Below are 115,343 nucleotides of genomic sequence, written 5' to 3' on the forward strand. Positions count from 1 at the left end.
TAATGCTTGATAATCTCCAGTGCTGGCTTTTCGTTGCAGCCATAGGTTGATTGTGTTTCGACTGATTTGAAAAACTTGCGCTGCTTCCGTTTTGTTCATCCCGTCTAACTCTATTGCCTGAATTACCTTCTGGCGTAAGTCGTAACTGTAAGGTTTTGGCATGAGCTTTCCTTGAGCTGAACGCTTCATCTGTATCTAGTTTTACTTTACTCACTAATTATACTGTTTGTCCTAACCGCCTTGGCGCTTGCTATAGTATTTTTGGGTCATAGCGAAAATGTGACCTTTCGCGTTGACACTCGGAATCATCAAAATTTTGCTACATCTGGAGAATGTGATGAGCTAACGTTATTTCTCCTCCGTATCCATTATCCGATCGCTGAGTTCCGCGATCGCATCTGGCAACAATATGCCGTCATTGAGTCAGAACTCTTATGGCTTACCGCGTTGCATCAAGATACCAATTTGGTTGTACCGTACCCCATACAAAACCTTAGTGGCAGTTTCATTACCTCTATAGCAATTGATGACACCAGCGAAAAGCTCAACTGTACACTATTAAGGTGGGTTGATGGTTTCCCTCTTGACATCGAACCTACACCGATGCAGTCCAGGCGAGTGGGGGAACTTATGGCTCAGTTACACCAGCACACCAGCCTTTGGGAATTACCTTTAGGTTTCATGCGACCAAAATACGACTGGGAGCAACTGCACGGCTCACTCATGAAGTTGCGATCGCTAGTAGATGCTGGAACGATATCTGTTATTGATTTCGCTGTGCTTGAGAGTGTGGTTCAGCGAATTAGTAATGTGATGACAGCACTGGAAAAAACATACACCAATTGGGGTTTGATTCACGCAGACCTGAATGAAAATAATTACATTTTTTATGCAGGTGAAGCACGGGCCATCGACTTTTCCTGTTGTGGCTTCGGCTACTACCTTTATGACATTGCTCATACACTGCTCCATCTGCTTCCCGAAAACCGGAGAGCGTTCCTCAGTGGCTATCAAAGCGTGCGCCAACTGCCTGATGAGTATCAAAGTATTTTGGAGGCATTCTTTCTGGCAGCAACTGTAGATAATTTTGCTTTTTTCGTGTCACAGCCAAATGAACACGATTACTTGTTAGAAACTTTACCCTACGTTACACAAAAGCTCTGTAGCAAATATCTTGAAGGCGAGCCATTTTTGTTCGAGTTATAGCTATTCTGCTTTTATATTAAAATGAGTTCGACGAAGTTCAACGAAGAGGCAGGCAAAGTCAAATCCCTTTCTGTTCTATCTCCCTTGCTCCCTTAACTCTTTTTCAATTTTGTCTCTTATATTCACAGTACGGATCTGTTGTACACTTCCAGCTTGACAATCGCGTAACCAAGTTTCAACTCCTTGGGCAACAGTACCCTTACTACTATCGCGTGGCGGAGATATTGGCTGTTGTCCTGAATAAGAACCAATTTGAGAAAACATCATCACTAAACGCCAACCAATTTTAGTTTTAGTCAACAATAACCAGTGGAATTCCTGCAATTCTACCGCTTTCTTTCCTATGTACTGCCGCTCTAAGGTAGTAAAGAAAACTTGCTCAACTCCTGATGCAGAACTTTTAGAAACGTCTGCACTATATTCTTCAAGGTTAAGGGGCAAAGGAGTAAACTCAGGTCTTCCTGCCACTAGCATATAACTGTAAACATCACTGCTTCTTCTGAGGCGACGGGCGCGTTGACTAGCGCGATTAGTATAACTAGGTAAATCTTGCAGTAGCTGTATAGTTAATGTTTCTAAATTTTGCTCAGAACATAAAGACTTCGCCCCGTCGTTAACATTTTCCTTTTCTGCTAGCGCAGAGGGTTTGAGGGTGAGATTTGTAGAGAACGCTGGGTAAGCAAGGCTATTTGATACTAAAACCCAGAAGCCACAAGCTAAAAGCCAACTATAATTTTTCTTCTTAAGCGAAGAGGTAAGATTTTTCTCCCCAACACCCTGCAACCTATTCCCCAGTTTCTCACTGACTTTTAGCTTCATGCCACCGTGGTTAACTCCTCAGAAATCCTCTTCCAGGCTAACTCCGGCTCAGTAGCAGTAGTGATGGGACGACCAATCACGAGATAATCTGCACCTGCAATAATTGCTTGTGCTGGGGTAAGCGATCGCTTTTGATCGCCAATATCAGCCCAAGTTGGTCTAATCCCCGGACAAACTAGCAAAAAGTCATTTCCACAAGTTTGTCGTAGCTGTGCCACCTCTTGAGGCGAACAAACTACCCCATCCAAACCAGATTCCTGAGCCAGCAGGGCCATTTCTAAAGCATATTCTGGCAATTCTAGGGGTATTTTTAAATCAAATGCCAACTGCCGAGCAGAAATGCTCGTTAGCAGGGTAATCGCAATTAACTTTGGTGGTTCTACACCTGCTTTTGTAGCTCCTTCCTGTGCCGCCTCAGTTGCGGCTTTCAGGGCATCTCTACCAGCAGTAGCATGAATTGTCAGTAAATCCACTCCGTATCTAGCTGCACTCCGGCAAGCACCAGCAACGGTATTGGGAATATCATCAAACTTTAAATCTAAGAAAATGCGCTTTTGCCGAGACTTTAACACTTCCAGAATTTTCGGGCCAGTACTGGTAAACAACTCTAAACCGACTTTCCACCAAACTACTTGCGGTAGCTGATCTGTAAGAGCGATCGCACTTTGTTCATCTGGTACATCTAATGCCACAATAACTCGTTGTTCTGCCTGTTCACCATTCCCCATTTCCCACTCCCCATTTCCCATTTAAGGCACTAAACGCACAAACTTATTTTTCCCAACTTGTAAAACCTTACCTTGTAACTCAGCAAGAGAAGCAAAAGTAGTATCAATATCACTAATGCGATCACCATCTAAGCGCACTCCACCCTCCTGAATTTTCCGCTTTCCTTCGCCTGTACTTTTGCACAAGCCAGTGGCATTGAGAATATACGCTAACTTAGTAGGAAATTGTTGCACATCAGCTAAAGAAAATTCTGGAACTGCACCTTCCTTACCACCGCTTTGGGCGGCTTCTTTCGCTTCTTGGGCTGCTTTTTCGCCGTGATACTGCTTAACAACTTCCCATGCTAAAAGTGTCTGGCGATCGCGGGGATTTTCTGGCAGTTTGTCCAAAGGTAAATCCGTCAACAGTTCAAAATACTGTGACAGCAGATGATCGGGAACTCCTTGCAACTTTTGATACTTTTGTCCTGGGTGTTCTGACAATCCGATATAATTACCTAAAGACTTAGACATTTTTTGCACGCCATCCGTGCCAATCAAAATTGGCAACAGCATTCCAAATTGGGGCTTTTGACCAAAATGGCGCTGCAAATCTCTGCCTACAGCAATGTTAAATTTCTGATCAGTGCCACCTAATTCCACATCTGCCTCAACTGCAACCGAATCAAAACCTTGCATTAACGGGTACAGGAACTCATGGATAAAAATCGGATTCTCTTTTTTATAGCGATCGGCAAATCCTTCCTTCGCCAACATCTGCCCTACCGTCATCGTGGAGAGTAACTCCAAAATTTTCTCTAAGTTGAGCTTAGAGAGCCATTCGGAGTTATAACGCACCTCTAACCTTCCTGGTGTGTCAAAATCCAAGATAGGACGTACTTGGTCAAGATAAGTCTGAGCATTTTGAGCGACATCTGCTTCTGTCAGCTGACGACGCACTTCAGATTTACCAGTCGGATCGCCGATACGCGCTGTAAAATCACCAATAATTAAAACTGCTGTATGACCTGCATCTTGAAATCCTCGCAGTTTTCGTACTGGTATGCTATGACCAAGATGAATATCAGTACCTGTAGGGTCAATCCCCAATTTGATCCTCAAAGGTTGGTTTGTAGTTAGTAAGAGTCTTTCTAGACTTTCGCTGTTAACATCAACTGATTGTGGGAAAACTTCTACTACACCACGACGCAGCCAAGCAAAATCTGGCGTCATTTTAAGAGACTCATTATTAGCTATGTTTTGCACACTAGAAGTTAAGTTGGTTATAACCACTTGCAATTTATCCACTTTCTCATCTGCCAAACTACTATAATTGCAAAAAATTAACCGCCTTGCTTCGCCCAATCAATTACAGTTAAATTTACAAGTGAGGAAGTGAAACCGCCGTGTCGTCGTCTAGGACTTTTGAAAACAAACAGCCACAACATCAGGCTTCATCAGGTTTTGAGTTTTTGAAAGGAGTCGGTCAGGTAACTGGCGGTACACTCCTCTCAATCACCATGCTGGCAAGTTCCATTGTAGCCGGAGGACTGGTTGGTTTAGCGATTAGTTTCCGTAATTTGCCAGATGTGAGACAGCTACGTAATTTTTTCCCCTCAGAAACAACTTACATCTATGACCTTAAAGGCAAACTTTTAACGAGTATCCACGGGGAAGCCAACCGAGAAGTCGTACCCCTAGATAGGATTTCCCCGAATTTAAAACGGGCAGTATTAGCAAGTGAAGATAGCCACTTCTACGATCACCACGGTATTAACCCCACTGGTGTTGGCCGTGCTGTAGTAGTTAACACTGTAGCAGGTGGAGTCAAAGAGGGTGGCTCTACTGTTACTATGCAGTTGGTAAAAAACCTATTTTTATCTCGCAAGCGTGCCTTTACCCGTAAGTTAGCCGAGGGGGTGCTGGCAATCCGGTTAGAGCAAATTCTTACCAAAGACCAAATATTAGAAATGTACCTCAATCAAGTTTATTGGGGTCATAACAATTATGGTGTACAAACCGCAGCCCGCAGTTACTTTAATAAGTCAGCAGAATATTTAAGCTTGGGTGAGTCGGCAATGATGGCGGGTTTGATCCAAGCACCAGAAGAATTTAGCCCGTTTGCGAGCATGAAACTGGCAAAACAGAAACAAAAAGAAGTGCTGGGACGGATGCTGGAATTGAACTGGATTAACCAGTCAGAGTACGACAATGCCCTCAAGCAAGAAATCAAACTTGGTAGAATCAAATCCTTTCAAGGTAGTGCCCTACCTTATGTAACCAACACTGTAGCTCAAGAGTTGGCTAAGAAGTTTGGGCGTGAAACACTACTTAAAGGCGGGATGCGGGTGCAAACTACAGTTGATGCCAAATTCCAAATCATGGCAGAGGAAACTGTCGGTAAGTGGCATAAATCACTGCTTGGGCAGGGATTATCTAAGAACCAAATCGCTTTAGTAGCAATTGACCCACGCACGCATTTTATTAAAGCACTAGTGGGCGGTGTAGATCCCAAGGTTAGTGAATTCAATCGTGCAACTCAAGCTCAACGCCAGCCCGGATCTTCTTTTAAACCGTTTGTTTACTATGCTGCTTTTGCTACTGGTAAATATGGGCCAGACTCAACGGTGGTAGATTCTCCAGTTAGCTATCAAGATGGTAATGGCCGGTACTTTCCCAGAAATTATGATGGGGGTTTTAGCGGCCCGATGCCAATCCGCACAGCTTTGGCCCAATCACGCAACATTCCCGTGATCAAGATTGGTAAAGCTATTGGCATGAATAGAGTGATCGAAACTTGCCGTACCTTGGGCATCATGAGTCCGATGGAACCAGTTACCTCCCTACCTCTGGGTGCAATTGGTATGACTCCTCTAGAAATGGCTAGTGCCTATGCTACCTTTGCTAATTATGGCTGGCAATCCCCACCTACTGTAATAGCGCGCGTCACCGATAGTAGTGGTAACGTGTTATTAGATAACACTCCTAAACCCCAGCTAGTTTTAGACCCTTGGGCATCGGCAGCCATTATCGATGTGATGCGAACGGTAGTTACTAATGGTACAGGTAAAGGTGCTGCAATACCTCGTCCAAGTGCTGGTAAGACAGGTACAACTTCCTCAGAAAAAGATATTTGGTATGTTGGTACTGTGCCACAGTTAACCACCGCTGTTTGGGTAGGGAGGGACGACAACAGACAATTAGCTAGCCGTGCTACAGGTGGCGGTATGGTTGCTCCCATCTGGAAAGATTTTATGGAAAAGGCACTTAAGAACGTACCAGTAGAAAACTTCAAGCCACCTTCACAGTTTTCTCGTCCTAAGTCACAATAATTTTGAATTTTGGATTTTGGATTTTGGATTAATTGCCAATCCAAAATCTAAAATCGACTAGGTTTGTTTTTCTAGCTCGGCTTTCATCCGTTCTAAAGTGAGGTGCATTTGGTCAAACATCTGCTGTGGAGTGACACCGAACTGACCTAGTTGTGTTTTCAGCTGTTCTACTGTCATTTGTGCCATGAAATCTTCTGATAACTCGAAACGCTTCATAAAGATGCGATACCGATCCATCATGGTTTCCATTTGCTCAATAAACAGCTTTTTGCCTTCGCGGTCAAATTTGCCGTAGTCGTTGCCAAGTTTGATCAGCGCTTGATAATCCTCAAACAGCTGTTTTGCTTCTTGCTGAACTATCTCAGAATCGAAGAATCCCATATTGCTTATATTAAACTGAGCGCCCAGACCCAGTAGCTTAATAGTTTTACTTCTATTTATTATTTTAGTCTAGGGGAGTAACCTAGTCACAAAGCTTCGGTTTTAGTACGGTTTGTTACCGAAATTTCAACACTTGACTTGAGAACGTTTCCCCTCGTTAAATCGACTTAATAAAGCCGCAATACTTAGAGCTTTAGCCATTGATTTAGGATCAGTGTTTTCACCCGGTTTAATTTTTAGTCCGGGAGCGTATTTCAGGGCTAGTGAATCTTGTGGGTTAAGTTTTAATGCTTGACGGATGTAAACCCTAGCCATACCGATAAATTTCTGTTTGAGATGTACCAAACCTAATAAAGCATAATAGTTGCTGTTATTTGGCTCTAATTTGATGGCATCGCGCAGTTCTTGCACGGCTAGGGCCCAGTTGGCTAGTCTGACGTACTCAATCGCTCGCTGGTAATGACGTTGAGCGTAGTTTGCCAAAAGTGGTTTAACATTAGTTTTTTGATCTAATGTTAATTCAATTGGCTTGATCTCTACTTCCGGGATGATGCGAACAGCTTTTTGGGGCGGGAACAGGTCAGGTTTCTGCAACTGTAAGTAAACTAAATTCAGTATTCTAATTTGTTGTGTAACCTGATAAGACTGATGGAGTGATTTGTATTGAGCTTCTGCATAGCAGGCGATCGCTTCTTCGTAAAACAATTCTGCTTGGGGTGGAGACATTTCCATAATTTCCTCAGCTATGGCACTTTGAACACACAAAGCTTTCTGCTGTAAGACTCTTGCATCCGATCGCAGCATAGCGATCGCAATCAAGCGCTTGTGTCGATGTTTCAGTTGTTCATAAGCTGGATTGATTAAACGGCTAAATATTGCCATTGCCAACTCTTCGTCTGAATCGTAGCTTTTAGCATAGCGATCGGGATGGAGCAATTTCGCTAAAGTGTGATAGCGTTTAAAAATCTGGCGATCATCAGCACTTACAGAAATTCCTAGCACAGCGTAAGGATCACAAAGCTGTTTAAGCCATTCTGGCGGGAGGAAGGTCTGTGACATGGTAGTAATCTAGATCCATTCGTTAAAAACTTAAAATTAGCATCAAAGTTCAATGCACTGTCATGTGAAACTTACTCAAATTTCTTCAAATACTAATTTGTGGGATTTTCCACCCAAAAGTCCGAAGGGCAAGCTGGGGTAGTTGACTAAAATAAATTTATATGGACACTAATCATTAAAAATTTGCCAATAAGTCAGGATGTTGACTAAAATTACTTTTCTTGTCTACGAGATGCTACGCAAACTTATGGAATTTTGAATTGTTGAATATGCCTTTCGGCTGTCTTATTGTGGAAACTATGGTATTGATATATTCGTTAACAATATGTTGACTAAGCGTAAAAGCCGAAGTGTTGCCGCTGTTTTAGCTTTTTCTGGCACACTGACAATTTCAGGATTACATAAATTCTACCTGGGACAGCCTTTGTGGGGTATTTTGTATGTGTTGCTTTCATGGACACCCATCCCCAAAGTAGCTAGTGCCATTGAGGGAGTTTGGTATTTAGCTCAAGACGAGGAAGCTTTTGATCGTAATTTTAATCTAGGCAAGTCAGCAGCAAGGAACTCACAAAAGGTAATTAATCAGGTAGGAGCGATCGCTGACGCAATGCGTGAATTAGATGCTCTGCGCCAGGATGGACTGATTTCAGAGTATGAATTTGAACAAAAGCGCCGCCAATTGCTAGACCAGATTTCTTGAGGTAAGCAACAATCATGAATAACTGGCTACCTTTGAACTCCAAGCTGCAAAAACTCCGCGCCAAACTCCTCAACGATCCCTACTATCGTTTACAATCTGGGGAAGAAATTCAGATAGCGGCTAAATTAGGTATCCGCATTGATGCTAATCAAGCGACTGTAGATGATTGGTTACGCCTACCAGGGTTGTCAATTCACCAAGCGCGATCGCTTGTAGAACTTTCGCGTTCGGGTGTGAAGTTTTACTGTATTGAAGATATCGCTGCGGCTTTAGGTATGCCAGCGCCACGCCTGGAACCATTAAAGCCTCTGCTGAATTTTATTTACTATGACCACGAATCTTTAGAAAATCCGACGCATTTAGTTAATCCAAATGCAGCAACCGTTGAAAAATTAGTACAAATTCCATTTATAGATTTGTCTCTGGCGCAAGCAGTGGTGCAAAATCGGCAATCAGCCGGGCCTTACCGTAACCTAGCTGATTTCCAGCGACGGCTGGAGTTAACTGGTGATGCGATCGCTCAGATGATGTATTATTTAACGTTTTAAGTGAAAAGTTAGAAGTCTTAAAATAACTCCTAACTCTGGCAATTTTAGGTTTTGAGTCGAACCTTTGGTGCGCTCATAGCGCAACTTGGATTGAAAGAAAAATCTAAAATCCAAAATTGATTAAATGAACCCAATGCGATCGAGAGGCCAAAAGCGAAACGTTGCTCGACCGATGACATTTTTTCTGGGTAAAAAGCCCCAATAGCGAGAGTCATTACTATCGTTGCGGTTATCTCCCATGACAAAAAACTCATTTTCTGGGACTTTTACTGGTTGATATGGCTGATTTGGGGGTTCAGCGATGTAGTCTTCTGCCAAGGGTTGACCGTTAAGGTAGACTTTACCAAAAGCAACACTAATTACCTCACCAGGTTTGCCAATAACCCGCTTGATGAAAGCTTGATCTTTGGGATATCCTCGACGTTGTAGTTCTGCGGGTGGCTGAAAAACAATAATATCCCCAGTTATGGGAGGGTGAAAATGGTAAGAGATTTTTTCAACTACTAAGCGATCGCCTGTATGTAAAGTGGGCAACATCGAGTCAGAAGGTATATAACGGGGTTCAGCGATAAAAGTCCTGATCAGGAATGCCAAACACAATGCGATCGCAATTAAAATCAGATTTTCTTGCCAATTACGCCATATTTTTAACGACGCACGCTCTTCTTTTGCATCACTTTCGTGAGGAATCATAAAAGTTTCTAGCCAGTTTCAGAAGTGAGACAAATACCTTGATTATTTTGACTCAAAAGGTATATTAATAGGAAATCTGGGTTTAAGTTCAACCCCTACATATATTAAATAATACACTTAGCGCATCTACCCAAGATAAGCAAAAGTACTGTGAAGAGACTATGGCCTGCTTAAGGCAATATAAGCTAATGATTACGATTCCTAAATAGATAATTAAAAATATTCATTCTAATTGTTGTAATTATAAGGCAAGTTATGAGACGATTTAAGGCTTTGCTTCCTTCTGCTAAAAAAGTTAGTTAACAGCTGGTAAATTGATACAGCCAATCAGTCTTTTCTTTGAGCAGAAAATTGGTCGTTAGGTGGCAAAAGAGTTTACTCCATCTCTAACAATATCTGCCTCACTTTACTGAAAAAAGCAAAGGGCAGCCTTGTTAAAGGCTAAGTCGCAAGAAAATATATTTTGATATGTATTGTTAAGTTATATTACGTAAATTTACTGTTATTTAAATGTATTTTTCAATACAAAAAATTAGCTGCTAAAACACCATTAGTAAAAAATTTTACATTTAACTTTAGAGTTTAATGGTTCAATAAATAGATAGCATCTTAATTAGAATCAAATTTTAACAATTTACTTATATACTATGTGATTAACTTCAGTAATTGCACGGTGACAGTGAATATTAAATTGTACTATTAATTAAGATATAAATCTCTTTGGCGATTGGGAAGAGTATTAACAGACAGGTAGGTACTAGCAATTTAGGATGAAGTATTAGGATCGAAAAAAGAACTAAACTCCCAATAGAATTATTTTTGCTCAATTAGTCAAAAGTATTTAGATTAACGAATAAGTGCCCCTTGGCAATGAGAAACTATATTGAATCAATTTTCGTCTGGTATATTTCATAGAAAGTGCAAGTAACATACTGTCAGTTGAAAATTTAATTTTTTCTTCAAAAGGAAGCAATGGCAGCAGGCAGTAAAATATATCTTATCAAGAATGGAAACTAATAGTTTACTAAAATCTTTTTTGAAAGATACACTGTCCCTTAGAACTAGTTTTGTATGTTAATCAAATAACTCACTAAGTCGCAAATCATACAACTTTCTTATCAGAAAGTCTGGTTATGAAAACTACAGTCTGCAAAAAATGCAAACTGTAGGTACAACAGCTTAGTTGATATTATTTGCAAACTGATAAAACTTCAAAGGATAATACTGCCTTAAAGATGAAGTGGAAAACAGCGACTAATTCATAACTCCTATTAAAAGGATTTTGGGGTGTGGTTAATTATCTGATTATGCTCCTTCTTAGAGCTAGCGGTAAGAATGTGGAAGTACTAAGCTTGCTTGCCCTGCATGAGTGGTTTGACATTCAGCAGTACCAAGTATTGATCGCTCTAATCTAGAGTATCTAGATTTCAGTTAAAGCAATATAGTCTGTCTTCTAATTCTGAATTTCCGTTAGTCCCAATTTTAGTTTTCATAATTACCAGAAAGCAACTGGCATCTAAATATTTAAATAAAATGTGCTATTACTTACCGTCATAACTGTGGTTGATGGTTCGATCTTTGAAGGAGCTATGAGGTGGAAAACAATAAATCGTTTCTGTGGCCAGAAGGAATATTAATTGCGCTGCTTGCCTTATGTGGTGTTTTTAGCCTTGCTTTCATGATGCTTTTAAGGCCAAATACTTCGGAGGCTCAGAGTAGACCAACTATAAATGTTAAGGATGTATCTGCAAATGTAGGAACTCAGCAGCGTATTGAGAAACTAAGGGCGGTGATGCTTACAAGTTGGCAGCAAGAAGCACAAACAAAGGGTCTAGCCTACCCGATACCATCACGTTTTCAAGGGGAAATAATCAAGGCTGCAAAACTTACTCAGGGTGAAAAAGTGATTGCTCTCACTTTTGATGATGGCCCTTGGCCTCAAACCACAGAGCAAGTGTTAAATATTCTGAAATCAAATAATATTAAAGGGACGTTTTTTGTCGTCGGGCAGAATCTCAAAAATTATCCAGAGTTAGGAAGACAGATCGTTGCTCAAGGTCACGTAATTGCCAACCATACTTGGCATCACTGGTATCACTCCTTTAATCCGCAAGCAGCCGCTTTTGAAATTGATCGCACAACAGACCTAATTTATCAAGTTACAGGTGTCAAAACAAATCTGTTCCGACCGCCTGGTGGCATTTTGCACAATGGATTATCTGCTTATGCTAAAGGACAAAAGTATGCTGTGGTGATGTGGTCGGCTGACTCCACGGACTACAAGTTACCAACTGTACCAAAGTTGATTAATAACGTGATTAAAGACTCTAAACCTGGTGGGATTGTGCTAATGCATGATGGCGGTGGTAATCGTTCCAGAACTGTGCAAGCTTTACCAGAAATTATTAGCAACCTTAAAAAGCAAGGATATCGCTTTGTGACTATCCCAGAACTTCTAGAAATGGAAGATACAGACCAAAAGTTGCTTGCTAACAAAAAATAATTATTATTAATTATGGATAATTACTCAATAGTAATTAGCTAACAACTAATAAAATTATATTTTTTGCTTTAGATGCATTATTTGTGACTGGAGTTTAGACTATTTATTAGTGCAAAACTAAAGAACAAGTAAACTTTTAAGTTGATGAATAATCTTGGCTATTCAGATGACAGTTTAACCCGGTGATGGAGAGGCAATCACTGTCCAAGTTGCCATATATGTTCCAGCATACTTGTTAGAATAGTCAGTAGTGCTATCGGCAACAAACCAGTCAGGAGTAGTCTTCTGCTGTCGAACCTTTTTATCTAAGCCAATTTGTAGGGAAATATTCTCGTAAACGATTTCTGCCTTTACATCTTGCAGCAATTTTTCTACCAATTTTTGCAGCCATTCTGCCCGAACATACAGATTATGGGATGGATGATTGCCATAAGCAAAAGGTATAATAAGCACCAAATATCCTTTGTTGCTTATTAGTTTGTCTAAACAAAATTGAACAAGTTCTTGATCGTTATTTGGTTCTAGTGTTTCCTTATCAACATTATGAAATAGCAAGCCAGCTAGCACAACGGCATCAAATCTTTGATTTTTTGAAGCTAATTCTGGCAGTGCTACCGATAAATCTTTGGTAGTAAATTTCTGGTTGGGGTACAGTTTTGAACAGTATTGAATCGCACCTTCACTGTGGTCTATTCCAAGATAGTCACATCGCTCAGGTAGATATTTGTTCAAAGCCCCATTGCCACATCCTAAATCTAACAACGAGAATGAATGTTGCTTAAAAATCTCATCAAGATACCAAACTGATGGTGTGTATCGGGTAGCATTTTCAGGAGATTCAAAGTATGAATAATAATCATCCTGGAAACGTTCTTCTTCAGAAGTTTTCCGATCTGGAGCTTGCTCTTCTATCAACATTTTGAGAGACAAATTCTATTTGTTAGCAAACATTTCTACGTCAGTTTACCAGTATTTAGATAATGCCTTCTATACCCAATTAGGTAGATTTCAAGACAGTGCTGATATCAACTTTATTACTTGGACTTTCACAGGATTTAATTGTTTAGTCACTTTTGTTGCCATAATCTCAAGTCCATCTGTGAATCCGTTAGTGAATATTCCCCCTTTTTTAGGGGGAATATATTTCTCTTTACGCTCTTGAGGTAAATTCAGGGGAATGCTTTGGGCATCCAAAGGGATTTTCGCAGAGTACCTGTTTGTACAACTTCTCCAATGGGAGAATACCTGAAGACAGAGTATGAGAACGGTTACAGTTACTAATGACTGCTTACTAAACTGAACTCAGTTGTTTTTTCAGGATTAGCTTCTGGACTATCAGCTTCAGAAGGCGGAACCAACTGCCAGAATTTCGGCAAAAATTCTTGCCAGTTTTGCAGAATTTTCTTTGCCTTTGGTGAACCAGTACGTTGTGCATGAATTTGGATTAACTCTTGCAGTTGCTTTGCACCTACTTCTGTAATCACCCGTTGTATTTTGACAATTTCCGGGTTGACTAACTCACGAAATGAGTCGTCTTCATCCAAGAAGTATGCCAGTCCACCAGTCATTCCAGCTGATACGTTACGTCCTACTTTGCCGAGGACGACAATCACACCACCAGTCATATATTCGCAGCAGTGATCCCCAGCGCCTTCAATCACTGCTATGCCTTTGGAGTTTCTTACAGCAAAACGCTCTCCTGCTAAACCGTTGGCAAATAATATGCCACCAGTAGCACCATAGAGGCAGGTATTGCCAACTATCACGTTTTGTGATGCGTTATAGGTAGCATCAGTTGGAGGTTTGATGATGATTTCACCACCATGCATCCCTTTACCTACGTAGTCGTTTGCCTCCCCTTCAAGGGACAGAATTATGCCGGGGAGGTTGAAAGCACCAAAGCTTTGCCCAACACTGCCTGTGAAGTTGAGATTAATTTGTCCTTCAAAGCCACTATCACCATATTGAGAAGCGATCGCACCCGCTAATCTTGTGCCTACTGTTCTGTCAGTATTGATAATAGGGTAAGTCTTGGTGACAGTGGACTGATCCCGAATGGCAGTCTGAATATCGGCATCGGCAAGCATCTTGTCATCTAAAACCGCGCCATTGCTGTGAACTTCTTCATGCACTAACCAGCTACGATTGTCTCTGCTATTTGGTAGCTGAAGTAAACAATCGAGATTCAATGATTGGGTTTTGGTGAGTTTTGCCTCTTGGCGCAGTTTTAACAAATCTGCACGTCCAATGATTTCTGACAAAGAACGGTAGCCAAGTCGGGCTAACAAACTACGCACTTCTTCGGCAATGAAGTAGAAGAAGTTAACAACTTGTTCTGGTATTCCCGTAAACCGCTTACGGAGTTCTTCTTTTTGAGTAGCAACACCCACAGGGCAAGTATTCTTATGGCAAACTCGCGCCATAATACAGCCTTCGGCAATCATGGCGATGGAGCCGAAACCGAATTCTTCACCGCCCATCAATGCACCTATTACCACATCCCAGCCACTCTTGAGTCCGCCATCTACGCGTAAAATCACCCGATCGCGCAAGCCATTTTCCATCAAGACGCGATGCACTTCAGTTAAACCTAATTCCCAAGGTGAACCAGCATGTTTGATTGAACTGAGTGGCGATGCACCTGTACCACCATCATGACCAGAAATCTGGATGATATCAGCGTTTGCTTTAGCTACACCAGCCGCGATCGTGCCAATGCCAACTTCTGAAACTAGCTTCACCGACACCTTTGCTTTGGGATTAATTTGGTGGAGATCAAAAATTAGTTGTGCTAGGTCTTCAATGGAATAAATATCATGGTGCGGTGGTGGCGAAATCAGCGTCACACCTGGTTTGGAGCGCCTTAACATCGCAATGTATTGGCTTACCTTGGGCCCTGGCAACTGTCCACCTTCCCCAGGTTTAGCACCTTGGGCTATTTTGATTTCAATTTGTTTGGCATTGACGAGGTACTCTGGCGTGACACCAAAGCGTCCTGATGCAACTTGCTTGATGGCACTATAGGCTTTATCACCATTCCGCAATCCTTTTAAATGAGGTAGGGTTGGCGAGTGACCAAACTCGTCTACATCATCTAAAACTGTATAGCGCACTGAGTCTTCGCCGCCTTCCCCAGAGTTCGATTTACCGCCAATGCGGTTCATGGCGATCGCTAAAGTTTCATGGGCTTCTCTTGACAAAGCGCCTAAAGACATGCCGCCAGTGCAGAAGCGTTTGACAATTTCATATACCGATTCCACTTCTTCTAGAGGAACTGGGGTGCAATCGCCTTGGAAGTCTAGCAAGTCACGCAAGGCTGTTACTGGTCTGCCTTGGAGATGCTTTTTATAAACTTCGTAGTGGTCGTAGTTTTTGCCATCTAAAGCTTTATGCAGCGCCTTAACCATTTCTGGGCTATTCATGTGATACTCGCCGCCAGAACGGTATTGCACAAAGCCCAGGTTTTCTAACTTCCTAGTCGTTAGTTCTGGGAAAGCCTTAATGTGGAAGGAAAGCACTTCAGCAGCGAGTTCGCTCACACTCAAACCACCAATGCGGGAAGTCGTACCACGGAATCCTAGCTCGATTAAATCTCCACCGATACCGATAGCTTCAAAGATTTGGGCTGCTTGATAGCTGGAGAGCAGAGAAATTCCCATCTTGGAGAGGATTTTTAGCAAACCTGACTCTACTGCTTTGCGATAGTTTCCTAAAGCTTGTTCTAGGGTGATGGCGGGAATTTTTTGCACCCCCATTAACTTTTGAGTTCCGGGATCAGACCACCAATGACGCACCGTGTCCAAAGCCATGTATGGGCAGACTGCGCCAGCACCATAGCCGATCAGACAAGCAAAGTGATGGGTACTCCAGCATTGAGCAGTATTGACAATCAGGGATGTTTTCATTCGCAACCCTTCACGAATCAGATGGTGATGCACCGCACCCACTGCTAATAAAGGAGGAATGTAGGTATATTCTGTGTTGATACTGTCATTAACCCCTTCGCTATAGGCATCGCTTAATATTAAAATCTTTGCGCCTGCTCGGACTGATTCAGCTGCTTGTGCTTGTAAAGACTGTACAGCTGCTTTCAATCCTTCTGGGCCAGTGGCGATCGCAAATAGGGTTGACAACTCAGCCGTGGCAAATCCTGACAGCTTAACCGCCTCTAATTCAGCATCTGTTAGTACTGGCGACTCAAGTTTCAATCTCCGAGCATATTCTGGTTTGGGTTCTAATAAGTTGCCCCGTTCACCCAATTCGACTTTCAGAGACATTACCAGCTTTTCCCGTAGGGGATCGATCGCTGGGTTCGTCACCTGAGCAAAGCGCTGTTTGAAATAGTCATAAAGCAGGTGGGGCTTTTGTGACAGCACTGCTAAAGGAATATCATCTCCCATGCAGAAAGTCGGCTCTGAACCTGCGATCGCCATTTCTTTAATTACCATGTCTACATCTTCTGTGGTGTAGCCAAAGGCTGTTTGACGCTGAAGCAAGGTTTGCTCGTTAATTTTGTCAGTTGTACTATGCCCATTAGCATTTTCAGCAGCCAGATGTCCATTTCCATTTCCATTTGACGATTGACTGCTGACAATTTGTTTAAGTTCTTGGCGGTACTGTTGCAGCCATTCTCCATAAGGATGCTGCTTGGCGATGCGCTGCTTAATCTGCCAATTTTTCAGCACTTCATGATTTTCTAAATCCACGGCAATCATTTGCCCTGGGCCAAGTCTACCTTTCTCAACAATATCGGCTTCTGGGAAGTCCACTACACCAGCTTCGGAAGCTACAACAATGTAATCATCTTTGGTGATCGCATAGCGAGCTGGTCTTAAACCATTACGATCTAGAGTTGCACCAACTTTTTTGCCATCGCTGAATACTAAAAGTGCTGGCCCGTCCCACGCTTCTTGCAAGCCACTGTAATATTCGTAGAAATCAACAATTTCTGGAGATTCACGTAAAGAAGGCTGATTTTGGTAAGCTTCTGGAACCATAATCATTAAGGCTTCCAAAGGGCTACGTCCAGAACAAACTAGCAATTCCACTACGTTGTCTAAAGTAGCTGAGTCGCTGTTATCAATATGAACTAATGGCTTGAGTTCCTCAATGCGATCGTTCCATACAGGATGATTCAGGCTAGCTTCTCGTGCCATCATCCAGTTGATGTTACCCAACAAAGTATTGATTTCGCCGTTGTGCCCCAAAAGCCGCATTGGTTGGGCTAGCGGCCACTTGGGCATTGTGTTGGTACTAAAGCGGCGGTGATAGACAGCAAAGGCACTTTTGTAAGCTGGATTCTTTAAATCGTCATAAAAGCTGCCCAAGACAGCGGAACGCACCATGCCTTTATAGACAATTGTCCGACTTGATAACGAGCAAATATAAAATTCTTCTGAGATGTTAGTTGCAACTTTACTAATTCGGCGGCGGGTAATGTACAGCTGCCGTTCTAATTCATCGCCGCTTTTGTCAACAGAAGATAATAATACCTGTTCAATCTGGGGTTGATTCTCTCTTGCTTGTACACCTAGTAAATCAGGTTGCACTGGCACTACTCGCCAACCCAGTACAATCAATTTTTCTTCGGTCGCTACTTGCTCAACTGCCGCTCTAGCTTTTTGCGCTGCTTCCTGGTCTTGTGGTAGAAAGATCATCCCAACAGCTATATTATTGATGGATGGAAGTTCCTTTCCACTTTCGGCAAAGTCTTGTTGAAATAACTCCCAAGGGATAGCTGTCAATACTCCAGCACCATCACCAGAGTCTTGATCGGCGCTACAACCTCCCCGGTGTTCTAAGCAGGTTAAAGCAGCTAAGGCTTTTTCGACAATTCCGTGGCTGGTATGATTTTGGCGATGAGCAATAAAACCTACACCACAGGCATCCCGTTCCTCTACTAACCACTTTTGCCCCTGATAGGTATCTCTTGAATTTATGTCCGTTGTGATTTTCTGGTCTTGATTCATCGGTTTATTATTCATACCCTGTTCCTGAAATATTGAGTTACCAATTTTGCCACTACTTACGGGAAAAATTTTTAAATTCCGCGATGGAGAAATATATAAGCGCCGAAATTTAGTGAAAAAAAATTTTAACTTCGGTTTTACTTTCTTAGTTCACCCGTGTTAAAATAGTTACGTGCTGTTTATGTATTTGTGCGCTATTACACAAGTTCCCTCCGCCAAGACATTATTTTTGCCCTGACAGTTTCTTTTTTATATTGTGAAGCTAAGTATTTTCTCAATTCCCTTTTTCCAGATGCACTCTAGTTACTCATAGAGCCTATTTCGGCTCATCTGAAACAACACTAAAATTGAAATGTTTACTATGTTTTAGAGCCAATATCGTCCTGATCCAGCAATAAAATCAGCGTATTACAATATATACCCATTTGACAATTCCCAAATATTTTTGTTATTGCCTGGAGTTTTGTTGCTTACCAGTTGCCGCACGTATTATTTTTAACTAATTCTTACTGAAATAGCAATACTAGCAACGTTCGGCAAGGATCAAATATCCTAACCCAGTTTTGGCAACCAAAACTACCGTGTATAGTGTAGTTAGAATTAGTGCTAGTTAAAACACTTGATTGCAGTAGCTTTAGCGTCTAAATAAATTACTTATTCTTTAAAAGAGATGACTATCCAATATATATAATACCATGTTTTTTAAAAAAGAAAGTCACGTTTTTTTGATATTTCCAAATAATTTAGTTAGTTTATACCTTGGCTAATAGTTTTCAAAAATACCTAGTAAATTATGGTAAAAATGCCGAATTGTTGCCAATCAGGGATTAGCGAACGCAGATTTTTCCGGGCTACTATGTCACCAATACTTTTAATAACACTATGCTTAACTACTACCTGTGCTAGTAGCGCCCAGGAGTCTCCAAAAAACGCCCAATCAATACCAAGGCTCATCTCCCAGTCACCTGCACCTGCTTTAACAGGCGTAGTCTCCTCTGGTAATCAAATTTCCCTCAATGGTCGTACTTTACCAGGAACTTGGTTGCAGCGACCTGGAAAAGCTGGTCAGATCACAACTCATCTCAGTGATGGGGTATTTAGGCAGTTAATTGGAGTAAATTTCTTAAACAGTAGTAACTCAGCAAAGCAACCAATACAGTGGTTTTCATCCGTGACAACACCACTGGTTTTAACTACCAGACTACTAGGAGCATATCGCTATCTGGATATTAGCAATTTTGCTCAAACATCTGGATGGGAAATCCGAACCAATGGCAACATTTTGGTGATTGCTACCCCAAAAGCACAAGTCACAAATATTGTTCAGAGCCAGGAACCTCCAGAGGCAAGTGCCCCTTTGCAACAAACTCGGATTCTTGTCGATTTAGATCGTCCAACTCCCTGGCAAGTTGCACAAGGATCAGCGATCGCAAAACCCCAAACTCCATCTTCTGATCCAGACACGCCAACTCCCAAACCCACTACACCGCCAAATCGACAGTGGACAATTACCCTGGATGGAATAGCCGATCCCCTTTTGATAGAACGCTGTACCCCCCAGCCACCAGCGCCACCAACATTGCTGCCAAACCTGCTCAAACAATTATTACCAGTTACACCAACACAACCAATACCAGCATCGGTTCCAACCCCTGAACCATTGATTCAAAAAGTAGAGGTGGTGAAAAACCAAACTATTATTAGTCTGAGCGTTCCCTTTGGTTTATCGCCTCAAGTTAGTACTGTCGCTAACCCCAATCGCCTGATTATCAATATTCGACCCGATCCTTTAGAAGAGCGGGGTATTACTTGGGGCCCAGGATTGCGCTGGCGACAGCAGTATGTCAATTTAGGCACACAACGCTTCCCGGTGGTCTGGTTAGAAGTTAATCCCCGCAAGTTTGGGCTAACCTTAAAACCTATGTGGGCTAGTCCTGATGGTCTTGCGGGTACTGCTCCCTTAATTCAAACAGCACAACGTTACTTAGCAGTAGCTGGAATTAACGGTGGTTATTTTAACCGTAATAATAAATTGCCATTGGGTGCGATTCGTCGGGATAATCAGTGGTTATCAGGCCCTATTCTTAATCGAGGTGCGATCGCTTGGAATGATTCTGGCCAATTTTACTTCGGTCGTCTCACCTTAGAAGAAACTTTAATCACAGCAAATGACCAGCGCCTACCAATTCTGTTTCTCAACAGCGGTTATGTCCAGAGTGGGATTGCTCGTTACACGTCAGCTTGGGGATCAACTTACACGCCCCTGACGGATAACGAAATTATCCTAGTGGTACAGAAAGACCAAATTACTAGTCAGCTACCAGGCGGCAAAGTTGGTGAGACGCCGATTCCGATTCCCCAGGATGGCTACCTACTAACTTTACGCGCTAACGCTGCTAGTGCTGCATCCCAGCTACCTATTGGAAGCGCAGTAAGTATTTCCAGCGCCACTACCCCGGCTGATTTTAGTCGTTATCCCCACATTATCGGAGCAGGTCCGCTATTAGTGCAAAACCGTCAAATTGTCCTTGATGCCAAAGGCGAAAAATTCAGCAATGCCTTTATTGCCGAAAAGGCCATTCGTAGCGGTATTTGCACAACAGCAACAGGCACACTGATGATTACTGCCACACATAATCGTGTTGGCGGTTATGGGCCTAATTTGGCAGAACATGCTCAATTGATGCAACAGATGGGCTGTGTGGATGCCCTAAATTTGGATGGTGGTAGTTCCACCAGCCTTTACTTAGGAGGGCAACTACTTGATCGATCCCCTAGTACCGCTGCTCGTGTTCATAATGGAATTGGTATTTTCCTAAAACCACGATAATTAAGTGAGTAGGGATTAAAGAATGGGGAATGGAAAAGTTTCTTAATCACCCATGTCCCATGCCCCATGCCCAATCCCTTTTTAAAGTTTAGAACAAGCTGTCATTTTGCTTGATGAAGACTTTGTGTAGACATCAGAGTTTTAGTAGTGATGCTTTACGCCATAAGGTTTGATTTTGCTATGTTTATCAAGGTGCGACAAAATTGCTGATTTTCAAAGTTGCAAGATAAGATAGCGCCAGATTTTTGATCAATAGTCAAGAGTATTAACGGTTTGTTATGTCTCCAAATGAGGTAACGATGGCTCGATATCAAGAAACTACACAGACTGAAACTCTACACATACCCCCAAGCATCACTTCCAGAGGCGTTGCTGCAACAGAGTTACGTCCTTGGGGTGCTTTTACAGTTTTGGAAGAAGGGCGCGGATACAAAATTAAGCGCATTGAAGTTAAGCCTGGACACCGCCTCAGTCTACAAATGCACCATCACCGTAGTGAACATTGGATTGTCGTCTCTGGTACAGCTAGGGTAACTTGTGGCGAGAAAGAAGTACTACTGAGCAATAATGAGTCAACTTATGTACCTCAATGTACATCTCATCGTTTAGAGAATCCTGGCGTGATTCCCTTAGTATTGATCGAAGTGCAAAATGGCGAATACTTGGGAGAAGATGATATTATTCGCTACCAAGATGACTATGCCCGTACTAAGGATTAAAACTAAAAGAACGCTATTAAAGCTCTAATCCCAAAACTCAATACATTTGTGTGCATATCTTTGGGAACCACTGCATACCAGTAGTCCCTACCTAGTTAAGGTAGGGACTGAAGCATATTAATGTTATAAATGTAGTAATAGCGATCGCGCTCATGCTTTCGGTGATTTGGAATTTTCAAGAAGCGAGGGTCAACCCATCTGTAAAATAGAAGATGGGGTATTTAATTGCAAAAAACGAGTTCCATGATTCATCTGAGTCAAGCAGCCGTGAGTGAGATTGGGCGAATAAAGTCCAAGCAGCAGCCAAATATGTTGTTTCGATTGGCAGTAAAACCAGGTGGTTGTTCCGGGTTATTTTATGATATGTCCTTCGATGAAGTAATAAAAGTTGGCGACCAGGTTCTCGACTTGAATGAGATTCAAGTAGTCATAGATGCCGCCAGCTTAATTTACCTCAACGGTTTGAGGGTAGATTATTCAGAAGACTTAATGGGTGGTGGTTTTCGCTTCCACAACCCCCAGGCGATCGCAACCTGTGGCTGTGGTAATTCATTCTCCACAACTAGTCAATAGTCCTTAATTAGCGATCGTTTACCAATAACAAAAGAAGAATAACTAACTAATTAAGGAAAAATTACAATTGACATAAAATAATAAAAAACGATATAATTAGGATTTGTTAAAACTTAGACATATAAGCAGCTTTACGCGCTGTAACTCATGCCAACAATACAGCAGCTAATACGCAACGAGCGCGAGCAAGCGCGTCAGAAAACCAAGTCCCCGGCTCTGAAACAATGCCCTCAACGTCGGGGAGTTTGTACCAGAGTATACACGACCACACCCAAAAAGCCTAACTCAGCTCTACGTAAAGTAGCAAGAGTCAGACTTACCTCTGGATTTGAAGTCACAGCTTATATTCCAGGTATTGGTCACAACTTACAAGAACACTCAGTTGTGATGATTCGTGGCGGTCGGGTTAAGGATCTACCAGGCGTGAGATACCACATTATCCGTGGCACCCTAGATACAGCCGGAGTCAAAGACCGCAAACAAGGGCGTTCCAAGTATGGAACCAAGCGTCCGAAAGAAGCGAAAAAATAGGATTAGGCGATTAATCGCATCCAACACGATTAATCGTCTACCTTAGAAGCGCTCAAGGACAAAAAACTATCAGGGTCTGTGTACTAATAGCAGTTACGAAAGCTGCTCAAGTCTGTTTAAAAAAATCAAGCAAGCTACACCTACACTAAGCGAGCAAGTGTAGAAGTTCAGAAGAAAACGCTGTAACCCACAGCAAAATTCTAATCTGGACACTAAAGTTTAAAATGTTGTCGCCTTAAGTATTTAGTTGCAGCTAGCAAGTCAATGAATATTAGATTTTAGATTTGCGATTTTGGATTGGTCGAACCCGCAAGGGGATGAGGCTTACAGACTTTTGATTTTTCCAATCCTTGTGGTCGGAACATCTACCAAAAACTCTAATCCAAAATTGGCAGTCAATAAGTCAGCCTTGGTGCAACAGTCGAGAACAAAATTGAGAAAGTCTGAGGGTTGAGTTCCACAGCTTTTAGTTTCCGGTGTCTGATAGCATATAATTTCGTTGCCAATTCCGAATTAAAGGTGAAGTATGTCTCGTCGTGGTGTTATTCAAAGGCGCCCAGTCCCGTCTGACTCTGTATATAACAGTCGCCTTGTGAGCATGATTATCAGGCGGATCATGCGTCATGGCAAGAAATCACTTGCCGCACGGATTGTTTATGATGCATTAAAAACTATTGAAGAACGCACTGGTGCTGGTGCCTTAGAAACCTTTGAAAGAGCAGTGCGAAATGCCACGCCTTTAGTAGAAGTAAAGGCGCGGCGAGTTGGTGGAGCAACCTACCAAGTACCAATGGAAGTGCGTACAGAACGGGGCACTACCTTAGCACTGCGTTGGTTAGTGCAATATTCCCGCTCCAGACCAGGCCGGACAATGGCAAGCAAACTGGCAAATGAATTAATGGATGCTGCTAACGAAACTGGCAATGCGATTCGGAAACGTGAAGAAACGCACCGGATGGCGGAAGCTAACAAAGCATTCGCACACTATCGTTACTAAGTAGAAAAGCGATATATCGCCCTCCAGAAGCGGTATATCGTATGATTTACAAAAAGAAGACGGTTTTCCCTAAAAGTATAGAATCTTAACAAAGAGTAATATACAAGATATCATGAGGCAAAAACTATAGGAGGTAGCTGTGGCACGCACGATCCCGCTAGAGAAAGTACGCAACATTGGTATTGCGGCGCATATAGATGCGGGCAAAACAACAACAACAGAGAGAATATTATTTTACTCTGGGATAATTCATAAAATTGGCGAAGTTCATGAAGGAACTGCCGTCACAGACTGGATGGAGCAGGAGCGGGAGCGGGGAATTACCATTACTGCTGCTGCTATCAGTACCAGTTGGAAAGATCATCAAATAAACATTATCGATACTCCGGGTCACGTAGACTTCACAATTGAAGTTGAGCGTTCCATGCGCGTGTTGGATGGTGTAATCGCAGTATTTTGTTCTGTGGGCGGCGTGCAACCGCAGTCTGAGACAGTGTGGCGGCAAGCAGAACGCTACAAAGTTCCTCGGATAGCCTTTATCAACAAGATGGATCGCACCGGAGCGAACTTTTATAAAGTTCACGACCAAATCCGCGATCGCCTGCGGGCGAATGCGATCGCCATTCAACTACCAATTGGTAGTGAAAATGACTTCCGAGGTATCGTTGACCTAGTAGGGCAACGTGCGTATATTTACGCCAATGACCAAGGAACCGATATCCAAGAAACCGATATCCCGGAAGAATTGAAAGCGCAGGTAGAAGAATTCCGCACCAAGCTAATAGAAGCCGCAGCAGAAACCGATGATGCTTTGATGACTAAGTACTTCGAGGGCGAAGAACTTACAGAACAGGAAGTTCGGACTGCCCTGCGTAAAGGCACAATTGCGGGAACGATTGTACCAGTACTTTGTGGTTCAGCATTTAAAAACAAAGGCGTGCAGTTGATGCTGGATGCCGTTGTAGATTACCTGCCAGCGCCAAGTGAAGTACCGCCAATTCAAGGCTTACTGCCCAATGGCGATACTGTTGAGCGGCGGGCTGATGACAACGAACCCCTAGCAGCTCTGGCATTCAAGATTATGGCTGACCCTTATGGTCGCCTGACATTTGTTCGCGTTTATTCTGGTGTCCTGAAAAAGGGCAGCTACGTTCTCAACGCTAGTAAGAATAAAAAAGAACGGATTTCCCGTTTAGTTCTAATGAAGGCAGACGATCGGCAAGATGTCGATGAACTGCGGGCGGGTGATTTAGGAGCAGCTCTGGGATTGAAAGACACCTTGACAGGTGACACACTTTGTGATGATGGATCGCCAGTAATTCTGGAATCCCTATTCATTCCTGAGCCTGTAATCTCGGTGGCGGTTGAACCCAAAACCAAGAACGACATGGACAAACTGTCCAAGGCTCTGCAATCTCTCTCAGAAGAAGACCCCACCTTCCGTGTCCGCGTCGATCCGGAAACAAACCAGACCGTGATCGCGGGAATGGGAGAGTTACACCTAGAAATTCTAGTAGACCGGATGTTACGAGAATTCAAGGTGGAAGCGAATGTAGGTGCCCCACAAGTAGCTTACCGAGAAACAATTCGGAAAGCTGTGAACAAAGTTGAGGGCAAATTCATCCGCCAAAGTGGTGGTAAAGGCCAATACGGTCACGTTGTGATCAATTTAGAGCCTGGAGAACCCGGTACTGGCTTTGAATTCGTTTCCAAAATTGCTGGCGGTTCAGTACCTAAAGAGTACGTTGGCCCTGCAGAACAAGGAATGAAAGAAAGCTGCGAATCCGGCGTTCTAGCTGGATATCCGTTGATTGACGTTAAAGCGACGCTAATTGATGGGTCATACCACGATGTAGACTCTTCAGAAATGGCTTTCAAAATCGCTGGCTCAATGGCGATGAAAGAGGCTGTCCTGAAAGCTTCACCTGTCATCTTAGAGCCTATGATGAAAGTTGAAGTTGAAGTTCCTGAAGACTATATGGGGAACGTCATTGGCGACCTCAACACCCGCCGAGGGCAGATTGAAAGCCAAAGCACCGAAAAGGGACTCGCTAAGGTAACATCTAAAGTTCCACTGGCAAGCATGTTTGGCTACGCCACTGATATTCGGTCAAAAACGCAAGGTCGGGGTACCTTCACGATGGAGTTCAGCCACTACGAAGAGGTTCCTCGCAGCGTAGCTGAAACTATCATTGCAAAAAGCAAAGGGAACGCTTAGTTAAAATAAGGAAATGAGCATTCATGGCACGTGCAAAGTTTGAAAGGAATAAACCCCACATTAATATCGGTACAGTTGGCCACGTTGACCACGGTAAAACTACCTTGACAGCAGCCATCACCATGACCTTGGCAGCTATGGGTCAGGCTGTAGCTAAGGGCTACGACCAAATTGATAATGCCCCAGAAGAAAAAGCACGGGGTATTACCATTAATACCGCTCACGTAGAGTATGAAACTGCAAATCGGCACTATGCTCACGTAGACTGTCCAGGACACGCTGACTATGTGAAGAACATGATCACCGGTGCTGCTCAGATGGATGGAGGTATCCTCGTAGTTGCTGCTACCGATGGCCCTATGCCCCAAACCCGCGAACACATCCTGTTAGCAAAACAGGTAGGTGTTCCCAGTCTGGTTGTCTTCTTGAACAAAGAAGATTTGATGGATGACCCAGAACTCTTGGAACTAGTAGAACTAGAACTTAGAGAACTGCTTTCCAGCTACGATTTCCCTGGCGATGATATCCCCATTATCAAAGGCTCTGGTCTGCAAGCTCTGGAAGCAATGACCAAGAATCCTAAGACCCAACGCGGTGAAAATCCGTGGGTAGACAAAATCTACGAACTGATGGATGCTGTAGATTCTTACATCCCCACTCCTGAGCGGGATGTTGATAAACCCTTCCTGATGGCTGTAGAAGACGTTTTCTCAATTACAGGTCGTGGTACTGTCGCCACCGGTCGGATTGAGCGGGGTGTAGTCAAAGTTGGCGATAACGTTGAACTTGTGGGTATCAGAGATACTCGCGCCACTACCGTAACTGGTATTGAGATGTTCAAGAAGAGTCTCGACCAAGGTATGGCTGGGGATAACGCTGGGGTACTACTGCGGGGTATCCAGAAGGCTGATATTGAACGGGGTATGGTCATCGCCAAACCTGGTTCGATTAAACCTCACAATGAATTTGAAGGTGAGGTGTATGTCTTAACAGAAAAAGAAGGTGGTCGTAAGACTCCATTTTTCGCTGGCTACCGTCCCCAGTTCTATGTGCGGACAACTGATGTAACTGGTACCATCAAAGCCTACACCTCCGATGAAGGCAAAGAAGTAGAAATGGTGATGCCAGGCGATCGCATCAAGATGACAGTAGAATTGATCAACGCGATCGCTATTGAACAAGGAATGCGCTTCGCTATCCGCGAAGGTGGTCGCACCATCGGTGCTGGTGTCGTCTCTAAAATTATCAAGTAGCACCTTTTCGCTCATAACAAAGGAGCAGAGATGGTATAGTGCCTCTCTGCTCCTTTCTCTTCCCTCTATAAAAAGGTAATAGGTTACAGGGGACAAGTAATAGTTTTCTGTAACTTATAACTTGTAACCTTTAACCAATAAATACTCCCCTAATTACGCAGAACCTGGAAAATTAAAGATGGCAACTCTACAGCAGCAGAAAATTAGAATTCGCTTACAGGCTTTTGACCGACGCTTATTAGACACATCTTGCGAGAAGATTGTAGATACAGCTAACCGCACCAATGCTACAGCCGTAGGCCCAATTCCTTTACCAACAAAACGCCGCATCTATTGTGTGCTGCGATCGCCTCACGTAGATAAAGATTCACGAGAACACTTTGAAACCCGTACTCATCGCCGGATTATTGATATTTACCAGCCCTCTTCTAAAACTATTGATGCCCTGATGAAATTGGATCTACCATCGGGTGTAGATATCGAAGTCAAACTTTAATTTAGTCATTAGTCATTGGTCATTTGTCCTTTGCTAATGACTAATGAGCAATAAAATTTGTATACTTTTTTACATTGCCCTGAAGAAATATATCTCAGGGCTTTTATTTCGCTAGGAAACAAATGATAGAATGTAAACAAAATAAGGGAAAAGCAGAGAAAAATTATTTTTAAGAATTAAGTTTATACCAAAGTAACAATGACATCATCTTCTAAAATTGCAGTTCGCGAACTCCCTCTGTTCCCGTTACCCGAAGTAGTTCTGTTTCCTACCAGACCATTGCCTTTGCACATCTTTGAATTTCGCTACCGAATCATGATGAACACGATTTTGGAAAGCGATCGCAGGTTCGGTGTTTTGATGTTCGATCCAGTCAAAGGTACAATCGCAAACACTGGTTGCTGTGCCGAAATTATTCATCACCAACGGCTGCCAGATGATCGGATCAAGATGATGACTTTAGGGCAGCAAAGATTTCGTGTATTAGAATATGTTCGTGAAAAGCCATACCGCGTTGGTTTAGTAGAGTGGATAGAAGACCAACCACCGACTAAAGATTTGCGACCTTTATCTTCGGAGGTAGAACAACTACTGCGAGATGTTGTGCGTCTATCAGCCAAATTAACCGAACAAAATATCGAATTACCAGAAGATTTGCCTGATCTACCTACAGAGTTATCTTATTGGGTAGCCAGTAACCTTTATGGTGTCGCCGCAGAGCAGCAATTATTGTTAGAAATGCAAGATACTGTAACTCGTCTAGAGCGGGAAGCAGAAATTTTAACCTCTACTCGCAATCACTTGGCAGCTCGCGCTGTTCTCAAAGACACATTTAGTGAAAAGTGAAGAGTGAGGAGTTAGAAGTTACGAGTTAGGAAAAAAAACAAAAATAAAAGATCGACAACTTATAATTTATATTTCCTAGCTGATAACTGGTAACTCCTAAATCCAAAATGATAATTTTTAACTCCTAACTTCTCAAGTAACAGCGCTGATCGGTAAAACATTGTAAGCGCCAAGAATTTTTAAAATTTCTGTGTGGATAGTTAATTCTGCTAAAGCAGATTGCATTTGTGCTTTCTTGAGATCCGCTTCTAAATCCATAAAAAATAAGTATTCGCCTAGCGATCGCTTTGTTGGACGAGATTCAATTCGGCTAAGGTTAATTCCTAGTTGAGCAAATATTTGCAAAGGTTTGAGCAATGCTCCGGGTGTGTTAGCAGGCATACTAAAAGCCAGTGATGTGTGACTGGTAGGCACTTTTGATGGCTGATATTCAGCGTTCGTTTCACTCTGACTTACTACCCAAAAACGAGTACAGTTTTCTGGATAGTCGTTGATGCCACTAGCAAGGATCGGCAGGTTGTAAAGTTGAGCTGCTCTACTAGAGGCGATCGCTGCTGTTGTTGTCTCTTGCTCCAATCGTTGTAGTGCTTCGGTTGTAGAATTGCTGGGAATAATCTGTACAGATGGGAGAAACTGCTCTAACCATCCTTGACATTGTGCCAAAGCTTGCGGATGAGAGTAAACAGTTTTGATTTTATCTAAGCTAGACGCACAAGAAATTAACGTATGGACAATAGGTAATACTAAGGCTAACTGAATTTGCAAACTGTCCAACTGCCACAGTGTATCTAATGTCATAGTCACACTCCCTTCAATAGAATTTTCCACTGGCACAACAGCCAAGTGGGCTTGACCATCAGCAACGGCGTGCAGTGACTGGGAAATGGTGGGATAGGGACATAGACTAGCTTCAACTGCCGTATTTTTAGTTAGCCAGTTGGCATAAAAAACAGTTGCTTGTTCTGTATAAGTGCCGGGAGGCCCTAAATGTGCGATTGATAAAGTCATGCCTTTAGCCTTGAGTTGCGAGTTTAATCGGTAAATAGAGATTATGATATTTTGGTCTTGGCAAATATATCCAAATCTATTCTTACTAATCACTGTTATCTCTAAAATTTACGCACTAAACGAATAGAGCGAAATATGTATCTAGGAAAACAATTTGTGGAAAACAGCACTTCTACCAGATTGATTTCCTGATAGTTTTTTTTGCTAAATTCCTTGGAGATTCAAAAGCAATTATATTGATTTCTGTGCCTTGAAAGATTCATATTATTGTTTTTTTGTCAATACATACATAGTCTATATTGATTGAACTAAAGATAGTAATGAGCGTACCAACTTTTTGCTAATTATGTATAGCTGATAAGCAACAATGATTTTTATGATCAATAAATTTTGTAGTTTTCTAATAATCAGATTTAATTTATTAAAAAATATTAAAATTAAGAAACAGATATTTTTATCCGCTCATGGCTACCCGGTTTACTGCCTCCCAATCGGTTGAAATCGCTGTTCCAGAGCAGCCTATTCCCATTCAGCACTACTTGCGCCAGCCTCAACGTCTGGTTAAGGCTTTGGCTGACAACAGTCGGATTGAGCAGCTTTCTGATGAGATATTTCGCTTGAAAATGCGTCCGTTAACTTTTATGTCGTTGAGTATTCAACCTACTGTAGACATGAGAGTTTGGGCAGAATCAAATGGAATAATTTATTTGCGATCGCTAGGCTGTGAAATTCTGGGCTTCGAGTATATTAACCAGCGCTTTGCTCTTAATTTAAAAGGGCATCTCTCTCCCAAAGAATTAAGCAGTGGCACTCGCCTGCAAGGAAAAGCTGATTTAGAAGTGCTGGTGGATTTGCCACCACCATTTTCTTTCACTCCTAAGCCGATTTTAGAAGCTACTGGCAATGCTTTGCTCAAAAGTGTACTCTTATCAGTCAAGCAACGGTTATTAAATCAACTTTTGGCGGATTATCGTTACTGGGTGATATCACAAACTAAAGATAGACGATTGGACGGTAACAGTACTGAATTGCCAATCCTGAATGCTGAGTAATTATTTAATTACTCAGCGTTCGGTACTTTGATTTGGCAAGGACGAAAAGACTGACGATGTAGGGGCGAGGGCCCGTATTGTTGCAAAGCCAGCAAATGCCGCTGGCTACCATAACCCTTGTTACACTCCAGGTTGTACATAGGGTATTTTAATGCTAAACGCATTACCAGTTCATCACGCCAAACCTTAGCAACAATACTAGCAGAGGCAATAGCGAGCGATCGCTCATCCCCTTTGACTACTGTTTGTTGCGGCAATAGCAAGTCTTTAATTGACTGATTGCCGTCAACCAAGCAAAGTGCAGGCTGTACCTTTAACTTCAGCACAGCCCGCTTCATTGCTAACAGCGTTGCTTGCAAAATATTTATCTTGTCAATTTCGGCAGTAGAAGCAAACCCAATATTCCAGTCTATAGCTAGCTCACAAATTTGCTGCGCTACCTGAGTTCTCCGAAGACTAGACAACTTTTTACTGTCTTTAATTTTAGCTGCTATCAGTATTGGCAAAGCATGACTTGGTAATATCACTGCTGCTGCCACTACAGGGCCAAATAGGGCACCTCGCCCTACTTCATCTATACCTGCAACCAACCCTGGAATCCCTGACAAGGTAGAAAACTCCAGCCAACTGGATTTTTCCAACGGTGCTGGCGACGTTTCCACCATAAAACAAATTAATTATCTTCAATTGCTGAAGAACGACGGCGGCGGCGACGGCTGGCAGTGGCGCTACTATTAGCTTCACTTTCATCTGCGATCTCGCTGGCGGCAGAGGTTTTTGCAGACAAAGGTTCCGAAGGATTTGCAGTCAATTCCGATGGTTCAGTTGGCTCTTCTATCAAAGATTTTTGTTCTGGCTCAATAACTTTTGGTGTCGGTATTTTGCTTGTGGTTATTTCAGGTGTTGCTTTTTGGGCAACAGTGGTTATTTCAGGTGTTGCTTTTTGGGCAATAGTTGATTCTGAGGTTGATTCAGTTGGGGTCGTTGGCACTTGACCAGGCTGAATCACATTAATAATCACAGACTTGGTATTTTTAACCTCTTGCTCCAACTTCACCAAAGGAGATATTCCCATTAAGGCAAATATATCCTGTTCTTGGAGGCTCATTTCTACAGTCCTAATCTCCGGTGGTTCTACCACTGGCTTAATTGGTTCTGCTTTGATAACTTTAGTGCGCTCTACTCTTTCACTCCAGCCTGGTTTACCAAGGGTGGGTGAGGGTATTTCTGGTACAAAGCCTATTTCTGGTTCCACATCAAGGTCTAAATCTGGCTCGTTGACAAAAGCTAAGGGATTGGGAATAACCCGAGCTTCATCTTTCCCATTTAACCCATTAATGCCAATTCGACTGCGGCGAGTGCGGGTACGACGCTTATTATCATTCAGTTCTTGATAACTAGGATGATTGATTAGATTTAGATTACTCAATTCCGGGTCGCCGTCAAATGCTTCCCCAAACCCATCATAGGTTTCTCGTGGTTCCGGGGTGCGGGCAGATGGCTGACGTGGTTCTCGGTGAGGTAGGGATACAAAACGCTCACGTTCTGGTGTGTCTGCCGGTATTGGCAATCGGTTTTCGATTTCTCCGGGGAGACGCACGGTATGTCCTAAACCGCCACAGGTAGGACAAGTTTCACCAAATAATTCGTAAATATTTTGACCCTGACGTTTGCGGGTCAATTCTACTAAACCTAGTTCGGTGAGTTGGGCAATCTGAGGACGAGCTTTGTCTGCTTTGAGTGCTTTATTAAAATGTTCGAGAACTTGTAGTTGGTCACGTCGCGATTCCATATCAATAAAATCAACAACGATCACTCCGGCAATATTCCGCAGACGCAACTGGCGAGCAATTTCTGTTGCAGCTTCGCAGTTTGTCCACAAAACTGTTTCTCTAGCTGTTGCCGATCGCGTGAAGGAACCGGAGTTAACATCGATTACGGTTAGTGCTTCTGTCGGCTCAATGATAATGTAACCACCAGAAGGTAGGTCTACTCTCGGTTTCAGCGCTTCCCGAATGGCGGCAGTGATACGGAAGTACTCTAAAATTGGCGAGCGATCGCGGTGATGGTCAATTAACAATCCCTGCGGTGTTTGACCGCCACTCCAATTCTGCAAGTACTGTTTGACGCGCTTCAAACCGGTACTGGAATCTACGACAATTCGATTTACATCCGCGCCGTACATATCCCGCAATACGCGCTGAATAAAGTCATCATCTCGGTTGAGCAGTGCTGGGGCGCGGGTGGAATGCGCTTCCTGCTGGATCGCCTCCCATTGCTTTTGCAGCAACTCCAAATCTTCCATAATTGCTTCTTCGGGTTTGCCTTCGGCTTCTGTACGCACGAGCAAACCCATTCCCGCCGGTTTGACCAAAATCGCTAGTGCCCGCAAGCGGTTGCGCTCACTTTCACTTTTAATCCGTCGAGATAAATTTACACCTCTACCATAAGGCATTAGTACTACATAGCGTCCGGGTAAGGTAATATTACCCGTAAGCCTGGGCCCTTTTGTCCCCGTTGGCTCTTTCATTACTTGCACCAAAACTTTCTGCTGTGGTGCTAGTAATTCTGTAATTGCCGCTGCGGTACGCTTGAGCTTCAATGGCCCCAAGTCAGTAACGTGAATAAAACCGTTGCGCTCGGGGTCGCCAATATTGACGAAAGCTGCATCTATCCCAGGTAATACGTTTTCTACTACTCCTAAGTAGATATCACCTATTTGATGATGACCGGTAGCAACAACGAGTTCCTGTATTTGATCTTCAGAAAAAACCGCAGCAATTTGGTGCTGCTCCGCGATGATAATTTGTTTTGGCATTCAATTTCCTCAAAAATTGGCAGCACTTACAGGTTTGAGGTTTGTTGTATCAAGCCCGGTTAATTACTTGTAATTCAAAACTCCCCGCGTCTTTGCGTCAGTTTTAATACCAGTCTTTTCTCGGTTTGATATTATATTTTTGCTGCCCTCACAACCCTCAAAAGGCGCTACTGATAATAAAAATCGCAAACCTGGGCTTCTAAGTTAAATAGCGATTGGCGCTCTTAAGAGCGTTTCCACGGCTGATTATTCTAGAACGGCTGCATATTGTTTAAGCAATTAAATCAACCGTCCGTGGTTGATTTAATTGCAAAACACACACTCAATCAAGAGAGTTCTGAGTTGAAAGTTTTAAATCCTGAGTGAGCATTTTAACTCAGGACATTCATTTGAGAGTAACCTACTGAATTCGTTAAGAAAAAGAAACTATTTCTATGTTCCATTCCCCGGTTTTATCCTTAGGGTTATACTCAGCAACGCCAGTTACTACCCTACCTTGAGCCGTTCTAGCCTAAGGCAAGCCGCGCTTTGCGCGTCTATGAACGTCTACAAGTCAGACTAACCGACGGCAGTTGCTTCAACTCTAAAAAACTAATGCACTAGCTTTTGGGTACTACTGTGGATTAGACATTCAGCAGTTGTTTAAAAAAAATGGATTTAGAGAAGCTAACCGAGCCTGCTGTTAGTTACTGATTCACAAGGTAGCTATAGAGAAAGTGTGCATTCTTAATTATGCTTTTTTTGTCTGGGATATAAATCCTAGAAGTTGCACTCTAATATCTTTGCTTTCGCCCCCTGAATACCAGGGTAGTGAACCAGCTAATTCAATGCAGCGCCAGAAAATTTCTCTTCACACTATTCTAACGCAACCTTACTAAAAATCAATTCCTATAAGCTGCCATGTCAGGACGAACTACTAGCAAGTTGCCCTACAGGGATTATACCCCTAAAATTAGCCGATTGCGGTGGATATGCAGGAGTTGAAATTCTACACTAGCCACTGTCTTTAGCATAAACAGGATTTGTTCGGGACGCAACAGCAAACCGTCCTGGCGATAGCTACCTAGATAACGGATCACGGATGACATAAATTCTGTTTTGCTATTGTGAGTTTCTACTAATTCCAGTTCAAACAAGCGATCGCGCAGATTTATTAATTGGCTCTTACCTGACTTAGTTGTTTGCTCGTACCAAAGTTCCTCTTTTGCTTTGATTGTATTAATCCAGTCTTGCCATTGTATAGATGTTGTTTCTTCAAGTGCTGCTACAGTAATTAAATACTCTGCGGACTCTAGCAGTTGGGTAGCGGCACTAGCTTTTAAATCTATCTGCTCCACATTATATATAGGTATGTCTGTGGGCATTTCACGAGCCAACTGTTCTCGGAAAGTACCAACCTCCACTGGCACTGTCAACTCAAAATCTGCAATTTCACCGCTGCTAGTAGCCCCTAGAGCCAAAGCAGTTGCTAAAGAAATTCGCGGCATTGGATGAAACCCACCTGTGAAAGCGATTGGTAAGCCTGCTCGCCGCACAATTCGGTCGAACAGACGGATTAAATCCAAGTGGCTCATCAAAGCCATATTACCCTGTTTTCCGAACCAAACTCGCAGCCTTTGGGCTTTAGTTGTGTTGGGGATAAACTCGCCAGCGAATTTTGGGATAACAGGTGATTCAATCACGATGTTATGCCCAAAGTCAGTGCCACAGACACCACAATGAGAACAACCTTCAAAAGAGCAGTCGGGTACAATTGCTGCTTCTAATGCACGTTGCAAGTCTTCTTGGAGCCACTTTTTATCAATCCCGGTATCAATATGATCCCAGGGTAGGCGAATATCAACGGAGTGGGGAGAGACGCGATTAATCGCGTCTCTATTGGGGAGAGATGCGATTAATCGCGTCTGTACAGGAGTTAGGAGTTGGGTATTTTCCGCATCTTCCGATCTCTTCTGCGCCTCTGTGTGAAACAAATTCCATTCGCCATTTTCTACTTGGCGGTATTTCCAATCTAAATCAGCTTGGGCGATCGCAGATCCCCAAGCACTAAAAGCTTGATCTAAATTTTCATACCAGGAATCCATACCAGCACCCAATTCCCAGGCACGGCGCACTACTTTACCTAAATTGCGATCACCTCGTCCCACAAAATCTTCCATTGCCGAAATGCGGACATCGGTAAAATTTACCTTTACTGCCTTTATCCAGCGGAATTCTTGCCGTAGCAAGTTTTGTTTACGCTTAAATTCAGCTGTAGAAACTGAGTGCCACTGAAATGGTGTATGTGGCTTGGGCGTAAAGTTAGAAATCGTTAGGTTAAAGTTTAGGGGTTTTCTGCCTTTGCCCCGACATTCTCGCTGTAGCCAGCTTACTGTTTCCGCAATGCCCAAAACATCAACATCCGTCTCACCCGGCAAGCCAATCATAAAATACAACTTGATTTTATCCCAGCCTTGCTCCCAAGCGGTTTTTACTCCCCGCAACAATTCTTCATTTGTCAAACCCTTATTTACGATGTCTCGCATCCGCTGAGTACCAGCTTCTGGAGCAAAAGTCAGTCCACTTTGGCGTGTTCCTCCCAGGATGTTGGCAATATTTTCATCAAATCTGTCTACCCGTTGGCTTGGTAGAGTCAAAGAAATGTTTTCATTTTTTAAGCGATTTTTGATTTCCATCCCCACTGCTGGCAGGGATAAATAATCAGAACAACTCAAAGATAGTAGGGAAAACTCATTGTAACCAGTTGCCCGCATACCTTGTTCAATTGCTTCTACAACCTTATCGGGTTCTACATCCCGTGCTGGTCGAGTCAGCATTCCTGGTTGACAAAAGCGACAGCCACGAGTGCAACCACGCCGAATCTCAATGGTCAAGCGGTCATGCACCGTTTCTACGTAGGGAACTAACCCAATAGAATATGCTGGTATGGGAGTTGCAACCCGTCGCAAAATTCGTTTTGGCACGTCTGGGCGATGAGGATGAACTGAGCCATCCTCTGCCATGTCGTAAAACTGAGGCACATATACGCCTGGTATCTGTGCCAAATCTAGTAATAGATGTTCCCGACTCAATCCTGCTTGTTTGCCTTCTTCCAACACCAGAGCAATTTCTGGCAGCAGTTCTTCTCCATCTCCAAGGGCGAAAAAGTCAAAGAAGTCGGCATAAGGCTCAGGATTGGATGTTGCTGTTTGCCCACCAGCAAAAATCAACGGATATGAGGACTGGATATTGCTAAATTCTCCTTTATCCCCTTGCCCCTCTTTCCCTGTGCGCTCCTGCCTTTCTCGCCACGTCAAGGGAATTCCGGCCAAATCCAACATTTCGAGGATATTAGTTGCACCCAGTTCATAACTGAGGCTAAAGCCTAAAATGTCGAATTCTATCAGCGATCGCTTCGACTCTACCGCAAACAATGGCGTATTAGTTTCGCGTAGTTTGGCTGCTAGGTCTTGCCCTGGGAGGTAGGCGCGATCGCACGATTGACGCGGTTGGGCATTCAAGATGTTATAAAGGATAATGTGCCCTAAATTAGACGCACCGACTTCATACACTTCTGGGTAGGTTAAAACCCAATGTATTGCTGTCGTATCCCAAGGTTTGTGTACTGCTAATAGCTCGTTACCTAGGTAACGGGCCGGTTTTGAAATATCTGACGTTATTAATTTTTCAACTGCAACAACCACTGTGCTATCTTCTAGCTACCTTAATTACAGCTAACCAACCCCAACCTTAGCATTGAATTAGGTCTTCTAACAGGTTTATCGTTGCAACTTACAACTCCTTTACATAAAGTCCACTCATTGCCCGAATCTTTGTGCTTTTAGATCAAGTTATGTTTGGGCCAACTCAGCCTCACTATCTAATATTTCAAATACCCGATCGAGTTGCGTCAGTTCAAAAATAATTCTTATTGATGGAGCAACAGCACAAATTTGGAAACTCCGTCCTAAAGTAAGAGCCAGCTTGTGTGTAGATAACAATGCCATCAACCCCGCGCTATCTAACGATTCTACTGCTGCTAGGTCTACTACCAAGATGGAAACACCATTTTGTGCCAACACTGTGGTCATATCTCGTTCAAATTCCAAGGCGTTTGCAGCATTCAAAGACCCTTGGGGGCGAATAACTGCAATCTTGGGATAGTTAAGCACTGCTTGCATAGTTACATCCTGTTGAGAATTGTTGGAGCGTCAAGCTAAGGATTATTTGAACATAAACTCTATTTTGTAGCATCGACCATACGTCTTAGCTCTCTTTGCTGAATCTTTATTGCTTTAGTCTCTCTGTTTAAAGATTGTTATAATTCCAGCTTGAAATGTGTTTATGTATACTTTTTTTTTATCTCAGTTCAAAAACAATCAACTATAGACAGCCATAGAGCAGACAAATTATCAGTAACTATGCTGAGAAAACTTGCTTAGTCTATAAATAGAGCTAATTTAGCTAATTCTTAACAGCAAGTTAAATCTCTCACCTTAGCGTTGCTGATCGCATACGGCAAAGTCATAGCGAATTATCTAACTGACTAATTAAATTGTGATATATATCACTAGTAAGTTAGTGTTTGGATCACTCTTTATACTTAGGCTGATCTGGGATGATTAGTATCATATACGGTTGGGCTATTACTTATGAGAACTCAGTACGTTATTCGTAAATTGGTCGAAAAAGCTCTTGACATAAAAAAACTAACTCCTGAGATAGAGAATGAAATAAACTCAGAACTGACGGAACGGGGTTACATTTCTGATGTTGATTACGAAGCCCTAGAATTATTAATGGCAGAGATGGATGCTGGCCGAATCCAGTTGGTTCCTAGCCTGGGATATTAGAATAATTCGTAATTTGTAATTCGTAATGACGCTCGTGACGCTCGATGACTCGCTAACGCTGCGCTATCGCCCTTGGGTTTCCCTTTGAGAGATGACTCGTTAACGCTAGGCTATCCCCTTCGGCATCTCCCCAACTCTTGGAGAGGCTATGCGAAGGTAAAAGACTCGCTAACGTAATTGGTAACTAAGTTTAGTCAGGGGGCCTAGAAAAAATTCTGTTGTTGGTAATGCTGTCGGTATTAAATGCCCTAATCTCCAATCCCTCTTGATATGCTTGCCAAAGTTGGTGAATAAATTGATTGAGTTGCTGCTTTGCGGCTGAGTCAGGTTGAGTTTTTGGTTCTTTTGCTAAAACTTGGCTCAAGAAGGTAATTACTTCTGTGTCTAAAGTTGGTCGAAATAAATTGGCAGGCCAAAGCAGGTCAGACGCATCTCGCAAATCGGTAATTAGCGGCGATTCTTGAATGAAAGTAACCATTAATAAAGGACGCACCCAGCATAACTGGCGGGAAACTATAAATTCAATGACTTCTGCATACAGATTCCTGTCGCCATGCTCTAAAGACACAATTTGTCCTGGTTGAAGAAAATCTAGGCTAATGTCCATGATTATGCAGTTTGGGCAGGGGCAAAGATTATTTTGCAAGTTCCTTAATCTTAAAAATGAAAATGCGCTACGTTTAAGGAAAGCTTCTATAAGATTAAGGTAGCACTCTCACGGCAACGATGTCTAACACATGTGCCTCATAAGTAGCTACGCAAAACTAATACAACCAATTCCTCGCAGCAAAGGGTTTTTCTAGCATAGTATCTGAGCAGAAATACTATAGAATAGGTAAACAACTGTTGAGCGATCGCAAAACAGAAACTTTGTTGTAGTGAAGTAACGAGAAAAGAGCAAAGAGCCGTGTCAGTTGAAACTATTCAAAAGCCTTCCACAACCCGCAAGCTCGCGCCTCGGTATCGCGTTTTGCTCCATAACGATGACTACAACTCTATGGAGCATGTTGTACAGTCACTAATAGCGACTGTTCCAAGCCTTACCCAACCCCAAGCCGTAAGCATCATGATGGAAGCCCATACTAATGGGCTAGCTTTAGTCATTACTTGCGCCCTGGAACACGCTGAGTTTTATTGCGAAACATTGAAAAGTCACGGTTTAAGTAGCACGATTGAACCTGACGAATAGTCATTAGTCATTGGTCATTAGTTGAAGTATAGAGTATTGGCTGGTGACTTACATTGGTATGAAAGAAAACCTTGTCCGTTTAGTTGAACGCCCTGCCCCTATCAGGCTGGGCTGTTTTATTCTGAATTTATTGTTGCTATGGTTGCCATTAGCTACACCAATATACTTACTAGTACATGATTCAAACTTAGAAAGTATATTGACATTGGTATTCTTATATGCAGTATTTATTTTTCTCCTGAGACTATGGGGTAAATATGTCTACCAGCAGCCCCAAATTCTGCGGCATTATGGCTTAGAATTCACGCGGCAAAACGGTATGGATTTACTGCGTGGCTTGGCTATGGGAATAATTAATACTCTGATACTTTTTGGGTTACAAGGTATTTTGGGTTGGTTGGTGTGGCAGCAACCGAAAGTTTTTTTGCTAAAAGTAATTTTAGAGGGTTTACTTGTTGGCTTAGGTATTGGATTTGCTGAGGAATTGTTATTCCGAGGCTGGTTGCTAGATGAGTTACAACGAGATTACAATCCGCGTGTGGCAATGTGGACAGATGCAATTGCCTTTGCTGCATTACACTTTATTAAACCCTTGGAAGCAATTATTCATACACTGCCGCAATTTCCAGCTTTAGTACTGCTGGGGCTAACGCAAGTATGGGGAAAGCGTTGGCGGAGGGGACGCTTGGGTTTACCAATCGGTCTGCATGGTGGTTTTGTATGGGGCTACTACATTATTAATGTTGGAGAATTAGTGAAATATTCTGGTCAAGTTCCTGATTGGGTAACTGGTGTGAATAATAATCCCCTGCAAGGACTTATGGGAGTGTTGTTAATGAGTGTACTAGCTTTGTGGATACGAGGGCGAACTGAGCGATCGCGTCATATATGAAAATTAAATTATTAGTCGTATCAGCTATTTTTTTATGAGAAATCTAGTTACGATTTAGTAACTGTCATAGCCGAGGCATTTATTATTAAATTGTTTAGCTGTAGATAATCAATAATGTTTTTAAGTGGACAAACTTTTATCCAGATGAATAATTTAGGTTATGTGGGAACCAGACAATCAAACGCTATTAATGTTACTCATAATAATAATTACACCATGTTTATTGGGAGGAGTATTTGCTGGCATAGCTACTCTAATTATCACAAGAAAAGTTAATTTTTTTATTGAAACATTTAGATTATTAATTGGGGCTATAGGAGGGTATGAAGGTCTAGTAGTCTGGGGGATTTTTAATCTGAAAGACAAGAGTCCAAATAAAATACTTAAAGTAATTATTTATGCTCATCAAAATTTTACTGGATTCTTCATTCCGGGTATGCTAGGGGCAATAGGTGCAAGTATAGCGATATTTATGATGAGAAAGGTATTTCGCTGGCGGTCATAAATCTTGACTATAGGCTCCGACAAAATTGTGATTAGCCAACTGCTGAAGAGTCTTGGTTATAGTAGTTCTAACCCCATCGCTGACAGCTATGTTAAGTTTGGCTTTTCTGAAAATAATGCCATCCTTCAAATTGATCCAGATGGCTTAGGTATCGCACCTAGACCACATTTTTGACTGAGATAATTCCTTCACCACACCACTGGATCAGTAGCCATCTGTCAGAATCTTTATCCAGTGCTGGCTTGAGACGGAAATTAAAAACCTCTTGCCATACCTTTACACCATACTGGGATACAAAATCTGCTTCCAGTTCTTTGAACTGTTTCCATTGCCGATTTGCGATCGCGGTCAACATGGAAATAATTATGATAATTGAGACTTATGCGGTGAAGTATGTAATTCTGGGTAGTCCTCAAAAATACAAATAATCGGCATAGGTGGTTTTTTGGTGCAATCTTTACGCAAGCGTCTCAACTACAGTACCCACTACACACGCTTTATTCAAATTAACACCGCTCAAATTTGCACTTTCTAACTCTGCACAGAGTAAATTCGCTCCTGTCAAATTCGCCCCTGCCAAATTCGCCCCTCGCAAGTCAGCTTCTTCCAGGTTTGCTTCACTCAACAAAGCCCCTTGCAAATCGGCGCGACTCAAGTCTGTACCTTTGAGATTTGCCCCAGTCAGGTTTGCACCGCGCAAGTCAGCACCGCGCAAGTCTACGCCTTGCAAGTTCACATTCATTAAACTGGCACCACTCAAGAAAGCACCTACCAATGACACATCACTCAGTCTTGCTCCCATCAAGTTAGCACCACGCAAATTGCTACCCCGCAAGTCAGCGCCTGTTAAATCTGCTTGCATCAGGTTTGCTCCCATCAAGTTCGCCCGTAAGTCAGTTGCTTGGAGGTTGGCTCCCATCATATTTGCCCCCTCCAAATGCCCTCCTTCGAGTTTAGAACCAGCAAAATTAGTGCCAACAAGGGTAGCACCAGCAAGATTAATCCGGCTTAAATCCAGTCGGGAGAGTTCCTCGTCTTCTAAATTTGCCCCTGGAAGTTGTTTGAGTTTTCCTAATCTAATGGCTTCAATATTCATGTAAAGTAACTACCAATCTCTTCACTGATCTTGCTGTGGCTATCCCATTGGGAATCAAGTATCCAGATGCCGGCGCTGAATTTGGGTGTCATCAAGGGTAAGTCGAGTCCCTGTTGTAAACCCATAACTAACAAAGCTAGGGTATCTACAAGTTTAGGATCAAAGCGCGTAGATTGTTGCTGTCTGCACTCATCTAAAGCTTGAGTAAATATTTGTTCCCGGCTTTGATTTGACGATTTTCGCTGATTGAGTCGCCACTGAAAATCTGCCAATAATGCCAAAATTCTCGACTCTAAGGGAATTTCATCTCCAGCTAAACCTGCTGGTTCCCCTGTGCCATTCCACCACTCGCTTTGGTGAGTGATAATTTGGGCAACTGCTCGTAATCTTGGCATGGTTCGCAATACTTGCGCCCCTGGTACTAAGGGACAAGTTAATGGAGAACTCGGGGCATCTTCTTGGTAGCGTGTGGATATACCGCCTGTGAGTACGCTTTCTGCTTTTTGTAATGGATCTATGCGATGTAACAAAGCCGCTAGCCGCAACCTCTTAATCTGCCATGCGGGAAGATCCAAAAGCTGGGCGATCGCTTCAGCAAGAACTACTACTTCCGCAGCTGCCATTGTATTGTTGACATCTGCCATATCCATCAGTTGCGCCATTCGCAAAAAAGCTTGGATTTCGTTAGAAACCAAGTTGCGATCTAGCGTTTGTTTCTGAGGCGCTGTGGGGATGGATAAATTATCTTGCCCAGTCTGGAGGTAATCTACTACACGGGAGACAACTGCACCTAAATTTTGGGATCTATCTATTGACGGTACAATTTGCTGTTTATCGGCTGTGAGTTTTTCCGCCAGTTCTGGGTTGTATTTTTTGATGTGAGCGATCGCTATTTCTGCTGTCTCTTGGACTAACTCTGGTTCAAATGTCCACAACCCATAGAATTTTCGCTCTAAGTCTGATGTCGGTACTCCAGCGCTGCCATAATCAGCTTCCGATAATTCTTGACAAATTACCATTGCTGTGTATTTAGGCGATAAAATAATTAAGTGCCACTCCTGCGCCACTGGATCGACTGAATCTAATGCCACTAAGTCTACATTAGGTAAAAGACTTGTGGGATGTTCAGCAAAGCCAGATTCAGAAGCAGCCATGATAGCAATTTCGCGGCTGCGCTGGGCAATGTCTGCATATCGCCCGGCTTCTTGTAGATACCATTTACCTTGTTGAAAGGCTGAGATGACTAAGGGTGTACCGTCATCCGTTAAGATATGGTCTTCTAGAGCATGGCACAGGGCAACTAGGGTATTTTTGTAGTAAACACCGAATCGAATTGGCCTGGTTGTGTGACGATGGGCTGTTTCTAACCGTTGTAGGATTGAACCTTCTAACATGGGATTTGGTAAAAATAACCGCAGAGAGAGGCACTGAGTAAGAGAGAGGGAGACGATTCAGAATTCTGAATATCCCCACATCCTGGTGTTTCTAGGATACACCTGCTAACTGTTTTTCTTTCGTCTCTAATGGTGCTGTAAGTGCTGCTTCTAAGTCAGCACAACCCAGCTTTTCTTCTAAGATTTTCATGACTTCGCGTCCGAAGTCGTTGGGATTTTGTTGCCAAGCTTGCAAGCAAACTTCACCGAAGAATGAACCAAGGGGTTCAGGATTCCAGAGGAGTTTTTTGGCTGTCCACGGCATCAAACTCATTGGATCATACCCTGGTTTGAGGATACCTTCTTTGAAAGCGTATTCTTCTAAATGGGTATGGGGTTGTAATCCAATAAAAAAGATGGCAGGTTCGACTTTATCAGCACCAAAAATCCGTTCTAGTTCGCGGTGGTAAGCGATAGTTTGGCGGATAGTTTCGGGACGTTCGTCAATGACGTTAAAGGAGTAGTTAACGGAAACTAAATCGTTGAAACCAGCGGCTTTTAAGTCACGGCAGTTTTGCAAGACGTTTCGCAGGTTATACCCCATCCGCATTTTCCGCACGAGTTCTTGAGAACCACTGGTAATCCCGATTTCAAAGTAGTTCATCCCGGTTTTCGCCATCAAATCACACAATTCGGGTGTCAAATTGTCGGCTCTGATATATGCTGCCCAGTGGATATCTGTCATACCAGAATCGACGATTTTTTGCAAGAGTTCTACAGCATCGGCGATAAATTTTTTCGCGGGGATGAATTGGGCATCAGTAAACCAGAAGTTGCGAATGCCGCGATCGTATAATTGGCGCATCTCAGCAACTACTTCATCTGCTGGGTTGATGCGTACTTGTTTGCCTTCGACGACGGTATAGACGCAATAACAACAGTTGTGAGGACAACCACGCTTCGTTTGTACACCTATATAAAAGTCTTCTTCTTGCAGGTAAAAGTTAAATTCCGGCCAGATGCTTTCGATATAGTCGTAGTTACAAGCTGTTTTTTCTATTGGGGTGGGTTGTTCGTGAATCAGCCGTTTCCGTGGTTGAGCTTCTCCTGCAACATAACAGCGTTCATCTCGAAAATCTCTACCACTTAAAAGCTTTTCTAGCAGGGTTTCGCCTTCACCCACAGAAATAATTGTCCCTTTGGGTAAGCTTTTACCCAATTGTTCGTAAAATACGCTGACTGCACCACCACCTACAACTACACGAGCATCAGAATGATATTTTTGGGCACGTTTTAAGCCACGTTTGATTAAGCTTTGGTTCCGCCACAACTCTACATAGTAAGCAATGAAGATTCGCAAACCGCCCAATCCGCCGCGTAGTTTCAATAGAGGATTTTTGGCGTAGTAAAATTCAAAGGCGTTTTGTAGCGGGTTGCCACCACGCCCACCAACTGGAGCATAAATTTGAATATCCCGCCAAGAAAATACTAGTAGTGTCGGTTTAAATTCATCAATAGAGCGATCTAGAGCCGAACTGTAGTCTAAAGGTGGCACTGTTCCCAAATCAAAGATGCGCTGTTCAATATTAGGAAACTGCTTGTGAACATGATCGCTCAGGTAGACAACCCCAATAGGAAAGATGGGGTTACAAGGAAGGCGAACGTAAAGAATTCGATTTTCCATCATCTGTGTTTTGACTTCCATCTTGCCAATCTTTGGAGAAAGCGAGAAAAACATCCAGTTTTAAAGTGTGTGCTTGTTTTATTTGGTTTTATTTGATATCACAATTGTGCTTGACATTTTAGCCAATTGTTGGTAATGAGGAAACTAATGTTAGCAAGTGCGGGAAACGCTAAAATTGCTAGGCATAAAACATACATAAAATCTATAAATAGGCTTTATGAAGATATTTTTCATATAGCTTTACCATAACATTGACTTTATTCATTAAGCGATGATTCCATCTGATTGATCCTGGGATAGATAAAACAAAAAACTCACTTCCTGCCTAGGTGAAAAGCAAGGAGATCGTCGTCTTATCTGCCTTGAGAGAATTAAAGGTTTGATACAAGAAAAAAATATCAAAAAACTTTATTTGTGGTGTATAATTCCGAAGATTGCATAAATAGTTACAAAATTTTCATAACTAAAAATATATCTTAAGACAAAAATAATCTACAAATACTCAGTTGGTATTCGCAGTTACAGCAACTGGGGATCAGCGGGTGCTAGGCTTGGCTAGTGTAATGTAAAATTGTGGCGTAAAGCTCCTCAGCAGTTATGGCTCAAATATTAGATCCTCTACCACCTGAGCAATCGGGAAAAATTCTCTGCTGCTACATTAATGCCACCAGCAAAATACAGATAGCTCGCATCTCCGATATTCCCAACTGGTACTTTGAAAGGGTTGTTTTCCCTGGGCAACGTTTAGTGTTTGAAGCTCCGCGAGAAAGTCAAGTGGAGATTCATACAGGGATGATGGCAAGTGCAATTTTATCCGATAAGATTCCGTGCGATCGCCTAATGCTCGACGAACCCAACGCTTATGAGTTTGATACAGACTCATCAGATGAAAAAGACCCTATTAATACCACACCTATGGTGCAGCAAATTAATACAAAAATCGGAGATACTACAAAACCCTTACAAATCGTTGGTTGAGCATCGGTTGATTAAAAAAAAATTTACTAAATTTAAGGGTTGCTAATTCAGCAGCCTTTTTTGTTTATTATTGATTGGGCATTGGGCATTGGTCAATAATCAATAGTTCTGCTCCCCCTGCTCCCTCATCTTCCCCATCTCGTTTACAATCAATCTTATGAATCTGCCTTCATTTCTTTGGTTGTGGAAAATAGCCGCCTGGTCAATGGGGTTATCCCTGCTGGCATATCTGATGTTAGCAGTGACCGGCGTTTGGATGTTTCGGGCGAGAACTTCGCAGCAATTTCCTTTTATCACTCCATTTGTGGGCGGAAATAAAGGGGTGCGATCGCTCCACTACACAATGGGCATCAGCATGGTAAGTTTAGTGCTACTACTGCTAGCGATCGGCATTGTTGGCACTTTAGGGCACTTTGGTTCTTTAGGTCACTCGTCACACCTAATCGCTGGATTGATAGTGGTAGCACTAGTTTTACTGTCTGCTTTCAGTGCCACGCAAATTAGTGTCAGACGACCTTGGGCTAGACCCTTACACATCGGCGTAAATATTATTCTGTTTATAGGATTTGCCTGGGTATCCCTTACTGGTTGGATTGTAGTGCAAAAGTATTTACCATAACTACCACACGCCAGCTATCGGAGACATAGCCTATCCTACAATGAAGAAAAACATTGTAATCGAGCCGTGACAGCAAACTCAGCCAATATCTCAGCTTCTGTTTTTCGTCTATCTCCTTTGATTCGCATAACGCTGCTGAGTCTATACATCGCACTCACAGTTCCATTACCCTTTTTATCGCAGGTAACAGCTGCACCCGTACCCCCAGAGTTGTTGTGCATAGGAATTACCGCAGGCTTAGTTGCCTTGTATGCAGTATTAACTGAACAAGTAATTGTAGATGACCAAGGAATTCAGGTTACTTACCCCGCCTGGGTGCCTCGCTTTTTTCGTAAAGGTTGGTTTTTACCTTGGTCAGAAGTCAAAGAGTTAAAACCCCGCACCACCGGTCAGGGAGGGCTAGTTTATTATTTCCTCAGCCAGGATGGGAAAGCTTATTTGCTACCGATGCGTGTAGTTGGATTTGCTCGTTTCCTGCAAATTGTCCAAGCAAAGACGGGCATTGATACCACAGATGTTCGCCCATTAGCACAGCCGTGGATGTACCTGATTTTATTAGTATTCACACTGCTGTTACTATTGGTCGATGGCTGGGCGATCGCTACAGCCTTAACTACTGCACAATTAACTTAAAATTGGGTATTGCTTATTTCTCCCCAGTCCCCACTCCCCTTGAATACAGCAAAAGCCATACTTAGGCTAGAGCAAGTTAATCTGTTTACAAAGCTGAAAACCCAGCTTCCCGGCAATCAGCAGGGATATCCCATATTGCAGGATATTTCCTTAGAGATATTCCACGAACGCATTGCCATTGTCGGGCCAATAGGCGCAGGGAAAACTTCGTTATTACGCCTTCTCAACCGCCTAATTGAACCTACCAGTGGCAAAATCTATCTAGAAAATCAAGAATATCGCCAAGTTCCTGTCATCCAGCTACGCCAGATGCTTGTACTTGTATTGCAAGAGTCAAAGCTGTTAGGGATGACAGTTGGGCAAGCCTTGGCTTATCCTTTAGTTTTGCGTGGTTTGCCTGAACAGACAATTCAACAACGAGTCAATCACTGGAGAGACCAACTAAAAATTCCCAGTGAATGGTTGGGGCGAACAGAGGTACAACTTTCTGCTGGACAACGACAACTAGTAGCGATCGCTCGTGCCTTAGTCATGCAGCCTAAAATATTATTATTAGACGAGCCAACCTCTGCCCTAGATGCTGGTACTGCTTCTCATTTAATCCAAGTCTTAACCCAGTTGAGTCAAACTCATCAAACTACGATTTTGATGGTAAATCACCAGCTGGAACTAGCCCAGATGTTTTGCACTCGCTTATTACATCTACAACAAGGTCATTTATTCGCAAATCAAAGAGTCTCAGAGATAGACTGGGTTGAATTACGAAAAAGCCTGATTCAAGCAGAAGCTCAAGACGATTTTGGATTTTAAGTTTTGCATGAGTCAAAAGAGAGGAATCAGGAGTCGTTTTCTTACTCCCCTATGCCCCATGCCCCATTCACACACTACTACTAAGCGTTGAACGTTGATTATTAAATCTCTCTCTAGCTAACTTTGTTGTTTGTGACTGTGAAATATTGGTATTCAAAATTTCCATGTTAAAACGGTATCCAACATTGCGGATAGTTTGAATCAAATTCGGTTGCCGAGGATCGAGTTCAACCTTTTTCCGCAGCGATAAAACATGAGTATCAATGGTACGAGGGTTATCGATAGCGTCAGGCCAAGCACGACGCAGCAATTCCGACCTACTCAGAGGTACTCCTCCAGCTTGTGCTAAAACGTACAGCAAACTGAATTCCTGGGGCGTTAAGTCAATGAACTCCCCTTGGAAACGGACGCGGCGCTGAACTAAATCGATTTGCAAAGTGCCATAATCCAAATAAGCTGGTGCAGTAGGTGTACGCTTCCGGCGAATCAGTGCCTCTACCCGTGCCAAAAACTCTTGCATTCCAAAGGGTTTGCTCAGATAATCATCTGCACCCGCCTTTAAACCTGCAACAATATCAGCTTCACTATTACGGGCAGATAGCATTAAGATTAGAGGCTGCTGCTGACGATGCAACCAACGACAAAACTCGATGCCATCACCATCAGGCAGGTCTGCATCTAAAATAACCAGTGTTGGTTGATGGCTTAAAAATACTTCCCTTGCTTGATAAATGCTGGCAGCTTGATGCACACGGTATTCCAGTTGTTGCAAGTGCCAACCCAACAACGACCTCAGATGGGGATTCCCCTCAATGATTTCTATACAAACCGAACCCACGGTGGCAAGACCCCTTAGCGTCGATGACTTTCAAAGTAACAAGCCCATCTCTAAGGTTTTGTAGCCTTTGTTACTTCAAGCGCAATCAACTTTACATTTCCTAATAAAAAGAGTGGCAATATCTTTAATTTATGCCTTGCCAATAAGCGATTAGAAATATTATTAAATTTTTATTAAATTTTTCGTAAGAGTTGTTAGACTTATCAAAAGTTCTTTTAGCTTAACATTTTGCTTTAGATGGGTGTAATGTGGCAAATATCTATAACCCAACCAGCTAACTACTACTACAGCAGGTTTTCAACCTGATGGTGAAAGGGGATTTTTTTCGTCAAATTAGTGCCCCCATCCAGGTACACAACATTAATACAATTGGGCTGTTGATCGTGAAAATTAGAAAAATAACCCAGCAGCTAACTAAAATCGATGTTTTCTGGAATAGGATTAAAGTATCCTGTAGCTGCTATAAGGGTAATACCCAAAGTAGATGTATTGACTTTGAATTAATGTCAAAGTGAAACTACACTTCACTTTTGAGCGTGAATCATTTACAATTCTCATTCCAAAGAGATTAATACAGCAGTTATGCTCCAAGACACACAAACCATCCGCTATTACCAAAGACTCACCGACGCCTTCGTCGAGTTATGGAATCGCGGTTATCGCACGGATGACATGCGGATGTATTTGGATGGATATCTAGCCGCACTAAGACATGGCAACATTCTTGAACCTATTCTGATTCATCGCTTAGAGGAGGAAGCCAGCCGCTACTTGTACGATGGATCAAACTTTGCAGTGCCGCAACCACAGCCGCAACCCGATTACTATTAAGTAGCATTTACCTGGTCATTGATAGTAACCGTTAATTACCGCAGGTAATTATAGCATATTATCTGTCTTGGTCAACAGGTTTCCGTGGTGTGAGATTTTGGAGATATTGTATTGATTAAACGCATCCCCTCAGCCCTATATTGGTCTTGCCAATGCGACTGAGGGGATTGTTGGCTAGGTAGAAAATCAAGCCCAACATAGAGTATTTTTGTCAGAAACCTATTAAAAAACCCTTGAAAGGGAAGAGAAGTGTCTCTCCTTTCAAGGATATTAAAAACGGCATATTACCTTGATTGCGAAGCGCAAATTCAGCAGTATACCCTTTAGTTTGGGTAAAGAAAAATTAAGAAGCTAATGCTACTTCTACCTTTTCCTGCAATTCACCTTTTTGGTACAGTTCAATTAAAATGTCAGAACCGCCAAGGAATTCACCATTAATATACACTTGGGGAATTGTTGGCCAGCTAGAGTATTCTTTAATACCTTGACGGATTTCCGGGTCTGAGAGAACGTCAACCGTCTCAAAAGGAACTCCCAAGGTATTGAGAATCTGCACAACATTGTTGGAGAAACCGCATTGGGGCATTAACTTGTTTCCCTTCATGAAAACTAAAATCTTGTTCTCTTGTAGCAAGCTATCAATTTTGTCTTTGAGTTCTGGTGTCATGGTATTTGTGTTTCCTATGTTGGATTCAACAGTGAGGAGTGAGGAGTCAAAATTCATAACTCCTAACTCTTATTTACGAAGCTGCTGTTGCTTGCCAAGCTTCGGGAGTGTAGGTTTTCACCGCCAAGGCATGAATCGCTTCAGTTGACATAGCTTGACCCAACGCACCATAAACTAACTGGTGCTGTTGCACTAGTCCTTTACCTGCAAAGTGCGATGAAACTACTGTCACCTGATAGTGATCGCCGCCACCAGTCAAGTCCTGCACCTGAATCTGTGCGTCTGGCAGTTCCGCCTTGATCATTTCCTCAACCTGCTGCGGACTAATCATCGCAATTCCTGAAAAAACTTACTTTTCTATTATTAACAGATATAGAGCAAATGCCTGTGCCAACTTCAGGTTTTGGCAAGGCTGTAGATAAACGTGCCTCTGAGGTGTTCTTTTTGAGAACGCTCAGGTTTTGGCTACGGCAGATAGCTCTATCCTAGCACTGGGGAGTTTCCAGGCGACTGGTTAGGGAGATGGGAGAGATAGGGAACAAGAGGCAACAAAAATTTAATTTATTTTTTTGGGGATGAGGAGGATGAACTACCACCTTCTCTAGGATAGGGAGAATCTACAAAACCCAACTCAAACAACTGTTTATAGGCTTTCTTGCCTAAATCTCGCGTTGGGTTTTGACTCTTAATTATTTGAATTAACAATGGTACAGCTAATTCTGGCTGATTTTGTGCCCGATGTACCAATGCTAGCTGAAAGGTGGCTTCATCTCGCTTTTGGGCTGTTAATAGAGCTTTTTGACGCTGAGAATCAGAAACTCTATTGTCAATTCCCGAAAAGCTAGAATTTAACTCTTGATAAAAATTAGATAGCTGATTATAAACCTGACGTGCTTCTTGCAGCTTCTTAGCAGCTAAGGGGTAGTTTTGAGTAGAAACGGCTTGTTCTGCATCTTTCACGAGGCGATCGCCGCCATCAATGCTCAAAAGGCTGTTACTTTGGGTTACGGGGCGGAGGTTATTGGGAGCGTTGGGGTCAATGGGTTGTGGGCTAGTAGTGCCTGGTAACTGTGATACCTGAGCATTCACAGGTGATAGCAGGCTGAGGACTGCTATAACTGATAAAACAGTACGGTGCGTCAAGGTAACAGCGGCAGCAGTGTTCATGGGATCAATTAGTGCGACAACTATATAAAAGAGTTATGGAAACTTCGGGTATCTTAACTCTGTTTTGGTCTTGGACAAAGCAAAGTTACATCCTAAGTATCTCTGATTTAGAGTGAACTACCCAACACCCATCTGAGTACAGATAGGGTGTGGGCTTCCGGTTTCATCGACAAATGCCTTTGCGCCTTGCGGTTTCTTGGTCTTACTTCGCCTAGACTCGGCAAGAACGGGGTTCCCTCCGTCTATAGATAATATCCGAATGCCTTCTGTTCTCATGTTCTGGCTGGCGTTCTTGTTCCTATTGTGATGATATTTACACTTCCGGCAATCCCACTCTCTGATATCTAGCGGCAACTCATCAACAACATGACCACAACACGAACAAGTTTTTGAACTGGGGAAAAATCTATCTATTTCAACAAGCTGACCCAACGAGTCCTTCAACTTGTAATCAAGGAAATTGATGAACATCCCCCAGCCTACGTCGGATATACTTTTAGACAGCTTCCGGTTCCGTACCATTCCCTTGATGTGAAGGTTTTCCACAACAATAATTTGACTTTCATTAACCAACTTTCTACTGAGTTTATGCAGAAAATCTTGGCGGGAATTTGATACTCGTTCGTGAACCTTCGCTACTAGTTTTTTGTGTTTGTGTCTTGATTTACTCCCTTTAACTTTACGGGCAAATTTTTTCTGTTTCCGGGCTAGATTTCTCTTGTGACGTTTCAGGTGTTTAGCGTTGGAATACTTAGTAAATTCCTCTCCATCATGGACAATTGCAAAGTCCTTTAACCCCAGGTCAATACCGAGTATTTTATCTCCACCCAATTGATGATCACTGCATTCACTTTCAACCAATATTGACGCAAAGTACTTGTCAGTGACAGTTTTGCTGATAGTGACAGTTTTAATTATTCCCAAAACTTGTCTGTGAAATACTGCCTTCACTTCACCAATTTTAGGAATCTTTAATTTATCACCTACAACGGTAACGCTTTGCGGATACTGAATAGATTGTTTATTAAATTTTGACTTAAACTTGGGAAACTTAGCCCGTCCTTCAAAAAAGTTTTTGTAAGCTTTGTCTAAATTAATAGCTACGCACTGCAAAACTGACGAATAGCAATCTTGCTTTAACCAAGGGTACTCCACTTTTAATTGAGGTAGTAAACCCTTGTATACACTCATCTTTAATGTTTTTCCAGAATATACGTAGTGTTGAACGCAAGCATTAAGTGCATAGTTCCAATACCACCTTGCACAACCAAACGATCTGGATAATGCTGTTTGCTGTTCGGGTGTTGGGTATAGCCTGACCTTAACTGCTCTCAACACTTTTAATCACCTCAGGCGTTTGATCATATCAAGAATTAGTAATTTCTGCAAATGCGTGATTAGTAACTTTTGTTTCTTGATGGCTTAATTGTTGCAGTGCCTTTGCTAAATCAGTTGTGATACTTTTGGCATCTTGTTTTATACAACCATTCATGTAATCGCTGACTTTGATTGGGGAACCAATTTCAATACTTACATCTGTACCCCAATTGGGATAAGGTTGGCTGTAATTAATACCTATGGGTATGATTTTAACTCCCAGCCCGGAATGACTAGATTCCGCACTCAAAGCAAGACGAGCAATTCCTGGCTTCAGCTGGTGAACTTGCCCGTCACGAAAAATATTACCTTCTGGAAAAATAACCAGGGTTTTTTCCTGCTGAAGTAGCTCAACTCCATGTCGCAGCGTGCGGATTGACGGATGCTTAGAATTTACCGGAAATCCTCCCAAACGTCGGACAAACCAACCTTGCAAACCTTGGCATTCGTCAATAGTCACCATAAACCGCAGATCTTGTTCTCTCCGATAATCAGCAGTAGCGTAGGGTACCAGCAAAGCATCCCAACGCGCCCTATGGGTAGGCGCGAGAATCACAGGCCCAGTTGTGGGGATATTTTTTTGTCCGGTTATTCTAATTTCTCCAAAGAATAATGGTAATAGGCAGTGACGCCCTAATAAATATGCCAGAGGGCTTAACCAAGGAGAAACCCTTGAGGTAGTGGCAGCCACCTCAGAATTTGCTGGGGTGTGCTGGCAGGTATCGGATGAAGAGTAAAATTCCATCATGACGGATGCAGCTGATTGACGGGTAAAAATTTAACAAAGCCTGATTAGTTACACCGTAGATTCTCTTGCGTGACTTATGTCGTAGTAGATGGACAGTTTTACCTCTGTCCGTTAGTTTACCTTACGCCGCCTAGTGGCAAACCAAGTCTGTAATTGCTGACGACAAGCTGACTCCAGAATGCCTCCGATTACCTGTAAGCGGTGATTAGAAGCAGCACTATCGGGTATGTTAATAACAGTACGAATTGCGCCAGTTTTTGTATCGTCTACTCCATATACAATTAGTCCTAGACGCGCTTGCACAATAGCACCTGCACACATCGGGCAAGGTTCGAGAGTTACATAGAGGGTGCATTCATTAAGATGCCAGTTTTGTAAAGTTGTTGTAGCTGTCTTGAGAGCGAGAATTTCCGCATGAGCTGTAGGGTCTTTGTCGCGCTCTTTTCTATTTTCTCCTTGTGCTAGCAATTTGCCTGTTGAATCAATGATAACAGCACCTACAGGGACTTCACCTGTATCACCTGCTGCTTTTGCTAATTCTAAGGCAGAATTCATCCATTGTTGATGTATAAGATATTCTGTGTATTTAGTTAGCATATTCTTATCAATACAAAAACTTTAAAGTTCTACTCGTCTTCGGACAAGCGATCTCCATCCTACAAAAAATAAAAAGTATATAGCCCACAGGCTTCTCAGCCTGGGGCTAAATAATTCAAAATTCTTAAATTTAGCAAGCCAACCGTTGGAGATTAATTTTCTAAATAGCGACTTGGGCTAAAAGAGAATCGAGTTGATTTTGTGTGTCTAGTTGATAGAGATCATCACAGCCGCCAACGTGCTGGTCATTGATAAAAATTTGCGGTACAGTACGGTGTCCGTTAGCGCGTTCTGCCATTTTAGCTCTGGCTGCTTCATCGCCGTCAATTTTATATTCGGTAAAATTTACACCTTTCCACCACAGCAGCATTTTGGCACGAATGCAGTAAGGACAAGTTTGCCATGTGTAAAGCTCAACATTGGCTTTGACTCGCTCTGGATGGCGATTTAAAAGGGGATTCAGAAAGTCCAGCATATTTTATTAAGCAAGGTTTTAACTATGTCTCTAGCCTAGAACATTGCTTACCGCATTGGGGCTGGAACCCACTTTTGAAAACCCTCTAAATGATTCCAGTAAGCTAAATATCCAGTGAATGCCCAAATTAGAGCGGCGACTATCAGCACAGCTACACCAATTAGCCGCCAAGTGCGGTTAGTTTTCCAATAGAGAGTTGGCGCTGCAAAAACACCTCCTAAGCCAGTTAAAATAAAGCCGATTCCCGACAAAAGCGGTTGGCGGGTCAAATTCAAGTTGATGATGCGGATACCCACTACGATCGCAACTACACCAGCAAAGAAGCCGTAAATTGCTATTGTCAATAAATCCCAACCTTGAGCAAGTGCGATCGCAGCCGCAATAAACAAGATGCCAAATAGGATACTTGTTTCACCAAAGGCAATGTTAAAGCTACCAGTAACGGGCCAGGTGAAACTCATGTGTAACCCAGTCGTAAGTGCGATCGCACCCGTAATTCCAAAACCAGGAATCCACTGTCTTTGATTAGAACTATCTATACCCCGATACACATAGTCAGCCAGTAGAAATAGCCCAGCTACCATATTGATCAACATGAGTGTGATGTAGTCGATAAACATGATTAACCTCTTAATTTGACAAGCTATTTACTCTGCGCTTTGTTTTTCAGCTTTTAGTGAATTCACTAGTTTTTTTTCTTTATTATTTTATACCTAAAGATCAACACTGAAGAAAAGCAATGTTCTCGATATACACTGCTACGTATTTATGTCAGTTCTTAACTTAGTGACTTTTAAATACGCTTTATACTGGAGTAGTTAGGAGTAAAAAATGAGGATGTGTTAACTGGCACTTTTGTAACCAGTTAGCAGTAAAACTTAACTTTCTCCCACGTGTATCCGCCCTTTGGTAGACTTGAAGACTGAAATAGCCAGATAAAGCGGCGGAAATTCAAGCAGTTGAGAGGGCAGACTCTGTGGAAAATACACTTGGGTTAGAGATTATTGAAGTAGTAGAGCAAGCCGCGATCGCATCCGCAAAGTGGATGGGTAAAGGCGAAAAAAACATCGCTGACCAAGTAGCTGTGGAAGCTATGCGGGAGCGGATGAATAAAATCTATATGCGTGGTCGCATTGTGATTGGAGAAGGCGAACGCGATGATGCGCCTATGTTATACATCGGGGAAGAAGTTGGTATTTGTACTCAACCAAATGCCGAAGCTCTCTGTAACCCTGATGAACTAGTTGAAATTGATATCGCCGTTGACCCCTGTGAAGGTACTAACTTGGTAGCTTATGGACAACCTGGTTCGATGGCTGTCTTGGCAATTTCTGAAAAGGGTGGATTATTTGCTGCTCCTGACTTTTACATGAAGAAGTTAGCAGCACCTCCCGCAGCTAAAGGCAAGGTAGACATCAACAAGTCAGCAACAGAAAACCTGAAGATTCTCTCTGAGTGTCTAGAGCGCTCTATTGAAGAACTCGTAATCGTGGTCATGAAGCGCGAACGCCACAACGATTTAATTAAAGAAATCCGTGAGGCTGGAGCGAGAGTCGCCCTAATTTCAGACGGTGATGTGGGTGCAGCTATAAGCTGCGGTTTTGCTGGAACTAATATCCACGCGCTGATGGGTATCGGTGCGGCTCCTGAAGGTGTAATCTCAGCAGCAGCAATGCGTGCTTTAGGTGGACACTTCCAAGGTCAACTGATTTACGATCCAGCAGTAGTCAAAACAGGTCTGATTGGAGAAAGCAGAGAAGCCAACATCGATCGCTTAAAGTCTATGAATATCAATGACCCCGATAAGGTCTATGATGCTCATGAATTGGCATCTGGTAAAACTGTTCTGTTCGCTGCTTGCGGCATTACCAGTGGTAATCTGATGAATGGTGTACGTTTCTTCAACGGCGGAGCAAGAACTCAAAGCTTGGTAATTTCCAACCAGTCGAAAACGGCTCGATTTGTTGATACAATTCACATGTTTGGTGAACCCAAGACTCTCCAACTGAACTAATTTTTAGGGAATGGGGAATGCTAAAAGTAGGGGCGAAGCATTTGGAAATAAATCTTTCTATAAAATGGGAAATAATTACGAAAATGCTTTACCCTTACATGTAGTTAATAGTTAGTAGTTAGTGATTAATAGTTGTTTGTTGCTGGGAATAACTACCAACCAATAAACAAAAATTCCCCATTCCCTATTCTCACTCAATGCCCTATTATCAACTACCAACTAGTAACTACGATTTAGCAAATGAATATAGCAGTGGTGGGGTTAAGCCATAAAACAGCCCCAGTAGAAGTCCGGGAAAAACTGAGCATTCCAGAACCACAAATTGAAAGTGCGATCGCTCAACTGGTCAGCTATCCTCATATTGATGAAGTTGCAATTCTTAGCACTTGTAACCGCCTAGAAATTTATATTGTTACCAGTGAAGCAGACCAAGGTATTCGAGAAATAACTCAGTTTCTTGCGGAATATAGTAAATTGCCCGTGCTTTCTCTGAGACAACACTTATTTATGCTGCTACATGATGATGCAGTGATGCATATTATGCGGGTAGCAGGTGGTTTAGATAGTCTAGTACTCGGAGAAGGCCAAATTCTGGCTCAGGTGAAAACTACTCACAAACTGGGGCAGCAATATAACGGTATAAAAACCATTTTGAATCGATTATTTAAACAAGCGCTAACAGCTGGTAAGCGGGTTCGCACTGAAACTAGTATTGGTACTGGCGCTGTCTCTATCAGTTCGGCAGCTGTAGAGTTAGCACAAATAAAAGTCGCAAATTTAGCTGCTTGCCGAGTGGTAATTCTGGGCGCTGGTAAAATGTCGCGGCTATTAGTGCAACACCTACTTTCTAAAGGTGCTGTGGAAATTAGTATTGTAAATCGCTCTCGTGAACGTGCCCAAGAATTGGCGAAGCAGTTCCCTGGGCAACCTATCCAGATTCATCCGTTATCAGAAATGATGGCAGTGATTGCCGATAGTGATTTGGTGTTTACAAGTACTTCGGCAACAGAGCCAATACTTGACCGTGCCAAATTAGAAATGGTTTTAGAAGTTCAGCGCTCTTTGATGTTATTTGATATTTCTGTGCCGCGTAATGTTCATGCGGATGTAAATGAATTGGAAAATGTGCAGGCGTTTAATGTGGATGATTTGAAGGCTGTAGTGGCGCAAAACTACGAAAGCCGTCGGAAGATTGCACAAGAAGCCGAGCGACTTTTAGAGGAAGAAGTAGAAGCTTTTGATATTTGGTGGCGCAGTTTAGAAACTGTTACCACTATTAGCTGTCTGCGAAATAAAGTCGAAACCATCCGTGAACAAGAATTAGAAAAAGCTTTGTCGAGATTGGGTTCGGAATTCGCTGAAAAACATCAAGAAGTGATTGAAGCATTAACACGGGGAATTGTCAATAAAATTTTACATGACCCGATGGTACAGTTGCGATCGCAGCAAGATGTTGAAGCTAGACGGCGCTGTATGCAAACTCTGCAAATGCTGTTCAACCTGGATGCAGAGGAACAATTTAGTTAAATCTAACAACAAAATCCCTGGCTTCTGTAAGAAGTTGGGGATTTGAGCTTTTCGATTAGATATACTTCTAATTAGATAGATGTCTAATTAGAAGTTAGTCATGCAACCAGAGCAATTTAACATCTTACTCCGCTTTTTCAAGGCATTAGCGGATGATAGCCGATTAAAAATTGTAGGTATCCTAGCGAATCAGGAGTGCAGCGTCGAAGAATTGGCGGCGCTACTGCAACTCAAGGAACCGACGGTATCTCATCATTTAGCGAAACTTAAAGAGCTAAATTTGCTGACAATGCGTCCTGAAGGTAATAGCCGTCTGTACCAGTTGGATAGCGAGGCTTTGCAAAGCATCAGTAAGGAAATTTTTACACCTGAGAAGATAGCATCCTTGATTGAGGATGTGGACACTGAGGCTTGGGAAAGCAAAGTGTTGAAAAACTATTTCGAGGGTGGATACCTTAAAGAAATCCCCGCTAGTCGTAAAAAGCGTCTAGTAATTCTCAAGTGGTTAGCAAACCAGTTTGATATAGGAGTTAACTACCCTGAACGCCTGGTAAATGACATTCTTAAACGCTACCATCCTGACTGCGCCACACTGCGACGGGAGTTCATTGCTTGCCAGTTAATGCAGCGAGAAAATGGGGTTTATTGGCGTACAACATAAATTATGAAAGTTATGTATTAAATTTCAGTGACAAGGAGATGATGGATGTTAGTGGATGAATGCCTTGCTTGCAGAGTACTGGCTGGAAAAGTACAAGCACCTGGTGGGGTTATTTATGAAGATGATTACTGGGTTGTAGAACATTCTTTGAATCCTGTTCTGTTACCAGGATATTTAATTATCAAACTCAAACGTCATTGTGAACATTTAGCGCAACTTACACCAGAAGAAGCGAGTGCATTAGGGGGAATTATCCAAAACACCTGTTCAGCACTTTCACAAATAGTTAAACCCGCTAAGATTCATGTTTGTTCGTGGGGGGAACAAGTCAAGCACATCCACTTTCATATTATTCCTCGTTCATCAACTATGCCTATAGGAAATCTTAAACTGTTAATTTATCTACGAATAAAAAACTTACTCAATAAACTAGGTTTAAGCAAGTGGGTAAGTGATGCCGAAGCAGCAGAAATTAGCCAACAAGTTAAACAAATACTTTTACAGATTTAAACATAGATGAATATGATCTATGGCAAATTAATATAGCAGAATTCAGGAGCCAGAATGGACTACACCCTGCGACGCTAACAGAAGTAAAACAGTCTCTATGCCTGGCTTTGAGACTTAGGTTATGTACCTCACAAACTTGAAAGTCGCTGTATCAGCAAAAATTTTAGCCACGCAATAACCGCACAATCATAGGTCGTATTTTTATGCAGTTAGAAACACAAAAATTTTATTACACACCTGAAGAGTATTTAGAAATTGAAGAAAAGGCAGAATATAAAAGTGAATACCGTGATGGTGAAATTGTACCGATGACGGGTGGCACTACAAATCATAATAAAATTGCTTTGAATTTAGCTGCATCCTTAAAAATTGCTTTAAGGCGTAAAAATTATGATGTTTATATTGGTGATGTGCGTTTATGGATACCCCGTTATCAGCAGCATACATATCCCGATGTGATGGTGATTGAGGGACAACCTATTTATACAGGAACCAGCACAACAACGGTTATGAACCCGATGTTAATTGCTGAAGTTTTATCTAAATCGACTAAAAATTATGACCAAGGCGATAAGTTTCTTTATTATCGCTCTATTCCAGAATTCAAAGAATATATTTTAATTGACCAATATCAGTATCATGTGATGCAGTATGTAAAAACTGCCGAAAGTCAATGGTCATTTACTGAACTTGAACACGAATCTGCAATTTTATCACTGCAAACGGTTGATTTTCAAATTGAATTGCGCGACCTTTATGAGCAAGTAAATTTTGCAGAAAATAACGAAGATTAAAAAATAAAGCTCCGATTCACCCCGGATACTGGTTTATCCAACAAAATTAGCTTGAAATTGTTTAACAAGTAGCTACCAAAATCCTTCACTAAATTTGTGTTTCTTCCTCGGTAAAGATAGGAGGCCACAATTCAGTAACAGGCAATTCCCAACCTGGAAAAAGTTCTGGTATAGTTAAAATCTCGCCATTTTCTAAAACCGTTGGTTCGCCTATAGAGCGATAAATTGTAACTGTCTCTTCATCAGGATCAATTAAAATCCCGACAACTGCTCCTAGTTCTATAAATTTCAGAATTTTAGCTGCTATAAGTTTAATTTTATCGCTCTGAGATTTAATTTCTACCACCAAGTCAGGGACAAGTTCTCCAAAGTAACGAGGACTTTGGAGAAGTCGGGAAGCACGAACAAAGGAAACATCGGGTGCTTTGAGGTTTGTATCTGGCATGATGAAACCGCCAGCAGAATCAAATACTCTTCCCCAGCGACGAGGATTTATCCAAGCAAAGAGAAAGGCGATGAGACGACTACTGATTTCGCTAGATACAATATCTGACAGCCCTATAATTGAAATTTTCCCATTTTCGAGTTCCATCTGGTAATCTAAACCTGCTTCAGTAAAAGCGGTTTGAACTTGCTCTAAATCTCTGACTGTCATCATTGACATAAAAAGCTTTTTCCACTCATATATGCAACTCGATTTTAACAAGAGACAAATTTCCGAAGATTTGACACTGTGTGCGGCTTTCTCTCAAACCTAAGCCTACAACCGTTTCCTAGCAGCAAATCAGAGTAAGAATAAAAGCCTCTCTCCCTGTGTGGGAGAGCTTTGGAAAAGAAAGCTAATCGTACTCTATTTCCCCAAATAAGCTTCTAGAACTTTGGGATTAGTTTGAATTTCTGCGGGTGAACCGTCAGCCAAATTCTGCCCTTCGGCGAGTACCCAAACACGATCGCACAAGGACATAATCACATCCATATTGTGTTCGATAATCAAAAAGGTCATCCCATCTTCACGGTTCCAAGTGATAATGCGATCGCAAATATCATCAATCAATTTTGGATTCACCCCAGCAGCTGGTTCATCCAACAAAATTAACTTGGGATTAGTCATTAGCGCCCGTCCCATTTCTAGCAGCTTACGTTGTCCACCAGACAAGCAACCAGCATAATCGTGTGCTTTTTTTGCCAAGCCCACTGATTCTAATAGAAACATTGCTCGCTCTTGCAGTTGCTTTTCTTCCTTAGCCACGATGTGCGGTTGCAACTGCACTTGCCAAAAGTTCTCACCCGTTTGTTTTTGCGCCGCCAGCAGCATATTTTCTAACACAGATAACCGCGAGAGAGTTCGTGCAACCTGAAAGGTGCGGATTACTCCCTGCTGGGCAATTTGATATGGTTGCAAACTGTGAATCGGTTCGCCGTCAAAAATTACTCGTCCCTTATCTGGGCGGATGAAGTTTGAGAGTAAGTTAAATAAAGTGGTTTTACCAGCACCATTGGGGCCAATTAAGCCCGTGATGCTGCCTTTAGCAACTTCGATTCTCGCCTCATTAACTGCTTTGACACCACCAAAACTTTTAGAAAGTCCAGTGGCTACCAAAAGGGGAAGTGGCGATGGCTGGTTATTTACCAAGAGTAAGTTCCTCCTTTTTCCCTAAGATACCTTGAGGACGCCAAATCATCAGTACCATCAAAATTAGTCCGATTACCATGATCCGAAATGCACCCAAACGGGCTTCATCAAGGGTAACGATTCTAGGTAAAACTTCCCGCGTCAGCGCATCGTAAGCAAAGAAAATTACAGCACCTAATATTGTGCCAACGTTATTACCAGAACCGCCTAAAATCACCATAATCCAAGTGTCAAAGGTAATTTGGGGTTGAAAGTTATCAGGGTAAATAGCGCCCAGTTGCCAAGCAAAAAAAGCACCAGCGATACCCGCGATCGCACCCCCTAACATGAGAGATTGTAATTTATACCAAAAGACATTTTTCCCCAGCGCCTTGGGAATCTCTTCATCTTCACGGATGGCTTTAAGAATTCTACCCCAAGGCGATCGCACCAAAATTTCTAACCGCCAATATACAAGGGCTAAAACCAGCAGCAACACCAGCATTAAACCCGCTTTGGGATTGTAATTATACAGTCCGATCACCCCAGAAATATAAATCGCTGCTGCTAAAGCTGCTAACAAAATTCCCACACCCAAGCGGGATATAAATTCTTGTTTGCTAGTTGTTCTTTTACCTAAATCAGTAGTCCGAGATATTTGGGTGATACGAATCCATCGCCATAACGTAAAAAAAGCTACAGCAGTTAGTAGCGTTAACAATCCAATCATCACTAATCTGACAAACAAATTCGGCTCTGTAGATAGCGGTATGGGATAACTTTGTACACCAAATGCTCCAGAAATCCAAGTGTCACCCACAGGTAATTCCTGGTTATTTACTACCAAACGAATTAATTCCCCTGTACCAATAGTGACAATTGACAGATAATCTTCCCGCAAGCGTAGAGTTGCAAAACCAATTACCAAACCCAACAAGGCGGCGACAATTGCCCCAGCTACTGCCGATATCAGTAAAGGTACGCCCTTCAAGCTTAACAATACGGTTGTATATGCTCCCAGGGTCATGAAAGCAATATGACCAAAGTTAATTAACCCCGTAAAGCCCCACTGCAAATTGAGTCCCAGAGCGAATAGAGCGAAAAGTGCTGTAGAAATTGCTAAGAAAATGAGATAGTCAACCATATTTGGGGAATGGGGAATGGGAAATGGGAAATGGGAAATGGGGAATGGGGAATGGGGAATGGTTATTTACCGCCTACTCCATTACTTCTCGCTTTGTGCATTTTTCACTCGGAATCGGGTTTAGGGTAAAGGGTACTGGGTTTGGGTTAAAGGTTTTTTCTTTCCCTTTTTCCTTTTCCCTTTTCGCCAAAACCCGAGAAGTATTGCCCCCTACTTTCTAGTACAGATGCGATTAACGCGTCTCTCCCTAAGCGAATAAATTTTAGCGTAGCTTGAGCGGAGCTAATTTTTTGGGAATACTATTTATTGTTGGTGTTTGCTGGTGGGGAATAATTGACGTATGAATTTGCTGCGACTGAGAATGCATCACCTAATCGAGCAGTTAGGCGATGACGATTTGCAAGACATTTGGAACGTTCTTGAAGGTTTATATTATGACTTTTATATGCTCAAAGCGATACAACAAGTTAAGCGATCGCAGCAACCGTGGGATATCTTAACCCATGAAGAAGCGGTAAGACTGTTGATGTTTTTTTGATTCAGCAGCGCTTTCTTTTCTTGTGCCAGTGGCCCCTCAAGTTTTGGTTAAGGAACGCCTAGTGAGTCTGGAAATGCGCTATGCCAGGTCTTTTTTGCTAGACCTGAAGAATTTAGAACCTGCCGCCTACGAGCGGGTGCATGATTTTGTGTTTATTGAGTTAGCCCAAAAGTGGCAGTTAACCGATTTAAAAGAGCTACGACAGCTAGATAGTGAAGGCATTTTTCACCGCTTTACCCTCGATAATTATCTGATTGGTATAGAAATTAGAGGTGAAATTGTGAAATTTCTGCGTGTCATCCCTATGCCAGATGTTTAAAGTGAAGAGTCAACAGGACACTTAAAACTGTAAACTGTATAACGCTAGGCAGGGATCGCTATAACCTTCCATTAAACTGGTTTTTGAAAAACACTTTATTTGAGATTTCCCTATGGATGCTAGGGCACTTTGGCAACGATACCAAAACTGGTTATATTTCCACGAGGGATTGGGACTGTACTTAGACATAAGTCGAATACGGTTCGATGATGCCTTCGTGGATTCCTTGCGTCCGAAGTTTGACAAGGCGTTTGCGGATATGGCTCAACTGGAGAAGGGTGCGATCGCAAATCCTGACGAGAACCGCATGGTTGGACACTACTGGCTGCGAAATCCTGATTTAGCGCCAACTCCAGAACTTACACAAGAAATTGTCCAAACCCTAGAACAAATCGAAGCCTTTGCGGAAAAAGTCCAAACAGGTGCTATTCACCCTCCCGGAGCAAGCCGCTTCACGGATATTATCTCCATTGGCATTGGTGGTTCCGCCCTCGGCCCCCAATTCGTCGCTGAAGCTCTCGCTCCTGATTTCCCGCCCCTGAAACTTCACTTTATCGATAACAACGATCCAGCAGGTATTGATCGCGTTATCAATCATCTACGAGATAGCCTCGCCAGCACTTTGGTATTGGTGATCTCCAAATCTGGGGGAACACCGGAACCTCGTAACGGCATGATTGAAGTTAAAAAAGCTTACGCCGGAAACAATTTGGAATTTGCTCAATATGCGGTAGCAATTACCAGCGTTGATAGCAACCTTGATAAACTGGCCAAAGATGAAGGCTGGCTGGCCAGATTTCCCATGTATGACTGGGTAGGAGGACGCACCTCAGAAATGTCAGCTGTGGGGTTAGTACCAGCCGCATTGCAGGGCATTGATGTTCGTGCCATGCTAGATGGCGCAAAAGAGATGGATGACGCTACCCGCGTCCCAGATGTGAAAAATAACCCAGCAGCCTTACTTGCTTTATCTTGGTACTTTGCAGGTAACGCAAAGGGCGAAAAAGATATGGTTGTCCTACCTTATAAGGACAGCTTATTTTTATTCAGTCGCTATTTGCAACAACTGGTGATGGAATCCTTGGGTAAAGAAAAAGACTTAGACGGCAAGGTTGTTTATCAAGGCATCGCCGTTTATGGCAACAAAGGCTCAACAGATCAACACGCTTACGTCCAGCAATTACGCGAGGGTGTAGCCAATTTCTTTGCTACCTTCATCGAAGTGTTGGAAGATCGTCAGGGGCCATCTACTGAAATAGATCCGGGAGTTACATCAGGCGATTATCTTTCCGGTTTTCTTCAAGGAACCCGACAAGCGCTTTATGAAAATCACCGCGATTCGATCACAGTCACCATTCCCCAAGTTAATCCCCGAACTGTAGGGGCATTAATTGCTTTGTATGAACGTGCTGTTGGTTTATACGCTAGCTTAGTTAACGTCAACGCCTACCATCAGCCAGGGGTAGAAGCTGGCAAAAAAGCTGCTGCCTCTATTCTCGATTTGCAAACACGAGTAGTAGCAGTGTTGCAAAAAGAAAAAGCTCCCATTTCTCTTGACGAACTCGCCGAGAAAGCAGGCGCATCAGACCAAGTTGAGGCAATTTACAAGATTTTGCGTCATATCCATGCCAATCAGCGAGGTGTAGTTTTGCAAGGTGATCTTCAGAAACCCGGTAGTTTAAAGGTTTCTGCTAGCTGATAGCTCTAGTTTAAATATCACATTTTGTCCATAATTGTTGTATCAGCAACAATTTTTTTGTGAAGCATCCTAGATAGAAGATATATCTTCCCTCTAGGATGCTTTGTCGTAAGTTGCGTTAACTTGTTTTCAGCTTTTTTTGCGATCGCACTTGGCATTCAAGACAGTCGCTACTATTGTTCTTAACTGAATTGTATTGCTCTATAACCAATTTATTTGTTGCCAAGATTTGTAAAAAATGGTCTACCTTAATCGATTTTAGTTAAAAAGAGTTTGAGAATTGATTAGGGTCTAAATTAGCAGGAAATAATAAAATTTCCTTGCCTTCTAAATTTGCCTTTTGGTGGAGCAAAATTGCCTTTCCCAAAGAACAATATTTAATTGGAACCCATCTGTCGCTATAAAAGTAGACAGTTACTCGGCTCATTGCATACTCTTTCAACGGCAATGGAAGAGACCAGGACGAGTCCACAGTTTGAACCTTACCTATTGAGTCCATGCTTTGAACCTCAGCTAATAAGCATATATACTTTCACTCATTAGGATGATTTAAGGTAACTGTCATAAGTAATAAGAATCTGCCTTTAAATTGTATCTTTAGATAAAAGTTAGAATAATTAGAACTGACCAGGAGATACCAGGTAAGTAGGTCAACACGGATCATTTTTGGTTGCAAAATTACCAGTCTTACTGTTAAAGTCACTGAAAGCCGAATTATTGATCAACTTTTCATTTGTTAATGTGCAAAGGAAAGCTAGTAAATCATTTTTTCACTTACGAAATCCAAAGACTTGTTCACGAGTATCAAATATTCGTTAACGGAGTTCAAAATTATGAATTACCCAAAGCGGTGCAAGTGTTTACCTTAATCCTCCTACTGCCAAAAAAGTTTCCACGATTCGTCCCAATACTTCTTGGTTAAAGGGAAAAGGGAAAGAAAAAACCTTTAACCGAGAAGTCAATACATATAATTTAAAATCCTGCCAAACGATGTGAAGGTTTCAAACTCAGGGATGATGAGTAATTAGCAACTAAATTGACAAAATAACACTATAAAGAGTGATATTTAAGCGATAGATAGCGCTTGTAAAGGACTAAAGGGCATGATTAAATCTTGGATGGTGATTGGAGGGGTGGCTTTCTTGGTTGCTTTAGCAGCTAATGTAATTACGCCTAGCGATCGCCAATGGTTCAAGCGCTTACAACGACCGAGATGGCTAACTTTTGAAGGTGCGATTCCTATTATCTGGACTGTAATATTTATTTGCGGTGCTTGGTCGGCTTATATTGTCTGGGAAAAAGATCCAGGAAGCACCTCAACCTGGTTAATCATGGGTTTATACTTGCTTTTAGAAATTGTAACCATTGCCTATACACCTGTAATGTTTAAGCTTCGCAGCCTGAAAGTCGGTACAATTCTTGGTGCCACAGGTTTTATCATTTCTGCTTTATTGATACTTGCAGTCTTAAGTATTTCTGGTTGGGCAGCACTATTACTAGTTCCTTATTTACTGTGGAGTCCCATTGGTACTTATACCACTTGGCAGATGATCAGTCTCAATCCTCAAGATGCCTAAGATTCGCACCAGGGAATGATTAAACATATAGCCTAAATTGTCAAACTTGCAGTGTATGACTTGACAAAATACACAAGCGAGAGTGCATTATGATTCCATCTTGGATAATAATTGGGGCTGTAACTTTCTTTGTCGCCCTTGGTAGTTTCTTCATCACACCGCGTGATGTTAAATGGTTTGCAAATTTAAGTCGCCCGCGTTGGCTAGTTTTTGAGCCGTTGATTCCAATTATCTGGACTGTGATTTTTATTTGCGGTGCAGCTTCAGCTTATGTTGTCTGGGAAAAAAATCCTGGAAGCCCAATTACTTGGCTACTAATGGCTTTGTACCTCTTGGTGGAAATTATCACCGTTGCCTATATACCTACAATGTTGAGGTTTCGCAGCCTGAAAATTGGGGAAGTTCTTGGGCTAATCGGTTTGATTTCAGGCGTTGTCCTCGCAATCTGCGTTTTGCCGATTTCTCTAATGGCGGCGCTGTTACTCCTTCCTTATCTAGTCTGGACTCCTATTGGTACTTACACTACCGACGAGTTAAAAGAGTTGAATCCTCAAGATGCATAATGCATCTATACAAGCCGCCCATAACGTGCTGTCACAGGATTGGCTGGATTAGATTGATTATTCAGCCAAGCCCACATTTGATCGCCAATAGAAAAATGCCACCACTCTCTAGGATTGCGTTGAAAGCCGACTTTTAACATCACATCTTGCAATAGCTGACGGTGAGCATGATACTTTTGAGCTTCTGGGCGATCGCTATTGGCATAGTAATCAGGGTGCGATCGCTCTGACATTTCATCAATGGGCGAACCCATATTTACTATTTCCCCTGCATCATCTACTAGCGTCACATCCACCGCCGCACCTGTACTGTGAGGAGGAGGAGTTTTTTCATCCAAACTTGGTACAGCCCAAATTGCATAAACCGCTTCCCAAATCTCTTGGCGCTGGTTTGGGGATAATTCCACATCAGTTAATCCCCTATCCCGCACTGCTTGGGCGAAGCTGTAATCTACCATAAACTGCTGGACTGCTACTGGGCGATAAGCGTCAAAAATTTGGATACGCCAGTTTGGATGCAACAGTTGAAGATAATTTTGCGCTTGGATCAAATTTTCAATAACGCTTTGACGGAGATAATAAGGGGAGCGATCGCCATAAGTAGCACCTAATTTTTCATAAGGATGGGGAGATTCCACCGCAAACAATTCTAAAGGAATTGCCATTAGCGGTTCACCACACTCAAAAATCGGGATTTTATGATAGGGCCTCATCTAGTCAGCCACACAGGACTTACGGATTTTAATGCAAGCATAGCATTCTGCGTAACGAGTCTCTTCTTTCTCTGTGTCCTTGACGCCTCTGTGTGCAATACCAATTTTTCTGAATCCTGAACAGTAAACCAAGTCTATGGTGTACACACAAGAACTTTCGTTCAGAACACGAGAACTTTCGTTCAGAACACGAGGACTTTCGTTCAGAACAAGAGGACTTTCGTTCAGAACACGAGGACTTTCGTTCAGAACACGAGGACTTTCGTTCAGAACACAAGCCCATTCGTTCAGAACACAAGCCCATTCGTTCAGAACACAAGCCTTTTCGTCCAGAACACAAGTCCTTTCGTTCAGAACACAAGTTTTGTGTAGAAATCTCTACTTGCTCGCCGTTGGGTAATTTCATTGTGTATGAATATGCCCTAACAGATTTCAAATTTTATCATTAACGGTTAGTTTTATTTAAATGCTCAATCAAAACCAAACACCCTTATTAGATGCCTTAAAAGCCAATGCAGCAAGACTCCATGCACCTTTTTACACCCCAGGACATAAACAAGGTGAAGGAATTTTTCAACCCTTAGCTGATTTATTTGGTAAAGCCGTCTTTCGCGCTGATTTAACCGAATTAGCTGATTTAGATAATCTCTTTGCACCCCAAGGCGTTATTCAAGAAGCGCAACAACTAGCAGCAGCAGCTTTTGGCGCGTCGCAAACATGGTTCCTTGTCAATGGTTCTACCTGTGGGATTGAAGCAGCTATTCTCGCTACCTGTGGCACAGGCGATAAAATCATTCTGCCTCGCAATGTCCATTCATCTGCGATCGCTGGTTTAATTCTCTCCGGTGCAATACCAATTTTTCTCAATCCTGAATACGATCCAGTTTTAGATATTGCCCATAGCATCACGCCCAATTCTGTACAATCTGCACTGCAACAACATCCAGACGCTAAAGCAGTGTTGACAGTTTACCCAACATATTACGGCGTTTGCGGAGATTTGAGTGCGATCGCCAACATTACACATCAATACAATATCCCTTTACTTGTAGATGAGGCACACGGCGCTCACTTTACCTTTCATCCAGAATTACCCACTCCAGCCTTAGCAGCAGGTGCTGATTTAACTGTACAATCCATCCACAAAGTACTTGGTGCAATGACACAGGCATCAATGCTGCACATCCAAGGTAATCGGATAGATGGCGATCGCATCAGTAAAGCTTTGCAACTCGTACAATCTACCAGTCCTAGTTATTTACTTTTAGCTTCTTTAGATGCAGCGCGTCAGCAAATGGCACTCCACGGAAAAATGCTGATGTCTCGCACTTTGCAACTAGCTGATGAAGCTAAAACCAGAATCAGCCAAATTCCTGGCTTATCAGTCTTACAAATTTCTAGCCCCCCTTATCAAGGGGGGTTGGGGGGATCTCCTGGCTTTACGGCTTTAGACGAAACGCGATTAACTTTGACTGTTTCTAGTTTAGGTTTAACCGGATTTGAGGCAGATGAAATTCTGGATGAAAAATTCGCTGTTACTGCTGAATTTGCATCACTGCAACATCTCACCTTTATTATTAGTTTAGGCAACACCCCTGCCGATATTGAGCAACTAGTACAAAGTTTTACCGCTCTTGCCAAAGAATATCGCCGAACCAACTTAACTGTTAAAAGCGATCTTTGGCAGGATGTTTTCACTACACAGTGTCATGCTTTACATTTTTCTCCCCGTGAAGCCTTTTTTGCTGTCAGTGAAATACTACCTTTGATACAGACTAGTAAACGCATCTGTGCCGAAATCGTCTGTCCCTATCCCCCAGGAATTCCCTTGTTAATGCCGGGAGAAATCATCACCAAACCCGTTCTTGACTATCTGCAACAAATCCAGGCGATGGGGGGATTTATTAACGGTTGCAATGATACAAGCTTCAAAACTCTGAAAGTACTGAAAATTTAATTTTTGTCCTCCCAAGACTCTTCACCTTCTACAATAAAGATAGACTTTATTGAGATTTGTATAGTTGGGGATAAGCTGTCATGGCTCCCGCCGTTTTCATTCAAAATTTGCAAAAACGTTACGGTACAGTAGTTGCCGTCGAGGATGTTTCCTTTCAGGTAGAACCAGGAGAAATTTTTGGTTTACTTGGCCCCAACGGTGCTGGGAAAACTACTACCTTGCGTGCTTTATGTACACTTACCACACCGGATGCTGGCAAAATAGAAGTATCTGGCATCTCTGTGTTAGATAATCCGAGATTAGCAAGACAACGACTAGGCTACGTAGCTCAAGAAGTCGCTATAGATAAGGTGCTGACTGGAAGAGAACTGCTGCAACTGCAAGCCGCACTTTATCACCTCCCAGGCACAGTAGCCAAACAGCAAATTGAGACTGTATTAGATTTACTTGGTTTGCAAGAATACGCCAATAAAAAGACAGGAACCTATTCCGGCGGTTTACGCAAGCGCCTAGACTTGGCTGCTGGGTTACTCCATTCACCGGATGTTTTAGTCCTAGATGAGCCAACAGTAGGGCTTGACATAGAAACCCGATTTGTGGTTTGGGATTTCCTGAGAAAATTACGCGCCTCTGGGACAACGGTAGTAATTACCAGCCATTACTTAGAAGAGGTTGACGCTTTAGCCGATCGCGTAGCAATTATAGACCGCGGGGTTGTAATTGCAAATGGCACACCTTCGCAATTAAAAGATCAAGTAGGCGGCGATCGCATCACTTTGCGAATCCGCGAGTTTTCCCCCATTGAGGAAGCCGAAATTGCCAAAAACCTCTTGCAACCTTTGCCGTTTGTGCAAGAAGTGATCATCAACAGCGCTCAAGGTAATTCCCTCAATTTGGTGGTAACACCTCAGAACGATGTTTTGATTAACATACAGCAAGCACTGAACGCTGCTAGCTTGCCAATTTTTGGCATAGCCCAATCTCGTCCCAGCCTCGATGATGTTTACCTCGCCGCTACAGGACGCACACTGATGGATGCAGAACTGGCAGCCGTTGCCACTCGCGATCCCAAGGCTGAGAAAAAGCAGAATATGAGATAGGGGCAGGGAAAGCAGGGGAGGCAGAGGAGGTAGGGGAGGCAGGGGAAGAAGAACGAACTATTAACCAATCCCCAGCCCCCAATCTAAAATTCAAAATCCAAAATCTAAAATTGCTATGAGCGTTACTCCTAAATCTGATATCAATTGGCAGCCGTTAGCATCCCCACAAGCAGATGCTAATCCTGCACCTAACTTTTTCCGTGAATTGGTACAAGAGACGTTGGCCTTAACTCGTCGCTTGTTTATTCAGTTGCAACGGCGTCCCTCCACATTGGTTGCCGGAATTATTCAGCCGGTGATGTGGTTGGTGCTATTTGGTGCTTTATTTCAAAACGCACCCAAGGGATTGTTCGGCAGTACGACAAATTACGGTCAATTTTTGGCTGCTGGAGTAATTGTGTTTACAGCCTTTGCTGGGGCGCTGAATGCTGGTTTGCCTGTAATGTTTGACCGCGAGTTCGGCTTTTTGAATCGTTTGCTGGTAGCACCGTTAGCATCACGCTTTTCTATTGTCTTTGCTTCGGCAATCTTTATCATCAGCCAAAGTTTGTTGCAAGCAGCCGTGATTGTTGCAGCAGCAGCGTTTATTGGGGCTGGATTACCAGATGCAACGGGTTTATTTGCGATCGCTCTAATAGTCTTTCTCTTAGCTTTGGGTGTAACAGCAATCTCTCTCGGTTTAGCTTTTGCTCTACCCGGACACATTGAATTGATTGCAGTAATTTTCGTTACTAATCTACCATTATTGTTTGCAAGTACTGCTTTGGCACCTCTATCCTTTATGCCTCAATGGTTGCAGGTTGTGGCTACTCTAAATCCTCTTAGCTATGCAATCGAACCCATTCGCTATCTGTATCTCCATAGTAGTTGGGAACTAAGTAGCGTAGTCATGCAAGCTCCTTGGGGTGATGTTACCTTCGGGGGAGCGTTACTGGTATTGTTTGGCTTTGCCGTTGTCGCCTTACTGAGTATTCAGCCCCAACTGCGGCGAACTCTTGCCTAAAGAGATAAAATAGAGCAATTTTAGGGTCAAAATCTCATGAAAAAACCATTTTTACAAATTCCTAGACTCATTGTCGCTACCCTGGCAGGGATTAGCTTTGCTTCCTTGCTCATAGCTCAACCCAGTTCGGCTCAAGTCAGCAGCCCAGCTGATGCTTTTCCTAGTAACAGTACAACAGACCAAAATACCGATCCTTTTTCCCGTTCAAACTCAGACAACTTCAATATGTTTGACTTGATTCATCGGGCGAATTTCGGGTCTCTCAACTGGAATTCTGATCAACAAAACGAACAACTAAACTCAGCAGCAGATGCCTTTAGAGAAAATCAACGAAAATTAATAGAACGTCGTCAACAAGAGCAAGCAACCCCCGGTTTGCCATTAGTTATACCACAACCAGTTCCACCAGCATCAGTTACACCAGCATCTGGTAACTGAATTTTAATAAAGAACCCCAAGCCCTTTAGGGTTTGGGGTTGAAACTACGCTTTTAAAAAATCCTTAGTTATCAGGTAAAAAACTACAGCCCAAGTACAGCCAAAACATCGCTAGCATGAGTGGTGGTATTTACACTGCTGTCAACATGGGTAATTTTGCCGCTGGGGTCAATTACGTAGGTGACGCGCTTGGCATAACCACCGCCATCCACATCGAAAGCTTTGATGAGGGATTTGTCGCTGTCAGCCAATAGAGGAAAATTCAAATTATATTTTTGGGTGAATGCCTGATGGGAGACTTCATCATCAGCACTGACTCCCAAGATTACAATATCTTTACCTTGATATTGAGCCTGGGCATCCCGAAAACTACAGGCTTGCTTGGTGCAGCCTGGCGTGTCATCTTTGGGGTAAAAATACAAAACAACTGTCTTTCCCCTCAAATCAGATAACGAGACTGTGTTGCCGTTTGTATCTTTGGCGGTAAATGCAGGTGCATCCGTACCAACTGCTAGAGGCATAATTAACCTTTCCTGTTTCAGATTGTTGATGCACTTGAAATTTTACATTAATTTATAATGTTTAAATATAATTACTAAAAAATAGCATAACTATAATTTAGGTAACTAATTTTGCTTTAATGAGGTATCTGGTACAAGAAAAAATATATTAAATTAATCTTTATTAGAAGAAAAATTTCTCCCCATACACAATGCCTGCTGTTTATTCCCAAAACCCAAATATTTTTATCTATCCTCAAAGCACAGTAGAAAGAGCCGAGCGATCGCTAGTGTGTTCACCCTTTAATCTATCTTTATTTGAAGTCATGGGACACCAGAGTGTGTCATTAACTGCGATCGCCCTGGAAAATGGGCTCAAGCAGGGCTATACTAAGCGCCCTTTATCAGAATTAGCCTGTGATAACGCCTTGGGCTGGCTAATTCAAGTGGGTGTATTGCGGCGAGAAGTCGATGGACAGGGGATTACAGATAGTTTTCGCCTCACTCCCTTGGGTCGCCAGTTAGTGGAACAATACCAAGAAAAAAATTGGCGTACTCCTTCATGGCGCGATCGTTTATACGATGCTGTAACTCGTTGGTTGCGGATACCTTTTTAGAATAAAAAACCAAAGAGTTAGGATTAAGGAATCAAAGGGAACAATATATACGGAAAGATCACATCTATTCATGAAATCTTTACCATAACCATCTAACAGCAATTTGGATGGTTATTGTGAGCATGGGGTATAGAACATTGGGCACTTGTACTGAGCGACTTGTCTTGAGCGCAGTCGAGGAGAGTCGAAGTATTGGGCATTGAGGATGATGTATTAGTTCTTCTCCCTCAGCTCCCTCATTTTCTCAAGATCCTCCATCTCCCCCTGCTCCCCTCTTGTTTGCTCCTAAACATAAAATCTGTATCTTGAAAAACTAAGTGATAGCAACTATGAAATCAATTATGGTAGTGGGGACAACATCCCATGCAGGGAAATCACTTTTAACTACAGCTATTTGTCGTATTTTGTCGCGGCGTGGTTGGCGAGTGGCTCCCTTTAAAGGTCAAAATATGGCTTTAAATGCTTATGTCACTGCCAGTGGTGGAGAAATTGGCTATGCTCAAGCAGTGCAAGCTTGGGCGGCGGGAGTTGTGCCTTGGGTAGAAATGAACCCAATTTTACTTAAACCTCAAGGGGATATGACTTCCCAAGTAATTATTAAAGGCAGGTCTGTTGGTAAAGTAAGTGCCTCAGATTACTACGAGCAATATTTTGAACTGGGGTGGCGGACAATTGAAGAATCGCTACAGCATTTAGGAACTGAATTTGACATGGTGGTTTGTGAAGGTGCTGGTAGTCCAGCAGAGATTAACCTCAAGCACCGCGACTTAACTAATATGCGGGTGGCAAAACATTTAAATGCACCAACGATGTTAGTAGTTGACATTGACCGGGGTGGTGCTTTTGCCCATGTCGTGGGAACCTTAGAATTATTGGAACCAGAGGAACGCGCCTTAATTAAGGGTGTAGTAATTAATAAATTCCGAGGACAGCGATCGCTCCTAGATCCGGGGATAAAATGGTTAGAAGAACGCACAGGTATCCCTGTTGTCGGTGTTATACCTTACTTACAAGAAATGTTTCCAGCAGAAGATTCCCTTGACCTGCTAGAACGTCAATCATCGTCGAATAAAGCCAACGCTGACCTCAACATTGCCGTCATCCGCTTACCAAGAATTGCGAACTTCACCGACTTTGACCCACTCGAATCAGAAAGCACAGTTTCAGTTAAATATTTAAGCCCTAAGCAAGATTTAGGACATCCTGATGCCGTGATCATCCCAGGTACAAAGACCACAATTGCTGATTTGCTACTGCTGCAAAAAAGTGGTATGGCAGAAGCTATCCAAAACTATGCTGCTTCTGGCGGAACGGTTTTAGGTATCTGCGGCGGCTATCAAATGCTCGGTCAAATCATCGCTGACCCTGAAGGGATAGAGGGGCAAGCAGGCAGGTATCAGGGGTTAAATCTTTTACCAATCAGAACTGTAATTACCGGACAAAAAATTGCCCGCCAGCGCCAAGTTAGCTCAAATTATCCGCAACAGGGCTTGCCAGTTAATGGCTTTGAAATCCACCAAGGGCGATCACGCATCGAACAGCAAGGTATAGACCCTCAATCGTACCATGCCCTATTTGACGATATTAATTTAGGATTAGTAGATAGTTGCCAATCGGTGTGGGGAAGTTACCTCCACGGGCTTTTTGACAACGGCCCTTGGCGACGCGCTTGGTTAAATCGCCTCCGTCAACAGCGCGGTTTAAAATCTTTACCCACTGGTGTTGCTAACTATCGGGAACAGCGAGAGCAGATTTTAGACTCTCTAGCAACTGAAGTTGAAAGTCATTTAGACTTAACTCCCTTTTTGTCTTAAATTAAAGTGCATAAAAATCGCACATTTTTTCAATCAAAGTATCATTAGTCATTTGCAAATGACTAATGACTAATGACCAATGACCAATGACTAATAACTAATGATTGTTCGTGTCCACTTTTTACCAGATGATGTCACAGTAGATGCTGAAGTGGGAGAAGCCCTCTTAGATGTAGCAGACCGGGCTGGGGTATTTATTCCCACCGGTTGTCTCATGGGGTCTTGTCACGCTTGCACTGTCGAATTAGAGGATGGAGAGATCATCCGCGCTTGTATTACCGGAGTACCACCACGCGAGGAATTAACAATTAATTTGTTTAGCGATCCTACTTGGTAATGTCAGCGCTGTTATTGACAAGGACTAGTATAGTAAAACAAGTCAATGTACAAACAAAAATCTAATCAATGATTAGATTTTTTTAAATAGACAGTAAGGAATATTTGAACCATTGTTTCTTACTGTGGTGATCGCATTTTTTAATAAAATTAATGCCAAAGAAAATCCGGGAACTGAAGCAAATGCTTTCCCAAGTAGGTTTTACAGAAGTCCCAGGAAAAGGAAGTCATACTAACTGGGTGCATCCCCTTTATAGTGGAAAAATCACGATTTCAGGCAATGACGGAGCAGATGCTAAACGCTACCAAGAGAAAGAAGTGAAACAGGCAATTGAGGAAGTAGAAGGGAAAGAAAAAGATGAGTAAGCTTAAGTACCAAATGATTATTCAGTGGTCTGAAGAAGATAATTGCTTCTTAGTAGGATTCCCTGATTTTCCAGGACAACGCTGGCGGACTCACGGGGATACTTACGAGTTGGCGGTGGCAAATGGAATTGAGGCTTTAGAGTCTCTAATTATTGCTTACAAAGCTGTAGGTGATCCACTTCCACAACCCACAGTAAGTAGAGTGCGTTAACGCGATTGAGTCGATTGAGTCGGTGGTAACTAATGCTGAACAATTTGCGCGATCGCAACTTTTTGGTTTAACAGCAAGAAACTTTTACCCATTGTTTCCTACTGCCTGTTTTTGCTATCTATATCAATTAGCTTTAACATTCAGCGCATATTTTTTAAACCTTTCCAAATCAGCTTGAATCGTCGATTCAACTACCCGCCCCAAAAATAAGTTATCCATAATTTTGCCAATAATGCCAGGGATGGCATAGGAAATAGTCATTTTGACAATACTACTACCGTGGCGATCGTAAAAGCGAATCGCTCCCTGATTCGGCAAACCATCAACCGATTCCCATTGGATAATTTGGTTGGGAATAACTTTGAGAATTCGGGATTTCCAAGTAAATTCTAGACTGCCCGTCTTCAGTTTCCAAAGAGATATATCTGGATTCTCTGGCGGAATTTTTACCGAATCAATCCACTTCATCCACCGGGGCATTTGCTCTAAATCAGCCCAGAGGCTCCATACTAAATCTATGGGAGCCTCTACTTCTACCTGTACAGTATGCTCTAACCAATCTGACATTCTCTCTTCTTCCTTCTCTAGGAGATGCTTTGCGTAGCTTGCTTCTTTGCAGGAGTACGCATTCTTTGTGGCTTTTGCGGTTCCTTATCTCTTCAAACTCTCCAAAATCACTTTTGCCGCCCGCCGCCCAGAAATAGTCGCACCTTCCATGCTGTCGATATAATCTTGCTGTGTATAGCTCCCTGCAAGGAAGAAATTATCTACTGGTGTTTTCTGGTTGGGACGGTACGCATCCATCCCTGGGGCTTCTCGGTAGAGCGACTGAGCAAGTTTTACCACACTGTACCAAGTCATATTTAGCTCCCGCGACGAGGGAAACAGTTCATGGACTTGCTTGAGGACATGCTGTGCGATCGCTTCATTACTTTGGGCAATAAACGGATCTCCCGGTGTCAGCACAAGCTGTAACAACGACCCCTCTCCTGGGCGATAATAATCAGCAGGGCTAGTCAACGCCAAATCAGCAAAACACGAAAAGTCAGCATCGGCTGTGTAAAGTAAATTATCGATTCCCGCCGCGTGATTTAGCTGTTTACGTTGCTCTTCATCGTTCAGTTCTGTTACCCAACCATCGAAGCGTAACTGTACAGTTGCCACTGGCACTGCATCCAGTTTGTAAATATTGTCAAATTCTGACCACTTACGCCACTCCTGGGGTAGGATACGTTGAATTCCTGGAACATCACAGGCAAAAACGTAAGCATCAGCAGTGATAGTTTCTAATGTATCACCTTGGGCAACTACTATACCAGTGACGCGGGTTTGTTCGTCTAACTCAGTAAACTGAATTTCTCGAACTTGTCGGCGTGTATAAACTTTAGTACCTCTAACTTCTAGATATTCCAGAATGGGCTTGTGTAAATATTCGGATGGAGAGCCTTCCAGCATTCGCAGAACTGAAGCTTCAGTTCTGACTGCAAATAGCTGGAATATCGTTAACATACAACGGGCAGAAATATTTTCGCAATCAATAAATCCCAATGCGTAAGCAATGGGGTTCCACAGGCGCTTGATGCTGCCATTACTCCCACCATGACTGCGGAACCAGTCGGCAAAGCTAACTTTATCTAAATTGCGGATGGTTTTCATCGCCCCGTTAAAGTCTACCAATCCGCGAACTATCGGGCTAGTACCCAGAGCGATCGCATTTTGCAGTTTATCCTGCAACGATAGTTGGGAAGTAGTGAAAAATGCCTTTAAGCCATTGAAAGGCGCACCTGTAATAAAACGAAAATCTAAACCACCAGTGCGCCCCCCTTTGTTAATGAAAGTGTGGGTATGTTCCTTGAGGCGTAAGTTTTCTAACACCCCCACTTTTTTCATCAAATCAAATAGTTGGTAGTAGCAGCCGAAAAATACATGCAACCCCATTTCTAGATGGTTGCCATCTCCATCAACCCAACTGCCAACTTTACCACCCACAAACGGACGAGACTCAAAAATCTCTACTTCACAACCAGCATCAGCTAGATCCACTGCGGTTGCTAGCCCAGCCAGTCCCGCACCTACGATTGCAACGCGCATTCCGTCGTTCCTTTTCAGTTTCTTTACAGATTGTAACTGGGTTAGTGTCGGAATTTGCTACTTAATATCAACTCCTTCAGCATATTAAGGTTGGGTAATGTCGATACTAAAACCTCTTTGATCGCTTCTTTTAGTCTCGACAAATGACCAGACGCGAGAAAAACGCGTCTGTATCAGCTAGACAAACTCTTGTCCATAGCGGCGACTCAAAAAAGTATCATAGCTATTTTTTTGGCAGCAAAGCAGTTATCTCGATAAGTCGTGAAATTAACTTCTTACTTATTTGCATCTTTACTGTCATCGGAGACAGGCAAACTTCTAATCAGTTCCCGAATCACGTCGGTTGCCGGTCTACCTGTTTGTTGGCAATATTTTTCTAGTTTTTCCGCTTCCTGTGTTGCGAGATTTACTGTTATACGTTTTACGGCCCATTTTTTATTTGTCATTATCATGCTATCTGCTGTATATTTAGATGGTCGAAAGAGTCAAAGTTAAAGAGTGAACCGATAAGGTTATCAGAGTTTGTCTCAGTAAACAAGTAATATCATTAATATTAAAAATGTTCGTTTTGTCAAAGTATTCATCATTTGCTAAAAAATCAAAAAACTACACTTTATTTGTTACTACTGTAAAAGTCGAAATAGCAGATACTTGCTTTTGAAGATAATAACCCTACTAACAGCATGAGTAAAGCCTGACAATTAAGTTTGATAAATGAATTTGAGATACCTACTGTTGGCTCAATAAAGATTTCCAAAGTTATTCTCTATTGAAAGCATTTGACCTTCTCTCTTAAACAAGTTGGCTAAACTAGCTTAGAGAGAGCATCTGGCACAAGACCAGAAAATAAAGCTTTAGAATCATTATCATGCTGAAACGCTTGCTTCCAGGCTGTTTTGAGCGGTGTATATGGATAGTGAATAGTCACTTAGAAAGTAGATAAACAAGCGATCGCTCTAGAACAAACCCCCATTTGCATCCATTATTGTAACCAAGAGGTTAAAAGCTAGTTGAACGATTATAAATTTTGCTTATCTTGATCAAGGTGATTGCTTTTTGTGCTAATAAAGTAGCCAAAAAAAAGGGGGAAAAACTCAGTCTACTTGGTATAAACAACGAAATCTTTGATAAAATTTAACAAGATTGTCTGTAATTTTACACAGGTAAATGAACTTATCATAGATATGATGTTATTTGACGGTTGACGAATAATAGTATTTCAATTTTGTTTCATGTTTTTACACTAACTTCTTGTAAATATGCAACAAAATTTTGCATATTTTGTATTCGCACCCTGTCGATATTGTCTGTTTTCTTAGCATTAGATTTTTCCCATTATTTATGTTTAGTTGTCTGGAAATTATAAATCATTCTTAGCCACTTGAGGTGCCAAAAATCGACAATAAACATTTTGCTATATCTAAATTAAAGATATAAACTGCTAATGAAGAAATTTTGATTTCAACAATTTAGTATTTATAAACTATGCCCATGAAATCGTTTTCATACTTCATTGTTTTCACTGATGTATTTATTATAGCTATGATTTACACACTTTAAATAATCTTCATTTAGACACTAAATAACCTAATTTACATACTTTATAAAAAAATTACAAAGAAACAGATGCACATTTGAACTTTTGCTTAATGATATTGTTATATAGCAAGATGCTAAACTAAAAAACTTGTTAAAAAAAAGATTCAGAAATCTAAGTGCCTCAACTAGGTTAGATTAAACTGAATTTTGTAGATAATTTTCTATAAGTTTTAGTTATTTATACCTATAAATATTAAAATAAAATTACTGAAAAACCATAAAAATACAGATACTTCATGAAATTGAGATGAAGTTAACCTCTAATGATTGGTCGCTTATTGGTATTAACATATATAAATGTGGATTAAAAATTGCTACGTCCTAATAGGTATGCGGATGAAGAGGGTTGAGCAAAGCCGCAGACGCTCCGCTTCCGGTTGATAGACTGCCTACAAGAGATGGGGCGGGCATATACAGAGGCGAAAATTCTGAGTAATTTTTCCTTCACTCAATGCTCATTGGTAAAGAGAAGAGGGGTAAAATCTTCCCATTTACCTTTGCATAATACAGTTTCAGTCAATATCTAAAATTAGATACACATCAACTTAATTTCTTATTCCCACAAGTTGAGATTGAGGATTGTGGCAATTCATGCAACTATTCAAAATTTAAGTTGGGGCATCAGTTGAAGAGTGCCAAGACCTAAATCTTTAGGTGGAAGCGATCGCGCTTCAAACAAAGCCATCATATCTTTTAACTGAGGATTGCCACGCGAGGCTCCCGTTAGCCCTTTAGCAATGATTAAGCCACAGTAGCCCTTAGTATTTTTACACCGTTGATTCCATTTTTTTCGGGCTTCTACATGAATAGGATCTGCATCTAGAAATTCACCAAATAGGAATAATTCGCCATTCTGAGTTTGTAATAAACCTAGGTCGTAGCGATCGCCGTCGAAGGGATCGGTACCAGGGTTAAAGCAAATTGCTCTCAGTCCGCCTGCTGTTTCAATTCTTTCAATTACAGTTTTAGCCTTGGGCCGGGAAGTTTGAATTAAAATCACTGGCAAACCGTCACCCACTTGCTTGATTTCACCAGCCTCATGGTAGCTGACTCCCTTTCGTAGGGACTCCAACATTTCCCAGGACACTACACCTAAGCTGAGAAAGGAATCCTCTGGTATCAAGTCATCTTGCAATGGTTGGAAATCAACATTGTCAATTTCCTGCTCATCGAGATCAAAGCTTGCCATTTCCTCTAATTCTGTGGCTAGCTGCGGCATGGTAGAGACTGTCACAGGCAGAGATTTAGTTGATTCTTCAGACTGCGGCAGAGAAATGCGATAGCGACGGCTAAGGCTAGGGAAGATATCTTCATGAAGTTGGCGACGGTGATCGCGAACAAAGCGGCTCAGACTTTCGATCGCCACCAACATTACCAGTGCTTCTTCGTCATATAAAACAGACCTTAGTCCTTCTAAGGGGTGGATATTACCGAAAGTGGGGTCAATTTCTGATAATGGCAGATCCGCCAAATCACCTTCTTCATCCTCATCTTCACTGCTTTCGTCAACACTCTCAAAAGTGAGAAACAGGCAATCTTGTTTAAGAAAGGCTTCTTCTAGATGCTCCGTTGATTCTTCATCTGTTAAAACTGCGGCGCGAAACTGTTTTAAAGACTCTTCTGAGCGATAAAACAAAATTCCATACTCCATTCCCAGCATTCCCATAACTGAAGCGTAGAGTGTGCCAACATCCCACTTATTAATCTCGATTGACAAAATTTGCTGTTCTTCCAAAAATTCCCAAGGTGCTGCTTGCCAAATCGCAAATGCTTTCTCTCGCAGGATTTGGGCATACTGTGGCGGTAAGTCGGGAGTTTGACTATCGAGGATGTCGGCAAATCCACGAAATAGTTCATCAATTAAAGGCAGTTCTGGTGCATAGTCAATGGCGATATCTAAATCTTGCAGTACTCCCCGCAGGTAAAATTGGATTTCGCGGTCTTTGACTACAATTCTTTGGGGTCTGGCAGGTCTTGCCGGACTTTGGGGATGCTCCATTGCTTGCATTAAGGTGCGAACGATTGCTTCTGGGCCGATCTCTGAAGCTACGACATCCATTCCTCGAACAATACCCTGGGAGTAATCTACCCAAAGAATGCATTCTCCCTTAGACTCTGAGTCTGAGTACTGGCTTGGTGATGACAACGGACGGCGATCGCCCTCCCATACAGAAGGAATTTGAGCTAATTTCTTCAACCGACGACTGGTAGAGCGATTAAAACTTGTCATAGAGATCAAAGAAAGCAATTTGGAAGTAAACTTTGGGGAATAGCTAGCCTCGGATTAAATCTAGCCTCGAATGAAAAATGAAATTTTTATGGCTGCACCTGAAGGGTGGTTGCTTCTCAGGTTGCCGCAAGGCTGGAACTTCAAGAATACCGAATGTATAAACACACAGAGTCTATCAATTCTAGAATAAAAATTTTTGGCTGCTTTTGACGGAGTGTTTACAATTTGGCATCTAGCGGCATCTAAGCCGCTAGAATGAATACAAAAACACAGAAGTTTTAAAAACTTCGATACTCATAGCGGCTAGAACAGTCGTTTAGCTTGTGAACTGGATGCCACCGACGCTTCCAGCTTTGTTCCAAAAAGAAAAAGTTAGCTATGGGTAGGATTTTAGATCGTCAACCCACAGGCATTAATCAGCCGATACAGGGTAACGCTTAGACTAAATTAAGGAGTTGAAAAAGCAGATGACACAAGCAATTCAGTCTCAACAACGCGGAATTCTGTTGAGCGAATCCGCATTGCACCAGGTAAAATCCCTCCGGGACAAGCAAGGCACCGACTTCTGCTTACGGGTAGGAGTACGTCAGGGTGGCTGTTCTGGGATGTCTTACATGATGGACTTTGAAGACACTAGCAAGATCACCCCTCAGGATGAAGTTTTTGACTATGATGGCTTCAAAATTGTCAGCGATCGCAAGAGCCTTTTATACCTCTACGGTTTAATGCTCGATTACAGTGATGCCATGATTGGCGGTGGTTTCCAATTCACTAACCCCAATGCTAACCAAACTTGTGGTTGCGGCAAGTCATTTGGGGTGTAATATTGTCATTTGTCATTTGTTCGTTGTCATTGGACTAAAGACAAATGACAAATGACCAACGACTAATGACTCATGATTAATTTACTATGACTCAAACAGTTGAATCCCTGTTTGATACAGGTTTAGAACGCTATAAAGCTGGAGAATCGGTAGAATCTTTAATCCCTGTGTTTAAAGAAGTGTGCGATCGCGCTCCTAAAACTAGTGCTGCTTGGGTTTGTTTAGCCTGGTTGTATCTACTCGATAACAAACCCAACTTAGCTTACAAAGCTGGACAGAAGGCAGTCAAGTTAAATCCACAAGATCCCCAGGCAAGAATAAATCTCGCCTTAGCAATGCTAGAAACAGGCCAAAAAGGTTTGCGGGAACACATTGACATTGCACAACAATTAATTTTTGTCAATGAAGAATGGAGTGATGAAATAAAAAATAGTATTGAAGACGGTTTAAGTAGAAAACCAGATTGGAAAAGTTTGACAAAAGTCAAAAATTGGTTATTTGAAGGGTAGAAGATGGGGGCTGTGGAGTAGGGACTAGGGACAAGGGGACAAGGGGACAAGGAAAAATTATTGAATGGTCTCTTTCTTCTCTACCTTGTTTTTTGTTAAGTTTTTCTTTCTCCCCCTGCCCCCAGCTAATAGCCCCCCTGCCTACACCGCGATAGGATATTTTTTTATTTGGAAGTCCCTAATACAAATTCCCCATTCCAATCATGAAAGATAAATTATTAAATTGGCTAAACATGGTTTTAGTCGCGGATGTTTTTTTGGTTTTCTTTGGCTTTGCTTGGCTAGCGATCGCAGCGATCGGTGATGCGGCAGGAGTAAACCTGGGTTTGGATTTGTGGCATAAACTGTGGCAACCCGTTTTTAATCCAGCGATCGGCATTCTCATGGGCGGTGCCATTCTCAGCGGTATTATCAGCTGGGTTTCCAGAAAATTTCTCTCTAGTCAATAGATTGGGTATGGGGGATTGGTTTAACCGCATCTTCCTAATCTCCCCACTCCCTTTTAATTAAGAATTTGTGTTAGCGCTGATTGCAAATTTGGGTATTTGTACTCAAAGCCTGTCTCCAGCGTGCGCTTGGGGATGACTTTCTGACCTTCTAAAACTACTATAGCCCCGTCTCCTAAAAGAGCTTCAATTGCAAAAGCAGGAACAGGCAACCAAGAAGGGCGATTCATGACTTGTCCCAGAGTTTGGCTTAAATCTGCCATTTTGACTGGGTTCGGGGCAGTGGCATTATATACATCTTCTATTTCCGGTTTAGTTAAAGCTTGCACAATTAAGCTAACTAAGTCGTCTACGTGAATCCATGAAAACCACTGATGCCCACTGCCAATAGGCCCACCAGCGAAGAGTTTAAAAGGCGGAATCATCTTACCTAAAACGCCACCATTACCTAAAACAATCCCAAAACGCAGAATTACCAACCGCACACCAGCATCTTGTACCTTTCTCGCTTCTGCTTCCCAGGCTTGGCAGACTTGGGCGAGAAAATCGTTACCAGATAGACTTGTTTCATCAAAGGTTGCCGTTTCACTGGTGCCGTAGTAGCCAATAGCCGAAGCGTTAATTAACACAGTTGGTTTGGGGTTAGCGTTGGTTATTGCTTCAACTATTTTTTGTGTACCTAGCTTCCGGCTATTGAGGATTTCTTGTTTGCGTTCTGGTGTCCAGCGTCCTTCACCAATGGGTTCTCCTGCCAGATTAACTACGCCATCACAACTAGCGATGACACTTTGCCAAGAACCAGAAGCATTTGGTGTATAGGAAACAATTTCTAGATTTGGGAAAGCCCCAGATGGAAAAACCTTTTGAGCAAGAGCAGTATTCCGAGTTAATACCACTATTTTATGACTTTCTCCGTGGAGTCGTTGTACCAAAAGATTACCGACAAATCCTGTTGCTCCAGTAATTGCGACTTTCATTTTCTACCTCAGCCAAACCTTTATTGTAAAGTTTTTGATCAAACTTTCAGCTTACGGCACTTTCCTTATGGATAGAACAGATGTAAATGCCTGATTTCAAAAACTTTGCTTTTTGAATGACTTTCCGTTTAGATACTTCGGTATTATAGGATGGACGGAGTGTTGCAAGGCGTGGGGCTATTATGGCTCGCTATACCTGTTCATTTATTGTTTCTGTTCCTAGTGAACATCTCCAGCCGTTACTTGTAGAACTTCTACAGGATTGTCAGTTGGATATTCAATACCACACGGCTGAGTACATTATTGGCCGTGAGGTTCCTGGCAATGTTGCTTTTCCTAAATTGGTGACAGTAGAAGTACTGATTGATAAATCAAAATCTACTGAAACGGAAACCCGGATGACTATTGTGATTAAAAATGAAGAATTACCGCTCTACCTAGATAATTACTGCCGACAAATGTTTGAATTAATCAAGCAGGCTATTGAAAGTAGCCGCCATTGGCATTTAATTGAAAGTCTTGCAGGATAGCTTTGGTGATTTAATTACACTCCCACGGCTTGAAGTTGTGGGAATGTCAGATTGTGATTGGTAGTTAAGATTCACTCTTCCATATCCTCTAAATCCTCGGCCATACCGGGGTTTATTAGTGTAATGTCGTATTCACTCGAATCCGTTTGTCCCAAACGCTGAGTGTTTCTTAAAAGGTAATAAATGGCACGTACTTGAGGGCCAAAAACGATCTCGTCTTCATTTCTGAGATCGTGGGCTGGTATCTTGCGTCCATTAATCATTAAACCATTGGAACTAGGCTTACCTTTAGCATCGCCATCTACAATTCGATAATAGTAGCTATGACTATTATGCTCTCGTGGCAATCTTACTAATGTGGCATGGCGGCGGGAGACAAACTGCGACATTAAACGGATATTACATTCGCGATCTCTACCGATAGAGTAGACGGGGTGCTCCAGAGAAAATTCTTTGCGACCTTGATCGTCTTCAATAATCAGTAGATGGTTTTCATTGGTTTCTGCTGCCATTGACAAATCGGTGAAACTGTGATTTTTTACTTAAAATTTTTTTAGTATCGTATCCTGCTATTTTCGCGCACCATAAGTTTGTGGTGGTGATCTAAATAAGCTTTAAAATTGCATAATACCTTGAAAGAGTAGAACATGGCCGTTCTACTCCAGTAGCTAGATAGCTTTGTCAAATGTCTGAAGAAGCTTTGTGGGCTACCTAAAACCTGACGGGGCGACTCAGTTTAACTTGAGATAGGAATAACCAAGATTTATGCTTGGAAATTTTAGGTGTAAAAAAGTATTCTACGAGTGATGAGCTAATCGCCGTAATAATATTGAGTTTGTGACGACGCTAACAGAGCTAAAAGCCATTAATGCAGCAGCACCAGATGGGTTAAGGACAAAACCCAGGCTAGGGAACAAAACGCCTGCTGCTAAAGGTATCCCAACTGTATTATATGCAAAAGCCCAGAATAAATTTTGGCGGATTTTGTTGAAAGTAGCGCGACTAAGCTGAATAGATTCGACGACATCGTTTAAGCGATCGCGCATTAAGACAATTTCAGCAGTTTCCATTGCCACATCTGTCCCGGAGTGTAAAGCAATTCCCACATCTGCCTGGGATAAAGCTGGAGCATCGTTGATTCCATCTCCTACCATTGCGACTACTGAGTGGGGAGTTACTTTTGTCCCTTCTAACTGGAGAGACTGTATTGCAGCCGCTTTTTTGGCTGGGGGAACACCTGCTATGACATCAGCACTATCTAATCCTAGTTGTTTGGCTATGGCATTAGCTGCTTCTTGACGATCGCCACTGAGCAGCATTACCCGTAAGCCCATCTGACGTAACTTGTCTACGGTGGATTGAGCATCTGGTCTGAGGGTATCAGAAACAGCAATTAACCCGGCTAAAGTTCCCCCAACTGCTACGCAAACGACTGTTTTACCATCTGTTGCCAAATCCTGTGCTACCTGTTGTGCAGTTTCGTTAATAGCAATGCCGTGCCAACTCAACCAGTCCCAGTTACCCAACAATACAACTTTGCCCTCTACGACAGCAGACACTCCTAGTCCTGGTTCGGTGTGAAAGTCCACAGCCTCTGGAATAGATAACTGTTGCTGCTCTGCTTCTTGCTGAATCGCTTTTGCTAGGGGGTGGTGAGTACCGCTTTCTACGGCTGCTGCTAGTTGGATGAGGGAGTAGGGAGTAGGGAGTGGGGAGTGGGGTTCCTTACTCCCCATTTCCTCAATTAACAGACAATCTGTAACGATGGGATTACCTGTGGTCAAAGTGCCGGTTTTATCAAAGACTATGGTGTTTAACTGGTGTACTTTTTCTAAAACGTCGCCGCCTTTGATTAACAGACCCCGTTCTGCGCCCATAGCAGTCCCGACAAGAATGGCTGTTGGTGTGGCAAGCCCTAAAGCACAGGGACAGGCGACTACCATAACTGCGATCGCTAGTTTTAAACTAATTAATAAAGGGGAGTGGGGAGTTTCATGTGTAGCATGGCTCATCATTTCCATCCCACCAGACATGCTGACATCAGCCCAGATGTGAGTACCGAAAAAGTACCAAAAGACAAATGTTAATACAGATGCTGTCAGCACCCCGTAGGTAAAGTAACCAGCTACTGTATCTGCTAATTTCTGTACTGGGGCTTTTCGAGTTTGGGCGGCTTCTACTAGGGCGACAATTCGAGCTAAAGTTGTATCACTTCCAGTACGGGTTGTTTGAATAGCGATCGCTCCTGACTGGTTTAGCGTCCCTCCTGTCACCATATCGCCTGGTTGCTTGATTACTGGCACGGCTTCCCCAGTCAACATGGATTCATCCACCGTTGTTTTACCAACCACCACTTCACCATCGACAGGAATTTTATCACCTGGCAGTACTTGTACCCATTCACCAACACGTACCTGTTCAGCGGGAATCTCTACGCTAGAAGATCCCATTCCTCCTTTCTCTGGTTTGGCAATCAATCGTGCTACCTGTGGCTGGAGTGCTAGTAATTTCCTAAATGCGGCAGCAGCACGACCTCTAGCTTGTTGCTCTAATGTCCTTCCTAAGAGAATAAAGCCCAGCATCATTACTGGTTCGTCAAAGAAGCACTCCCAACCCATTTTGGGAAAGAGCAGCGCTACTAAACTAGCAACGTAGGCTGTCAGCGTTCCTAATCCCACCAGGGTGTTCATGTTAGGCGCATTTCGCCGCCAGCCCAGCCAGCCATCTACTATAATCGGGCGGCCGGGAATTAATAGGGCTACTGTCGCCAATCCACAGTGAAACCAGATGTTATTTAGCACTGGTAGCACTGAGCTACCAAGATTACCAAAATGTCCACTTCCCGACAATAATAGTAAGATCGCAGCGATCGCTAACTGCCTAACAGAAGAGCGCATTTCTTGGCGTTGTCGTTCTGCTGGGTCTGGTAAGGTAGATATCTCGCCTGCTACTGTACCATTAGGTTTTCGGGATTGAGTCGGGAATCCAACGGCTGTTAATCTCTGTGCTAGTGCATCTGCATCTACCGCACCAGTTTCTGACTCTACAACCGCTACCTCTGTGGCCAGGTTCACACAGGCACTCTTAACTCCTGGATGTTGGGTTAGCTGTCGCTCTACTGCATTCACACACCCCGCACACTTCATACCCCCAACATCGAGAATAATTTTCTCTAGGATTGGGTCAAATTCTGGGGCTAGCTTAGTTTTTGGGACAAGTTGCATGGCAAGTGTTTAGATTCGCTACAGAAATTCAACGCCTGAGTAAAAGCGTCTCTAATTTGAGCGTAGGCGAAATATGGAACTACGACTGTATGTCAACCCTATTAAATTTCTTAATTTTTCGTATCTCGCTAAGGGTCAATGACGGCTCCAGCGTAAATAAGTCACATAAATAATAGCTACTACTTGCATCGGCATGATCGCAATCAGGCTTTTTAAGAAATAGTTGATTTCCAAATGAGACATAACGCTGAAATACCCTATGCCCAACAAGAAAAATATTACCCAGTTAAGCTGTTTAGGTTTGAAAATGAGCATATCAATAAATCAGAAGTCAGAATACAGAATTCTCTACCCATAAAGGGATAGAAGTTTAAGCGAGAATATTTAATACTAGTTTTGCCCACTAGGGGCGAAAGCGCGTAGTAGGATAAAGTACGGTTTTATACCATTTTTTCCAAATAAGGCAACAAATATAAATCAGGAAAGTTTTGCTGCATTTAAGTTTCTTAATTGCGAATTGCGAATTGGTATTAACCAATATTCAGACGCTCTCACCAGACGCGCAAGGGACACGGACTCGTTGGCGCAGCCTAAGAAGAGAAGAGGCTACGCTATCACCCACTCGTACAGGATTCATACTGAATTCTGACTTGTGAGTTGTGAATTCTTCTTATAAAAAGAAATATAATCTGTCTCCAGCATGAACTGGCTTCTTACACTAGAACCAGCCCTGCTTATTCACAAAGTAGGTATTTACAAATTCTTCAGGGGGCTTATTCAAGTAAATCATGCCTTCAATTAAGCCTACAAGTAGCATAATTAACAAGGCAATACCGTAGGTAAAAGAACCTCCGACTACAGAAATCACCAACATGATAAAGCCTTCTGGAGCGTATCCTAGAATAAATTTATGAACCCCAAATCCTCCAAGGATAATGGCACAGTAACCAGCTAGAAGTTGTTTGGTAGGGTGACTGGGGTTGAGATTTGACATAGTGCTACTCCTTGATAAGTAAGGTATAAAAATAAAGTTTTTATTGTAATCAAAGCAAATACATTTACTTGCTTAATACATATATTTTTAATTTTTTAAGTACAAGTAAGCCCCAAGATAAGTAGCCAAAATCAGCGTACTTCTATTCCAGAGGGTACGTTAAAATGTCTTCCAGCTATGCCGGAAAATCTGGCGCTCCTTAATAACCTTTGGTAGATTTGACGATCGCAAACCCTAGTGTGGCAATTTTGCAGATTTTTAAGTAAGACATTTCTCTTGAGAGAAATGAACCTCAAGAATAAGCGAAAACTGCTACACCACTTTTTACAAGTCCATCAGTATTATTTCCGGATTTTTTTGCATAAGCGTAGCCTGTCGTAGACATCCCTTCCACGAGGCATGAAACGCCATCGCACCAATGAGGAGATATAACTAGTTAATTGTTCTTACTTATGCAGATAAAATCAGATATTCATTCTTTTGGCAACAGTAATTTAATGGTGCTAATTACTACCTAAGACAAATAGACTTAATAATGTACCACTATTCCAGAGGCTGTGAAGGAGCATGGGAGCAAGGAGGTTGCGCGATCGCGTGTAAACTACTCCTAAGACAATCCCCAATGCAGTCAGGGGAAGAATTTCTGACAAGCTGAGGTGAGCGATCGCAAACAACAAACTACTAATCAGAATCGCTCCCCACACGGGTAAGTAGCGAGTCAGAGAGGGTAACAAAAAGCCGCGAAACAGAATCTCTTCAAAAAATGGAGCTGCGATCGCAGCTGTGGAGAAAAATATGCCAAGTGCTATACCGTCTTGGCTTTCCAGCGCTAGTTGCAACAGGGGGTTACTACCACCCTGTCCTTGCCATAGCTGTTGATTAATCAAAGATACCACCACAACTATAGGTAAAGCCGCGCAATAGCCTCCCAGTCCCCACAAAAACCACTTATCTTGAAAATGGAAGCGAAACCAAAATTCTGGTAATGGAAAAAAGCGCTTGAGAGAAAAATACAGGACTAACAGCGCACCCGATGCTACCAGTAAGTAACTCACTAGAACATAAAAAGCCTGAAGTCGCACATCACCCACAGGACGAGGAATGGGGAGCAGCGATAGCAATATAGGGACAAAAATTTGCCCCATGAAGAAAAAGCCGACGATAAAAACCTGTAAAATCGTTTCACCATCCCAAGGTGTTGACCAAGGGACATCAGCATTTTGAGCTAGTAACGAGGTTTTTCCTTTTAACAAGCGTTGAGCAAATAAGAAAATCAGCAGTATTAGACCAATTAAAGCTGCCAAGGTGGGGATAGTGCCAATAACTGCTAATTTGATCACCGCTTGAGCAGCAGATTCTTGTTGTGCAGCTTTAACTGCTGATAAAGCGTCTTGTCGTTGCTGGAGTTGGTATAGCTGAACCAAAGCAGTAGAGCGAAACCAACCTTCTAAATTCTTCTGAATCCGTTCTTGAGAATTTTGGAGCAGACGGGGAGGATTGCTCCACAGTCCACTCAATACATCTGCGGTTTCTCCAAACTCTGGATTGATATCTGAGCGTTGTTGTAATTCGCTCCAAGTTTTGAGGGCTGTATCCGTTTTTCCTTGCTGTGCTTGTAAAATTCCCAGGCGCAAGTCTAATTCCGCCTGTAATTTTTGGAGTTGCTTGAGGGATTGCTGTAATTGTTGCTGTCCCTGTTTAGAAGTTTTAGTAGTGGGAGGAACATCCGGTAAAGGTTTCGGAGGTATGGGAGTTATTTCAGTTTGAGAGTGTAACTGTGTAAGTTTATTGTTAACTTTGTCTAAATTAGCTGCAACTGATTGACGCGCCTCTTGATACTGCTTTGTGGCGCCCTCCAGGGGTTGCTCACCAAGTATCGCTTCCTGAACCGCCTGGAGATTGTCATCGCTGCTGTCTTCTGATTGCCAAGCTTGGGCTTGTAGAGCAATATTGGTTTGGTATAGTTCTAGGCGACTTTGGAACTGAGGTTCTTGCCAACTACTGAATAAAGCCGAAACTGCCAACAGAACTGCTATCGGCGTCAGTATAAAAATTAAAACTAATCGCTTGAGTGTCATCTATCCCTCTTTTACTAGCCAATGGAGAGCGCGTCCCCCTTGGGAATTATCGCAATAAAAAGTCAGAGGTGGATAGATATCATCAATATTATAAGTTTGCAATATGTGTTGTGGGAAGAAAAGGTGATGCCGATTATGGCATTAGAAGTTGTTTCTCACAGACGGCGTGGAGAATATACCAGCAAAAAGAAACTTTATACTGAGATGGAGATTTTGTATTATGTTGTCTACAATCCCCAACGTCGGAGAAAACCACCTTTAGAAGTTTATCGCTTTATAAATGGTGAATATGTATTGCAGCCAGGAAATCTCGTTTGGTTATCAGAGATAGGTTTAGCAATTGGTTATGAACGGGGGACTTATCAGGGAATTACGCGGGATTAGTTGTATTGGTATGACAAACAAGGAGTCAGATATTTAACACCAGAAGAACGAGCTACAGCAGCCGAAGAACGCGCTACCACTGCTGAACAACGCGCTAAAAGACTGGCAGAAGAATTGCGAAGGTTGGGGATAGATCCAGATTCCTTGAGTTGATTTTGTGGGGTGCGATCGCTTTTATTAACTAATAGTTCATTGAGATAAACCTAGTCTTTGCTTCACGGATTGCCATGTTGAACCTTGATTTTTATGGCAATGCATCTCCAAGCGTCTATCTAATTCTTGTTTTTGCTCATCATTGAGAGGAAGTTTATCCGGTGTGGTAAGAATGCTGTCCCATAAGTCCTCGGCAAGCTGTATACGTTCAGATACACTTAGTTCGGAAATATTGACTTTTAATATGGGGTGCATAGTTGTTATTAATGTACTTGCTCAATATAATCTTATTTTAGATTATAAATTACTTGTCTTATTACCAATAAAGTAAAGCATCAATTTTATCTGATTCGGGAAATGTTCTAGAACACTGATTCAGTATTCCGAGTTATGACGAAAAAGCCCGGTTTGTTTGGGTTGCCACAAGGAAAAGTTGGTTTTAAAAGGCGTAAAAATTGGATGTCTCAGTCTCGTTTTTTATTACTGAATCGGTGTTCTAGCAGCTAGTCCCTGTTTGCTCAAAGCTATCCTAGCTTGCTTATAGGAATCTTTTTTGCGTAGCATTAGCATTTGCACAATCAATTTTATATGTTATGACAGATTTGATTGAGTTGTCAGACATAAAATGTATCCTTGTTTTTTATTTAGTTTTTATTTGCTTGGAAATACTACGTCTGCCACCTCAATTTTTCTATAAATTTTGACTAAGAGAGCAGATTGATGAAAATTACTCCCAATAAAATTTTATATATAAATCTTGGGCCAGGTAACAAATGGCGTAAAGATTGCATTTATACAGATAATACTATTCGTTTAGGACACATAGAAGTATCTCATCAACTTTGTCTTGAGTGTAAGTCAAAGAATCAATGGAGTGAAGCTGACCAAGAATTAAATAAATATTTTGATAATAAAAAAATCACACGTCGTCGTAAGGAAATTAGCAATTTCTATTCATCTGATGAAAATACTTTATGGATAACTCATTTTGAAGACAAATTGTGGTGGTGTTTTGCAAATACTAATATAACTCAACGAATAGATAATACAAAAGAGCGTGCTGTTATAGGCAAATGGAATTGTAATAATATTTTAGGTGAGCCTTTAGAATTAAAATATTTTAATAAAAAGCTTCAAAAACCTAATTGCAATCAAACTATTTGTTGCAAAAAAGAAGATGAAATTAAAGAAATTTTAGAAAAAATTAATACAATAGAGTATCAACAAATCAAAAATAATATTTTTGAGCATGAGCCACATTTAGAGAATGAAAGGGAGGAAGTTATTATACAAAGAATAAAAAGGGATCAAGAGATAATATTAAACATTAAAAATAAATACAATAATTGCTGCCAATTTGAAAATTGTGGATTTACATTTTCAAAAAACAATGGAGGTTTTTATTCGGAAGGACATCATTTAATTCCTTTATCTCAAGAAGGTTCGCAAAACGAAAATAATGTTGTTATTTTATGCCCCAATCATCATAGAATGCTACATTATGCCCAAGTAGAACCAATTAAAGATAAAGAGAACAATAAACGTCTTGTAAAAATTAATGGGAAGGATTATTTCATAATTTATAAATAACTATCTTATTTTCTCCTTGACCCAAGCGCGAAAAGATTTGAGCAAAGCAATTTCACCTATACATTTACTCTGCTCAATAAATCTGCTTATCTCACTCACTGAAACTATAGGAAAGGCAATACTAAACTTACACTCGACATATTGCCCTTCTATCAACTGATAAAACTTTAAATTTTGCCCATCATATCTCCAAAGTTCAGTTACACCCAACGCTGAATAAATCCCCAATTTGTTAACTGAACTACTGGTAATGTCAATCTCAATTGCTAAGTCAGGCGGCGGGTCATTTTCTAAATCTAAAGTTTGCTTACCCCTAATAGCTAGTTCATTCTGGATATAGTAGCAAGTATCTGGTTCTATTCCCCGCTTTAATATTTTCCGCTTCAATGTTGTTGAACCAGCACTTCTCACTTCAATTCCTAATTCTTCAGCTAAAGCAATAATAAAATTACCAAAATTACTTTTGGAGTTTTCATGTTCAAAAAGTGGAGTCATGATTTCTAAAACACCGCAGTCATAAGCAAACCGAGAGCCTCTATCTTCACCTGTATCTTTCAACAAGGCTTCAAAGGTTTCCCAGCTAATGTTATGTAGCACTGTTCTTTGTTCACCAACCTTTGACTTGACAAGCATATTAAAATAATTCGTAATTCGTAATTTGTAATTCGTAATTAATTCATAATTTTAAGCTATCTTCCCCTGCACCCAGGCGCGAAAGGATTGCACCAAATTAATTTCATCCATAGTTTTACTTTGCTGGATAAATCTATTCATATCACTAACAGAAATTAAAGGGAAAGCGATACTCGACTGAATTTCAATATATTTGCTTGCTACTAGTTGATAAAATTTTAAAACTTCACCGTCATATCTCCATAATTCTGCTACACCTAAAGCCGCATAAATATTAAGCTTATTAACAGAGCTGCTAGTAATATCAATTTCAACTGCTAAATCCGGTGCTGGGTCTATTTTTAAATCTAATTCTTGCTTACCTCTAATTGCTGGCTCATTTTGAATATAATAGCAAGTATCGGGTTCTATTCCCTTTGTTATTGTTTTACGTTTTAATGTTGTAGAACCAGCACTTCTAATTTTAGTTTTTAATTCCACTGCTAAAGCGAATATCAATCGGTCAAACTGAATTTTAGGATTTTCGTGTTCAAAAAGTGGAGTCATGATTTCTAAAACACCGCAGTCGTAAGCAAACCTTGAGCCTCTGTCCTCACCTGTATCTCTCAGCAAGGCTTCAAAGGTTTCCCAGCTAACGTTGTGTAGGACTGTTCTTTGTTCCGCAGGCGTTGACTTGACAAGCATATTAAAATAATTCGTAATTCGTAATTCGTAATTCGTAATTAAGATTTGTAACTGGGATTTAGACCCTTGCCACAAAACTTAAGGAATCCCTAGAATTAGTTAAAATACTTATTCTGTCAGGATGTTAGATAAAATCCCGATAATTTTACCTATATCATTAATATAATACTCGCTCAAGTCAATTTCCATCACTTGTCCCATGAGCTTCAAAAATTTCCAGGTAGTTCCAGTGGTGACAGTTCCATAAATTGCCTGAATGTTATTACCCTCACGTTCATTAAACAATTTAGCTGCTAACATCTCTGCTACACACTGACCTAATCCTGCATTGATATTTTCTTTCTTAGCTTCTACAATTGTGACGACTGGTGCGTTCAGAATTAGTAACTCTGGTGAACGGCTAATAATAAAATCGCAATTTCCATTTAAACCTTGTGCCGAATCAACTGTAAAATCGATACCAGAAAATAAACTTATTTGATTATTTAAATATTTCCTTACAGCAATTAAAATAGGCGCAATAATCATCTCTGAACGTGATTTTTCAGTATTACTAGCAAGAGCTAAAGGTACATTTTCCCGCAATACTTCTGCAAGTAATGGTGGGCACTCTACTTCATGTACAGATGCAAATATATCAGTTTTATCAGAAATAGTTAAGCCAAAGGTTTTTCTAACTCTATCTAAAGTAAAGTCACTGTATGACACTTTAGTTGCTCCTGTAAATACATTCCACATAATTAAATTGTGCCAACTATTAGCAAGATATGTTGCTGATATTTGGCACAATCACTATCTGAATATTTTGTAACTTTAAGCAAGGAAACCTGCAAAAAAGTCGAGAGTTTCTTTCAGTGCTTTGATGAAAATATCAATTTCCTCGCGGGTGTTATAGAAAGATAGACTTGCTCGTGCGGTTGCAGCAAGACCTAAATAACGGTGTAATGGTTGTGTGCAGTGGTGTCCAGAACGGATAGCAACACCTTCTTGATCTAATAATGTAGATAAGTCGTTAGCGTGAACTTCCCCGGCGGTGAATGACGCAAGAGCAGCTCTACCTTCACCTTTTACATTTGGTTTGGGGCCGTAAATTCTAATTTGGGGAATTTGCTCTAATTGTTGGAACAAATAAGCGGTTAATTCTGCTTCGTAGGCGTGGATTTTATCCATGCCGATACTGCTAAGATAATCGATCGCAGCACCAAGTGCGATCGCTTCCCCAATTGCAGGTGTCCCAGCTTCAAATTTATGCGGTAATTCTGCATAAGTGGAATGGTCTAAATACACCTCTGCAATCATCTCACCACCACCAAAAAAGGGTGGCATTGATTCTAACAATTCTAACTTGCCATATAGAAATCCTATCCCAGTTGGAGCGCACATTTTATGACCGGAAGCTACCAACCAATCACAATCTATTTTCTGTACATCCACAGGCAAATGGGGAACACTTTGGCAAGCGTCAACTAAAAATTTAGCACCGTATTTGTGAGCGATCGCACCAATTTCTTCAACTGGATTAATGCAACCCAAAGCATTAGAAATATGCACCACCGACACTAACTTTGTTTTTTCAGAAATCAGCTTTTTAAACTGTTCCAAATCAAAAGTTTCTTCTGGTGTTAATTCTACAAATTTAAGTACTGCACCCGTTTTTTGCGCCACCAATTGCCAAGGCACAATATTACTGTGGTGTTCCATCACCGACAGAATAATTTCATCCCCAGGCTGCAAATTATTCATTCCCCAGCTATAAGCTATTAGGTTAATCGCCTCACTTGCGTTGCGGGTGTAGACAATTTCTTGACGCGATGCAGCATTAATGAATTTGGCAACTTTATCTCTAGCACCTTCATAAGCATCAGTAGCTTTAGCACTCAGAGAATGGGCACCTCGATGCACGTTAGCATTATATTGCTCGTAATAATCCCGTAGGGTATTTAATACGAATAAAGGCTTTTGCGATGTCGCGGCATTATCGAGATAAACCAAGGGTTTCTCATTGACTTCCTGATGCAAGATCGGGAAGTCAGCGCGAACTTTATCAGCAAGGGTTTTGGTAGGAGTAAAAGTCATTGGTAGATTAGTTATTACTCATTAGTCAGGGACTTGAGATTATTCACTGTGTTTAAAAGGATTTCTCGCAGAGAGGGAATCGGTATTTGGTTGATAACTTCAGCAGCGAAGGCGTTAATTAACAACTTCCGAGCATCGTTTTCATCAATTCCCCGACTTTGCAGATAGAATATTTCGTCATCTTCTAATTGGCTAACAGTAGCACCGTGAGCGCATTTGACATTATCGGCAGTAATTTCCAATTGGGGTTTGGTATCAACTCTGGCTTTCGACGATAGCAGCAAATTGCGATTCAACTGGGATGCATTTGTTAACTGCGCTGGTTTGGGTACAAAAACTTTACCATTGAACACCGCATGAGCGCGATCGCCTACAATACATTTATGCAATTGGTCACTTGTACCGTGGGGATAGTTGAGTGCGATCGCACTGTGAGTATCAGACAATTGCTTACCAGAAATTATCGTCAACCCATTGAGAGTAGTTTGTGTCTGCTCGCCAGTTTGCAAAATCTCCAAATTGTGCCGCGACAACTTTGCACCTAAAGTTATGGCATGACAAGTATATCGACTATCACGAGCTTGGGTTACAGCAGTTTTACCTATATGAAAATCGGCCAGATACTCGCATTGAATGCGAGTGTGATTTACCTGAGCATTCTCTCCCAGCCAAATTTCCGTTACTGCGTTAGTAAAGCCAACAAATTCTGGTGTGGTATTCTCTACAAAATTGCCTACAAGACCTGAAGGAGTTGTATACTCTTCAACTAAAATAAGACTGCTTCCAGCCTCAGCTACTACCAAACAACGCGGTAAAGAAAAAATTGAAGGTTCAGCCACAGTTACGAACTGTAAATGAATTGGCGTTTCCACTTCTACATTTTTGGAAACCCACACTACCGCTACATCATTTATGCCAGCAGTATTGAGCGCGGTAAATACTTCTTGCGCTCCTTCTGTTTGAGCTAAATACTGTTTTAAATGCTCACGATTATCCGCAGACAAGCTAGCTAAATTACTCACCTTAACGCCAGGTGGTAAGTTGGCAATTGCAGATAAAGTAGGTGCAAATTTGCCATTAACAAACACTAAACGACTTTTTAGTGCTTCTGGCAGCGATAAAGGTGTACCCTCTGCATTTGATATCTCGCCTGGCTGAAAATTAAATTGAATTTGCCGCAGAGACGACAAATCAGTAAATCGCCATTCTTCCTCGCGGGTAGTCGGGATAATCGAGTGGCGTACCCAATTAGCAGCACTTTGGCGTAATTCCTGTAGCCACCCTTCTGTTTTTGTTGCCGTTACTTGATTTAACAATCCCGTTAGATAATCATCTCTATCTAACATCGATATCAAACTGACTGCATTTGAATTAGGTATTGGGCTAGGAAATACTTGAATATTCATTACACACCCACCTCAGCAGCTGCAAATTCTTCTAGCACCCAGTCATAACCGCGAGACTCTAATTGCAGCGCCAGTTCTTTACCACCACTCGTAATAATCTGCCCTTGTGCCATCACATGGACAAAATCTGGCACAATATAATCGAGTAATCGTTGGTAGTGGGTAATCAAAATTGTAGAATTTTCTGGAGTTGCCAGTTGATTTACCCCATTCGCCACAATTCTGAGCGCGTCAATATCTAAACCCGAGTCAGTTTCATCCAAAATTCCTAACTTTGGTTCCAGCAACGCCATTTGCAGAATTTCATTCCGCTTTTTTTCACCACCAGAAAACCCTTCATTCAAACTCCGACTGAGAAAACTGGGATTCATCTTCACCACATCCAGCTTTTCCTCAATCAAATCGTCAAAATCAAAAGCGTCTATTTCTTCTAAACCTTGCGCCTTCCGACGAGAATTGTATGCCACCCGCAAGAAATCCAAATTGCTCACACCCGGAATTTCTAACGGATACTGAAACGCCAAAAATACACCACTTCTGGCGCGTTCCTCCGGCTCCAACTCCAACAAATTTTGCCCTTGAAAAATCACCTCACCGCCAGTCACCTCATACGCCGGATGCCCAGCCAACACCTTAGAAAAAGTACTCTTACCAGAACCATTCGGCCCCATAATCGCATGAATTTCACCCGATCGCACCTCAAGATTCACACCTTTCAAAATCGGTGTCCCATCAACATTAGCCGTCAGATTCCGTACTGACAGCACAACTTCACTATTTTCAATAATCATCTTCTCTCCCTTCTCTTTCTCTGCGCTCTCTGCGCCTCTGCGGTTCGTCATTCTTCCAAAAGATAAACACAGAACGCCGATGTCTCTGTGTTTATCCTTGCTTCCATTTATCCGACACTGCCTTCCAACTTCAAACTCAACAACTTATCAGCTTCCACAGCAAACTCCATCGGTAGCTGATTGAAAACATCCTTACAGAAGCCGCTAATCATCATTGAAATAGCATCTTCTGAAGAAATACCCCGTTGAGCAAAGTAGAATAACTGATCTTCCCCAATCTTAGAAGTAGAAGCTTCATGCTCCACCTTTGCACCGTTATTTTGCACCTGAATATAAGGGAAAGTGTTGGCATGGGCATTATCCCCAATCAGCATTGAGTCACACTGAGAATAATTTCTCGCCCCTTTCGCTGTTGGATTGACTTTCACCAAACCCCGGTAGCTATTACTAGAATTACCTGCGGAGATTCCTTTAGAAATAATTGTACTGCGGGTATTCTTACCTACGTGAATCATTTTACTACCTGTATCAGCTTGCTGCTGATGATTTGTCAGCGCCACCGAGTAAAACTCACCCACAGAGTTATCACCCACCAACACACAGCTAGGATATTTCCAAGTAATTGCTGAACCTGTTTCTACTTGAGTCCAGGAAATCTTGGAATTTACGCCCTGACACAAACCGCGCTTGGTGACAAAATTGTAAATACCGCCTTTCCCGTTGGCATCACCAGCGTACCAGTTTTGCACAGTGGAGTATTTAATTTCGGCGTTGTCGAGGGCGACAAGTTCCACAACTGCGGCGTGCAATTGGTTGCTGTCATACATCGGTGCGGTGCAACCTTCGAGGTAAGAGACATAACTACCTTCTTCGGCGACAATCAAAGTCCGCTCAAATTGTCCCGTGTCACCAGAGTTGATGCGGAAGTAGGTAGACAGCTCCATTGGGCATTTTACGCCTTTAGGAATATAGACAAAAGAACCATCGCTAAATACAGCAGCGTTCAAGGCGGCAAAATAATTGTCAGCGATGGGAACAACGCTACCCAAATATTTTTTAATTAGTTCTGGGTGTTCTTGCAACGCTTCCGAAAACGAACAGAAAATAACGCCATCTTCCGCTAGCTTTTCTTTAAATGTAGTGGCGACAGAAACGCTATCAAAAATTGCATCAACGGCGACATTTGCCAGCCGCTTCTGTTCAGATAGAGAAATGCCTAACTTCTCAAAAGTTTCTAAAAGGGTTGGATCAACTTCATCCAAGCTGTTTAGTTTTTCTTTCTTACGTTTCGGCGCTGAATAGTAAATGATATCCTGATAATTTATTGGCGGATACTTGACATTCGTCCAAGTTGGTTCCGTCATTTTTTGCCACTGGCGATAAGCTCTGAGGCGAAAGTCCAGCATGAACTGCGGCTCGTTCTTCTTAGAGGAGATCAAGCGGATAACGTCCTCGTCTAGTCCACGCGGAATAGTGTCGGCCTCAATGTCCGTGACAAAGCCGTACTTGTAGGGTTGGTTGACTAAGGTTTTGACAGTGGCACTCATCAGTAATAATCTCTCGTGTTCGGAACTTGAATCTCTCTATAAGGATGGGAGACGGGGTTTCTTTAGCCGATTCCCATCTACCGTTACGGAATGGTTACACGGCTGCTAGAATAGTGGTGGAGAGTAAAACAACAGCTATGTTGTTTAATCTATCTTCATTTTACGCTAAATTAACAACAACAATGTTGTCAAAGTCAAATTTTGAAAGAAATTAATTTTTGGGGCGTTCGCTGAACGTCTCGCACTACATGAAGATGGCGACTACCCACCAGTCCTCAACCAAGCAAGATATCCTAGAATATCTGCACAAACACGAAAAAGCAACGGCTTTGGAGCTAGCTGAAGTTTTAGACGTTACCCCCCAAGCGATTCGTCGCCATCTCAAAGATTTGGAGACGGAGGAGCTAGTTTTGTATTCGACATCAGTGCAGGCGGCGGGAATGGGGCGGCCGCAGCACCTTTATGAATTGAGTCGTCAAGGACGCGATCGCTTGCATCGAACAATGAGCGATCGCTTTGGTGATGCAAGCGGAAATTTTGCGGTTTCGTTGCTAGACACCTTAGCCGAAACGGTAGGACACGACCAATTTAAATCGATTTTAGAGAAACAGTGGCAGCGCAAAGCCAAAGAATACCGCAATCGCGTGGGTAACGGTTCACTGCGAGAACGTGTAGCCAACTTAGTAGAGTTGAGAAAAGCGGAAGGCTTCATGGCAGAGTGTCACCCTGTTCATGTGAATGACTCATTTGAGAGCGATCGCTTTATCTTAATGGAGCATAACTGCGCCATTTCCAACGTTGCCGAGTCTTTCCCGAGCATCTGTGGTCACGAATTAGAAATGTTTGCAGCCGTCTTACCCGATTGTACCGTAGAACGCACCCACTGGATTATTGATGGCGAACATCGTTGTGGCTATTTGGTACAAATTCGTCATTAGTCCTTAGTCTTTTTTTTAATAACTAATGCTCCATACCTAATACCTAATAATTAACTAAATTTGAGATAGCATTTCATTTATGGATGTACCACCACAGCAACCATCAACCCAATTTTTAACCCTGGAAGAGTCAGCAAAAGTAGACGCGGCTTTGTTGTCTTCCCCAGAAAAGTTTTTAACAAGATTGACAATTTCATCACTGAAGGTTTTGAAACATATCGCTCAAGAATACAGTGTTGCTATTGAAGATTTGACAGCACAGCAAGTAATTGCTTGGTTTGAAAAAGATGGCAAAATCCGACGTGAACAGGGCATTGAAGCTGCATATCTAAAGTGGTGATTTAAAGATATGGTAGGAAAATTTTTTCAATAAATATAGGGTGGGCAAAGCTTACCCTATTATTTTAAAAATAAAATAAATAGGAATCTTATAGGAGTATTTTGGCTTTAACTAGTTAATAGATTATGCTTTTCTGTAATATATTGCCAATAATGTTACTGTTCCACAGGCAATAAAGCTAATTAAACTACCATACATCAAGATTTTATCTTTGTAATAATAACCATAAAGAACACTGTTAAATTGAATAATATTAAAGCCAGCAAAAGTTATTAAAGAGATATTTTGAGCACTTTTAGTTTTGACGATTCTGATAGCTTGGGGGACAAATAAACTAGCGTTAAATACAAAACCTAGGCCGAATAAAAAAGTAACTATTTCTCTCATATTTTTTATTCAGTTCTACTCAACCACTAAAAACATTTAACCTGGGATTATAATAGTTGTTTGAAGCAACTAAAAGGATATTTAGAAAGTCGCTCCAAAAGGATTAAGAATATACCTTTGCATGGAGGAACTGACGCAGTATTTATTAAAAAACAGAAAGCACCTTTTGAAAAGTGCTTTAGAAATTGATTAGATTTAATTTGTCAAACAATTATTTAAGCATTGTAATTGTTAGCCCGAGGACTACGAGCTCCAGTTGCGGCTCCAATCATTGAGGCTATTAAACCTAACAAAGAACCAAACACAAACCACCATAATCCCGAACGTAAATTAGCTGCCGCATCACGAGCTTGTTGGGCACTGACGTTTGCTTGTGGTACATTAACACCACCCTGCTGCTGTACCTGGTTTATGACTTCCCCAGCGTTAGAAGCAGCAACACCAAAAGCACCAGATACTCCACTTGCTAACAGCCATGAGCTAACTGCTAAAGTCGTTGCCCAAAGAATTGCGCCGTTAAGAAGAGCTGTATTGCGGTTCATCGGCCCACAAGCACGGGCTGCCACCCAACCACCAGTAAACAGAGAAATTAGTAAAGCGATAGTTGACCAAAGCCCCGCATTACCCGCAGCGTTAGGCGCAATTGTTCTTGGTGCACCTGAACTTTCAACCGCGCCTGCCGCAAAAGCACCAATTATAGCGCTCAAAATTAATTGAGTAGCTAAAGCAACCAACAAACCAGAAATAATCGGCCCCCAGCGAACAAGATCATGATATTCACTTACTCGACCTGATACCACAGGGTCAGTAGGAATAACGTCATTCCCTGTGCGATTTACGTATGACATAGCTTATCTTCTCCAGTGCTGTTTCAGCAAAGTTTATCTCAGGTATATTCATGTTTATGCTTAAGATTAAATAACTAAATCATTTGTTTTTATATCTATCAATAGAAAGAGTTAATAGGTATATCTTTAGTGAGAAAAAGTAGATTTCTTTAAAAAGTTTTAATAAAATTTAGTATTTATTAATCTATGAAGAATTATTTATAAAAAAAAATTCAATATTAAAATTTTTAAATAAAAACACAACTAATTCTAATAAACCAAATTTAATTACCTAAGCAATTAGACTTAAGACACAACTTTATAAAGATAGTCAAAATTAACGCATTCTCACAGCAGTGCCTGTGGCAGTAATCAGCAAAAGAACTCCTGACTGGTCAACATTGATTGTGCCAGTATCAATTTCAATCCCGATTACAGCATTTGCTCCTAAACGTTGTGCCCGTTGCTCTAATTCTTCTAACGCCTTGCGTTGACCTTGCTCAAATAGACGCTCATAGCTACCAGTGCGTCCACCGATAATATCTCGAATACCAGCCAAAAAATCCCGCAAGAAGTTGCTGCCGTAGACTACTTCTGCTGTCACAATACCTAAATATGACTCAATGACTGCTCCTTGAATTACATCAGTGGTAGTTATAATCATAAATTAACCTCTTAGATAGGATATAGATTGATATTTATTATTTAAATTTTTATCAAAATACTTGAAAATTTGTAACTTTTCTTACAAAATGCAGTTTTGATAAATATCATATAACACAATTTTAGATTATGCTTTAAGCTTTATTATTATCCTCAACAGAAGCCGTGACCTAAAGGAACATTTTACTAATTAAATTTATCTTACCGTGTAATGACCAAAAAAGAGTATGAACGCCGAGATGATGATTTCTCAAAAGGTAATGTCAAAGACTAAAAATGTGAAAACAATTGGATACATAGTCAGCAAACTATTAAATTAAATAAAAAATAGGAATGAATGCCAAACTCTATATGCTTGGTCTGTCAACGTTTAGAGGTTGTTTTAAAAGTGTTTGGCTGTGCTTTTAAGTACTTCTAGATCCCCCCTAACCCCCCTTAAAAAGGGGGGGACAGGAATCAAAGTCCCCCTTTTTAAGGGAGATTTAGGGGGATCTGAACTTTTGATACCAATAAGGGGACTTTTAAAACATCCTCTTAGGGTGAAGTCAAATGTATGTTGAAGTTTTCTGAGTAGTACGTATAACTACTGATTAAAAAGTGTAATTTTGGGGTTGTACTAATTGATATATCGGTTAATTTCATCTGAGCCTTGATAGCTGATACTTCATTATTCAGTAAAAACTCTGTAATGCCGTGTTGATTGTAAAAGAAAGGTAGATGAACTATTCACATCTTAATTAATACGAATAAATACAGTTTTCAAAAGTCCATATTTTTGTTTTAATGTACAAGAAAAAAAGTTCTCTAAAATTTCAGGAAATTTACTGTGTACAAGCCAACATCATTCGTGTTTAGTGTGGTGTTACTAGGATGTTTTGCCTTCACCATACCTTCAGTGGCTCAAGCTGAGGTATTAGTGGCGCAAGCCAAAAACCCTCAGTTAAAGCAATTGCTAGAGGAAGGTCGGAGGTTAGTAGATACGGGCGATTATGGTGGTGCGATCGCAGTTTATCAGCAAGCAGGTAGGCTAGATCCGAAGAATGCTAAAATCCATTCAGGTATTGGCTACTTATACGCACAACAGGGAAATTACCAGGCAGCATTAACAGCTTATCGTCGGGCGATCGCTATTAACCCTAACAACAGTGATTTTTATTACGCCGTGGGTTACATCAAAGCGAATTTGGGCGACACACGTGGGGCAAAGGAAGGCTACCGTCGTGCCATACAGCTGAACCGTAACAACGTTAATGCCTATTTAGGATTGGCTGTAACGCAATCGCGTATGGGAGACTATACTGCTGCTACCTGGGCATACCAACAAGCAATTGACTTGGATAAGAACAACGCCCAGACTTATGAGTTGATGGGTTCGATGTATAAACAGCGACGACAAGCCAAACAAGCGAACAGCTTGCTTCAGAAAGCCCGTGATTTGTACAAGCGGCGCAATGACTCAGATGGCGTAGAAAGGGTAGAAGCCATGCTGCGACAGTTAGGAGGATGAAATTAATCTAACTGGCGTCCCGTTAATTCCACAAAAATATCTTCCAGATTAGAGGGACGCACCATCATTCCGGTTTTATCGGGCTGTTCATTCAAGTAGGTATTTGCTGCTTCCAAAGATGGGAAAAACAGATATTCCCAACTACGAGCGCCGTCACTTCCCACATCAGACACACCTAATTGTTTCATCACCAAACCTTCACCGTGAGCAGAACGCAGCTGTTGTAAAGTTCCCAAAGAAATCAGCTTTCCGCTATCCATAATACCAATGCGTCCCGGCTTGGTAGAGCCAAAGGCATCGCACAAAAATTCGACCTCATCCATATAATGGGTTGTCAGTAGCATCGTCATCCCTTGTTTATTCAAATCTCGAATAATTTCCCAGAGACGTCGCCTGGTTTGGGGGTCTAGTCCTACCGTTGGTTCATCCAAAAACAAAATTTGCGGTTGATGCAATAAAGCTCTCGCAATCTGCAACCGTCGTTTCATACCCCCAGACAGGGTTTTTACCAAATCATCACGTTTTTCTGATAGCTCAACATACTCTAGCCATTGATTAATCAGTCTTTGTCGCTGCGGGTTGCTAATGTGATGTAGTCTCCCGTGCAGTTCCATATTTTCCCAGACGGTTAAATCGTTATCCACACTGACTTGCTGCAAGACTACACCAATACTCTGTTTTGCCAACGTTCGTTGGCGCATCACATCATATCCACCTACCTCTATCCGTCCTTGAGATGGTTTCGTGAGTGTAGTTAGCATCCGAATTGTGGTTGATTTACCCGCACCGTTTGGGCCAAGTAGAGCAAATATTTCCCCCGCTTCAATGTTGAATGACAGGTCATTAACTACAGGTACATTGTTATAAAACTTGTAGACCTTTTCTAGAAAGACAGCAGCAGTCACGTCGCTTCGCTCCGAATTAAAAATTAAAAATTAAAAACTAACAAACTCATAAATAAATTTAGTTACTCTGTATCCTTTCCTGTTTCGGTCATGGAGAAATTTACTTGCACTGGTTACTAATCAACACTAACATTATGGTTACAAAAAATTAAATACATTTTATTAACCCTTAGATAACTCAACCTTTACTTATTGTCATTACAGGGTATGGTAAAAATTTATCCTGTAATACTTTAGTTGAAGCTTGCTATTATTTAGTATGGAATCTGATAACCCATCGAAGCTAAACCGTCGCCAGTTTTTGCTACGTTCAACTATCACAGCAGGTGGAATTATTTCCACAAATTTTATATCCAAATCACAAGTTTTTGCCCAAGCACCTGCAATTATCACTTCTGAAAAAATGCGTCCTGCTATACCTTATGGTGTAGCTAGTGGAGATATATCTAACGATAGCATTGTCATTTGGAGTAAGAGCGATCGCCCGGCAAAAATGATCGTAGAATATTCTACCAGTGAATCTTTTCGTAATGTGCAGCGAGTTGTGGGACCTAATGCTTTAAAAAATAGCGACTTTACAGCACGGCTTTATTTGGAGAATCTACCACCAGACCAAAAATTATTTTATCGGGTGATTTTTCAAGATTTAGATTATCAAGGCACTTACAGCGCCGCTTCTCATGGTAGTTTCCGAACTCCCCCCAAATCTGGACGAGATATATTCTTTGTTTGGGGTGGCGATACCGCCGGTCAAGGATGGGGTATTAATCCTGATTTTGGTGGAATGAAAATTTACGAAACTATGCGCCAACTTAATCCCGATTTCTTTATTCATTCTGGCGATAATATTTATGCTGATGGCCCCATTCAACCAGAAGTCAGCCTAGACGACGGCACTATTTGGAAAAACATTACCACACCAGAAAAATCAAAAGTAGCAGAAACTCTCACAGAATTTCGTGGCAACTACATATACAATTTGCTGGATGAAAACATCAAGCGTTTCAACGCTGAAGTTCCCATTTTGGCACAGTGGGACGACCATGAAACCACTAATAATTGGTATCCTGGTGAATTTCTTTTAAGCGATGATCGTTATACAGTCAAAGATGTTAACTTGCTAGCCGAAAGAGCAAGACAAGCATTTTTAGAATATTTACCTATTGGATATCCAAACAATAATCCAGACAAAGCGAAAATTTATCGCACCTTTAAGCATGGGCCATTATTAGACATTTTCATGCTTGATGAGCGCACCTACCGGGGGCCAAATACCCCCAATAATCAACCAGTACCAAGTAAAGAAACAGATTTTTTGAGTAGAAAACAATTGCAATGGTTGAAAAGACAATTGTTGTCATCAAAAGCAACATGGAAAGTGATTGCTAGTGATATGCCTTTGGGGTTGATAGTTCGAGACGGTAGCACCGATTTTGAAGCTTGGGCGAATGGAGATGGCCCGGCTTTAGGAAGAGAACTAGAACTTGCCGATTTATTACGATTTATCAAAAACAAAAATATCCAAAATGTTGTTTGGTTAACGGCTGATGTGCATTATGCAGCAGCCCATTATTACGACCCCGCCAAAGCGCAGTTTACCGACTTCAAGCCTTTTTGGGAGTTTGTCGCCGGGCCTCTTAACTCAGGTACATTTGGGCCAAATCAATTAGAAAATACCTTTGGGCCACAATTAGTATTTCAAAGCCTTCCCCCAGGTACAAAAGCAAATCGACCCCCAAGTGAAGGTTTGCAATTCTTTGGAGGAGTTAAAATTAATGCTCATACAAAGGTGATGAGTGTAACATTGCGTAACTTGGCAGGCGAAATTATCTACAGTTTAGATTTACCGCCAGAAGCATAAATCTAGACAGTAAAAATAGGGGCGCACAGCTGTACGCCCCTACTACTGGAAGTGCCTAATAACTTTTTGCTAATACCGAATTCGCGGATCTACATAAGCATTTAAAATATCAATCAAAATGCTGGCACTGACAACGATCGCACCAAAAAATACTAGCACTCCTTGGACTGTGGGATAATCGCGATCAGCGATCGCTTGATACAGTCGATTCGCTAACCCAGGCCAAGAAAATGTCACCTCTGTCAAAATCGCCCCACCCAACAGAGACGCAAAAGTTAATCCCAACACTGTAATTACTGGAATTAGGGCATTTTTTAAAGCATGGGAGGCTAAAATCTTATTTTCACCAACACCTCTAGCTCTCGCGGCTTCTACATAATCTGCTTGCAGGGTTTGCTTTAAATTCACTCGCACAATTCGCTCAAAAATCCCACTAAGCAAGATTCCCAAAGTGAGACTTGGTAGGGCAAGATGGTGCAAAGATGTGAAAAACTGGGTGAAGTTTCCACCGAGTAGGCTATCAATTGTATACAATCCAGTTACAAGAGTAGGAGCCGGCAGATTGGGCGGAAAGCGGTTGGAATTAGGAAACCAACCCAGTTGCACTGAGAAAATCAACTGCAAAAGCATTCCCGCCCAAAACATAGGAAGTGCGTAGGTGATGATCCCAAATAAGCGCCCACCGACATCAAAATATGTCCCAGGGCGGGAAGCCGAAAGAGTCCCAACGGCGATGCCGACGATGAGAGCAACGGCCATGCTACATACTGCTAACTCCACCGTTGCCGGGAAATATTGCCCAATTATGTCCCAAACATTCTGTCCGCGACTCATTAAAGAGGTTCCCAAGTCAAAACGCAGTATGCTTCCCAAATAATTGAGGTACTGTAGCCACAGGGGAAGGTTTAGACCAAGTTGTTTTCGCAATTCTTCTTTAGCAGCTTCTGGCGCACGTCCACCGAGAATTGCATCTGCCGGATCTCCTGGTGTTGCTCTTAGTAAGAGAAATACAATGGTGATGATAGTTAATAGCTGAAGTGGCGCAAGAAGCAACCGAGAAACAATGTAATATTGTAAAGCTTTAGAACGAGACATAAGTAATTAAAAATTAAAAATTAAAAATGCAGTTTTTGAAAGCATCTTGTCTAGTAACTGGATACGAAACATATTTACTTAAAACCCAAAAGTAAAAAGTAAAAATCTAGACTATACCCCTTTCCAGGTGACTATTAAAATCTCTTTATTCTCTCTGTGTTCTCTGTGTCTCTGCGGTTCAAAAGTAATTAAATTAACCTTATTAGGCGCAGAGAACACAAAAGTAAGAGGTTAAAGAGTAATTTATTGTCCCCTTGACTTTTTAACTACTTTTTAAGTGTCTGGTAAACCAGAATTTGGGTAGGGTTAAGTTGTACACTGCCAACACCATTTCGGGCAAACACATAATCTTTGCTTTGCCATAAGGGAACGTAAGGAACATCAGTAGTTACTTGCGTTTGAATTTCTGCAAAAATTTTCTGACGCGCTTCGGGGTTTAGTTCTTTGCGTTGCTGATCAATCAGTTTATTCATGGCTTCGCTATAGTAAAACGAACCCTGAGTTTGACTGGCTCCATCTTCGCATCCTTTAGCAACTGAACCTTTATCACAAGTTAAAAACGGCTGGACATAATTATCTGGGTCTAAAAAATCTGGATACCAATCAAGTAAAGCTCCTGGATATAAACCTTTGGAAATATCTTTAAAAAAGGCTGGCCCTTCCGCTTGGGTGACTTCAAATTGTAGTATTCCATCCATTTTGACATCCACAAGGGATTTGAGCGTCTGTGCTGCCAAACTACGAGTAGGTGAACTAGAAGGATACCAAATTTGTACTTTTGCCGGATTCTCTTTAGAAAAACCAGCAGTAGCTAACAATTTTTTAGCTTGATCAAAGTTAGCATCACCATATTTTTCTTTAAATAATGGCACAGAAACTTTAAACGTCGTTGGAATCATGCTATAAAGCGGATCTGCTTGACCAAGTAACGCCCGCTCATTTAACAGGGGACGGTCAATTATTGAGGCGATCGCTTGTCTGACCTCTAATCTATCTAAAGGCTTTTGATTCCGGTTTAATACCAGATAACTTACTACGCTACCTTCAGCAGCGATCGCTTGCCAATCACCTTTTTTACCACCTTCTTCCAAGCTCCGATTTTGATCTGGCTGTAGCGATAAATAAGCTACATCAATTGCGCCTGTACGGAAAGCATTAAACAAATTAACCGGACTAGTTTGAATTTGGAGGTTAACACCCTTATTAGCGGGTTTTTCTCCCCAGTATTTATCAAACACATCAAATCGGATGGAATCAGTACCATATTGTCCTAATTTGTAAGGGCCAGTCCCCACAAAAGTATTCGGCTTAAATTTACCAGCACCGAGTTCGTAAGCTTTTGGTGAAACTGCACACACCCCAGGAAATGCCAGCAGTGAGGGAAACGCTGCAAAGGGTTTTTTCAGCTTGATGGTTAACTCATACTCGCCTGTAGGTTTTACAGAATCTACTACATCAGCCAGTAAGAATGAGGGTTTTCCTTTATTTTGAATAAAGCGGTTGATGGTAAATGCCATTGCTTGGGAATTGAAGGGAGTCCCATCGTGAAAAACTACTCCCTGACGTAAGGGGATGGTATAAGTTAAGCCATCTTGACTGACTTTGGGTAATGCCGTCGCTAGCTGGGGCTTAATTTCGGTGCTTCCTGATTCGTAGTTGTAGAGGCGATCGCTCATATTAAACACCAAACCCAAGGATGCTAACTCATAAGCATCAGCCGGATCAAGGGTTCTGGGCTTTGCTGTCGTACCGATAGTAATACGACCATCACCTGTAGGGCTATTTACAGAACCGGATGGCGGCGTAGTTGACTGCGGACGAGGAGCGCAACTAACAACTAAAAATAAACATAGACAGAACAAAGATAGGAATTGTCTAATCCGACCCCACCGTTTCACGGACAAGGAAAACCAGGTCATGGCAATAATATTATTTTTGATGTCAGAGGTCAGCAATTTTACTACATTTGTGACACTTATGCTGAATCTTCATAATTATGCTGGTTCTCAGTTCTCCTGAGAAAGTATATATGTATAAAAAACAAAGTTTGTCCAGATAAATAAAAGAAAATTTATCCTACATTTAATTTAGACATCTGGTGAAAAAGAAATTTCGCATCTCTCCAAGAAAACTCTTGCACAAATGGGACAAACGCAAAAACCCTCCCAAACTCTCATTCCTCCGTCTCCTCTGCGTCCTCTGTGGTTCGTTTTCCATTACCTATTGTTTAGTACTGAAAAATTTTATTTAATTAAGATTTTCAACATGGACTAAATTTGTCGTAAATTCATAGTTAATAGGTCTTAGCTTTGGCCTTAGCCCAAGTAATATACATTAAGACTTTGCCTATTGCTGCTTGGGTACAGATATCGATGAGAGCGATTTATCGTAAAACTTGGCTGGATTGTCAAAAAGAAGAGCATTTATACATCAGCGACTAAAGCGATCGCGATATCGTTAACAGCAGATTGAAAGTCTAACTAGTGAGACTAAGACCGTGAAGTATTTCTTTCTATCTGAGGGATGGGCAGTTGCGAGAGTCTGGGCATCTGATGGACTCTGGCAAATAACTGCATGGCGACGCCAACCAGATATTCAGCGAATGAATATTTGTTTAGTCGAACAAAACGAATTGCTATGGCTTTATCGAGTTGAAGAAGCCGTTTTAACCGTGGAAGTAAAGCCAACAACACCAGTAATTGCCAGTCAGACCATCGGTCAAGTAGTACTCAAGCGTCTAATGAGCGCTGAACAGGTAATCGAACGCCTGGGTACGGCTGAGACAAAGTGTCAACTGCAAAATATCCAGTTGGTAGTTCAGTAGATAGTAGGAGGGAGTAGGAGTAGGCTAAGTAACATAACAATATAATTATTTATAATTATTATTTTCCTCTCCGCTTCCTCCTCCTCCCCAATCCTTAGTACCCAATCCTCAGTCCCCAGTACCCTCGTAAAGAAAAGATAAGCAAATTTAATCTGTGAAGGGGATTGGTAGCAAAAAAACTTAGATATGCTACGCGATCGCATCAATTTACACGCTTGCAAACAATTCCATCAATAGTTACACTTTTTAAAACATTCTCATTTTTGCTTGGCGATGGCTACCCTACAAGGTAAACCTCCCGAAGCGAGTAAGCATTGACAAAGCACCAACGCTGTCTGAATTTATCTAAGACTAAGCTGTGGTACAACTTTGGCTTTGGCAATAACAAAAAACAAGAGAGAGTTTTCTGAGCGGCGGTTTTCGTCTCTCAGGATCTCAGTAAGAAAATTGCTTTGTAAACTAACTCATCGAGGAGGAGCGTAGTCGATGGGACTACCCTGGTACCGAGTACATACAGTCGTTCTGAATGATCCAGGGCGGCTGATTTCTGTACACCTGATGCACACAGCCTTAGTAGCAGGCTGGGCTGGTTCGATGGCACTCTACGAACTAGCTGTTTTTGACCCTAGCGATCCAGTTCTCAACCCGATGTGGCGTCAAGGAATGTTCGTCCTGCCGTTCATGTCACGTTTGGGCGTTACCCAATCTTGGGGCGGTTGGAACGTTACTGGTGGCCCAGCAACTGATCCTGGATTTTGGTCATTTGAAGGTGTTGCTGCCGCTCACATTGTTCTTTCCGGTTTGCTGTTCTTAGCTGCCGTATGGCACTGGGTTTACTGGGATTTGGAACTTTTTAGAGATCCCCGCACTGGTGAACCTGCCTTAGACTTGCCAAAAATGTTTGGCATTCACCTGTTCTTATCAGGTCTACTTTGTTTTGGATTTGGTGCTTTTCACCTCACCGGGCTATTTGGGCCGGGGGTATGGGTTTCTGACCCTTATGGAATCACCGGTACCGTCCAGGCAGTAGCACCAGAATGGGGCCCAGATGGTTTTAACCCATATAACCCTGGTGGCATTGCGGCTCACCACATAGCCGCTGGTGTTGTTGGTATTATTGCAGGCTTATTCCACCTGACAGTTAGACCCCCCGAACGGCTCTATAAAGCCCTGCGGATGGGGAACATTGAAACAGTACTCTCTAGCAGTATTGCAGCAGTCTTCTTTGCTGCTTTCGTCGTTGCTGGTACTATGTGGTACGGTAACGCCGCCACTCCCATCGAATTGTTTGGCCCTACCCGTTACCAATGGGATCAAGGCTACTTCAGTCAAGAAATTCAGCGCCGCGTCCAAACAAGCGTTGCTGAAGGTGCAACCCTTGAGCAAGCTTGGTCGCAAATTCCCGAAAAACTGGCATTCTATGATTACGTCGGCAATAGCCCCGCTAAAGGCGGTCTATTCCGTACAGGGCCAATGGTGAAAGGTGATGGTATTGCCCAGTCTTGGCAAGGTCACGCCGTATTCAAAGATTCTGAAGGACGGGAATTGACCGTGCGTCGTCTCCCCAACTTCTTTGAAACCTTCCCAGTGATCTTGACCGATGCAGATGGAATTGTCCGCGCTGACATTCCTTTCCGTCGGGCAGAATCTAAGTATAGCTTCGAGCAATCTGGTGTCACCGTTAGTTTCTACGGTGGTGATCTCAATGGTAAGACCTTTACAGAACCAGCTGATGTGAAGAAGTATGCCCGTAAAGCTCAAGGCGGTGAAATCTTTGAATTTGACCGAGAAACCTTGAACTCTGATGGTGTATTCCGCACCAGTCCTAGAGGTTGGTTTACCTTTGGACACGCCGTATTTGCTCTGCTGTTCTTCTTTGGTCATCTCTGGCATGGTTCTCGGACAATTTACCGAGACGTATTTGCTGGTGTTGATGCGGATCTAGAAGAACAAGTTGAGTGGGGTCTATTCCAAAAAGTGGGTGACAAGTCAACCCGCCGGAAGGAAGCCCTTTAAAGGAAAAGGAACTGGGGACTGGGGATGGGAAAAACTTTTTCCAATCCCTAATAACCAGTACCTAATCCCTCATTACTAGCTGGATAAAGAGGAAATCGTAATATGGAAAGCGTTGCGTACATCTTGATTTTTACTCTGTGTATAGGTACTCTCTTTTTTGCGATCGCATTTCGTGAACCCCCTCGTTTTGAGAAACCAAAAGATAAGTAGATCCTATTCCCAGACCCTTAAGCGGATTTAATTTAATATCCGTTGCCACACCCTTAGTAGCAACGGATATTATCGTGTTTACCCTTTGTTGGTTTTAATTACTAAGTAAACAACCAATCATCTTTAGATTGTGATATAATTTCCAATCTTGGGAGTAGATATGTGTTAATACTAGCTTTTCTGCGCTAGGATGAAAAGGATATTAAGTGTAAGCTGCTATAAAAGCGCTTACATAAGGGATAACGCTTACCGCACAACCTTTACGGAGACTAGAACCAGGAACAAATCAGCATGGTCAATCAGAATTTAACCGCTACAGAAATTGGATTTACTCACGAAGATTTCGCTGCTCTACTTGACAAATACGATTATCATTTTAGCCCTGGCGATGTTGTGCCAGGAACAGTTTTCAGTATAGAGCCG

113 protein-coding genes and 1 pseudogene (1 of these 114 running past the window's edge) are annotated in these 115,343 nt (G+C 42.0%); 58 read left to right on the top strand and 56 right to left on the bottom strand.

What is annotated here, in order from left to right; all coding sequences use genetic code 11:
* A partial coding sequence (locus H6G97_RS01130) for an IS630 transposase-related protein (RefSeq protein ID WP_190938912.1) occupies nt 1–162 on the bottom strand: 162 nt, incomplete at its 3' end.
* A gap of 117 nt (nt 163–279) precedes the next feature.
* On the opposite strand from H6G97_RS01130, the gene H6G97_RS01135 reads away from it, so the two are divergent.
* The gene (locus H6G97_RS01135) at nt 280–1,206 is read left to right on the top strand and encodes a phosphotransferase (protein WP_190938913.1); all 927 of its coding nucleotides are present in this window, start codon (nt 280–282) and stop codon (nt 1,204–1,206) included.
* Between the two features lie 75 nt (nt 1,207–1,281).
* Here H6G97_RS01135 and H6G97_RS01140 read toward each other — a convergent pair whose 3' ends face one another.
* From H6G97_RS01140 to tyrS, 3 genes are read right to left on the bottom strand one after another with little or no spacing between them, the layout of a single operon-like run.
* The gene (locus tag H6G97_RS01140) at nt 1,282–2,025 is read right to left on the bottom strand and encodes a hypothetical protein (RefSeq protein WP_242054773.1); all 744 of its coding nucleotides are present in this window, start codon (nt 2,023–2,025) and stop codon (nt 1,282–1,284) included.
* Nucleotides 2,022–2,753, bottom strand: coding sequence for an orotidine-5'-phosphate decarboxylase (gene pyrF / locus H6G97_RS01145; RefSeq protein WP_190938914.1), 732 nt, complete (start codon nt 2,751–2,753; stop codon nt 2,022–2,024). The genes H6G97_RS01140 and pyrF overlap by 4 nt, the downstream gene beginning before the upstream one ends.
* A 21-nt stretch (nt 2,754–2,774) precedes the next feature.
* Complete coding sequence (gene tyrS, locus H6G97_RS01150; protein WP_190938915.1) at nt 2,775–3,965, bottom strand: tyrosine--tRNA ligase; 1,191 nt, start codon at nt 3,963–3,965, stop codon at nt 2,775–2,777.
* A gap of 173 nt (nt 3,966–4,138) precedes the next feature.
* On the opposite strand from tyrS, the gene H6G97_RS01155 reads away from it, so the two are divergent.
* Entirely contained in the window at nt 4,139–6,064 is a 1,926-nt protein-coding gene (locus tag H6G97_RS01155; protein ID WP_190938916.1) for a PBP1A family penicillin-binding protein, read from the top strand.
* 57 nt (nt 6,065–6,121) lie between these two features.
* Here the strand turns inward: H6G97_RS01155 and H6G97_RS01160 are convergent, their stop codons facing one another.
* Complete coding sequence (locus H6G97_RS01160) at nt 6,122–6,445, bottom strand: DUF1825 family protein (protein ID WP_190938917.1); 324 nt, start codon at nt 6,443–6,445, stop codon at nt 6,122–6,124.
* A gap of 126 nt (nt 6,446–6,571) precedes the next feature.
* Entirely contained in the window at nt 6,572–7,504 is a 933-nt protein-coding gene (locus H6G97_RS01165; RefSeq protein ID WP_190938918.1) for a J domain-containing protein, read from the bottom strand.
* 325 nt (nt 7,505–7,829) lie between these two features.
* Here H6G97_RS01165 and H6G97_RS01170 point away from each other — a divergent pair, with 325 nt between their 5' ends.
* On the top strand, nt 7,830–8,204 hold the full coding sequence (locus tag H6G97_RS01170; protein ID WP_190938919.1) for an NINE protein: 375 nt from the start codon (nt 7,830–7,832) through the stop codon (nt 8,202–8,204).
* 14 nt (nt 8,205–8,218) lie between these two features.
* The gene (locus H6G97_RS01175; protein ID WP_190938920.1) at nt 8,219–8,752 is read left to right on the top strand and encodes a ComEA family DNA-binding protein; all 534 of its coding nucleotides are present in this window, start codon (nt 8,219–8,221) and stop codon (nt 8,750–8,752) included.
* A 120-nt stretch (nt 8,753–8,872) separates the two neighbouring features.
* Here H6G97_RS01175 and lepB read toward each other — a convergent pair whose 3' ends face one another.
* Nucleotides 8,873–9,445 (bottom strand): signal peptidase I, encoded by a 573-nt coding sequence (gene lepB / locus H6G97_RS01180; RefSeq protein ID WP_190938921.1) that lies wholly within the window; start codon nt 9,443–9,445, stop codon nt 8,873–8,875.
* Between the two features lie 1,594 nt (nt 9,446–11,039).
* Between lepB and H6G97_RS01185 the strand changes: the two genes are divergently transcribed.
* Nucleotides 11,040–11,948, top strand: a complete 909-nt coding sequence (locus H6G97_RS01185; protein WP_190938922.1) for a polysaccharide deacetylase family protein — start codon at nt 11,040–11,042, stop codon at nt 11,946–11,948.
* Between the two features lie 174 nt (nt 11,949–12,122).
* Here the strand turns inward: H6G97_RS01185 and H6G97_RS01190 are convergent, their stop codons facing one another.
* On the bottom strand, nt 12,123–12,878 hold the full coding sequence (locus H6G97_RS01190; protein ID WP_242054774.1) for a class I SAM-dependent methyltransferase: 756 nt from the start codon (nt 12,876–12,878) through the stop codon (nt 12,123–12,125).
* Nucleotides 12,879–13,225: 347 nt separating this feature from the next.
* The gene (locus tag H6G97_RS01195) at nt 13,226–17,932 is read right to left on the bottom strand and encodes a glutamate synthase-related protein (RefSeq protein WP_190938924.1); all 4,707 of its coding nucleotides are present in this window, start codon (nt 17,930–17,932) and stop codon (nt 13,226–13,228) included.
* A gap of 787 nt (nt 17,933–18,719) precedes the next feature.
* On the opposite strand from H6G97_RS01195, the gene H6G97_RS01200 reads away from it, so the two are divergent.
* The 9 genes from H6G97_RS01200 (at nt 18,720) to H6G97_RS01240 (ending at nt 28,380) form a co-directional block, all read left to right on the top strand.
* A complete protein-coding gene (locus tag H6G97_RS01200) occupies nt 18,720–20,747 on the top strand; it encodes a phosphodiester glycosidase family protein (protein ID WP_422394151.1) in 2,028 nt (675 codons plus the stop codon).
* A gap of 299 nt (nt 20,748–21,046) precedes the next feature.
* Complete coding sequence (locus H6G97_RS01205; RefSeq protein WP_190914194.1) at nt 21,047–21,466, top strand: cupin domain-containing protein; 420 nt, start codon at nt 21,047–21,049, stop codon at nt 21,464–21,466.
* 243 nt (nt 21,467–21,709) lie between these two features.
* Nucleotides 21,710–22,039: a HesB/IscA family protein gene (locus H6G97_RS01210; protein WP_190939064.1), complete on the top strand. Its 330-nt coding sequence runs from the start codon at nt 21,710–21,712 to the stop codon at nt 22,037–22,039.
* Between the two features lie 147 nt (nt 22,040–22,186).
* Entirely contained in the window at nt 22,187–22,570 is a 384-nt protein-coding gene (gene rpsL / locus H6G97_RS01215; RefSeq protein WP_012410236.1) for a 30S ribosomal protein S12, read from the top strand.
* A gap of 526 nt (nt 22,571–23,096) precedes the next feature.
* Entirely contained in the window at nt 23,097–23,567 is a 471-nt protein-coding gene (gene rpsG / locus H6G97_RS01220; RefSeq protein WP_069070112.1) for a 30S ribosomal protein S7, read from the top strand.
* A gap of 139 nt (nt 23,568–23,706) precedes the next feature.
* Nucleotides 23,707–25,785: an elongation factor G gene (gene fusA / locus H6G97_RS01225; protein ID WP_190938926.1), complete on the top strand. Its 2,079-nt coding sequence runs from the start codon at nt 23,707–23,709 to the stop codon at nt 25,783–25,785.
* 23 nt (nt 25,786–25,808) lie between these two features.
* The gene (tuf, locus tag H6G97_RS01230) at nt 25,809–27,038 is read left to right on the top strand and encodes an elongation factor Tu (protein ID WP_109011175.1); all 1,230 of its coding nucleotides are present in this window, start codon (nt 25,809–25,811) and stop codon (nt 27,036–27,038) included.
* A 178-nt stretch (nt 27,039–27,216) separates the two neighbouring features.
* A complete protein-coding gene (gene rpsJ / locus H6G97_RS01235; RefSeq protein WP_017320518.1) occupies nt 27,217–27,534 on the top strand; it encodes a 30S ribosomal protein S10 in 318 nt (105 codons plus the stop codon).
* Between the two features lie 198 nt (nt 27,535–27,732).
* A complete protein-coding gene (locus tag H6G97_RS01240; RefSeq protein WP_099099764.1) occupies nt 27,733–28,380 on the top strand; it encodes an LON peptidase substrate-binding domain-containing protein in 648 nt (215 codons plus the stop codon).
* A gap of 132 nt (nt 28,381–28,512) precedes the next feature.
* Here H6G97_RS01240 and pheA read toward each other — a convergent pair whose 3' ends face one another.
* Nucleotides 28,513–29,388 carry a prephenate dehydratase gene (pheA, locus tag H6G97_RS01245; RefSeq protein ID WP_190938927.1) on the bottom strand — a complete coding sequence of 292 codons (876 nt, stop codon included), beginning with the start codon at nt 29,386–29,388 and terminating at the stop codon, nt 28,513–28,515.
* A gap of 464 nt (nt 29,389–29,852) precedes the next feature.
* On the opposite strand from pheA, the gene H6G97_RS01250 reads away from it, so the two are divergent.
* Entirely contained in the window at nt 29,853–30,440 is a 588-nt protein-coding gene (locus tag H6G97_RS01250) for a DUF1997 domain-containing protein (RefSeq protein ID WP_190938928.1), read from the top strand.
* 8 nt (nt 30,441–30,448) lie between these two features.
* On the opposite strand, the gene H6G97_RS01255 is transcribed toward H6G97_RS01250, so the two are convergent.
* The 4 genes from H6G97_RS01255 to H6G97_RS01270 form a co-directional block, all read right to left on the bottom strand.
* Nucleotides 30,449–31,105, bottom strand: a complete 657-nt coding sequence (locus H6G97_RS01255) for a ribonuclease HII (protein ID WP_190938929.1) — start codon at nt 31,103–31,105, stop codon at nt 30,449–30,451.
* 8 nt (nt 31,106–31,113) lie between these two features.
* Nucleotides 31,114–33,258, bottom strand: a complete 2,145-nt coding sequence (rne, locus tag H6G97_RS01260; protein ID WP_190938930.1) for a ribonuclease E — start codon at nt 33,256–33,258, stop codon at nt 31,114–31,116.
* 938 nt (nt 33,259–34,196) lie between these two features.
* Complete coding sequence (locus tag H6G97_RS01265; RefSeq protein ID WP_190938931.1) at nt 34,197–36,941, bottom strand: TIGR03960 family B12-binding radical SAM protein; 2,745 nt, start codon at nt 36,939–36,941, stop codon at nt 34,197–34,199.
* 147 nt (nt 36,942–37,088) lie between these two features.
* Entirely contained in the window at nt 37,089–37,418 is a 330-nt protein-coding gene (locus H6G97_RS01270; protein WP_190938932.1) for an STAS domain-containing protein, read from the bottom strand.
* Between the two features lie 471 nt (nt 37,419–37,889).
* Between H6G97_RS01270 and H6G97_RS01275 the strand changes: the two genes are divergently transcribed.
* A complete protein-coding gene (locus tag H6G97_RS01275; protein ID WP_190938933.1) occupies nt 37,890–38,090 on the top strand; it encodes a hypothetical protein in 201 nt (66 codons plus the stop codon).
* 190 nt (nt 38,091–38,280) lie between these two features.
* On the opposite strand, the gene H6G97_RS01280 is transcribed toward H6G97_RS01275, so the two are convergent.
* Nucleotides 38,281–38,697, bottom strand: a complete 417-nt coding sequence (locus tag H6G97_RS01280) for a hypothetical protein (RefSeq protein ID WP_190938934.1) — start codon at nt 38,695–38,697, stop codon at nt 38,281–38,283.
* Between the two features lie 300 nt (nt 38,698–38,997).
* Here H6G97_RS01280 and clpS point away from each other — a divergent pair, with 300 nt between their 5' ends.
* The 4 genes from clpS to H6G97_RS01300 all read left to right on the top strand — a co-directional run bounded on the left by clpS (nt 38,998) and on the right by H6G97_RS01300 (nt 40,850).
* On the top strand, nt 38,998–39,279 hold the full coding sequence (gene clpS, locus H6G97_RS01285) for an ATP-dependent Clp protease adapter ClpS (protein ID WP_069070124.1): 282 nt from the start codon (nt 38,998–39,000) through the stop codon (nt 39,277–39,279).
* 58 nt (nt 39,280–39,337) lie between these two features.
* A complete protein-coding gene (locus H6G97_RS01290) occupies nt 39,338–40,171 on the top strand; it encodes a CPBP family intramembrane glutamic endopeptidase (protein ID WP_190938935.1) in 834 nt (277 codons plus the stop codon).
* A gap of 160 nt (nt 40,172–40,331) precedes the next feature.
* Nucleotides 40,332–40,676, top strand: coding sequence for a hypothetical protein (locus H6G97_RS01295; RefSeq protein WP_190938936.1), 345 nt, complete (start codon nt 40,332–40,334; stop codon nt 40,674–40,676).
* 3 nt (nt 40,677–40,679) lie between these two features.
* Nucleotides 40,680–40,850 carry a hypothetical protein gene (locus H6G97_RS01300; protein ID WP_190938937.1) on the top strand — a complete coding sequence of 57 codons (171 nt, stop codon included), beginning with the start codon at nt 40,680–40,682 and terminating at the stop codon, nt 40,848–40,850.
* On the opposite strand, the gene H6G97_RS01305 is transcribed toward H6G97_RS01300, so the two are convergent.
* From H6G97_RS01305 to H6G97_RS01320, 4 genes are all read right to left on the bottom strand, one after another.
* On the bottom strand, nt 40,834–41,031 hold the full coding sequence (locus H6G97_RS01305; RefSeq protein WP_190938938.1) for a hypothetical protein: 198 nt from the start codon (nt 41,029–41,031) through the stop codon (nt 40,834–40,836). The two genes, H6G97_RS01300 and H6G97_RS01305, sit on opposite strands and share 17 nt — an antisense overlap.
* Nucleotides 41,032–41,133: 102 nt before the next feature.
* Nucleotides 41,134–41,772: a pentapeptide repeat-containing protein gene (locus H6G97_RS01310; RefSeq protein ID WP_190938939.1), complete on the bottom strand. Its 639-nt coding sequence runs from the start codon at nt 41,770–41,772 to the stop codon at nt 41,134–41,136.
* Nucleotides 41,769–43,166, bottom strand: a complete 1,398-nt coding sequence (locus tag H6G97_RS01315; protein ID WP_190938940.1) for a DICT sensory domain-containing protein — start codon at nt 43,164–43,166, stop codon at nt 41,769–41,771. The genes H6G97_RS01310 and H6G97_RS01315 overlap by 4 nt, the downstream gene beginning before the upstream one ends.
* Nucleotides 43,167–43,257: 91 nt before the next feature.
* Entirely contained in the window at nt 43,258–44,850 is a 1,593-nt protein-coding gene (locus H6G97_RS01320; protein WP_190938941.1) for a photosystem II high light acclimation radical SAM protein, read from the bottom strand.
* A 576-nt stretch (nt 44,851–45,426) separates the two neighbouring features.
* Between H6G97_RS01320 and H6G97_RS01325 the strand changes: the two genes are divergently transcribed.
* The 4 genes from H6G97_RS01325 to H6G97_RS01340 all read left to right on the top strand — a co-directional run bounded on the left by H6G97_RS01325 (nt 45,427) and on the right by H6G97_RS01340 (nt 47,869).
* Complete coding sequence (locus tag H6G97_RS01325; RefSeq protein ID WP_190938942.1) at nt 45,427–45,807, top strand: DUF1830 domain-containing protein; 381 nt, start codon at nt 45,427–45,429, stop codon at nt 45,805–45,807.
* A gap of 157 nt (nt 45,808–45,964) precedes the next feature.
* Complete coding sequence (locus H6G97_RS01330; RefSeq protein WP_190938943.1) at nt 45,965–46,426, top strand: DUF4079 domain-containing protein; 462 nt, start codon at nt 45,965–45,967, stop codon at nt 46,424–46,426.
* 66 nt (nt 46,427–46,492) lie between these two features.
* Nucleotides 46,493–47,059 carry a hypothetical protein gene (locus H6G97_RS01335; RefSeq protein WP_190938944.1) on the top strand — a complete coding sequence of 189 codons (567 nt, stop codon included), beginning with the start codon at nt 46,493–46,495 and terminating at the stop codon, nt 47,057–47,059.
* Between the two features lie 39 nt (nt 47,060–47,098).
* Entirely contained in the window at nt 47,099–47,869 is a 771-nt protein-coding gene (locus tag H6G97_RS01340; protein ID WP_190938945.1) for an ABC transporter ATP-binding protein, read from the top strand.
* Nucleotides 47,870–47,936: 67 nt separating this feature from the next.
* On the opposite strand, the gene H6G97_RS01345 is transcribed toward H6G97_RS01340, so the two are convergent.
* Nucleotides 47,937–48,707: a response regulator gene (locus tag H6G97_RS01345; protein ID WP_190938946.1), complete on the bottom strand. Its 771-nt coding sequence runs from the start codon at nt 48,705–48,707 to the stop codon at nt 47,937–47,939.
* 582 nt (nt 48,708–49,289) lie between these two features.
* Between H6G97_RS01345 and H6G97_RS01350 the strand changes: the two genes are divergently transcribed.
* Nucleotides 49,290–49,538, top strand: coding sequence for a DUF6761 family protein (locus H6G97_RS01350; RefSeq protein WP_190938947.1), 249 nt, complete (start codon nt 49,290–49,292; stop codon nt 49,536–49,538).
* Between the two features lie 343 nt (nt 49,539–49,881).
* Here H6G97_RS01350 and grxD read toward each other — a convergent pair whose 3' ends face one another.
* The 8 genes from grxD to H6G97_RS01390 all read right to left on the bottom strand — a co-directional run bounded on the left by grxD (nt 49,882) and on the right by H6G97_RS01390 (nt 55,189).
* A complete protein-coding gene (gene grxD, locus H6G97_RS01355; RefSeq protein WP_094349509.1) occupies nt 49,882–50,205 on the bottom strand; it encodes a Grx4 family monothiol glutaredoxin in 324 nt (107 codons plus the stop codon).
* 73 nt (nt 50,206–50,278) lie between these two features.
* The gene (locus H6G97_RS01360) at nt 50,279–50,536 is read right to left on the bottom strand and encodes a BolA family protein (protein ID WP_190938948.1); all 258 of its coding nucleotides are present in this window, start codon (nt 50,534–50,536) and stop codon (nt 50,279–50,281) included.
* Between the two features lie 230 nt (nt 50,537–50,766).
* Nucleotides 50,767–51,372, bottom strand: a complete 606-nt coding sequence (locus tag H6G97_RS01365; RefSeq protein ID WP_190938949.1) for a hypothetical protein — start codon at nt 51,370–51,372, stop codon at nt 50,767–50,769.
* A 117-nt stretch (nt 51,373–51,489) separates the two neighbouring features.
* Nucleotides 51,490–52,710 carry an RNA-guided endonuclease InsQ/TnpB family protein gene (locus H6G97_RS01370; protein ID WP_338421554.1) on the bottom strand — a complete coding sequence of 407 codons (1,221 nt, stop codon included), beginning with the start codon at nt 52,708–52,710 and terminating at the stop codon, nt 51,490–51,492.
* 28 nt (nt 52,711–52,738) lie between these two features.
* Nucleotides 52,739–53,497, bottom strand: a complete 759-nt coding sequence (locus H6G97_RS01375; protein ID WP_190938950.1) for a lysophospholipid acyltransferase family protein — start codon at nt 53,495–53,497, stop codon at nt 52,739–52,741.
* Between the two features lie 111 nt (nt 53,498–53,608).
* On the bottom strand, nt 53,609–54,094 hold the full coding sequence (tadA, locus tag H6G97_RS01380) for a tRNA adenosine(34) deaminase TadA (RefSeq protein WP_190938951.1): 486 nt from the start codon (nt 54,092–54,094) through the stop codon (nt 53,609–53,611).
* A 160-nt stretch (nt 54,095–54,254) separates the two neighbouring features.
* Nucleotides 54,255–54,569, bottom strand: a complete 315-nt coding sequence (grxC, locus tag H6G97_RS01385; protein WP_190938952.1) for a glutaredoxin 3 — start codon at nt 54,567–54,569, stop codon at nt 54,255–54,257.
* 47 nt (nt 54,570–54,616) lie between these two features.
* Nucleotides 54,617–55,189, bottom strand: a complete 573-nt coding sequence (locus H6G97_RS01390; RefSeq protein WP_190914039.1) for a DUF981 family protein — start codon at nt 55,187–55,189, stop codon at nt 54,617–54,619.
* A 356-nt stretch (nt 55,190–55,545) separates the two neighbouring features.
* On the opposite strand from H6G97_RS01390, the gene glpX reads away from it, so the two are divergent.
* The 5 genes from glpX to H6G97_RS01415 all read left to right on the top strand — a co-directional run bounded on the left by glpX (nt 55,546) and on the right by H6G97_RS01415 (nt 60,075).
* Entirely contained in the window at nt 55,546–56,583 is a 1,038-nt protein-coding gene (glpX, locus tag H6G97_RS01395; protein WP_190728269.1) for a class II fructose-bisphosphatase, read from the top strand.
* A 240-nt stretch (nt 56,584–56,823) separates the two neighbouring features.
* Nucleotides 56,824–58,110, top strand: coding sequence for a glutamyl-tRNA reductase (locus H6G97_RS01400; protein ID WP_190938953.1), 1,287 nt, complete (start codon nt 56,824–56,826; stop codon nt 58,108–58,110).
* Between the two features lie 100 nt (nt 58,111–58,210).
* A complete protein-coding gene (locus H6G97_RS01405) occupies nt 58,211–58,771 on the top strand; it encodes a DUF2087 domain-containing protein (protein ID WP_190938954.1) in 561 nt (186 codons plus the stop codon).
* Nucleotides 58,772–58,816: 45 nt separating this feature from the next.
* Complete coding sequence (locus H6G97_RS01410) at nt 58,817–59,281, top strand: HIT family protein (protein ID WP_190938955.1); 465 nt, start codon at nt 58,817–58,819, stop codon at nt 59,279–59,281.
* A gap of 203 nt (nt 59,282–59,484) precedes the next feature.
* Nucleotides 59,485–60,075, top strand: coding sequence for a Uma2 family endonuclease (locus H6G97_RS01415; protein ID WP_190938956.1), 591 nt, complete (start codon nt 59,485–59,487; stop codon nt 60,073–60,075).
* Between the two features lie 88 nt (nt 60,076–60,163).
* On the opposite strand, the gene H6G97_RS01420 is transcribed toward H6G97_RS01415, so the two are convergent.
* From H6G97_RS01420 to H6G97_RS01430, 3 genes are all read right to left on the bottom strand, one after another.
* A complete protein-coding gene (locus tag H6G97_RS01420; protein WP_190938957.1) occupies nt 60,164–60,739 on the bottom strand; it encodes a Uma2 family endonuclease in 576 nt (191 codons plus the stop codon).
* A 186-nt stretch (nt 60,740–60,925) separates the two neighbouring features.
* Nucleotides 60,926–61,708: an ABC transporter ATP-binding protein gene (locus H6G97_RS01425; protein ID WP_190938958.1), complete on the bottom strand. Its 783-nt coding sequence runs from the start codon at nt 61,706–61,708 to the stop codon at nt 60,926–60,928.
* Complete coding sequence (locus tag H6G97_RS01430) at nt 61,698–62,831, bottom strand: branched-chain amino acid ABC transporter permease (protein ID WP_190938959.1); 1,134 nt, start codon at nt 62,829–62,831, stop codon at nt 61,698–61,700. Before H6G97_RS01430 ends, H6G97_RS01425 begins: the two co-directional genes overlap by 11 nt.
* A gap of 340 nt (nt 62,832–63,171) precedes the next feature.
* Here H6G97_RS01430 and H6G97_RS01435 point away from each other — a divergent pair, with 340 nt between their 5' ends.
* The 5 genes from H6G97_RS01435 to H6G97_RS01455 all read left to right on the top strand — a co-directional run bounded on the left by H6G97_RS01435 (nt 63,172) and on the right by H6G97_RS01455 (nt 67,527).
* A complete protein-coding gene (locus H6G97_RS01435; RefSeq protein ID WP_179067621.1) occupies nt 63,172–63,369 on the top strand; it encodes a hypothetical protein in 198 nt (65 codons plus the stop codon).
* Nucleotides 63,370–63,430: 61 nt separating this feature from the next.
* Nucleotides 63,431–63,688 carry a cytotoxic translational repressor of toxin-antitoxin stability system gene (locus H6G97_RS01440; RefSeq protein ID WP_099102182.1) on the top strand — a complete coding sequence of 86 codons (258 nt, stop codon included), beginning with the start codon at nt 63,431–63,433 and terminating at the stop codon, nt 63,686–63,688.
* Nucleotides 63,689–63,800: 112 nt separating this feature from the next.
* The gene (locus tag H6G97_RS01445; RefSeq protein WP_190938960.1) at nt 63,801–65,387 is read left to right on the top strand and encodes a glucose-6-phosphate isomerase; all 1,587 of its coding nucleotides are present in this window, start codon (nt 63,801–63,803) and stop codon (nt 65,385–65,387) included.
* Between the two features lie 1,103 nt (nt 65,388–66,490).
* Nucleotides 66,491–66,964, top strand: coding sequence for a TspO/MBR family protein (locus tag H6G97_RS01450; protein WP_190938961.1), 474 nt, complete (start codon nt 66,491–66,493; stop codon nt 66,962–66,964).
* A gap of 89 nt (nt 66,965–67,053) precedes the next feature.
* Nucleotides 67,054–67,527, top strand: a complete 474-nt coding sequence (locus H6G97_RS01455) for a TspO/MBR family protein (protein WP_190938962.1) — start codon at nt 67,054–67,056, stop codon at nt 67,525–67,527.
* A gap of 5 nt (nt 67,528–67,532) precedes the next feature.
* On the opposite strand, the gene H6G97_RS01460 is transcribed toward H6G97_RS01455, so the two are convergent.
* On the bottom strand, nt 67,533–68,240 hold the full coding sequence (locus H6G97_RS01460) for a M15 family metallopeptidase (RefSeq protein WP_190938963.1): 708 nt from the start codon (nt 68,238–68,240) through the stop codon (nt 67,533–67,535).
* Nucleotides 68,241–68,706: 466 nt separating this feature from the next.
* On the opposite strand from H6G97_RS01460, the gene H6G97_RS01465 reads away from it, so the two are divergent.
* The 4 genes from H6G97_RS01465 to H6G97_RS01480 all read left to right on the top strand — a co-directional run bounded on the left by H6G97_RS01465 (nt 68,707) and on the right by H6G97_RS01480 (nt 72,738).
* Nucleotides 68,707–70,197, top strand: coding sequence for an aminotransferase class I/II-fold pyridoxal phosphate-dependent enzyme (locus H6G97_RS01465; RefSeq protein WP_190938964.1), 1,491 nt, complete (start codon nt 68,707–68,709; stop codon nt 70,195–70,197).
* 80 nt (nt 70,198–70,277) lie between these two features.
* Nucleotides 70,278–71,297, top strand: coding sequence for an ABC transporter ATP-binding protein (locus tag H6G97_RS01470; RefSeq protein WP_190938965.1), 1,020 nt, complete (start codon nt 70,278–70,280; stop codon nt 71,295–71,297).
* Nucleotides 71,298–71,412: 115 nt separating this feature from the next.
* Complete coding sequence (locus H6G97_RS01475; RefSeq protein ID WP_190938966.1) at nt 71,413–72,300, top strand: ABC transporter permease; 888 nt, start codon at nt 71,413–71,415, stop codon at nt 72,298–72,300.
* Nucleotides 72,301–72,336: 36 nt separating this feature from the next.
* Nucleotides 72,337–72,738 carry a hypothetical protein gene (locus H6G97_RS01480; RefSeq protein ID WP_242054776.1) on the top strand — a complete coding sequence of 134 codons (402 nt, stop codon included), beginning with the start codon at nt 72,337–72,339 and terminating at the stop codon, nt 72,736–72,738.
* Nucleotides 72,739–72,820: 82 nt separating this feature from the next.
* On the opposite strand, the gene H6G97_RS01485 is transcribed toward H6G97_RS01480, so the two are convergent.
* On the bottom strand, nt 72,821–73,258 hold the full coding sequence (locus H6G97_RS01485; protein ID WP_190938967.1) for a peroxiredoxin: 438 nt from the start codon (nt 73,256–73,258) through the stop codon (nt 72,821–72,823).
* Between the two features lie 191 nt (nt 73,259–73,449).
* Here H6G97_RS01485 and H6G97_RS01490 point away from each other — a divergent pair, with 191 nt between their 5' ends.
* From H6G97_RS01490 to H6G97_RS01510, 5 genes are all read left to right on the top strand, one after another.
* Nucleotides 73,450–73,854, top strand: coding sequence for an Npun_F0494 family protein (locus tag H6G97_RS01490; RefSeq protein WP_190938968.1), 405 nt, complete (start codon nt 73,450–73,452; stop codon nt 73,852–73,854).
* Nucleotides 73,855–74,183: 329 nt separating this feature from the next.
* On the top strand, nt 74,184–75,668 hold the full coding sequence (gene cobQ / locus H6G97_RS01495; protein ID WP_190938969.1) for a cobyric acid synthase CobQ: 1,485 nt from the start codon (nt 74,184–74,186) through the stop codon (nt 75,666–75,668).
* A 100-nt stretch (nt 75,669–75,768) separates the two neighbouring features.
* A complete protein-coding gene (locus H6G97_RS01500; protein ID WP_190938970.1) occupies nt 75,769–76,005 on the top strand; it encodes a 2Fe-2S iron-sulfur cluster-binding protein in 237 nt (78 codons plus the stop codon).
* A gap of 152 nt (nt 76,006–76,157) precedes the next feature.
* On the top strand, nt 76,158–76,370 hold the full coding sequence (locus H6G97_RS01505) for a type II toxin-antitoxin system HicA family toxin (protein ID WP_190938971.1): 213 nt from the start codon (nt 76,158–76,160) through the stop codon (nt 76,368–76,370).
* The gene (locus tag H6G97_RS01510) at nt 76,363–76,581 is read left to right on the top strand and encodes a type II toxin-antitoxin system HicB family antitoxin (protein WP_190938972.1); all 219 of its coding nucleotides are present in this window, start codon (nt 76,363–76,365) and stop codon (nt 76,579–76,581) included. Before H6G97_RS01505 ends, H6G97_RS01510 begins: the two co-directional genes overlap by 8 nt.
* Nucleotides 76,582–76,704: 123 nt before the next feature.
* On the opposite strand, the gene H6G97_RS01515 is transcribed toward H6G97_RS01510, so the two are convergent.
* The 4 genes from H6G97_RS01515 to H6G97_RS01530 form a co-directional block, all read right to left on the bottom strand.
* Nucleotides 76,705–77,148, bottom strand: a complete 444-nt coding sequence (locus H6G97_RS01515; RefSeq protein ID WP_190938973.1) for an SRPBCC family protein — start codon at nt 77,146–77,148, stop codon at nt 76,705–76,707.
* Nucleotides 77,149–77,232: 84 nt separating this feature from the next.
* Complete coding sequence (gene zds / locus H6G97_RS01520) at nt 77,233–78,672, bottom strand: 9,9'-di-cis-zeta-carotene desaturase (RefSeq protein WP_190938974.1); 1,440 nt, start codon at nt 78,670–78,672, stop codon at nt 77,233–77,235.
* Between the two features lie 275 nt (nt 78,673–78,947).
* A complete protein-coding gene (locus tag H6G97_RS01525) occupies nt 78,948–79,124 on the bottom strand; it encodes a ribbon-helix-helix domain-containing protein (protein ID WP_179067046.1) in 177 nt (58 codons plus the stop codon).
* A 1,748-nt stretch (nt 79,125–80,872) separates the two neighbouring features.
* The gene (locus H6G97_RS01530) at nt 80,873–82,501 is read right to left on the bottom strand and encodes a DUF6930 domain-containing protein (RefSeq protein ID WP_190938975.1); all 1,629 of its coding nucleotides are present in this window, start codon (nt 82,499–82,501) and stop codon (nt 80,873–80,875) included.
* 467 nt (nt 82,502–82,968) lie between these two features.
* On the opposite strand from H6G97_RS01530, the gene H6G97_RS01535 reads away from it, so the two are divergent.
* The 3 genes from H6G97_RS01535 to H6G97_RS01545 all read left to right on the top strand — a co-directional run bounded on the left by H6G97_RS01535 (nt 82,969) and on the right by H6G97_RS01545 (nt 84,283).
* Nucleotides 82,969–83,325 (top strand): iron-sulfur cluster assembly accessory protein, encoded by a 357-nt coding sequence (locus tag H6G97_RS01535; RefSeq protein ID WP_190938976.1) that lies wholly within the window; start codon nt 82,969–82,971, stop codon nt 83,323–83,325.
* A gap of 86 nt (nt 83,326–83,411) precedes the next feature.
* Nucleotides 83,412–83,834 (top strand): tetratricopeptide repeat protein, encoded by a 423-nt coding sequence (locus H6G97_RS01540; protein ID WP_190938977.1) that lies wholly within the window; start codon nt 83,412–83,414, stop codon nt 83,832–83,834.
* Between the two features lie 203 nt (nt 83,835–84,037).
* A complete protein-coding gene (locus H6G97_RS01545; protein WP_190938978.1) occupies nt 84,038–84,283 on the top strand; it encodes a hypothetical protein in 246 nt (81 codons plus the stop codon).
* A 53-nt stretch (nt 84,284–84,336) separates the two neighbouring features.
* On the opposite strand, the gene thyD is transcribed toward H6G97_RS01545, so the two are convergent.
* On the bottom strand, nt 84,337–85,257 hold the full coding sequence (gene thyD / locus H6G97_RS01550) for a thylakoid membrane protein ThyD (RefSeq protein WP_190938979.1): 921 nt from the start codon (nt 85,255–85,257) through the stop codon (nt 84,337–84,339).
* A gap of 182 nt (nt 85,258–85,439) precedes the next feature.
* Here thyD and H6G97_RS01555 point away from each other — a divergent pair, with 182 nt between their 5' ends.
* Nucleotides 85,440–85,787 (top strand): hypothetical protein, encoded by a 348-nt coding sequence (locus H6G97_RS01555; protein ID WP_190938980.1) that lies wholly within the window; start codon nt 85,440–85,442, stop codon nt 85,785–85,787.
* A 71-nt stretch (nt 85,788–85,858) separates the two neighbouring features.
* On the opposite strand, the gene H6G97_RS01560 is transcribed toward H6G97_RS01555, so the two are convergent.
* The 4 genes from H6G97_RS01560 to H6G97_RS01575 form a co-directional block, all read right to left on the bottom strand.
* Entirely contained in the window at nt 85,859–86,299 is a 441-nt protein-coding gene (locus tag H6G97_RS01560) for an FHA domain-containing protein (protein ID WP_190938981.1), read from the bottom strand.
* Between the two features lie 285 nt (nt 86,300–86,584).
* The gene (locus H6G97_RS01565; RefSeq protein WP_190938982.1) at nt 86,585–89,011 is read right to left on the bottom strand and encodes a heavy metal translocating P-type ATPase; all 2,427 of its coding nucleotides are present in this window, start codon (nt 89,009–89,011) and stop codon (nt 86,585–86,587) included.
* Between the two features lie 718 nt (nt 89,012–89,729).
* A complete protein-coding gene (locus tag H6G97_RS01570; protein ID WP_100900662.1) occupies nt 89,730–90,005 on the bottom strand; it encodes a TM2 domain-containing protein in 276 nt (91 codons plus the stop codon).
* A gap of 503 nt (nt 90,006–90,508) precedes the next feature.
* Nucleotides 90,509–92,083: a CPBP family intramembrane glutamic endopeptidase gene (locus H6G97_RS01575; RefSeq protein ID WP_190938983.1), complete on the bottom strand. Its 1,575-nt coding sequence runs from the start codon at nt 92,081–92,083 to the stop codon at nt 90,509–90,511.
* A gap of 96 nt (nt 92,084–92,179) precedes the next feature.
* Between H6G97_RS01575 and H6G97_RS01580 the strand changes: the two are divergent.
* Nucleotides 92,180–92,620, top strand: a pseudogene (locus H6G97_RS01580) (Uma2 family endonuclease); the annotation flags it as partial.
* 36 nt (nt 92,621–92,656) lie between these two features.
* Here H6G97_RS01580 and H6G97_RS01585 read toward each other — a convergent pair.
* Nucleotides 92,657–92,875, bottom strand: a complete 219-nt coding sequence (locus H6G97_RS01585) for an addiction module protein (protein ID WP_190938984.1) — start codon at nt 92,873–92,875, stop codon at nt 92,657–92,659.
* Nucleotides 92,876–93,340: 465 nt separating this feature from the next.
* On the opposite strand from H6G97_RS01585, the gene H6G97_RS01590 reads away from it, so the two are divergent.
* A complete protein-coding gene (locus H6G97_RS01590; protein ID WP_190938985.1) occupies nt 93,341–94,210 on the top strand; it encodes an HNH endonuclease in 870 nt (289 codons plus the stop codon).
* Here the strand turns inward: H6G97_RS01590 and H6G97_RS01595 are convergent, their stop codons facing one another.
* The 7 genes from H6G97_RS01595 to sufB all read right to left on the bottom strand — a co-directional run bounded on the left by H6G97_RS01595 (nt 94,211) and on the right by sufB (nt 101,347).
* Nucleotides 94,211–94,843: a Uma2 family endonuclease gene (locus H6G97_RS01595; protein ID WP_190938986.1), complete on the bottom strand. Its 633-nt coding sequence runs from the start codon at nt 94,841–94,843 to the stop codon at nt 94,211–94,213. It abuts the gene before it with no gap.
* A gap of 51 nt (nt 94,844–94,894) precedes the next feature.
* The gene (locus H6G97_RS01600; RefSeq protein ID WP_190939065.1) at nt 94,895–95,527 is read right to left on the bottom strand and encodes a Uma2 family endonuclease; all 633 of its coding nucleotides are present in this window, start codon (nt 95,525–95,527) and stop codon (nt 94,895–94,897) included.
* Between the two features lie 108 nt (nt 95,528–95,635).
* A complete protein-coding gene (locus H6G97_RS01605) occupies nt 95,636–96,235 on the bottom strand; it encodes a hypothetical protein (protein WP_190939066.1) in 600 nt (199 codons plus the stop codon).
* Between the two features lie 105 nt (nt 96,236–96,340).
* Nucleotides 96,341–97,603: a cysteine desulfurase gene (locus tag H6G97_RS01610; RefSeq protein WP_190938987.1), complete on the bottom strand. Its 1,263-nt coding sequence runs from the start codon at nt 97,601–97,603 to the stop codon at nt 96,341–96,343.
* Between the two features lie 14 nt (nt 97,604–97,617).
* Nucleotides 97,618–99,009: a Fe-S cluster assembly protein SufD gene (gene sufD, locus H6G97_RS01615; RefSeq protein ID WP_190938988.1), complete on the bottom strand. Its 1,392-nt coding sequence runs from the start codon at nt 99,007–99,009 to the stop codon at nt 97,618–97,620.
* Nucleotides 99,009–99,800: a Fe-S cluster assembly ATPase SufC gene (gene sufC / locus H6G97_RS01620; RefSeq protein WP_190939067.1), complete on the bottom strand. Its 792-nt coding sequence runs from the start codon at nt 99,798–99,800 to the stop codon at nt 99,009–99,011. Before sufC ends, sufD begins: the two co-directional genes overlap by 1 nt.
* Nucleotides 99,801–99,907: 107 nt before the next feature.
* A complete protein-coding gene (gene sufB, locus H6G97_RS01625; RefSeq protein ID WP_190938989.1) occupies nt 99,908–101,347 on the bottom strand; it encodes a Fe-S cluster assembly protein SufB in 1,440 nt (479 codons plus the stop codon).
* 254 nt (nt 101,348–101,601) lie between these two features.
* Here sufB and sufR point away from each other — a divergent pair, with 254 nt between their 5' ends.
* Together sufR and H6G97_RS01635 are read left to right on the top strand one after the other, a co-directional pair.
* Entirely contained in the window at nt 101,602–102,285 is a 684-nt protein-coding gene (sufR, locus tag H6G97_RS01630; RefSeq protein ID WP_190938990.1) for an iron-sulfur cluster biosynthesis transcriptional regulator SufR, read from the top strand.
* A 79-nt stretch (nt 102,286–102,364) separates the two neighbouring features.
* Nucleotides 102,365–102,625 carry a hypothetical protein gene (locus tag H6G97_RS01635; RefSeq protein WP_190938991.1) on the top strand — a complete coding sequence of 87 codons (261 nt, stop codon included), beginning with the start codon at nt 102,365–102,367 and terminating at the stop codon, nt 102,623–102,625.
* 123 nt (nt 102,626–102,748) lie between these two features.
* Here the strand turns inward: H6G97_RS01635 and H6G97_RS01640 are convergent, their stop codons facing one another.
* The 3 genes from H6G97_RS01640 to H6G97_RS01650 form a co-directional block, all read right to left on the bottom strand.
* Nucleotides 102,749–103,012 (bottom strand): PQ-loop domain-containing transporter, encoded by a 264-nt coding sequence (locus H6G97_RS01640; RefSeq protein ID WP_190938992.1) that lies wholly within the window; start codon nt 103,010–103,012, stop codon nt 102,749–102,751.
* Between the two features lie 215 nt (nt 103,013–103,227).
* Complete coding sequence (locus H6G97_RS01645; RefSeq protein WP_190938993.1) at nt 103,228–103,860, bottom strand: hypothetical protein; 633 nt, start codon at nt 103,858–103,860, stop codon at nt 103,228–103,230.
* A 316-nt stretch (nt 103,861–104,176) separates the two neighbouring features.
* A complete protein-coding gene (locus tag H6G97_RS01650) occupies nt 104,177–104,503 on the bottom strand; it encodes a YbjQ family protein (protein ID WP_190938994.1) in 327 nt (108 codons plus the stop codon).
* Nucleotides 104,504–105,328: 825 nt separating this feature from the next.
* Here H6G97_RS01650 and H6G97_RS01655 point away from each other — a divergent pair.
* Complete coding sequence (locus H6G97_RS01655) at nt 105,329–106,009, top strand: tetratricopeptide repeat protein (RefSeq protein WP_190938995.1); 681 nt, start codon at nt 105,329–105,331, stop codon at nt 106,007–106,009.
* Nucleotides 106,010–106,011: 2 nt separating this feature from the next.
* Here the strand turns inward: H6G97_RS01655 and H6G97_RS01660 are convergent, their stop codons facing one another.
* The gene (locus tag H6G97_RS01660; RefSeq protein ID WP_190938996.1) at nt 106,012–106,914 is read right to left on the bottom strand and encodes an ATP-binding cassette domain-containing protein; all 903 of its coding nucleotides are present in this window, start codon (nt 106,912–106,914) and stop codon (nt 106,012–106,014) included.
* 259 nt (nt 106,915–107,173) lie between these two features.
* Here H6G97_RS01660 and H6G97_RS01665 point away from each other — a divergent pair, with 259 nt between their 5' ends.
* A complete protein-coding gene (locus tag H6G97_RS01665; protein WP_190938997.1) occupies nt 107,174–108,775 on the top strand; it encodes an alkaline phosphatase D family protein in 1,602 nt (533 codons plus the stop codon).
* A 69-nt stretch (nt 108,776–108,844) separates the two neighbouring features.
* Here H6G97_RS01665 and H6G97_RS01670 read toward each other — a convergent pair whose 3' ends face one another.
* Together H6G97_RS01670 and H6G97_RS01675 are read right to left on the bottom strand one after the other, a co-directional pair.
* Nucleotides 108,845–109,870: an ABC transporter permease gene (locus H6G97_RS01670; protein ID WP_190938998.1), complete on the bottom strand. Its 1,026-nt coding sequence runs from the start codon at nt 109,868–109,870 to the stop codon at nt 108,845–108,847.
* Between the two features lie 266 nt (nt 109,871–110,136).
* Complete coding sequence (locus H6G97_RS01675) at nt 110,137–111,789, bottom strand: ABC transporter substrate-binding protein (protein WP_190939068.1); 1,653 nt, start codon at nt 111,787–111,789, stop codon at nt 110,137–110,139.
* Nucleotides 111,790–112,367: 578 nt separating this feature from the next.
* On the opposite strand from H6G97_RS01675, the gene H6G97_RS01680 reads away from it, so the two are divergent.
* The 4 genes from H6G97_RS01680 to H6G97_RS01695 form a co-directional block, all read left to right on the top strand.
* Nucleotides 112,368–112,694, top strand: a complete 327-nt coding sequence (locus H6G97_RS01680) for a hypothetical protein (RefSeq protein ID WP_190938999.1) — start codon at nt 112,368–112,370, stop codon at nt 112,692–112,694.
* Nucleotides 112,695–113,180: 486 nt separating this feature from the next.
* Nucleotides 113,181–114,710 carry a photosystem II chlorophyll-binding protein CP47 gene (gene psbB, locus H6G97_RS01685; protein WP_190939000.1) on the top strand — a complete coding sequence of 510 codons (1,530 nt, stop codon included), beginning with the start codon at nt 113,181–113,183 and terminating at the stop codon, nt 114,708–114,710.
* A gap of 102 nt (nt 114,711–114,812) precedes the next feature.
* Nucleotides 114,813–114,920 (top strand): photosystem II reaction center protein T, encoded by a 108-nt coding sequence (locus tag H6G97_RS01690; protein WP_084227385.1) that lies wholly within the window; start codon nt 114,813–114,815, stop codon nt 114,918–114,920.
* A 291-nt stretch (nt 114,921–115,211) separates the two neighbouring features.
* Nucleotides 115,212–115,343: the 5' portion of a 30S ribosomal protein S1 gene (locus H6G97_RS01695; protein ID WP_190939001.1), read on the top strand. It continues 1,017 nt past the right edge of the window; the window shows 132 of its 1,149 coding nt (coding positions 1–132); the start codon lies at nt 115,212–115,214; its stop codon lies off the right edge, out of view.

Source organism: Nostoc flagelliforme FACHB-838, from assembly GCF_014698065.1.
Lineage (GTDB): Bacteria > Cyanobacteriota > Cyanobacteriia > Cyanobacteriales > Nostocaceae > Nostoc > Nostoc flagelliforme_B.

Coding starts and splice junctions, on each gene's coding strand:
- H6G97_RS01140 (WP_242054773.1), bottom strand. CDS start 2,025: ATGAAGCTAAAAGTCAGTGAGAAACTGGGGAATAGGTTGCAGGGTGTT.
- pyrF (WP_190938914.1), bottom strand. CDS start 2,753: ATGGGGAATGGTGAACAGGCAGAACAACGAGTTATTGTGGCATTAGAT.
- tyrS (WP_190938915.1), bottom strand. CDS start 3,965: ATGACGCCAGATTTTGCTTGGCTGCGTCGTGGTGTAGTAGAAGTTTTC.
- H6G97_RS01160 (WP_190938917.1), bottom strand. CDS start 6,445: ATGGGATTCTTCGATTCTGAGATAGTTCAGCAAGAAGCAAAACAGCTG.
- H6G97_RS01165 (WP_190938918.1), bottom strand. CDS start 7,504: ATGTCACAGACCTTCCTCCCGCCAGAATGGCTTAAACAGCTTTGTGAT.
- H6G97_RS01170 (WP_190938919.1), top strand. CDS start 7,830: ATGTTGACTAAGCGTAAAAGCCGAAGTGTTGCCGCTGTTTTAGCTTTT.
- H6G97_RS01175 (WP_190938920.1), top strand. CDS start 8,219: ATGAATAACTGGCTACCTTTGAACTCCAAGCTGCAAAAACTCCGCGCC.
- lepB (WP_190938921.1), bottom strand. CDS start 9,445: ATGATTCCTCACGAAAGTGATGCAAAAGAAGAGCGTGCGTCGTTAAAA.
- H6G97_RS01195 (WP_190938924.1), bottom strand. CDS start 17,932: ATGAATAATAAACCGATGAATCAAGACCAGAAAATCACAACGGACATA.
- H6G97_RS01200 (WP_422394151.1), top strand. CDS start 18,720: ATGCCGAATTGTTGCCAATCAGGGATTAGCGAACGCAGATTTTTCCGG.
- H6G97_RS01205 (WP_190914194.1), top strand. CDS start 21,047: ATGGCTCGATATCAAGAAACTACACAGACTGAAACTCTACACATACCC.
- H6G97_RS01210 (WP_190939064.1), top strand. CDS start 21,710: ATGATTCATCTGAGTCAAGCAGCCGTGAGTGAGATTGGGCGAATAAAG.
- rpsL (WP_012410236.1), top strand. CDS start 22,187: ATGCCAACAATACAGCAGCTAATACGCAACGAGCGCGAGCAAGCGCGT.
- rpsG (WP_069070112.1), top strand. CDS start 23,097: ATGTCTCGTCGTGGTGTTATTCAAAGGCGCCCAGTCCCGTCTGACTCT.
- tuf (WP_109011175.1), top strand. CDS start 25,809: ATGGCACGTGCAAAGTTTGAAAGGAATAAACCCCACATTAATATCGGT.
- rpsJ (WP_017320518.1), top strand. CDS start 27,217: ATGGCAACTCTACAGCAGCAGAAAATTAGAATTCGCTTACAGGCTTTT.
- H6G97_RS01240 (WP_099099764.1), top strand. CDS start 27,733: ATGACATCATCTTCTAAAATTGCAGTTCGCGAACTCCCTCTGTTCCCG.
- pheA (WP_190938927.1), bottom strand. CDS start 29,388: ATGACTTTATCAATCGCACATTTAGGGCCTCCCGGCACTTATACAGAA.
- H6G97_RS01250 (WP_190938928.1), top strand. CDS start 29,853: ATGGCTACCCGGTTTACTGCCTCCCAATCGGTTGAAATCGCTGTTCCA.
- H6G97_RS01255 (WP_190938929.1), bottom strand. CDS start 31,105: ATGGTGGAAACGTCGCCAGCACCGTTGGAAAAATCCAGTTGGCTGGAG.
- rne (WP_190938930.1), bottom strand. CDS start 33,258: ATGCCAAAACAAATTATCATCGCGGAGCAGCACCAAATTGCTGCGGTT.
- H6G97_RS01270 (WP_190938932.1), bottom strand. CDS start 37,418: ATGCAAGCAGTGCTTAACTATCCCAAGATTGCAGTTATTCGCCCCCAA.
- H6G97_RS01275 (WP_190938933.1), top strand. CDS start 37,890: ATGAGAACTCAGTACGTTATTCGTAAATTGGTCGAAAAAGCTCTTGAC.
- H6G97_RS01280 (WP_190938934.1), bottom strand. CDS start 38,697: ATGGACATTAGCCTAGATTTTCTTCAACCAGGACAAATTGTGTCTTTA.
- H6G97_RS01290 (WP_190938935.1), top strand. CDS start 39,338: ATGAAAGAAAACCTTGTCCGTTTAGTTGAACGCCCTGCCCCTATCAGG.
- H6G97_RS01295 (WP_190938936.1), top strand. CDS start 40,332: ATGTGGGAACCAGACAATCAAACGCTATTAATGTTACTCATAATAATA.
- H6G97_RS01305 (WP_190938938.1), bottom strand. CDS start 41,031: ATGTTGACCGCGATCGCAAATCGGCAATGGAAACAGTTCAAAGAACTG.
- H6G97_RS01310 (WP_190938939.1), bottom strand. CDS start 41,772: ATGAATATTGAAGCCATTAGATTAGGAAAACTCAAACAACTTCCAGGG.
- H6G97_RS01315 (WP_190938940.1), bottom strand. CDS start 43,166: ATGTTAGAAGGTTCAATCCTACAACGGTTAGAAACAGCCCATCGTCAC.
- H6G97_RS01320 (WP_190938941.1), bottom strand. CDS start 44,850: ATGGAAGTCAAAACACAGATGATGGAAAATCGAATTCTTTACGTTCGC.
- H6G97_RS01325 (WP_190938942.1), top strand. CDS start 45,427: ATGGCTCAAATATTAGATCCTCTACCACCTGAGCAATCGGGAAAAATT.
- H6G97_RS01330 (WP_190938943.1), top strand. CDS start 45,965: ATGAATCTGCCTTCATTTCTTTGGTTGTGGAAAATAGCCGCCTGGTCA.
- H6G97_RS01350 (WP_190938947.1), top strand. CDS start 49,290: ATGCTCCAAGACACACAAACCATCCGCTATTACCAAAGACTCACCGAC.
- grxD (WP_094349509.1), bottom strand. CDS start 50,205: ATGACACCAGAACTCAAAGACAAAATTGATAGCTTGCTACAAGAGAAC.
- H6G97_RS01360 (WP_190938948.1), bottom strand. CDS start 50,536: ATGATTAGTCCGCAGCAGGTTGAGGAAATGATCAAGGCGGAACTGCCA.
- H6G97_RS01365 (WP_190938949.1), bottom strand. CDS start 51,372: ATGAACACTGCTGCCGCTGTTACCTTGACGCACCGTACTGTTTTATCA.
- H6G97_RS01375 (WP_190938950.1), bottom strand. CDS start 53,497: ATGATGGAATTTTACTCTTCATCCGATACCTGCCAGCACACCCCAGCA.
- tadA (WP_190938951.1), bottom strand. CDS start 54,094: ATGCTAACTAAATACACAGAATATCTTATACATCAACAATGGATGAAT.
- grxC (WP_190938952.1), bottom strand. CDS start 54,569: ATGCTGGACTTTCTGAATCCCCTTTTAAATCGCCATCCAGAGCGAGTC.
- H6G97_RS01390 (WP_190914039.1), bottom strand. CDS start 55,189: ATGTTTATCGACTACATCACACTCATGTTGATCAATATGGTAGCTGGG.
- H6G97_RS01400 (WP_190938953.1), top strand. CDS start 56,824: ATGAATATAGCAGTGGTGGGGTTAAGCCATAAAACAGCCCCAGTAGAA.
- H6G97_RS01405 (WP_190938954.1), top strand. CDS start 58,211: ATGCAACCAGAGCAATTTAACATCTTACTCCGCTTTTTCAAGGCATTA.
- H6G97_RS01410 (WP_190938955.1), top strand. CDS start 58,817: ATGTTAGTGGATGAATGCCTTGCTTGCAGAGTACTGGCTGGAAAAGTA.
- H6G97_RS01415 (WP_190938956.1), top strand. CDS start 59,485: ATGCAGTTAGAAACACAAAAATTTTATTACACACCTGAAGAGTATTTA.
- H6G97_RS01420 (WP_190938957.1), bottom strand. CDS start 60,739: ATGTCAATGATGACAGTCAGAGATTTAGAGCAAGTTCAAACCGCTTTT.
- H6G97_RS01430 (WP_190938959.1), bottom strand. CDS start 62,831: ATGGTTGACTATCTCATTTTCTTAGCAATTTCTACAGCACTTTTCGCT.
- H6G97_RS01435 (WP_179067621.1), top strand. CDS start 63,172: ATGAATTTGCTGCGACTGAGAATGCATCACCTAATCGAGCAGTTAGGC.
- H6G97_RS01445 (WP_190938960.1), top strand. CDS start 63,801: ATGGATGCTAGGGCACTTTGGCAACGATACCAAAACTGGTTATATTTC.
- H6G97_RS01450 (WP_190938961.1), top strand. CDS start 66,491: ATGATTAAATCTTGGATGGTGATTGGAGGGGTGGCTTTCTTGGTTGCT.
- H6G97_RS01455 (WP_190938962.1), top strand. CDS start 67,054: ATGATTCCATCTTGGATAATAATTGGGGCTGTAACTTTCTTTGTCGCC.
- H6G97_RS01460 (WP_190938963.1), bottom strand. CDS start 68,240: ATGAGGCCCTATCATAAAATCCCGATTTTTGAGTGTGGTGAACCGCTA.
- H6G97_RS01465 (WP_190938964.1), top strand. CDS start 68,707: ATGCTCAATCAAAACCAAACACCCTTATTAGATGCCTTAAAAGCCAAT.
- H6G97_RS01470 (WP_190938965.1), top strand. CDS start 70,278: ATGGCTCCCGCCGTTTTCATTCAAAATTTGCAAAAACGTTACGGTACA.
- H6G97_RS01475 (WP_190938966.1), top strand. CDS start 71,413: ATGAGCGTTACTCCTAAATCTGATATCAATTGGCAGCCGTTAGCATCC.
- H6G97_RS01480 (WP_242054776.1), top strand. CDS start 72,337: ATGAAAAAACCATTTTTACAAATTCCTAGACTCATTGTCGCTACCCTG.
- H6G97_RS01485 (WP_190938967.1), bottom strand. CDS start 73,258: ATGCCTCTAGCAGTTGGTACGGATGCACCTGCATTTACCGCCAAAGAT.
- H6G97_RS01490 (WP_190938968.1), top strand. CDS start 73,450: ATGCCTGCTGTTTATTCCCAAAACCCAAATATTTTTATCTATCCTCAA.
- cobQ (WP_190938969.1), top strand. CDS start 74,184: ATGAAATCAATTATGGTAGTGGGGACAACATCCCATGCAGGGAAATCA.
- H6G97_RS01500 (WP_190938970.1), top strand. CDS start 75,769: ATGATTGTTCGTGTCCACTTTTTACCAGATGATGTCACAGTAGATGCT.
- H6G97_RS01505 (WP_190938971.1), top strand. CDS start 76,158: ATGCCAAAGAAAATCCGGGAACTGAAGCAAATGCTTTCCCAAGTAGGT.
- H6G97_RS01510 (WP_190938972.1), top strand. CDS start 76,363: ATGAGTAAGCTTAAGTACCAAATGATTATTCAGTGGTCTGAAGAAGAT.
- H6G97_RS01515 (WP_190938973.1), bottom strand. CDS start 77,148: ATGTCAGATTGGTTAGAGCATACTGTACAGGTAGAAGTAGAGGCTCCC.
- zds (WP_190938974.1), bottom strand. CDS start 78,672: ATGCGCGTTGCAATCGTAGGTGCGGGACTGGCTGGGCTAGCAACCGCA.
- H6G97_RS01525 (WP_179067046.1), bottom strand. CDS start 79,124: ATGATAATGACAAATAAAAAATGGGCCGTAAAACGTATAACAGTAAAT.
- H6G97_RS01530 (WP_190938975.1), bottom strand. CDS start 82,501: ATGACAAGTTTTAATCGCTCTACCAGTCGTCGGTTGAAGAAATTAGCT.
- H6G97_RS01535 (WP_190938976.1), top strand. CDS start 82,969: ATGACACAAGCAATTCAGTCTCAACAACGCGGAATTCTGTTGAGCGAA.
- H6G97_RS01540 (WP_190938977.1), top strand. CDS start 83,412: ATGACTCAAACAGTTGAATCCCTGTTTGATACAGGTTTAGAACGCTAT.
- H6G97_RS01545 (WP_190938978.1), top strand. CDS start 84,038: ATGAAAGATAAATTATTAAATTGGCTAAACATGGTTTTAGTCGCGGAT.
- thyD (WP_190938979.1), bottom strand. CDS start 85,257: ATGAAAGTCGCAATTACTGGAGCAACAGGATTTGTCGGTAATCTTTTG.
- H6G97_RS01555 (WP_190938980.1), top strand. CDS start 85,440: ATGGCTCGCTATACCTGTTCATTTATTGTTTCTGTTCCTAGTGAACAT.
- H6G97_RS01560 (WP_190938981.1), bottom strand. CDS start 86,299: ATGGCAGCAGAAACCAATGAAAACCATCTACTGATTATTGAAGACGAT.
- H6G97_RS01565 (WP_190938982.1), bottom strand. CDS start 89,011: ATGCAACTTGTCCCAAAAACTAAGCTAGCCCCAGAATTTGACCCAATC.
- H6G97_RS01570 (WP_100900662.1), bottom strand. CDS start 90,005: ATGTCAAATCTCAACCCCAGTCACCCTACCAAACAACTTCTAGCTGGT.
- H6G97_RS01575 (WP_190938983.1), bottom strand. CDS start 92,083: ATGACACTCAAGCGATTAGTTTTAATTTTTATACTGACGCCGATAGCA.
- H6G97_RS01585 (WP_190938984.1), bottom strand. CDS start 92,875: ATGCACCCCATATTAAAAGTCAATATTTCCGAACTAAGTGTATCTGAA.
- H6G97_RS01590 (WP_190938985.1), top strand. CDS start 93,341: ATGAAAATTACTCCCAATAAAATTTTATATATAAATCTTGGGCCAGGT.
- H6G97_RS01595 (WP_190938986.1), bottom strand. CDS start 94,843: ATGCTTGTCAAGTCAAAGGTTGGTGAACAAAGAACAGTGCTACATAAC.
- H6G97_RS01600 (WP_190939065.1), bottom strand. CDS start 95,527: ATGCTTGTCAAGTCAACGCCTGCGGAACAAAGAACAGTCCTACACAAC.
- H6G97_RS01610 (WP_190938987.1), bottom strand. CDS start 97,603: ATGACTTTTACTCCTACCAAAACCCTTGCTGATAAAGTTCGCGCTGAC.
- sufD (WP_190938988.1), bottom strand. CDS start 99,009: ATGAATATTCAAGTATTTCCTAGCCCAATACCTAATTCAAATGCAGTC.
- sufC (WP_190939067.1), bottom strand. CDS start 99,800: ATGATTATTGAAAATAGTGAAGTTGTGCTGTCAGTACGGAATCTGACG.
- sufB (WP_190938989.1), bottom strand. CDS start 101,347: ATGAGTGCCACTGTCAAAACCTTAGTCAACCAACCCTACAAGTACGGC.
- sufR (WP_190938990.1), top strand. CDS start 101,602: ATGGCGACTACCCACCAGTCCTCAACCAAGCAAGATATCCTAGAATAT.
- H6G97_RS01635 (WP_190938991.1), top strand. CDS start 102,365: ATGGATGTACCACCACAGCAACCATCAACCCAATTTTTAACCCTGGAA.
- H6G97_RS01640 (WP_190938992.1), bottom strand. CDS start 103,012: ATGAGAGAAATAGTTACTTTTTTATTCGGCCTAGGTTTTGTATTTAAC.
- H6G97_RS01645 (WP_190938993.1), bottom strand. CDS start 103,860: ATGTCATACGTAAATCGCACAGGGAATGACGTTATTCCTACTGACCCT.
- H6G97_RS01650 (WP_190938994.1), bottom strand. CDS start 104,503: ATGATTATAACTACCACTGATGTAATTCAAGGAGCAGTCATTGAGTCA.
- H6G97_RS01665 (WP_190938997.1), top strand. CDS start 107,174: ATGGAATCTGATAACCCATCGAAGCTAAACCGTCGCCAGTTTTTGCTA.
- H6G97_RS01670 (WP_190938998.1), bottom strand. CDS start 109,870: ATGTCTCGTTCTAAAGCTTTACAATATTACATTGTTTCTCGGTTGCTT.
- H6G97_RS01675 (WP_190939068.1), bottom strand. CDS start 111,789: ATGACCTGGTTTTCCTTGTCCGTGAAACGGTGGGGTCGGATTAGACAA.
- psbB (WP_190939000.1), top strand. CDS start 113,181: ATGGGACTACCCTGGTACCGAGTACATACAGTCGTTCTGAATGATCCA.
- H6G97_RS01690 (WP_084227385.1), top strand. CDS start 114,813: ATGGAAAGCGTTGCGTACATCTTGATTTTTACTCTGTGTATAGGTACT.